The sequence below is a fragment of the Curtobacterium sp. CFBP9011 genome (assembly GCF_034045095.1).
GTDB lineage: Bacteria > Actinomycetota > Actinomycetes > Actinomycetales > Microbacteriaceae > Curtobacterium.
The window spans coordinates 222,537-337,497 of the sequence record NZ_JAXCWN010000003.1 but is presented as its reverse complement, the minus strand read 5'-3'; the positions used below and the strand labels follow the sequence as shown (position 1 = coordinate 337,497).

General features: G+C 71.4%; 100 protein-coding genes, 7 tRNA genes, 1 other RNA gene and 1 pseudogene (2 of these 109 only partly in view). 33 read left to right on the top strand and 76 right to left on the bottom strand.

All coding sequences use genetic code 11. The annotated features are described in order from the left end of the window. From SOM35_RS08920 to SOM35_RS08890, 7 genes and pseudogenes are all read left to right on the top strand, one after another. A protein-coding gene (locus SOM35_RS08920) for an exodeoxyribonuclease III (RefSeq protein WP_320515113.1) crosses the window boundary here: on the top strand, nt 1-545 show its 3' portion. It extends 298 nt beyond the left edge of the window; the window shows 545 of its 843 coding nt (coding positions 299-843); its start codon lies off the left edge, out of view; the stop codon is at nt 543-545. 34 nt (nt 546-579) lie between these two features. Next, nucleotides 580-1,587 carry a tryptophan--tRNA ligase gene (gene trpS / locus SOM35_RS08915; protein ID WP_111074291.1) on the top strand — a complete coding sequence of 336 codons (1,008 nt, stop codon included), beginning with the start codon at nt 580-582 and terminating at the stop codon, nt 1,585-1,587. Nucleotides 1,588-1,593: 6 nt separating this feature from the next. After that, nucleotides 1,594-2,181, top strand: coding sequence for a GNAT family N-acetyltransferase (locus tag SOM35_RS08910; RefSeq protein ID WP_221849692.1), 588 nt, complete (start codon nt 1,594-1,596; stop codon nt 2,179-2,181). 68 nt (nt 2,182-2,249) lie between these two features. Next, nucleotides 2,250-3,290, top strand: coding sequence for a bifunctional diaminohydroxyphosphoribosylaminopyrimidine deaminase/5-amino-6-(5-phosphoribosylamino)uracil reductase RibD (gene ribD, locus SOM35_RS08905; RefSeq protein ID WP_290156835.1), 1,041 nt, complete (start codon nt 2,250-2,252; stop codon nt 3,288-3,290). 29 nt (nt 3,291-3,319) lie between these two features. Continuing rightward, a pseudogene (gene ribA / locus SOM35_RS08900) lies at nt 3,320-3,910 on the top strand (GTP cyclohydrolase II); the annotation flags it as partial. A gap of 281 nt (nt 3,911-4,191) precedes the next feature. Next, nucleotides 4,192-5,595, top strand: coding sequence for an MFS transporter (locus SOM35_RS08895; RefSeq protein WP_320515112.1), 1,404 nt, complete (start codon nt 4,192-4,194; stop codon nt 5,593-5,595). A 107-nt stretch (nt 5,596-5,702) separates the two neighbouring features. After that, entirely contained in the window at nt 5,703-7,559 is a 1,857-nt protein-coding gene (locus SOM35_RS08890) for an ABC transporter ATP-binding protein (RefSeq protein WP_320515111.1), read from the top strand. Nucleotides 7,560-7,573: 14 nt separating this feature from the next. Here SOM35_RS08890 and SOM35_RS08885 read toward each other — a convergent pair whose 3' ends face one another. The 4 genes from SOM35_RS08885 to SOM35_RS08870 all read right to left on the bottom strand — a co-directional run bounded on the left by SOM35_RS08885 (nt 7,574) and on the right by SOM35_RS08870 (nt 12,351). Then, nucleotides 7,574-9,001 (bottom strand): NAD-dependent succinate-semialdehyde dehydrogenase, encoded by a 1,428-nt coding sequence (locus SOM35_RS08885; protein ID WP_320515209.1) that lies wholly within the window; start codon nt 8,999-9,001, stop codon nt 7,574-7,576. Between the two features lie 107 nt (nt 9,002-9,108). After that, entirely contained in the window at nt 9,109-9,747 is a 639-nt protein-coding gene (locus SOM35_RS08880; RefSeq protein ID WP_320515110.1) for an isochorismatase family protein, read from the bottom strand. Nucleotides 9,748-9,770: 23 nt separating this feature from the next. Next, nucleotides 9,771-11,279 (bottom strand): D-alanyl-D-alanine carboxypeptidase/D-alanyl-D-alanine endopeptidase, encoded by a 1,509-nt coding sequence (dacB, locus tag SOM35_RS08875; RefSeq protein ID WP_320515109.1) that lies wholly within the window; start codon nt 11,277-11,279, stop codon nt 9,771-9,773. An 85-nt stretch (nt 11,280-11,364) separates the two neighbouring features. Further along, nucleotides 11,365-12,351 (bottom strand): Gfo/Idh/MocA family protein, encoded by a 987-nt coding sequence (locus SOM35_RS08870; RefSeq protein WP_320515108.1) that lies wholly within the window; start codon nt 12,349-12,351, stop codon nt 11,365-11,367. 263 nt (nt 12,352-12,614) lie between these two features. On the opposite strand from SOM35_RS08870, the gene SOM35_RS08865 reads away from it, so the two are divergent. Further along, nucleotides 12,615-14,282, top strand: coding sequence for a glycoside hydrolase family 13 protein (locus tag SOM35_RS08865; RefSeq protein WP_320515107.1), 1,668 nt, complete (start codon nt 12,615-12,617; stop codon nt 14,280-14,282). Nucleotides 14,283-14,423: 141 nt separating this feature from the next. Here SOM35_RS08865 and SOM35_RS08860 read toward each other — a convergent pair. The 10 genes from SOM35_RS08860 to SOM35_RS08815 form a co-directional block, all read right to left on the bottom strand. Next, nucleotides 14,424-14,496, bottom strand: a tRNA-Thr gene (locus SOM35_RS08860). Nucleotides 14,497-14,542: 46 nt separating this feature from the next. Continuing rightward, nucleotides 14,543-15,199 carry a TetR/AcrR family transcriptional regulator gene (locus tag SOM35_RS08855; RefSeq protein WP_221849700.1) on the bottom strand — a complete coding sequence of 219 codons (657 nt, stop codon included), beginning with the start codon at nt 15,197-15,199 and terminating at the stop codon, nt 14,543-14,545. A 96-nt stretch (nt 15,200-15,295) separates the two neighbouring features. Continuing rightward, nucleotides 15,296-16,438, bottom strand: coding sequence for a DNA polymerase III subunit delta' (locus SOM35_RS08850; RefSeq protein WP_253463675.1), 1,143 nt, complete (start codon nt 16,436-16,438; stop codon nt 15,296-15,298). Nucleotides 16,439-16,514: 76 nt separating this feature from the next. Then, the gene (gene tmk / locus SOM35_RS08845; protein WP_111074302.1) at nt 16,515-17,162 is read right to left on the bottom strand and encodes a dTMP kinase; all 648 of its coding nucleotides are present in this window, start codon (nt 17,160-17,162) and stop codon (nt 16,515-16,517) included. After that, nucleotides 17,159-19,960, bottom strand: a complete 2,802-nt coding sequence (gene topA, locus SOM35_RS08840; protein ID WP_111074303.1) for a type I DNA topoisomerase — start codon at nt 19,958-19,960, stop codon at nt 17,159-17,161. Before topA ends, tmk begins: the two co-directional genes overlap by 4 nt. A gap of 187 nt (nt 19,961-20,147) precedes the next feature. Next, nucleotides 20,148-20,486, bottom strand: a complete 339-nt coding sequence (locus SOM35_RS08835; RefSeq protein WP_320515106.1) for a helicase — start codon at nt 20,484-20,486, stop codon at nt 20,148-20,150. Then, the gene (locus SOM35_RS08830) at nt 20,470-20,838 is read right to left on the bottom strand and encodes a TadE family type IV pilus minor pilin (protein WP_320515105.1); all 369 of its coding nucleotides are present in this window, start codon (nt 20,836-20,838) and stop codon (nt 20,470-20,472) included. The genes SOM35_RS08835 and SOM35_RS08830 overlap by 17 nt, the downstream gene beginning before the upstream one ends. Next, entirely contained in the window at nt 20,835-21,029 is a 195-nt protein-coding gene (locus SOM35_RS08825; RefSeq protein ID WP_290156796.1) for a DUF4244 domain-containing protein, read from the bottom strand. The genes SOM35_RS08830 and SOM35_RS08825 overlap by 4 nt, the downstream gene beginning before the upstream one ends. 146 nt (nt 21,030-21,175) lie before the next feature. After that, the gene (locus tag SOM35_RS08820; RefSeq protein WP_320515104.1) at nt 21,176-22,051 is read right to left on the bottom strand and encodes a type II secretion system F family protein; all 876 of its coding nucleotides are present in this window, start codon (nt 22,049-22,051) and stop codon (nt 21,176-21,178) included. Then, the gene (locus SOM35_RS08815) at nt 22,048-23,388 is read right to left on the bottom strand and encodes a TadA family conjugal transfer-associated ATPase (protein WP_320515103.1); all 1,341 of its coding nucleotides are present in this window, start codon (nt 23,386-23,388) and stop codon (nt 22,048-22,050) included. The genes SOM35_RS08820 and SOM35_RS08815 overlap by 4 nt, the downstream gene beginning before the upstream one ends. Nucleotides 23,389-24,054: 666 nt before the next feature. Here SOM35_RS08815 and acs point away from each other — a divergent pair. Further along, a complete protein-coding gene (acs, locus tag SOM35_RS08810) occupies nt 24,055-26,064 on the top strand; it encodes an acetate--CoA ligase (RefSeq protein WP_320515102.1) in 2,010 nt (669 codons plus the stop codon). Nucleotides 26,065-26,150: 86 nt separating this feature from the next. Here the strand turns inward: acs and SOM35_RS08805 are convergent, their stop codons facing one another. Together SOM35_RS08805 and SOM35_RS08800 are read right to left on the bottom strand one after the other, a co-directional pair. Further along, a complete protein-coding gene (locus SOM35_RS08805) occupies nt 26,151-26,612 on the bottom strand; it encodes a RidA family protein (RefSeq protein ID WP_320515101.1) in 462 nt (153 codons plus the stop codon). Beyond that, the gene (locus SOM35_RS08800; protein WP_181431068.1) at nt 26,609-26,767 is read right to left on the bottom strand and encodes a Sp36 family protein; all 159 of its coding nucleotides are present in this window, start codon (nt 26,765-26,767) and stop codon (nt 26,609-26,611) included. Before SOM35_RS08800 ends, SOM35_RS08805 begins: the two co-directional genes overlap by 4 nt. A 50-nt stretch (nt 26,768-26,817) precedes the next feature. Here SOM35_RS08800 and SOM35_RS08795 point away from each other — a divergent pair, with 50 nt between their 5' ends. From SOM35_RS08795 to SOM35_RS08785, 3 genes are all read left to right on the top strand, one after another. Next, entirely contained in the window at nt 26,818-29,454 is a 2,637-nt protein-coding gene (locus SOM35_RS08795; RefSeq protein WP_320515100.1) for a transglycosylase domain-containing protein, read from the top strand. Then, a complete protein-coding gene (locus tag SOM35_RS08790) occupies nt 29,451-30,404 on the top strand; it encodes a metallophosphoesterase (protein WP_320515099.1) in 954 nt (317 codons plus the stop codon). The genes SOM35_RS08795 and SOM35_RS08790 overlap by 4 nt, the downstream gene beginning before the upstream one ends. A gap of 411 nt (nt 30,405-30,815) precedes the next feature. Further along, nucleotides 30,816-30,889: transfer RNA gene (locus SOM35_RS08785), tRNA-Pro, on the top strand. A 260-nt stretch (nt 30,890-31,149) separates the two neighbouring features. Here SOM35_RS08785 and SOM35_RS08780 read toward each other — a convergent pair. The 7 genes from SOM35_RS08780 to SOM35_RS08750 all read right to left on the bottom strand — a co-directional run bounded on the left by SOM35_RS08780 (nt 31,150) and on the right by SOM35_RS08750 (nt 39,037). Continuing rightward, nucleotides 31,150-32,190, bottom strand: a complete 1,041-nt coding sequence (locus SOM35_RS08780) for an LLM class flavin-dependent oxidoreductase (RefSeq protein WP_253463701.1) — start codon at nt 32,188-32,190, stop codon at nt 31,150-31,152. Between the two features lie 101 nt (nt 32,191-32,291). Further along, entirely contained in the window at nt 32,292-32,927 is a 636-nt protein-coding gene (locus SOM35_RS08775; RefSeq protein WP_320515098.1) for a thymidine kinase, read from the bottom strand. After that, nucleotides 32,927-33,628: a DNA-binding response regulator gene (locus tag SOM35_RS08770; RefSeq protein WP_320515097.1), complete on the bottom strand. Its 702-nt coding sequence runs from the start codon at nt 33,626-33,628 to the stop codon at nt 32,927-32,929. The genes SOM35_RS08775 and SOM35_RS08770 overlap by 1 nt, the downstream gene beginning before the upstream one ends. After that, nucleotides 33,615-34,835 carry a hypothetical protein gene (locus SOM35_RS08765; RefSeq protein ID WP_320515096.1) on the bottom strand — a complete coding sequence of 407 codons (1,221 nt, stop codon included), beginning with the start codon at nt 34,833-34,835 and terminating at the stop codon, nt 33,615-33,617. The genes SOM35_RS08770 and SOM35_RS08765 overlap by 14 nt, the downstream gene beginning before the upstream one ends. Further along, nucleotides 34,832-36,085 (bottom strand): sensor histidine kinase, encoded by a 1,254-nt coding sequence (locus SOM35_RS08760; RefSeq protein ID WP_320515095.1) that lies wholly within the window; start codon nt 36,083-36,085, stop codon nt 34,832-34,834. Before SOM35_RS08760 ends, SOM35_RS08765 begins: the two co-directional genes overlap by 4 nt. Before the next feature lie 236 nt (nt 36,086-36,321). Then, nucleotides 36,322-37,503: an Rv2578c family radical SAM protein gene (locus tag SOM35_RS08755; protein WP_320515094.1), complete on the bottom strand. Its 1,182-nt coding sequence runs from the start codon at nt 37,501-37,503 to the stop codon at nt 36,322-36,324. Nucleotides 37,504-37,549: 46 nt separating this feature from the next. Next, on the bottom strand, nt 37,550-39,037 hold the full coding sequence (locus SOM35_RS08750) for a malate:quinone oxidoreductase (protein ID WP_320515093.1): 1,488 nt from the start codon (nt 39,035-39,037) through the stop codon (nt 37,550-37,552). A gap of 119 nt (nt 39,038-39,156) precedes the next feature. On the opposite strand from SOM35_RS08750, the gene SOM35_RS08745 reads away from it, so the two are divergent. Further along, the gene (locus SOM35_RS08745) at nt 39,157-40,260 is read left to right on the top strand and encodes a hypothetical protein (protein WP_320515092.1); all 1,104 of its coding nucleotides are present in this window, start codon (nt 39,157-39,159) and stop codon (nt 40,258-40,260) included. Nucleotides 40,261-40,332: 72 nt separating this feature from the next. On the opposite strand, the gene SOM35_RS08740 is transcribed toward SOM35_RS08745, so the two are convergent. The 5 genes from SOM35_RS08740 to ffs all read right to left on the bottom strand — a co-directional run bounded on the left by SOM35_RS08740 (nt 40,333) and on the right by ffs (nt 46,764). Further along, nucleotides 40,333-41,409: an aspartate-semialdehyde dehydrogenase gene (locus SOM35_RS08740; protein ID WP_320515091.1), complete on the bottom strand. Its 1,077-nt coding sequence runs from the start codon at nt 41,407-41,409 to the stop codon at nt 40,333-40,335. Nucleotides 41,410-41,426: 17 nt separating this feature from the next. Beyond that, nucleotides 41,427-42,692: an aspartate kinase gene (locus SOM35_RS08735; protein WP_110824600.1), complete on the bottom strand. Its 1,266-nt coding sequence runs from the start codon at nt 42,690-42,692 to the stop codon at nt 41,427-41,429. A gap of 162 nt (nt 42,693-42,854) precedes the next feature. Beyond that, nucleotides 42,855-43,454 carry a recombination mediator RecR gene (gene recR, locus SOM35_RS08730; RefSeq protein WP_111074319.1) on the bottom strand — a complete coding sequence of 200 codons (600 nt, stop codon included), beginning with the start codon at nt 43,452-43,454 and terminating at the stop codon, nt 42,855-42,857. Continuing rightward, a complete protein-coding gene (locus SOM35_RS08725; protein ID WP_320515090.1) occupies nt 43,454-46,378 on the bottom strand; it encodes a DNA polymerase III subunit gamma and tau in 2,925 nt (974 codons plus the stop codon). The genes recR and SOM35_RS08725 overlap by 1 nt, the downstream gene beginning before the upstream one ends. A gap of 289 nt (nt 46,379-46,667) precedes the next feature. Beyond that, an RNA gene (ffs, locus tag SOM35_RS08720) (signal recognition particle sRNA small type) lies at nt 46,668-46,764 on the bottom strand. A gap of 37 nt (nt 46,765-46,801) precedes the next feature. On the opposite strand from ffs, the gene SOM35_RS08715 reads away from it, so the two are divergent. After that, nucleotides 46,802-47,476, top strand: a complete 675-nt coding sequence (locus SOM35_RS08715) for an SDR family oxidoreductase (protein ID WP_111074321.1) — start codon at nt 46,802-46,804, stop codon at nt 47,474-47,476. Nucleotides 47,477-47,602: 126 nt separating this feature from the next. Here the strand turns inward: SOM35_RS08715 and SOM35_RS08710 are convergent, their stop codons facing one another. After that, nucleotides 47,603-48,799, bottom strand: coding sequence for an acetate/propionate family kinase (locus SOM35_RS08710; protein WP_320515089.1), 1,197 nt, complete (start codon nt 48,797-48,799; stop codon nt 47,603-47,605). Continuing rightward, nucleotides 48,796-50,925, bottom strand: coding sequence for a phosphate acetyltransferase (gene pta, locus SOM35_RS08705; RefSeq protein WP_320515088.1), 2,130 nt, complete (start codon nt 50,923-50,925; stop codon nt 48,796-48,798). The genes SOM35_RS08710 and pta overlap by 4 nt, the downstream gene beginning before the upstream one ends. 130 nt (nt 50,926-51,055) lie before the next feature. Between pta and SOM35_RS08700 the strand changes: the two genes are divergently transcribed. Both SOM35_RS08700 and SOM35_RS08695 read left to right on the top strand, forming a co-directional pair. Continuing rightward, nucleotides 51,056-51,140 (top strand) — tRNA-Ser (locus SOM35_RS08700). Between the two features lie 359 nt (nt 51,141-51,499). Further along, nucleotides 51,500-52,141 carry a hypothetical protein gene (locus tag SOM35_RS08695; protein ID WP_320515087.1) on the top strand — a complete coding sequence of 214 codons (642 nt, stop codon included), beginning with the start codon at nt 51,500-51,502 and terminating at the stop codon, nt 52,139-52,141. Between the two features lie 55 nt (nt 52,142-52,196). Here SOM35_RS08695 and SOM35_RS08690 read toward each other — a convergent pair whose 3' ends face one another. Both SOM35_RS08690 and SOM35_RS08685 read right to left on the bottom strand, forming a co-directional pair. Beyond that, nucleotides 52,197-54,269: a helicase HerA-like domain-containing protein gene (locus SOM35_RS08690; RefSeq protein WP_320515086.1), complete on the bottom strand. Its 2,073-nt coding sequence runs from the start codon at nt 54,267-54,269 to the stop codon at nt 52,197-52,199. A gap of 66 nt (nt 54,270-54,335) precedes the next feature. Further along, on the bottom strand, nt 54,336-55,592 hold the full coding sequence (locus tag SOM35_RS08685; RefSeq protein WP_253463725.1) for a multidrug effflux MFS transporter: 1,257 nt from the start codon (nt 55,590-55,592) through the stop codon (nt 54,336-54,338). Nucleotides 55,593-55,886: 294 nt separating this feature from the next. Here SOM35_RS08685 and SOM35_RS08680 point away from each other — a divergent pair, with 294 nt between their 5' ends. After that, nucleotides 55,887-56,468: a TetR/AcrR family transcriptional regulator gene (locus SOM35_RS08680; protein WP_320515085.1), complete on the top strand. Its 582-nt coding sequence runs from the start codon at nt 55,887-55,889 to the stop codon at nt 56,466-56,468. Nucleotides 56,469-56,486: 18 nt separating this feature from the next. Here the strand turns inward: SOM35_RS08680 and SOM35_RS08675 are convergent, their stop codons facing one another. From SOM35_RS08675 to SOM35_RS08655, 5 genes are all read right to left on the bottom strand, one after another. After that, nucleotides 56,487-57,062 carry a substrate-binding domain-containing protein gene (locus SOM35_RS08675; protein WP_320515084.1) on the bottom strand — a complete coding sequence of 192 codons (576 nt, stop codon included), beginning with the start codon at nt 57,060-57,062 and terminating at the stop codon, nt 56,487-56,489. 29 nt (nt 57,063-57,091) lie between these two features. Further along, entirely contained in the window at nt 57,092-58,477 is a 1,386-nt protein-coding gene (locus SOM35_RS08670) for an MFS transporter (RefSeq protein ID WP_320515083.1), read from the bottom strand. Nucleotides 58,478-58,591: 114 nt separating this feature from the next. After that, complete coding sequence (locus tag SOM35_RS08665; RefSeq protein WP_320515082.1) at nt 58,592-59,737, bottom strand: cystathionine gamma-synthase; 1,146 nt, start codon at nt 59,735-59,737, stop codon at nt 58,592-58,594. Between the two features lie 136 nt (nt 59,738-59,873). Continuing rightward, nucleotides 59,874-61,238 carry a cystathionine beta-synthase gene (locus tag SOM35_RS08660; protein ID WP_320515081.1) on the bottom strand — a complete coding sequence of 455 codons (1,365 nt, stop codon included), beginning with the start codon at nt 61,236-61,238 and terminating at the stop codon, nt 59,874-59,876. A gap of 210 nt (nt 61,239-61,448) precedes the next feature. Beyond that, nucleotides 61,449-63,350 carry an ABC transporter ATP-binding protein gene (locus SOM35_RS08655; protein ID WP_221850437.1) on the bottom strand — a complete coding sequence of 634 codons (1,902 nt, stop codon included), beginning with the start codon at nt 63,348-63,350 and terminating at the stop codon, nt 61,449-61,451. A gap of 210 nt (nt 63,351-63,560) precedes the next feature. Here SOM35_RS08655 and SOM35_RS08650 point away from each other — a divergent pair, with 210 nt between their 5' ends. After that, nucleotides 63,561-64,973 (top strand): amino acid permease, encoded by a 1,413-nt coding sequence (locus SOM35_RS08650; RefSeq protein WP_111074332.1) that lies wholly within the window; start codon nt 63,561-63,563, stop codon nt 64,971-64,973. Nucleotides 64,974-65,814: 841 nt separating this feature from the next. After that, nucleotides 65,815-66,078 (top strand): hypothetical protein, encoded by a 264-nt coding sequence (locus SOM35_RS08645; protein ID WP_320515080.1) that lies wholly within the window; start codon nt 65,815-65,817, stop codon nt 66,076-66,078. Between the two features lie 170 nt (nt 66,079-66,248). Here SOM35_RS08645 and rplL read toward each other — a convergent pair whose 3' ends face one another. The 4 genes from rplL to SOM35_RS08625 form a co-directional block, all read right to left on the bottom strand. Next, entirely contained in the window at nt 66,249-66,632 is a 384-nt protein-coding gene (gene rplL, locus SOM35_RS08640; RefSeq protein ID WP_111074334.1) for a 50S ribosomal protein L7/L12, read from the bottom strand. A gap of 51 nt (nt 66,633-66,683) precedes the next feature. Further along, on the bottom strand, nt 66,684-67,199 hold the full coding sequence (gene rplJ / locus SOM35_RS08635; protein ID WP_111051486.1) for a 50S ribosomal protein L10: 516 nt from the start codon (nt 67,197-67,199) through the stop codon (nt 66,684-66,686). 306 nt (nt 67,200-67,505) lie between these two features. After that, a complete protein-coding gene (locus tag SOM35_RS08630) occupies nt 67,506-69,053 on the bottom strand; it encodes a sensor histidine kinase (protein ID WP_320515079.1) in 1,548 nt (515 codons plus the stop codon). A 14-nt stretch (nt 69,054-69,067) separates the two neighbouring features. Then, on the bottom strand, nt 69,068-69,808 hold the full coding sequence (locus SOM35_RS08625) for a response regulator transcription factor (protein ID WP_111074336.1): 741 nt from the start codon (nt 69,806-69,808) through the stop codon (nt 69,068-69,070). Between the two features lie 106 nt (nt 69,809-69,914). On the opposite strand from SOM35_RS08625, the gene SOM35_RS08620 reads away from it, so the two are divergent. The 5 genes from SOM35_RS08620 to SOM35_RS08600 all read left to right on the top strand — a co-directional run bounded on the left by SOM35_RS08620 (nt 69,915) and on the right by SOM35_RS08600 (nt 75,741). Continuing rightward, the gene (locus SOM35_RS08620) at nt 69,915-71,027 is read left to right on the top strand and encodes an acyl-CoA dehydrogenase (protein WP_320515078.1); all 1,113 of its coding nucleotides are present in this window, start codon (nt 69,915-69,917) and stop codon (nt 71,025-71,027) included. After that, nucleotides 71,024-72,466: a bifunctional PIG-L family deacetylase/class I SAM-dependent methyltransferase gene (locus SOM35_RS08615; RefSeq protein ID WP_320515077.1), complete on the top strand. Its 1,443-nt coding sequence runs from the start codon at nt 71,024-71,026 to the stop codon at nt 72,464-72,466. Before SOM35_RS08620 ends, SOM35_RS08615 begins: the two co-directional genes overlap by 4 nt. Beyond that, nucleotides 72,463-73,206: a glycosyltransferase family 2 protein gene (locus SOM35_RS08610; protein ID WP_320515076.1), complete on the top strand. Its 744-nt coding sequence runs from the start codon at nt 72,463-72,465 to the stop codon at nt 73,204-73,206. Before SOM35_RS08615 ends, SOM35_RS08610 begins: the two co-directional genes overlap by 4 nt. 128 nt (nt 73,207-73,334) lie before the next feature. Continuing rightward, nucleotides 73,335-74,876 carry an ABC transporter permease gene (locus SOM35_RS08605; protein ID WP_320515075.1) on the top strand — a complete coding sequence of 514 codons (1,542 nt, stop codon included), beginning with the start codon at nt 73,335-73,337 and terminating at the stop codon, nt 74,874-74,876. Between the two features lie 133 nt (nt 74,877-75,009). Beyond that, the gene (locus SOM35_RS08600; protein ID WP_320515074.1) at nt 75,010-75,741 is read left to right on the top strand and encodes an ABC transporter ATP-binding protein; all 732 of its coding nucleotides are present in this window, start codon (nt 75,010-75,012) and stop codon (nt 75,739-75,741) included. 152 nt (nt 75,742-75,893) lie between these two features. Here the strand turns inward: SOM35_RS08600 and SOM35_RS08595 are convergent, their stop codons facing one another. The 6 genes from SOM35_RS08595 to SOM35_RS08570 form a co-directional block, all read right to left on the bottom strand. Next, a complete protein-coding gene (locus SOM35_RS08595; RefSeq protein ID WP_320515073.1) occupies nt 75,894-76,835 on the bottom strand; it encodes a TolB family protein in 942 nt (313 codons plus the stop codon). Nucleotides 76,836-77,032: 197 nt separating this feature from the next. Continuing rightward, entirely contained in the window at nt 77,033-77,872 is an 840-nt protein-coding gene (locus SOM35_RS08590) for a carbohydrate ABC transporter permease (RefSeq protein ID WP_111074340.1), read from the bottom strand. Beyond that, on the bottom strand, nt 77,865-78,860 hold the full coding sequence (locus SOM35_RS08585) for a carbohydrate ABC transporter permease (protein WP_111074341.1): 996 nt from the start codon (nt 78,858-78,860) through the stop codon (nt 77,865-77,867). The genes SOM35_RS08590 and SOM35_RS08585 overlap by 8 nt, the downstream gene beginning before the upstream one ends. 92 nt (nt 78,861-78,952) lie before the next feature. Beyond that, nucleotides 78,953-80,254, bottom strand: coding sequence for an ABC transporter substrate-binding protein (locus SOM35_RS08580; protein WP_253463755.1), 1,302 nt, complete (start codon nt 80,252-80,254; stop codon nt 78,953-78,955). Nucleotides 80,255-80,376: 122 nt separating this feature from the next. Beyond that, a complete protein-coding gene (locus SOM35_RS08575) occupies nt 80,377-81,486 on the bottom strand; it encodes a Gfo/Idh/MocA family protein (RefSeq protein WP_320515072.1) in 1,110 nt (369 codons plus the stop codon). Further along, on the bottom strand, nt 81,483-82,229 hold the full coding sequence (locus tag SOM35_RS08570) for a sugar phosphate isomerase/epimerase family protein (protein ID WP_320515071.1): 747 nt from the start codon (nt 82,227-82,229) through the stop codon (nt 81,483-81,485). Before SOM35_RS08570 ends, SOM35_RS08575 begins: the two co-directional genes overlap by 4 nt. 141 nt (nt 82,230-82,370) lie before the next feature. On the opposite strand from SOM35_RS08570, the gene SOM35_RS08565 reads away from it, so the two are divergent. Next, entirely contained in the window at nt 82,371-83,582 is a 1,212-nt protein-coding gene (locus SOM35_RS08565) for an ROK family transcriptional regulator (protein WP_111074422.1), read from the top strand. 62 nt (nt 83,583-83,644) lie between these two features. After that, on the top strand, nt 83,645-84,370 hold the full coding sequence (locus SOM35_RS08560; protein ID WP_320515070.1) for a YqaJ viral recombinase family protein: 726 nt from the start codon (nt 83,645-83,647) through the stop codon (nt 84,368-84,370). Here the strand turns inward: SOM35_RS08560 and SOM35_RS08555 are convergent. From SOM35_RS08555 to SOM35_RS08530, 6 genes are all read right to left on the bottom strand, one after another. Continuing rightward, nucleotides 84,321-84,971 (bottom strand): Pr6Pr family membrane protein, encoded by a 651-nt coding sequence (locus SOM35_RS08555; RefSeq protein WP_320515069.1) that lies wholly within the window; start codon nt 84,969-84,971, stop codon nt 84,321-84,323. The genes SOM35_RS08560 and SOM35_RS08555 overlap by 50 nt on opposite strands. A gap of 140 nt (nt 84,972-85,111) precedes the next feature. Continuing rightward, nucleotides 85,112-85,801 (bottom strand): 50S ribosomal protein L1, encoded by a 690-nt coding sequence (gene rplA / locus SOM35_RS08550; protein WP_111074347.1) that lies wholly within the window; start codon nt 85,799-85,801, stop codon nt 85,112-85,114. A gap of 80 nt (nt 85,802-85,881) precedes the next feature. After that, on the bottom strand, nt 85,882-86,313 hold the full coding sequence (gene rplK, locus SOM35_RS08545) for a 50S ribosomal protein L11 (RefSeq protein ID WP_110824626.1): 432 nt from the start codon (nt 86,311-86,313) through the stop codon (nt 85,882-85,884). 143 nt (nt 86,314-86,456) lie between these two features. Further along, complete coding sequence (nusG, locus tag SOM35_RS08540) at nt 86,457-87,572, bottom strand: transcription termination/antitermination protein NusG (RefSeq protein WP_111074348.1); 1,116 nt, start codon at nt 87,570-87,572, stop codon at nt 86,457-86,459. A gap of 170 nt (nt 87,573-87,742) precedes the next feature. Continuing rightward, nucleotides 87,743-88,018: a preprotein translocase subunit SecE gene (gene secE / locus SOM35_RS08535; RefSeq protein ID WP_111074349.1), complete on the bottom strand. Its 276-nt coding sequence runs from the start codon at nt 88,016-88,018 to the stop codon at nt 87,743-87,745. A gap of 19 nt (nt 88,019-88,037) precedes the next feature. Continuing rightward, a tRNA-Trp gene (locus SOM35_RS08530) sits at nt 88,038-88,110 on the bottom strand. A gap of 248 nt (nt 88,111-88,358) precedes the next feature. Here SOM35_RS08530 and SOM35_RS08525 point away from each other — a divergent pair. Beyond that, nucleotides 88,359-89,540, top strand: coding sequence for a pyridoxal phosphate-dependent aminotransferase (locus tag SOM35_RS08525; RefSeq protein WP_320515208.1), 1,182 nt, complete (start codon nt 88,359-88,361; stop codon nt 89,538-89,540). Between the two features lie 159 nt (nt 89,541-89,699). On the opposite strand, the gene SOM35_RS08520 is transcribed toward SOM35_RS08525, so the two are convergent. From SOM35_RS08520 to SOM35_RS08510, 3 genes are read right to left on the bottom strand one after another with little or no spacing between them, the layout of a single operon-like run. Next, entirely contained in the window at nt 89,700-90,731 is a 1,032-nt protein-coding gene (locus tag SOM35_RS08520) for a UDP-N-acetylmuramate dehydrogenase (protein ID WP_320515068.1), read from the bottom strand. A gap of 2 nt (nt 90,732-90,733) precedes the next feature. Next, nucleotides 90,734-91,156 carry a MaoC/PaaZ C-terminal domain-containing protein gene (locus SOM35_RS08515; RefSeq protein ID WP_221850419.1) on the bottom strand — a complete coding sequence of 141 codons (423 nt, stop codon included), beginning with the start codon at nt 91,154-91,156 and terminating at the stop codon, nt 90,734-90,736. Further along, a complete protein-coding gene (locus tag SOM35_RS08510) occupies nt 91,153-91,602 on the bottom strand; it encodes an FAS1-like dehydratase domain-containing protein (protein ID WP_320515067.1) in 450 nt (149 codons plus the stop codon). The genes SOM35_RS08515 and SOM35_RS08510 overlap by 4 nt, the downstream gene beginning before the upstream one ends. Nucleotides 91,603-91,734: 132 nt before the next feature. Here SOM35_RS08510 and SOM35_RS08505 point away from each other — a divergent pair, with 132 nt between their 5' ends. Further along, a complete protein-coding gene (locus tag SOM35_RS08505; protein ID WP_320515066.1) occupies nt 91,735-92,142 on the top strand; it encodes a hypothetical protein in 408 nt (135 codons plus the stop codon). Nucleotides 92,143-92,338: 196 nt separating this feature from the next. Here SOM35_RS08505 and SOM35_RS08500 read toward each other — a convergent pair. The 5 genes from SOM35_RS08500 to SOM35_RS08480 form a co-directional block, all read right to left on the bottom strand. Then, nucleotides 92,339-92,412 (bottom strand) — tRNA-Met (locus tag SOM35_RS08500). A 45-nt stretch (nt 92,413-92,457) separates the two neighbouring features. Further along, nucleotides 92,458-92,529, bottom strand: a tRNA-Thr gene (locus SOM35_RS08495). A 90-nt stretch (nt 92,530-92,619) separates the two neighbouring features. Then, nucleotides 92,620-93,861, bottom strand: coding sequence for a M23 family metallopeptidase (locus tag SOM35_RS08490; RefSeq protein WP_320515065.1), 1,242 nt, complete (start codon nt 93,859-93,861; stop codon nt 92,620-92,622). A gap of 156 nt (nt 93,862-94,017) precedes the next feature. Beyond that, nucleotides 94,018-94,848 (bottom strand): inositol monophosphatase family protein, encoded by an 831-nt coding sequence (locus SOM35_RS08485; protein ID WP_320515064.1) that lies wholly within the window; start codon nt 94,846-94,848, stop codon nt 94,018-94,020. A gap of 172 nt (nt 94,849-95,020) precedes the next feature. Next, nucleotides 95,021-95,103 (bottom strand) — tRNA-Tyr (locus tag SOM35_RS08480). A gap of 160 nt (nt 95,104-95,263) precedes the next feature. Between SOM35_RS08480 and SOM35_RS08475 the strand changes: the two genes are divergently transcribed. Both SOM35_RS08475 and cls read left to right on the top strand, forming a co-directional pair. Continuing rightward, entirely contained in the window at nt 95,264-95,752 is a 489-nt protein-coding gene (locus tag SOM35_RS08475; RefSeq protein WP_110902629.1) for a YajQ family cyclic di-GMP-binding protein, read from the top strand. 34 nt (nt 95,753-95,786) lie between these two features. After that, nucleotides 95,787-97,247 carry a cardiolipin synthase gene (gene cls, locus SOM35_RS08470; RefSeq protein WP_301223066.1) on the top strand — a complete coding sequence of 487 codons (1,461 nt, stop codon included), beginning with the start codon at nt 95,787-95,789 and terminating at the stop codon, nt 97,245-97,247. 97 nt (nt 97,248-97,344) lie between these two features. Here cls and SOM35_RS08465 read toward each other — a convergent pair whose 3' ends face one another. The 4 genes from SOM35_RS08465 to SOM35_RS08450 all read right to left on the bottom strand — a co-directional run bounded on the left by SOM35_RS08465 (nt 97,345) and on the right by SOM35_RS08450 (nt 101,834). Continuing rightward, the gene (locus SOM35_RS08465; protein ID WP_320515063.1) at nt 97,345-98,481 is read right to left on the bottom strand and encodes a heparan-alpha-glucosaminide N-acetyltransferase domain-containing protein; all 1,137 of its coding nucleotides are present in this window, start codon (nt 98,479-98,481) and stop codon (nt 97,345-97,347) included. 19 nt (nt 98,482-98,500) lie between these two features. Next, entirely contained in the window at nt 98,501-99,877 is a 1,377-nt protein-coding gene (locus SOM35_RS08460) for an FAD-dependent oxidoreductase (protein ID WP_111074358.1), read from the bottom strand. Nucleotides 99,878-99,902: 25 nt separating this feature from the next. Then, nucleotides 99,903-100,979: a polyprenyl synthetase family protein gene (locus SOM35_RS08455; RefSeq protein WP_320515062.1), complete on the bottom strand. Its 1,077-nt coding sequence runs from the start codon at nt 100,977-100,979 to the stop codon at nt 99,903-99,905. A 66-nt stretch (nt 100,980-101,045) separates the two neighbouring features. Beyond that, entirely contained in the window at nt 101,046-101,834 is a 789-nt protein-coding gene (locus SOM35_RS08450) for a demethylmenaquinone methyltransferase (RefSeq protein ID WP_111074360.1), read from the bottom strand. A gap of 91 nt (nt 101,835-101,925) precedes the next feature. On the opposite strand from SOM35_RS08450, the gene SOM35_RS08445 reads away from it, so the two are divergent. After that, nucleotides 101,926-103,185, top strand: a complete 1,260-nt coding sequence (locus SOM35_RS08445; RefSeq protein ID WP_320515061.1) for an isochorismate synthase — start codon at nt 101,926-101,928, stop codon at nt 103,183-103,185. Nucleotides 103,186-103,275: 90 nt separating this feature from the next. Here the strand turns inward: SOM35_RS08445 and menD are convergent, their stop codons facing one another. After that, nucleotides 103,276-105,141 (bottom strand): 2-succinyl-5-enolpyruvyl-6-hydroxy-3-cyclohexene-1-carboxylic-acid synthase, encoded by a 1,866-nt coding sequence (gene menD, locus SOM35_RS08440; protein ID WP_320515060.1) that lies wholly within the window; start codon nt 105,139-105,141, stop codon nt 103,276-103,278. Next, nucleotides 105,056-105,424, bottom strand: a complete 369-nt coding sequence (locus SOM35_RS08435; protein ID WP_111074363.1) for a PLDc N-terminal domain-containing protein — start codon at nt 105,422-105,424, stop codon at nt 105,056-105,058. Before SOM35_RS08435 ends, menD begins: the two co-directional genes overlap by 86 nt. Before the next feature lie 82 nt (nt 105,425-105,506). Between SOM35_RS08435 and SOM35_RS08430 the strand changes: the two genes are divergently transcribed. Continuing rightward, complete coding sequence (locus tag SOM35_RS08430; protein WP_320515059.1) at nt 105,507-105,830, top strand: DUF4229 domain-containing protein; 324 nt, start codon at nt 105,507-105,509, stop codon at nt 105,828-105,830. A 3-nt stretch (nt 105,831-105,833) separates the two neighbouring features. Here the strand turns inward: SOM35_RS08430 and SOM35_RS08425 are convergent, their stop codons facing one another. From SOM35_RS08425 to SOM35_RS08410, 4 genes are read right to left on the bottom strand one after another with little or no spacing between them, the layout of a single operon-like run. Beyond that, nucleotides 105,834-106,838 (bottom strand): 1,4-dihydroxy-2-naphthoate polyprenyltransferase, encoded by a 1,005-nt coding sequence (locus tag SOM35_RS08425; RefSeq protein ID WP_290157896.1) that lies wholly within the window; start codon nt 106,836-106,838, stop codon nt 105,834-105,836. A gap of 28 nt (nt 106,839-106,866) precedes the next feature. Continuing rightward, nucleotides 106,867-108,003, bottom strand: a complete 1,137-nt coding sequence (locus SOM35_RS08420; RefSeq protein ID WP_320515058.1) for an AMP-binding protein — start codon at nt 108,001-108,003, stop codon at nt 106,867-106,869. Next, a complete protein-coding gene (locus tag SOM35_RS08415) occupies nt 108,003-108,932 on the bottom strand; it encodes a 1,4-dihydroxy-2-naphthoyl-CoA synthase (protein WP_111074367.1) in 930 nt (309 codons plus the stop codon). The genes SOM35_RS08420 and SOM35_RS08415 overlap by 1 nt, the downstream gene beginning before the upstream one ends. 20 nt (nt 108,933-108,952) lie before the next feature. Beyond that, on the bottom strand, nt 108,953-109,330 hold the full coding sequence (locus SOM35_RS08410; RefSeq protein ID WP_221850188.1) for a hypothetical protein: 378 nt from the start codon (nt 109,328-109,330) through the stop codon (nt 108,953-108,955). 149 nt (nt 109,331-109,479) lie between these two features. Here SOM35_RS08410 and SOM35_RS08405 point away from each other — a divergent pair, with 149 nt between their 5' ends. After that, nucleotides 109,480-110,493, top strand: a complete 1,014-nt coding sequence (locus SOM35_RS08405) for an o-succinylbenzoate synthase (RefSeq protein ID WP_320515057.1) — start codon at nt 109,480-109,482, stop codon at nt 110,491-110,493. Between the two features lie 81 nt (nt 110,494-110,574). Here SOM35_RS08405 and ccsB read toward each other — a convergent pair whose 3' ends face one another. The 5 genes in view from ccsB to SOM35_RS08380 are tightly spaced (at most 3 nt apart) and all read right to left on the bottom strand, a layout consistent with a single transcriptional unit that may run on beyond the window. Continuing rightward, nucleotides 110,575-111,591, bottom strand: a complete 1,017-nt coding sequence (ccsB, locus tag SOM35_RS08400; RefSeq protein WP_414648563.1) for a c-type cytochrome biogenesis protein CcsB — start codon at nt 111,589-111,591, stop codon at nt 110,575-110,577. Continuing rightward, nucleotides 111,588-113,357 (bottom strand): cytochrome c biogenesis protein ResB, encoded by a 1,770-nt coding sequence (gene resB / locus SOM35_RS08395; RefSeq protein WP_414648562.1) that lies wholly within the window; start codon nt 113,355-113,357, stop codon nt 111,588-111,590. Before resB ends, ccsB begins: the two co-directional genes overlap by 4 nt. Beyond that, nucleotides 113,341-114,087 (bottom strand): cytochrome c biogenesis CcdA family protein, encoded by a 747-nt coding sequence (locus SOM35_RS08390; protein ID WP_111074371.1) that lies wholly within the window; start codon nt 114,085-114,087, stop codon nt 113,341-113,343. Before SOM35_RS08390 ends, resB begins: the two co-directional genes overlap by 17 nt. Nucleotides 114,088-114,090: 3 nt before the next feature. Continuing rightward, complete coding sequence (locus SOM35_RS08385) at nt 114,091-114,732, bottom strand: TlpA family protein disulfide reductase (RefSeq protein ID WP_320515055.1); 642 nt, start codon at nt 114,730-114,732, stop codon at nt 114,091-114,093. After that, nucleotides 114,729-114,961 carry the final stretch of a histidine phosphatase family protein gene (locus SOM35_RS08380; protein ID WP_111074373.1) on the bottom strand. 424 nt of this gene lie beyond the right edge of the window, so the window shows 233 of its 657 coding nt (coding positions 425-657); its start codon lies beyond the right edge, outside the window; it ends in the stop codon at nt 114,729-114,731. Before SOM35_RS08380 ends, SOM35_RS08385 begins: the two co-directional genes overlap by 4 nt.

Below are 114,961 nucleotides of genomic sequence, written 5' to 3'. Positions count from 1 at the left end.
ACGAGATCGGCGGACGCACCGTCACGGTCGTCTCCACGTACGTGCACTCGGGCGAGGTCGACACCCCCAAGCAGGACGAGAAGTGGAAGTTCCTCGACGCGATGACCGAGCGGCTGCCCGCCCTCCGCGAGCACAACCCGCTCGCCGTCGTCGTCGGCGACCTCAACGTCGGCCACGACCAGCGGGACATCAAGAACTGGAAGGGCAACGTCAAGCGCGCCGGGTTCCTGCCGCGTGAGCGTGCGTACTTCAGCCGCTTCTTCGGTGCCGACGGCCAACCGGTCGAGGGTGCCGACGGCAGCACCGGCCCCGGTCTCGGCTGGGTCGACGTCGGACGTGCGCAGGCCGGCGACGTCGACGGGCCGTACACCTGGTGGTCCTGGCGCGGGCAGGCCTTCGACAACGACTCCGGCTGGCGCATCGACTACCAGGTCGCGACGCCGGAGCTCGCCGCCACGGTGACTTCGTACACCGTCGACCGGGCCGCCGCGTACGACCAGCGATGGTCCGACCACGCCCCCGTGGTCGTCGACTACGAACTCTGATCCCCCACTCGCTCACGAGCACCAGGACTCCCGCATGACCAGCACGCGCATCTTCTCCGGCATCCAGCCCTCGGCCGGGTCCCTCCACCTCGGCAACTACATCGGCGCGCTGATGCAGTGGCGCGACCTGCAGGACGACCACGACGCGATCTACTGCGTGGTCGACATGCACGCGATCACCTCCCCGCAGGACCCCGCCGAACTCCGAGCCAGCACGCGTGCCACGGCGGCGCAGTACATCGCGTCCGGCATCGACCCGTCGCGGTCGACGCTGTTCGTGCAGTCGCACGTCCCCGCGCACGCCGAGCTCGCCTGGGTGCTGAACACCCTGACCGGCTTCGGCGAGGCCAGCCGGATGACGCAGTTCAAGGACAAGTCCGCGCGTCAGGGCGCCGAGGCCGCCTCGGTCGGGCTGTTCACCTACCCGGTCCTGATGGCCGCCGACATCCTGCTCTACGACACGGCGGTCGTGCCCGTCGGCGACGACCAGCGCCAGCACGTCGAACTGACGCGCGACCTCGCGGGCCGCTTCAACTCGCGGTTCGGCGACACGTTCGTCGTGCCGGAGGCCCGGATCGGTGCCGAGACCGCGCGCATCTACGACCTGCAGGACCCCACGAGCAAGATGAGCAAGTCGGCGGCGTCCGACAGCGGCCTCATCCGGCTGCTCGACGACCCGAAGCGCACGGCGAAGAAGATCCGGTCGGCCGTGACGGACACCGAGCGGGAGATCCGGGCCGACCGGCAGGCGAAGCCGGGCGTGACGAACCTGCTCGCGATCCTGTCAGCGTTCACGCACACCCCCGTCGCCGACCTCGAGGCGTCGTTCGTCGGCAAGGGCTACGGCGACCTGAAGGGCGAGGTGGCGGACGCGGTCGTCGCCGAGCTCGAGCCGGTCCGCGCCCGCACGCTGGAACTCCTCGACGACCCGGCCGAGCTGGACCGGCTGCTCGCCGTCGGCGCCGACCGTGCCGAGACGATCGCGAACGCCACCCTCGCCCGCGTGTACGACGCCATCGGCTTCGTGCCGCGCGCCCGCTGACCGACCGTGCTCCCCGTCACGCTCGAGTCGGCACGGGTCCGGCTCGACCTGCCGACGCGCGCGGACACGGTCGCGATCACCGAGGCCTGCCAGGACCCGGAGATCGCCCGCTGGACGACGATCCCGCAGCCCTACCGGGCGAAGGACGCGCAGGCGTTCGTCGACGCGCTCGTCGGCCCCGGGTGGGCGTCCGACCGTGAGTACACCTGGGCGATCCGGCGGCAGGGGTCGACCTGGCTCGACGGCGTGATCAGCTACCGGACCGCCCGCCGGGACCTCGGGTTCTGGTTGGCCCCGAGCGCTCGTGGTGCGGGCCTGGTGTCCGACGCCGTGGAGCTCGTGGTGGGCTGGGCCTTCGCACAGGGCGCCCCGGACGTGTACTGGGAGTGCTACGTCGGCAACACCGCCTCGGCCGCCGTCGCCCGTCGTGCCGGCTTCGCGTACACCGGCAGCGGGGACGCCCTCGTGCCGAACCGCGACGGCTCGCCCGCGCCCGCGTGGAAGGGCCTGCGGCGCGCGGACGGGACGCCCGCGTCGGACCTGCCCTGGCCTCCCGGATCGACGTCGGGGCCCGCCGGTAGTCTCGCTCCGTGAGCCACACCGCACCCGACACGACCCCGGAACCGTCCGGTCCGCCCGCCAGCGAGGCAGAGGTCCGGGCGATGCGCCGTGCCCTCGAACTCGCGGCCCGCGGCCCCGTCGTCGGTGACCACGCCCGGGTCGGTGCCGTCGTGCTCTCCCCGGACGGCCGGGTGCTCGGCGAGGGCTGGCACCGCGGTGCCGGCACCCCGCACGCCGAGGTCGACGCGATGGCGAAGGTCGACCCGGCGCACCTCCGTGGCGCGACCGCCGTGGTGACCCTCGAACCCTGCGACCACGTCGGCCGCACCGGTCCGTGCTCCGTCGCGCTCATCGACGCCGGCGTCGCCCGGGTCGTGTACGCCGTCGACGACCCGGGTCCGGCCGCCCACGGCGGTGCCGACCGGCTGCGTGCCGCCGGCGTCGACGTCGTGCCGGACGTGCTCGCCGACCAGGCCGAGGCGTTCCTCGAGCGCTGGCTGCTCTCGGTCCGACTCGGCCGCCCCTGGGTGACCGTGAAGTGGGCCGCCAGCCTGGACGGCCGCGCAGCCGCGGCCGACGGCACCAGCCAGTGGATCACCGGCGCCGCGGCCCGGCAGCACGTGCACGAGCAGCGTGCCGCTCACGACGCCGTCCTCGTCGGCACCGGCACCGCCCTGGCCGACGACCCGAGCCTGACCGCCCGCGGCGACGCCGGGGAGTTCCTCGCCGACCAGCCGCTGCCCGTCGTCCTCGGCGACCGGCCGCTGCCGGCCGACGCGGCCCTGCACCGCCATCCCCGCGGGGTCGTCACCATCCCCGGCCACGACCTCGACGCCGCCCTCCGCTCGCTCCGCCAGCGGGGCGTCCACAGTGTCCTCGTCGAGGGCGGACCGACCGTCGCGTCGGCGTTCATCGCCGCCGGACTGGCCGACGAACTGCTCGTCTACCTGGCCCCGGTGCTCCTCGGCGGACCCCGCGTCGCACTCGGCGACATCGGGGTGGGAAGTATCCACGCAGCGCGGATGTTGCGTGTAATGTCAACGTCCAGCCTCGGCCCCGACCTGCTGGTCCGCGCCCGCACGGTCCCGCAGCGGCCCGACGGCGCGGTCGACGGGGCCCCCACCGACCGGAGCACCACATGACCGACGCACTCACCTCCGCCACCCCCGGGAGCCCGGTCTCGTTCGAAGTCTCCACGAACGTCCCCACCACGCACGGTCTCTTCGAGATGCGCGCCTACCGGGACCTCGTGACGAGCGCCGAGCACGTCGCCGTGATCGCGAAGACCCCCGACGGGCAGGCCCCCTCGGACGGCGCACTCGTCCGCGTGCACTCGGAGTGCCTGACCGGCGAGGCCTTCGGGTCGCTGAAGTGCGAGTGCGGACCGCAGCTCGACGCAGCGCTCGACACCATCGCGGCCGAGGGCGGGGTCGTCGTCTACCTGCGGGGACACGAGGGTCGCGGCATCGGCCTCATCAACAAGCTCAAGGCGTACCGCCTGCAAGAGGACGGTCTGGACACGCTCGACGCCAACCTGGCGCTCGGCCTGCCCGCCGACTCCCGCGAGTACGGCGGCGCCGCCGGCATCCTCGCCGACCTCGGCATCACCCGCGTGCGGCTGCTCACGAACAACCCCGAGAAGCGTCGGCAGCTCGTCGAGCACGGCATCACGGTGGACTCCCTCGTGCCGCTGGTCGTCGGCATCTCCGCGCAGAACTCGGGGTACCTCGACACCAAGCGCGACCGGATGGGCCACACGCTGCCGTCGCACCTGGGCACCGGCGCGGCCTGATCCGGCTCGGCCTGACCCGGCACGACCGGCTTGGCCTGATCCGGCACGGCGAACTGACGGCTCACTCGGGGTCGATTCGCAGGTGTCCGACATCCGTCGTACACTGATGACCCCGTCACGAGCGGGACCACCACCTCCGAACGCACCCGACCCGGTGTCCGCGCCACCCCGCGCGAACCGCGTCGTCAGTCCGCCGTCCGGTCACCGCAGCGCTCCCCGAACGCGCGCGCACCTCGAAGGTCCTCACACGCATGTCCGCCGCACCGGCCACCACGACGTCCGCCCCGAAGACGAACCCGCGCTCGCGCGTCGTCGTCGCGAGCCTCGTCGGCACCACGATCGAGTTCTACGACTTCTACGTCTACGCGACGGCCGCCGTCCTCGTCTTCCCCACCCTGTTCTTCCCGAACGAGGACCCGACGGCATCGCAGCTGTCCTCGTTCGTCACCTTCGCGCTGGCGTTCTTCGCCCGCCCGGTCGGGTCGATCCTGTTCGGCCACTTCGGTGACCGGATCGGCCGGAAGACCACCCTCGTCGCGTCCCTGCTCGTGATGGGGATCGCGACGTTCCTCATCGGCTGCCTGCCGACCTTCGGCTCGGTCGGGGTCCTGGCGCCGGTGCTGCTCGGCGTCCTCCGCTTCGCGCAGGGCGTCGGCCTCGGCGGCGAGTGGTCCGGCGCGGCGCTGCTCGCGACCGAGAACGCCCCCGAGGGCAAGCGCGGCGTGTTCGGTTCGATGCCGCAGCTCGGCGCCCCGATCGGCTTCCTGCTCGCCAACGGCCTGTTCATCATCATCAACGCCGCGCTGCCCGCCGGCGCCGACGGCACCCCCAACGCCGACTTCCAGGCGTGGGGCTGGCGGATCCCGTTCCTGGTCTCGTCGGTGTTCGTCCTGATCGGGCTCTACGTGCGATTCCGTCTGGTCGAGTCCACGGTGTTCCGCGGCGTGCAGGACTCCGGTTCGGTCGCGAAGGTGCCGCTCGGCCGGGTGTTCCGCACCTCGTGGCGCGCGGTCGTCGTCGGCACCTTCGGCATGGTCGCCACCTACGTGCTCTTCTACTTCATGACGACCTTCACGCTGAGCTACGGCACCACCGGCACCGTCGCCTCGAAGCTCGTCCCGCAGATCGGCCTCGGCTACTCCCGCGGCGAGTTCCTGTCGCTGCTCATGATCGGCGTCGTGTTCTTCGGCATCTGCACCCCCATCGCCGGCATGCTCGCCGACCGGTTCGGACGTCGGCGCACCCTCATCCCGACCACCATCGGCATCGCGCTGTTCGGCCTGACGTTCCAGTTCTGGTTCGCGGCGGCGCACGGACCGATCACCGTCGTCACGTTCCTCATCGTCGGCCTGTCGCTGATGGGGCTCACGTTCGGTCCGATGGGCGCCCTGCTGCCGGAGCTGTTCCCGACCAACGTCCGGTACACCGGCTCCGCCCTGGCGTACAACGTCGCGTCGATCCTCGGCGCCTCGCTCGCACCGTCGATCGCCCTGAAGCTGTGGCAGCCGGACGGCAACATCTTCCTCGTCGGCCTCTACCTGACCATCGCGGCGGTCGTGACACTGGTCGCGCTGTTCCTCGTCCGCGAGACCCGTGGCAGCGACCTCGAGGACGCCGCCGACGACCAGCCGCTCCCGGAGCGCGTGGCTCGGTAGCGACGACCGCGCCGGCGCGCGCACCCGACGGACGGGAGGCTCCCCCACGGACCGGTGGGGAGCCTCCCGTCCGTCTGTCGGTCCTGCAGTGAGAGAATCCATGCACGATGAGCAACTTGTTCGCACGCCCGAAGAAGACCGACGGTCCCCGCGCCACCTTCGGCCGGCTGCTGTCCTACCTGTTCGAGAACAAGCCGGCGATGGTCGTCATCATCGTGCTGAGCATCCTCGGAGCCGGGGCGTCCCTGGCGCAGCCGCTGCTCGTCAACCAGGTCGTCACCGCCGTCCAGCAGGGCACCGGCATGTCGACGCTCGTGTGGATCCTCGTCGTCCTGGTGCTCGTCGCCGGCGTCCTCAACGGTGTGCAGCACTTCCTGCTGCAGCGAGCGGGCGAGGGCGTCGTGCTCTCCACCCGACGCAAGCTCATCGCGCGGATCCTCAACCTGCCGATCTCGGAGTTCGACGTCCGCCGCACCGGTGACCTGGTGTCCCGCGTCGGCAGTGACACGACGCTCCTCCGGGCCGTCCTGACGCAGGGACTCATCGAGTCGATCGGCGGCGCGCTCACCTTCACCGGTGCCGTGATCGCGATGGCGGTCATCGACCCGCTGCTCCTCGTCGTGGTGATCGTCATCGTGATCGTCGCCGTGGTCGTCGTCGGCGGGCTCAGCCGGCGCATCCGGGTCGCCTCGAAGGCCGCGCAGGAGAAGGTCGGCGACCTCACCGCCGCCGTCGAACGCGGCATCGGCGCCGTCCGCACCATCCGTGCCGCGGGTGCCACCGCGCGCGAGGTCAGCGAGGTCGACCAGCACGCGACCGAGGCGTACCAGCGCGGCCTCGTCATCGCCCGGATGTCGGCGTTCGTCGTGCCGGTCGCGAGCATCGTCATGCAGGTAGCGTTCATCGCCGTGCTCGGCATCGGCGGTGCGCAGGTTGCGGCGGGCACGATCACCATCGCGACCCTCATCACGTTCATCCTGCTGCTCTTCATGATGATCATGCCGCTCGGTCAGGCGCTCGGCGCGGTCGTCGCCGTGGCGCAGGCACTCGGCGCGCTCGGACGCATCGAAGAGGTCCTGCACCTGCCGACCGAAGACCAGGACGACGCCGCCGTCCGGCCGGCCGCGGCGATCGCGACCGGCGACGCCATCACGTTCGAGCACGTCACCTTCCGGTACGCAGCAGCCCCGGACGCCGCGGGCGCGGACGGCGCGCGGGCGTCCGGTGCGGATGCGGGTGCCGGTGCCGGTGCGGGAGCTCTGGCCCTCGGGGCCGGTGACGACCCGGCCGTGCTGCACGACGTGTCGTTCAGCGTCCCCCGCGGCGGTCGGGTCGCCCTGGTCGGACCGTCCGGTGCCGGCAAGTCGACCACGCTGGCGCTCATCGAACGCTTCTACGACCCGACCGAGGGTGTCATCCGACTCGGTGGTCTGGACGTCCGGGGCCTCGACCGCGGCGAGCTGCGGGCGCAGATCGGGTACGTCGAGCAGGACGCCCCGGTGCTCGCCGGCACGATCCGGGCGAACCTGCTGCTCGGCTCACCGGACGCGTCGGAGTCCGAGTGCGTCCGGGTGCTCGAAGCCGTGAACCTGGGCGACGTGCTGCACCGCGACCCCCGGGGCCTCGACGCGCAGGTCGGCGAGGACGGCGTGATGCTCTCGGGCGGTGAACGGCAGCGCCTGGCCATCGCGCGGGCCCTGCTCGCCGCTCCCCCGATCCTCCTGCTCGACGAGTCGACGTCCTCGCTCGACGGCGTGAACGAACAGAAGATGCGCCTGGCGATCGACGCGGTCGCCGAGGACCGCACGCTGCTCGTCATCGCCCACCGGCTGTCCACCGTGGTGGACTCGGACGTCATCGTCGTGCTCGAGCACGGCCGCGTCGTCGGTGTCGGCACCCACTCCGAGCTCGTGCAGAGCACCCCGCTCTACCGGGACCTGGCGAAGCACCAGCTCCTCGTTTGAGGCCCTCCCCGGGGTCAGGCGGCGAAGGGGTCCGGCGTCAGGACGTAGACGGTCTCGAGGTACTCCTCGAGGCCCTCGTGCGACCCCTCACGGCCGAGCCCGGAGGCCTTCACGCCGCCGAACGGGAACGCCGCGTTCGACACGACGCCCGTGTTCCACCCGAGCATCCCCGTCTCCAGGCGCTCGGCCAGGCGCTGCCCCCGGCGCATGTCCTCGGTGAACGCGTAGGCGACCAGGCCGTACTCGGTGTCGTTCGCGAGGCGGATGCCCTCTTCCTCGGTCGCGAAGCGCGTGATCGACACCACCGGGCCGAAGATCTCGGTCGTCAGGATGTCGGAGCCGGGCTGCACGTCGTCCAGCAGCGTCGGCGCGTAGTAGGTGCCCTCGCGTTCGACCCGCTCGCCGCCGGAGACCAGACGGGCGCCCCGCTCGACCGCGTCGTCGACGAGCCCCGCGGCCTTGTCGACCGCGCGGGAGTCGATGAGCGGCCCGATGTCCGTGCCCTCCTCGGTGCCCCGGCCGATCCGCAGCGCGTCGATCCGCTCGGCGAGCGCCGCCGTGAACGCGTCCGCGATGCCCTCCTGCACGAAGAAGCGGTTCGCCGCCGTGCAGGCCTCGCCGACGTTCCGGAACTTCGCCTGCATGGCCGCGTCCACCGCCCGGTCGAGGTCGGCGTCGTCGAACACCAGCAGCGGGGCGTTGCCGCCGAGCTCCATGCTCGTCTTCAGCACGTTGTCCGCCGCCTGCTTGAGCAGCGCCGAACCGACCGGGGTCGAGCCGGTGAACGTGAGCTTCCGGAGCCGTCGGTCCGCGATCACCGGTGTGGAGAGGGCCTTCGCGTCGGAGGCCGGCACCACGTTGAGCACACCGTCCGGCAGCCCGGCACGGCGGAACAGCTCGACCAGGTACAGCGTCGTCAGCGGGGTGAGGTCGGCGGGCTTCAGGACGACCGTGCACCCGGCGGCCAGGGCCGGTGCGATCTTCCGGGTCGCCATCGCGAGCGGGAAGTTCCACGGCGTGATCGCGTACACCGGACCGACCGGGCGCTTGAGGACGATGCCGCGACCGGTGCCCTCGGGGTTCGTGCGGTAGTCGCCGCCGATGCGTACGGCCTCCTCCGAGAACCAGCGGAGGAACTCGGCGCCGTAGACGACCTCGCCGCGGGACTCCGCCAGCGGCTTGCCCATCTCGAGCGTCATGATCGCGGCGATGTCGTCCGCGTGCTCGTGCACGAGGTCGAAGGTCCGCCGGAGCAGGTCGGAGCGACGCCGCGGTGCGGTCGCGGCCCAGTCCTGCTGCGCGGCGACGGCGGCGTCCAGGGCGGCGATGCCGTCCTCCGGGGTGGCGTCCGCGACGCTCGCGAGCACCGCGCCGGTGGACGGGTCACGCACGTCGAAGGTCGCGCCGCCGCTGGCCGGTCGCCAGGAGCCGCCGATGAACAGGCCGGTGGGGACGTCGGCGACGCTGACGTGCGCGTCCCCGACCGTGGTGCTGGTGGCTGCGGTGTCCGTCGTGCTGGTGGCGGTGTTGCTGGTGGTGGTCTGGTCGGTCACAGGACCGCTCCTCCCGGGCGCTGACGCCCCTCGTCCATGTCGCTGTGCCCGGTGTGTCCGCCCTCGTCGCGGACCTCCTCGAGCGCAGCCTCGCTGCTGGCCGGGTCGATGCCCACCACGAGGTCCTCGTACACGAAGACGTCGAGGCCCGCGTGCACCCCGTCGAGCGCGGACGCCCGGACGCAGTGGTCGGTGGCGATGCCCACGATGTCGACGGCGTGCACGTCGCGGTCGAAGAAGACGTCGACGAGGTCCGCCCCCGCTTCCGTCGTGCCCTCGAACGCCGAGTACGCCGGCTCGCCCTGGCCCTTGCGGACGTGGACGTCGACGAACGACAGGTCGAGTGCCGGGTGGTACTCGGCCCCCGGCGTGTCGACGACACAGTGCGCCGGCCACGTCGTCCGGAAGTCCGGGCCGTCGGCGCCGTCCGAACTGTCGGTCACGGCGAAGTGTCCACCGTTGTCGCCGGTGGCGTCGTGCCAGTCGCGGGAGGCGACCACGAGGTCGTACTCGTCGGCGTGCCGGCGGAGGAACGCGGTGATGCGCTCGGCGAGTACCGCTCCCCCGTCGACCGCGAGCGCGCCGCCCTCGGTGAAGTCGTTCTGGACGTCGGTGATGAGCAGTGCCCTGGCCATGCCTCCATCCAACACCCGTCGGGTCAGGAGCCGGTGAGCGAGCCTCCGCACCGGTAGACCGCGGCCGTGACGGTGTCGAGTGCCGGCAGCGCGGCGGCCCGCGGCGACCCGATGGCGTAGAACGCGAAGGTCAGCTTCGTGCCGTCGGCAGCGTCGATGTAGCCGCCGAGGGTGTTCGCGCTGTCGATCCACCCGGTCTTCGCGTGCACCTTGCCACGGGCGACCGCGTTCGCCCCGGTGAACCGGCTCGACAGCGTGCCGGACACCCCGGCGACCGGCAGGACCTGTGCCAGGGTGCCGAGGCCCTTGTCGCCCCGGGTCACGGGCACCATCAGGTGGGCGACGAACGACGGCGACACGGCGTTCGACGCGCTCTCACCGGAGCCGTCGACGATCCGGATGCCGGACGGGTCGACGCCGTACCCGCGGAGGGCGTTGCTGTAGACACTGGTCAGCGAGGCCGCGGTCCCACCGGCGCCAGCCTGCTTCGACGAGACGCGGGCGAGCATCTCGGCGAGGGTGTTGTCCGAGTTCGGGATCATCTGCCCGATCAGCGTCGACACCGGCTGCGACTGCACCTGGGCGATGGTGTTCTGCGAGGTCGTCGCCCGCTGCGTCACCTGGGCGGTGGCGGCCCCGACGACACCGGCGTCCGCGAGTGCCGCGCGGAAGGCAACGCCAGCCCGGCCGATCGGGTCCTGGGACCGCGGCGAGGTCGCGGCCGCCGGGTTCGCGCGGTCGCCGTCGACCATCAGCGCGGTCACGTTCGGCTGGTACCCGATGGTCCGCTCGCTGATCGGCCAGGACGGGTCCCAGGCATCGGCCGCGCTCCACCAGGTGCCGTCGGCGACGATGGTCGTCACCGGCGTGTTGCCGAGTCGCGCCTTCACCTGCTGCGCGAGCTGCCCGAGGCTCGGGGCCCCCGGGTAGACGGAGCCGCGGCCAGCCGTCAGGGTCGCGTCGCCGTGCCCGACGAGGGCGATGCTGCCGTTCCCCTCGTCGGTCACGGTCGTCGGGATGGTGTGCGCGCCGCCGAGGACCGCCAGGGCGGTCGCGCTCGTCAGGGTCTTCATCACGCTGCCGGTCTGCGCGGGCGTCCCGCCATCACGGGAGAACAGCTCTTCCCCGGTGGCCGCGTTCATCACGTAGCCCTCGAAGCGGCCGAGACCGCTGGCCGAGGCCGCAGCGGCGACCGAGCACGTCCGAGCGGCCGCCTGCGCCGACGCGGTCGGTGTCGGCGTCACTGTCGGCTTCGCGGTCGGTGTGGCCGTCGGGGTCCGCGTCGGCGTCGCGGACGACGTCGGCGTCCGGGTGGCGAGCGGCGCCCGGGAGGCGCTGGCCGACCCCGCAGCGCTCGGCTGGTCCGCGGTCGCCGCGTTCACCGCGACCACCCCGCCGGAGGCGACCGCGAGGACCACCACGAGTCCACCGACCGCCCACGGCACGGGCTTCCGGCGGACGGAGGCGCGCAGGGCAGCCACGGAACGGTGGACGGGGCCGCCGACGGGCGGCTGGGGTGACTGCGGAGACATCCAGGCGATCCTACGAGACGCGGGCCCGAGCCTCCAGGCCCAGGGTCGACAGCGGGCCGTCGTCAGACGGGGTCAACCGTGGCACTCAGTCGACGTCGTCGGCCGGGTAACGGACGCCGACCTGCCGCCGGGCTTCGTCCATCACGGCCATGATCGCGATGGTGTGGTCGAGGTGCGTGCTGCTGTCCGCCGGCACCCCGGCGGTGATCGCCGCTTCGAAGCCGCGGGCCTCGTGGTGGTAGCCGGCCAGTTCCTCGCGCCCGTCGAACTCCTCCACCACCGCGCCGTCGGCGTCGCGGATGCGCCAGGTGGTGGGCGTGCACCAGGTCGGGTCGAGGTCGATGCGCCCCTCGGTGCCGATGATCGACGCACTGTTCGGGCTGCGCAGGTCGAGGGCGAAGTGCACTGTCGACTGGGCACCACCGGGATGCGTCAGGACGATGCCCATCTGCGTGTCGACGCCCTGGTCGCTCAGCGTGCCGGAGGCTGCGACACAGGTCGGCACGCCCAGCACGTCGACCGCGAACGACACCGGGTACACGCCGAGGTCGAGCAGCGCGCCGCCACCCAGCGAGGGGTCGTTGAGTCGGTGCCGCGGGTCCGTCGGCAGCGCCTGGTGGTGCGTCGCCTGCACCAGCCGGGGGGTGCCGATCCGGCCCTCGGCGAGGACCCGGCGCATCATCGCGGTCTGCGGCAGGAAGCGGGTCCACATCGCCTCCATCACGAGGACACCGCGCTCGTGCGCGGCGTCACGCACCCGTCGGGCCTCTCCCGCCGTGATCGTGAACGCCTTCTCGACCAGGACGTGCTTGCCGGCGGCGATCGCGAGCAGGGCGTCCTCGGCGTGTCGGGAGTGCGGCGTCGCCACGTAGACCGCGTCGACCTGGTCGTCCGCCACCAGGGCGGCGTAGTCACCGTGGGCACGCGGGATGCCGTGTTCCTCGGCGAAGGCCCGAGCGGACTCGTCGGTCCGGGAACCGACCGCGGTGAACACCACCCCCGCGGCACGGCAGTCGCGGACGAAGGACCGGGCGATGCCGCCGGTCCCGAGTACTCCCCATCGGATGGCCATGCGTCGTGTCTACCAGCAGCCCCCGCCCCCGTCGTGGCGAGATCGGCGAGCTGTGGACAGATGCGTCCTCCACAGGTCGCACTCCCCACAGGTCGTTCCGTGCGCAGGTCGTTCCGTGCACCGGCCGTCAGGACGCGGAGCGTACCGTGCGGGTCACCAGCCGACACGACTGGAGGCCCGACACCGGAACGCGGGACGGGCCTCCAGTCCGACGCACTGGTGGGCACGCGCGCCGGGGGCGCGCACCGACGCGAGGAGGCGCCGTGACCGGACCGGAACCGTGGTGGACAGGAGCCGTCGTCTACCAGGTGTACCCGCGCAGCTTCGCCGACGGGAACGGCGACGGGGTCGGCGACCTCGCCGGCCTGCGACGCCGCCTGGACCACATCGCCGAGCTCGGCGTGGACGTCGTCTGGCTGTCGCCGGTGTACCGGTCGCCCCAGGCCGACAACGGCTACGACATCGCCGACTACGAGGACATCGACCCGCTGTTCGGCACCATCGACGAGTTCGACGCGCTGTTGGTCGAGGTGCACCAGCGCGGCATGAAGCTCGTCATGGACCTCGTCGTCAACCACTCCAGCGACCAGCACCCCTGGTTCCGCGCCGCCCGGCAGTCCCGCACCTGCCCGAAGCACGACTGGTACATCTGGCGCGACCCGGTCGACGGCCACGAGCCGAACAACTGGCGTGCCGCGTTCGGTGGCCCGGCCTGGTCGTGGGACCCCGGCACCGGTCAGTACTACCTGCACATGTTCACGCCCCAGCAGCCGGACCTGAACTGGGAGAACCCGGACCTCCGCGCCGCCGTGTACGACATGATGAACCGCTGGCTGGACCGCGGTGTCGACGGGTTCCGGATGGACGTCATCAACCACATCGCCAAGGACGACGACGCCCTCTCCGGCGACAGCGACGCGTACGTCATGCAACCGCGCATCCACGAGCACCTGCAGGAGATGCACGAACGCGTCTTCGCCGGTCGGGAGGCCCTGCTCACCGTCGGCGAGATGCCCGGTGTCACCGTGGAGGACGCCGCGCTCTTCACCGACCCGGAACGCCACGAGCTCGACATGGTGTTCCAGTTCGAGCACGTCGGACTCGACCACACACCCTCGTCGAAGTTCACCCGGCAGGAGACCGACCTGCCGGCGCTCAAGCGCTCGCTCGCGCGGTGGCAGACCGGGCTCGAGGACCGCGGGTGGAACTCGCTCTACCTGTCGAACCACGACCAGCCGCGGCCGGTGTCCCGGTTCGGCGCCGGGCTGTCCGACCCCTTCGCCTTCCGCTACGAGTCGGCGACGCTGCTCGCCACCGTGCTGCACCTGCACCGCGGCACCCCGTACGTCTACCAGGGCGACGAGATCGGCATGATGAACGCCGGCTTCACCAGCCTCGACGAGTACCGGGACATCGAGTCGCTGAACTGGTTCCGCGGTGCCGTCGGCGGCGGGATGCCCGAGTCCGAAGCGATCGAGGCCCTCGCCTTCCGCAGCCGCGACAACGCCCGCACGCCCATCCCCTGGGACGACAGCGAGCCCGCCGGCGGGTTCTCCGCCGTCGAACCGTGGATCGGCATGGGGCAGGGCTGGCCGCAGGTCACCGTCGCGGGTGACCGGGCCGCCGGGGACCGCTCGGTCTACGAGCACCACCGACGGCTCATCGACCTGCGGCACCGCTCCCGCACCGTGCGGCTCGGGACCTTCGCGCTGCTCGAGCCCGAGCACCCGGCGCTGTGGGCGTTCACGCGGGCGCTCCCCGACGCGGACGAGGCACCGCTCGTCGTGGTCGCGAACCTGTCGGCGTCGGACCTGGAGCTGCCGGAGTCGGTCGGGAGGCGCGTGGGGGCGTTGGTGCTGGGGAACCTCGGCGACGCGCCGGTCGCCGGGCGGCTGCGTCCGTGGGAGGCGCGCGTGCACGAGTGCCGGTGACGGGCCTCCCGGGGTGGGACGCGTGATCGTCGGCGTGCGTGCGTGTCCTGCTCGGCTCGGCTCTGGCCCGGCCCGGCCCGGCCCGGCTCCGGCCCGGTAACGGAGAAGCCCCTCGCTCCGGCAGGAACGAGGGGGTTTCGGAGCCGCCTGTCGGAATCGAACCGACGACCTATTCATTACGAGTGAATCGCTCTACCGACTGAGCTAAGGCGGCGGACGCTCCGGAGATCCGGAGCGGCACGAGAAATCACTGTACAGGATCAGACGAGGGAGCGCGAAACGAGCGCGCCGAGATCGGCGAAGGACCGCGCGAGTTCGTCGACGAGGTGCGCGTCCGCATCCCCCTCGGACCACTCCCACCAGGCGTGCCGCAGTGCGGCCATGCCCACGAGCGACGCCAGCCGGGCACGGCGACGGACCTCGTCGTCTGCCGGCGTCATGGGCACGCTGCTCTCGGCCGGGAGGCCGTCCTCGCGCCGCAGCCGTCGCTCGACGACCGACTGGACAGCGGCCTGGAACTCCTTCATCGACGCCATCCGCTGGCTGAAGAGCTCCGGGTTCGCGCGGAGGACCTGCTGCCGCTCGCCGATCAGCCCACGCTCGTCGATGAGTTCGTGTGCCGAGTGCACGAGCAGGGCGCCGAGGTCGGCGAGCAACTCCCCCGACGGGCCGCCGGCGACGAAGGTCTCGACGTCCTCGCCCTGGGGCAGGGTCGGGTCGTCGCCGAGGATCGCCTGCTCCTTGCTCGGGAAGTAGTTGAAGAACGTGCGCGGCGAGACGTCCGCGCGACGGGAGACCTCGTCCACCGTGACCGCCGAGAGCCCGTGCTCGATCGCGATGCTGAGCGCGGCCTGCTGGATCGCCAGGCGGGTGGCGCGGCGCTTCCGTTCGCGGAGGCCCGGTGCGGCGTCGGTCATGGGGCGATCCTCCCACGTCGACCATCGCGCCCAGCATGAGAACCCTGTCGGGATCCCCAGGCTGCGTCGAGGTCCCGTCCGCTCATGTGCCGGTCCTCAGCGGACCGCGCGGGCGACCGTGACGAGCAGCGCCTCGAGGGCCAGGAGCGCTGCCACGTTCGCGCCGATCCGCTGCCGGGCCGTCGCGATGGCATCGAGTACCTCGAGCGCCGCCGCGGGCGGGACCGACGGCAGAGCCCGCTCGAGCTCGTGTCGGATCGCCAGGTTCACCGGCTCGGTCGGCGCACCGAGTCCGAGCAACAGCAGGTCGCGGTACAGCGAGGACACGTCGACCAGGATGCGGTCCAGGCCGTCGCGGAGGCTGCGGGTCGCGCGACGCTTCTGGTCCTCCTCGAGCACGCGGAGCTGCGAGCGGAGGGCCGGGGGGACGGTGCCGCCCGGCTGCACGCCGAGGGACCGGAGGGCGGCGTCGCGCTCCTCGGCGTCACGTTCGAGGGTGATCGCCTTCGCGTCCTCGTCCGCCACGGCCAGCAACGCGGCCGCGGCGTTCACGGCGTCGCCCACGCTGCGGATCGCGAGGACCGTGGTCAGTGTCCGTCGACGACGGTCGCGGGCGTCCTCGCTCGTGGCCAGGCGCTGCGCCATGCCGATGTGGCTCTGGGCCTGACGGGCGGCATCGGTCGCGAGGACGCGGTCCACACCGGTCCGCGCCACGATCAGGTCGGCGACCGACTCGATGCCCGGCACCCGCAGTCGGACCGAACGCACGCGCGACCGGATCGTCGGCAGCAGGTCGGCCTCACTCGGGGCGCACAGGATCCACACGGTGCGCTCCGGCGGTTCCTCGAGCGCCTTGAGCAGCAGGTTCGAGGTCCGTTCGGTCATCCGGTCGGCGTCCTCGACGATGAGCACGCGGTACCGGCCCACCGAGGGCGAGAAGTGCGACGAGGTCACCAGCTGCCGGATCTCGTCGATCGTGATGATGACGCGCTGGGTCGTCAGCCGGGCGACGTCGGGGTGCGTACCAGCGCTGATCAGCCGGAGCGTGTGGTCGTCGTCCGGGCCGTTGCCGACCAGGGCGGCGGCGAAGGCCGCGGCGACGTTGGAGCGGCCCGAGCCGGGCGGGCCGGTGATCAACCACGAGTGGGTCATGCCCCCCGAGCCGTCGGTCGACTCGGCGGCACTCCGCAGCGCCGCGACGGACTCTTCCTGCCCGGTCAGGCCCTCCCACACACTCACGGGGCGATCCTCGCAGGATCCACCGACGGGGCGGACCGTCGACCGGCGGACGGCCGCGTCGCTGCGTCGTGCGGCATCACGCAGCGCCGATCAGCGCGGCGACGGCCGTTCGGATGCGCTCCTGCACCAGGTCGGCCGACTCGGCGGCGTCGACGACCAGGAACCGGTGCGGCTCGGCACGGGCCATGTCGAGGAACGCCTGCCGGACGGTCTCGTGGAAGGTGGCCGCCTCGGACTCGAGGCGATCGAACACGTCACCGCGAGCGGCGGCGACACGTTCGCGCCCGATGCTGACGTCGAGGTCGAGCAGCACCGTGAGGTCCGGCGTCATGCCGTCGGCTGCCCAGTCCGACACCGAACGGATCTGGTCGGCGCCGAGGTCGCGCGCCACGCCCTGGTACGCCACGGACGAGTCGATGTACCGGTCCTGCAGGACGACGTCACCGCGGGCCACGGCCGGACGGACGACCGTCTCGACGTGGTGTGCGCGGTCGGCGGCGTAGAGCAGGGCCTCGGCACGGGGCGTCACGTGGCCGCGGTCGTGCAGGACGATCTCGCGGATGCGCTGCCCGAGGTCAGTGCCACCGGGTTCCCGGGTCCGGACGACCCGCCGACCGTGCGCCCCGAGCCACTGCTCGAGACGCTCGGCCTGCGTGGTCTTGCCTGCGCCGTCACCGCCCTCGAGGGTGATGAACCAGCCGCGGTCGGCGCCGTCCGTCGTCACTTCTTCTTCGCGGGGGCGCGACGGGCCGGGGCCTTCTTCTTGACCGGGCCCTTGGCGCGCTTGTCGGCGAGCAGTTGGACGGCTCGCTCGAAGTCGACCGTCTCGACCTCTTCACCGCGCGGGATCGTGGCGTTCGTCTCACCGTCGGTGACGTACGGGCCGAAGCGGCCGTCCTTCACCTTGATCGGCTTGCCGGACACCGGGTCCGCGTCGAACTCCTTGAGCGCAGCGCTGGCGGCACGCTTGGCGCCGTACTTCGGCTGCGCGAACAGTTCCAGGGCCCCGGGCAGGTCCACGTCGAAGATGGCGTCCTCGCTCGGGAGGGTCCGGGTGTCCGTGCCCTTCTTGAGGTACGGCCCGTACCGCCCGTTCTGCGCGGTGATCTCGTCGCCGGACTCCGGGTCCTTCCCGACGGTGCGCGGGAGGTCCAGGAGCTTCAGCGCGGTCTCGAGGTCGACCGAACCCGGGTCCATCGACTTGAAGAGGGACGCGGTGCGCTCCTTCGGCGCGGCGGCCTTCTTGGCCGTCGTCTTCTTGGCGGGCGCCTTCTTCGCAGCCGCGGTCTTGCTCGCGGCCGTCTTGGTGGTGGTCTTCGTGTCGGCTGCCGCTGCTGCCGGCTCGGGTTCGGCCGCCAGGACCTCTCCCGTGGCCGGGTCGACGGTCGGCTCGGGCTCGGGGGTGCGCTCGGTCACGTACGGACCGAAGCGGCCGTCCTTCGCCAGGACCTCTTTGCCCGTCTCCGGGTTGATGCCGACCACGCGGTCGCTGACGACCGGGGCCTCGACCAGTTCGCGGGCCTTGTCGAGGGTGAGCTCGTCCGGCGCGATGTCCTCGGGCACGTTGACGCGGCGCGGCTTCTCCGGGTCGTCGCTCGGGGTCTCGATGTAGGGGCCGTACCGACCGATGCGGAGGGTCAGGCCCGGCGCGAGTTCGACCGAGTTGATCTCGCGGGCGTCGATCTCGCCGAGGTTGTCGATGACCGTGCGGAGACCGCGCTGGTCACCGCCACCGAAGTAGAACTCCTTGAGCCAGTCGACGCGGTCTTCCTCGCCGTTGGCGATCCGGTCGAGGTCGTTCTCCATCTCGGCGGTGAAGTCGTACTGCACCAGGTCGCCGAAGTAGTCCTCGAGCAGGCGGACGACGCTGAACGCGATCCAGTTCGGCACCAGGGCGGTACCGCGCTGCGTCACGTACCCACGGTCCATGATCGTGGAGAGGATCGCGGCGTAGGTCGACGGGCGTCCGATGCCGAGCTCTTCGAGCGTCTTCACCAGGCTGGCCTCGGTGTAGCGCGGCGGAGCGGAGGTGTCGTGTCCCTTGGCAGCGACGTCCGAGACGCCCAGGTGGTCACCCTCGGCCATCTGCGGCAGCTTCGCGTCGTCGGCGGAGTCGCTGGAGGCGCGTTCTTCGTCCCGACCCTCTTCGTAGGCGTTGAGGAAGCCGCGGAAGGTGATGACGGTGCCGGAGGCGGTGAACTCGACGTCGGTGCCGTTCGCGGTGCTCGCGAGACCCTCGACCGGTTCGGTCGACGCGATGCCGAGCACGACCGACGCGGTCGAACCCTTCGCGTCGGCCATCTGCGACGCGACGGTGCGCTTCCAGATGAGGTCGTAGAGACGGAGGTCGTTGCCCCGGAGGACACCCTCCATCTGCGACGGCGTCTTGAACGTGTCACCGGCGGGGCGGATGGCCTCGTGGGCCTCCTGCGCGTTCTTGCTCTTTCCGGCGTAGGAACGGGGCTTGGCCGGGATCGAGTCCGCTCCGTAGAGCGTGGTCGCCTGCTTCCGAGCCGCGGAGATCGCCTGCTGCGACAGCGACGCGGAGTCGGTACGCATGTAGGTGATGTGGCCGTTCTCGTACAGCGACTGCGCGACGCTCATCGTCTGGCGAGCCGAGAAGCGGAGCTTGCGCGCCGCTTCCTGCTGCAGCGTCGACGTGGTGAACGGAGCGGCCGGTCGCCGCGTGTACGGCTTCGACTCGACGCTGCGGACGACGGCGTCGCCGGCCCGGTCGAGGACCGCGGAGAGCGAGCTGGCCGAACCCTCGTCGAGACGGACGACGTCGGACGTGGTCTGGCCCTGGTCGTCGAAGTCACGACCGGAGGCGACGCGCTTGCCGTGGATCCGGGCGAGGCGAGCCGTGAAGCCGCCCTGCTCGGGCTTCTCGAAGCGGGCCGTCAGGTCCCAGTAGTTGGCGGAGACGAACGCGAGACGCTCGCGCTCCCGGTCGACGACCAGGCGGGTGGCGGCGGACTGCACACGACCGGCGGAGAGCCCGGGCCCGACCTTGCGCCAGAGCACCGGCGAGACCTCGTACCCGTAGAGACGGTCGAGGATGCGGCGGGTCTCCTGGGCGTCGACCAGCGCGGTGTCGAGTTCACGCGTGGCTTCCTGGGCGCGCTGGATCGCTTCCTTGGTGATCTCGTGGAACACCATGCGCTTCACGGGCACCTTGGGCTTCAGCACCTGGAGCAGGTGCCACGCGATGGCCTCGCCTTCGCGGTCTTCATCTGTTGCGAGGTAGAGCTCGTCGGCGTCCTTCAGGGCGCGCTTGAGGTCGGCGACGGTCTTCTTCTTCGCATCGGAGACGACGTAGTACGGCTCGAAGCCGTTGTCGACGTCGACCGAGAACTTGCCGAGGGAGCCCTTCTTGAGCTCGGCCGGGAGGTTCTTGGGCTCGACGAGGTCACGGATGTGTCCGACGGAGGCCTGGACCTCGTATCCGTCGCCGAGGTATTGCGCGATCGTCTTCGCCTTCGCGGGGCTCTCGACGATCACGAGCTTCTTCGTGCCTGGCACGTGTCTCCTTGATCGATGGTGCTGATCGGCCGACGGACGTCGTGGAAGCGTCCGGGTCGACCGGGAATTCGGTGACCGGCGGGCCGACAGGCACACCATACACACTCCGGTGGGGATGGCCGGTGGAGCCGGAGCCGGTCCGCCACACCTGACCGGACCGCTCGGACTGCCGTCGGCGCGTCGCCGATCACGGCCGCGGGCCGGCGACGGCGACCGCGTGTGCGGACAGCGGACCGGTGCCGACGGACACCTCGACGCGGGCGCGTGCGCCGCCGACACCGCAGCCGACGAGGACGGCTGCGTTGACCCGAGCGAGTCGTGCAGCGGCGACGCAGGGTGGGTCCGTCACGAGGCCGACGGTCGCTGCCGCCGCGGCGAGCGCTGCCGCGTCGGCTGCGCCTCGGGCACGCGCGGCCGCGACCCGGTGGCCGGCGGCACCGAGCAACGAGGCCGTCAGGATGCTGGTCGTGGCCAGGACCGCCACGAGCACGACCGTCGCGGAACCACGCTCACCGACCGGCCGCATCGGCTTCGTCCGCCGCGCAGCTGTCCCCCTGCAGGACGATGCCCGAGAAGGGCCCTGTCCCGGCGGGACGCCCGGCGTGGACGCAGACGAGACCGGCAGCGTGCTCGACCCGGACGGACTCGGCGTCCGCCTGGTCGAGCGCCTGCCGAGCAGCCGGCTCGTCCCCGCGAGCGGTGGCCCGGGCAGCGACGGCAGCGGCGGTCTGCAGCCGCCCCTGCCCGTCGACGGCGAGCACCCCGGCGATCCCGACCGTCAGGAAGACCGCGACGACGGGCAGCGCGAGGGCGAACTCGACCGTGACCGAGCCGCGGTCGCGCCCGGGGCCGCACCTGACGCGCTGTACCGCTCTCATGGAGTCAGTGCCGTTCGGACCAGGTCGGTCAGGATCGCCTGCACCTCTCCGGAGCGCATCACCGCGACGAGCACCCCGGCGAAGGCGACCGCGGCGAGGATGACGACGGCGTACTCCGCCGTGGCGGATCCCCGGTCCTCGGCGATCCTGCTCCGCAGCGCCGTCCAGTGCACCCGATGGTGTTCCCGCATCTCTTCGTTCCTCTCTACTGTGGCGCCGGCCGCTCCGGCGCTCTGGGCGGACCCGGCAACGAGGTGGTCCGTCGTTCCGTGCCCTGGATCCACCTTCGGCGAGGACGACCTCGGGCAGGAGAGCCACGATCCGGTCCGTGCAGAGGTCAGCGCAGTCCGGGAGTTGTGGAGGAGAGGATCCCGAGCACGACGGGCACCACCCCGACGCACACGAACGCCGGCAGCACGCAGACCCCGAGTGGCAGCACCAACCGCACTCCGAGTCGTTCGGCCCGCACCAGGCCCTCGGCAGCGGCGTCAGCGCGTCGGTCGACGGCAGCAGCGCGGAGGAGCCCGGCTGCCGGCACGCCGGCGTGGTCCGCCAGGGCGAGGGTCTCAGCGAGCCGCCGCCTGTCCACCTCGGGCCAGTCGCGATCGCCGTAGACCGCCGCGACCGTCCGGTCCGCGTCGGACCAGGCGCCGCCGCCGGACAGCGCGACGGCCCAGACCTCGAGGAGCAGGCCGGGCGCTCCTCCGGTGTCGGCCGCGGCGGCGAGCAGGTGCCGGCTCCAGCGCACGGCCACGGCCACGAGCAGTGCTGCGACGACGACGCAGGACCACCCGAGCGGCGTCCTGGTGAATACACCGACGGTGTCGACGCCCCATGCCGAGCCGAGCAGCACACCGAAGGCCGGCAGCGCAAGCACCACCCGGGCACTGGCCCGTGGGCCGGCGAGGGCCGTGCGCACCGCTCGTTCCGCCGCCGCCCGGTCACGCAGGGCTCCGGCGAGCGCGCGGAGTGCGGGGACGACGGGCGATCCGGTCCGGGCAGCAACGGCGAGCACGCCGTCGACCTCGGACCCACCGGTGCTGGGCGGCCTCCCGACGGACGACGACCGGCGCGGTCCCGAGCCGGCTCCGGCGCCGGCTCCGAGTTCGGCCACCAGTGCCAGCGCCCGGGGCGGTGGCACCCCGGCTGCCACCAACACCGCGACGCGGTCCACCGCCCGCGCCACGGCGAGCGCATCGTCCGGCGGCGTCACGCTCCGCGGGTCCGTCGATGGGACCCGCCTGCAGAACGAGGCCGCTGGCGCGCCACACCGCCGTGACCGATGTCGGTGTCGGCGTGCGCTCCAGCGGAACCGGCACCACCGCCGGGACCGCCGATGACGCCACGATCGACCCCGCTGCCGTTCCCGCTGGCGGGCAGAGGGCCGACACCGTCGTCGCTGTCACCGTCGAGACGCGCCGGCGCCACCCTGGCGCGGCGTGCCCGCTCCCCGCCGGACACCCCGGCGGGCGAACCAGACCGCCCGCGCCCCTCGAACCCCGTGCTCGCTCCGACCGACACCGCCGCAGGCCCACGCCCGGGCCGGAACCCAGCCCCGGACGCCGACGCCGACACCACCTCGAGCCGCCCCTGCCGGTCCACGCCGAACCGTCCGACCTCGGCGAGCCGCCGGACCCCGTTCCGGCGCTCCACGTGCAGGACGAGGTCGAAGGCACTCGCCGCCTGCCGTGCCAAGGACTCCGGACTGAGCCCGGCGAGCGCCCCGAGCGCCTCGAGCCGCGCCGCGACGTCGCCCACCCCGTTCGCGTGGACCGTCCCCGCTCCCCCGTCGTGCCCGGTGTTCAGCGCCGAGGTGAGCTCGCGGATCTCGGCGCCCCGGCACTCCCCCACGACGATGCGGTCGGGCCGCATCCGCAGCGCTTCGCGGAGCAGCCGTTCCGTCCCGAGCGCACCCGCGCCCTCCGCGTTGGCCTGCCGTGCTTCGAGGGCGACGACGTGCGGGTGGTCGATCCGGAGTTCGGCGACGTCCTCGACCGTGACGATCCGCTCGTCCGTCGGGACCGACCCGAGCATCGCCGCGAGCAGGGTCGTCTTGCCACTGCCAGTCGCCCCGGTGATGAGGACGTTCCGTCGCTCCTGCACGGCCCCGTCGACGACGGCGCGCGGCACGTGCTGGAAGAAGCCGCCGTCGGCGAGCCGGTCGATCGTCGGGAGCGCGTTCTGTGGCAGTCGGATCGAGATGGTGGTGCCGAGGACGCTCACCGGCGCGAGGACCACGTGGACCCGGATGCCGTCGCCGTGACGGACGTCCGCGCACGGTGTGGTCTCGTCGACGTGGCGACCACCGCGGGCCACGAGGGCTCGAGCGAGGTCACGGGTCCGCCGTTCCGAGAGGACCAGGCCGCTGACCGCGGTGAGCGCACCGCCACGGTCGGCCCAGACCCCGCGTCCCCCGAGCACCAGGACGTCGGTGACGCGGTCGTCGGCGACGAGGGGTGCGAGTTCCTCGAAGTCGACGAGCGCGGCGGCCTGACGACGGTGCTCCGGACGTGGGGTGCCGGGGAGGAACGGTGCGCGATGCCGGTGCATGTCGACGACGGTACGGACGGGGCGGGCGCGGCCAGTGCCTCCAGGACGGACCGGTGGAGAACGCAACCACCGGTGGCGAGAGTGCGGGACTTGTACCCCGAACTCGTCGGCCGTACCCCGCCGTCGAGGCCCGGATCCCGAGGATTCCGGGGCTCTCGCCGGTCCGCAATGAGGGGGACACTCGAAGAACGGTCGGTCCAGTCAGTGTGGTTGCAGGAGCACGATGCGTCATCCTGCCGGTGGACCGCTCTGTCCACCGTTCCGCGTACCTGCGCGGATCGAGCAGGTCTGAGCGTGCCTCACGGAGGGCCCGGGAGACGCGGGCACCGCGGGAAAAAGAAGAGGCGGCACCTGTTGGGGGGAACGGGTGCCGCCAGGACACCGGCGGATTGGGGGGAATCTTGGCCGGCGCCACCGGGAACGAGCCCGGCAGGAACAACTGTACCCCAGGAACCGGATCCGACGACACCTCTGACCGGAGAACGCGATCCGGTGCGTGGATCGACCATCCGGCCGTGCGGGACCGGACCCGAGCATCCGCGGTGAGCGAGTTGTCCACAGGCGCCTCGGCGGCGTCGGCGCTCGGAGTAGTCTCCGGAGGCGCCCGGTCATCGACTGCCTCGGTGGTCCGACCGCGCCCCCGGCGGACGAGACGAGAGGACATCGATGACGATTCCGCAGCAGGACCAGACCCGTACCGACCAGACCGGTGCCGGCCAGAACCCGGCCGACCAGAACCAGACCGACCAGACCCCCGGTGACGCCACGACGTTCCCGCCGTCGCCGGAGTTCGTGGCCGACGCGGTGGCAGACCGTGCCCTGCACGACGCCGCCAGCGCGGACCGGGTGGCCTTCTGGGCCGAGCAGTCCCGCGCCCTGCTGGAGTGGCGGACGCCGTTCACGAGCACGCTCGACTGGTCCGCAGCCCCGTTCGCCCGCTGGTTCGCGGACGGTGAGCTGAACGTCGCCGAGAACTGCCTGGACCGGCACGTCCGCGCGGGCAACGGTGACCGCGTCGCGATCCACTTCGAGGGCGCGAACGGCGACACCCGCACCATCACCTACGCGCAGCTGACCGCCGACGTGCAGCGTGCGGCGAACATGCTCGCGGGTCTCGGCGTCACACAGGGCGACCGCGTCGTCGTCTACCTGCCGCTCATCCCGGAGGCCGTGGTCACCATGCTGGCGATCGCTCGCCTCGGTGCGATCCACTCCGTCGTCTTCGGCGGCTTCAGCGCCGAGAGCCTGCGCGCCCGCATCGAGGACGCCGGCGCCAAGGTCGTCGTGACGGCCGACGGCGGCTGGCGCCGCGGCGCCGTCTCGCCGCTCAAGCCCGCGGTCGACGAAGCGCTGCAGGGCGAGGGCACCGAGAGCGTCGAGCACGTGCTGGTGGTCCAGCGCGGCGGCAACGACGTCGAGTGGACCGACCGGGACCGCTGGTGGCACGACGAGTTCGCCGCAGCCGCCCCGGAGCACGAGGCGCAGGCGTTCCCCGCCGAGAACCCCCTCTTCATCCTGTACACGTCCGGCACGACCGGCAAGCCCAAGGGCATCGTGCACACCTCAGGCGGCTACCTGACCCAGGCGGCGTACACGCACAAGAACGTGTTCGACATGCACCCGGAGAAGGACGTCTACTGGTGTACCGCCGACATCGGCTGGATCACCGGGCACACCTACGTCGTCTACGGCCCGCTCGCGAACGGCGTGACACAGGTCCTGTACGAGGGCACCCCCGACGAGCCCAAGCCCGGCCGGTGGTGGGACCTCGTCGACGCGTACGGCGTCACGGTCCTCTACACCGCACCCACCGCCGTGCGCGCGGCGATGAAGGCCGGCCGGCAGATCCCGGAGGCCCGCAGCCTCGAAAGCCTGCGCCTGCTGGGCAGCGTCGGGGAACCGATCAACCCCGAGGCCTGGCAGTGGTACCGGCAGGTCATCGGTCACGACCGGACGCCGATCGTCGACACGTGGTGGCAGACCGAGACCGGCGGCATCATGATCTCGGCCCTGCCCGGCGTGACGAAGCTCAAGCCCGGCGCCGCCCAGACTCCGCTGCCCGGCATCGTCGCTGAGATCGTCGACGACGACGGCAACCGCGTCGGACCGGGTGGCAGCGGCTACCTCACGATCACCGAGCCGTGGCCTGCGATGGCCCGCGGCATCTGGGGTGACCAGGACCGCTTCGTCGAGACGTACTGGTCACGCTTCCCCGGCCGCTACTTCGCCGGCGACGGTGCCCGTCTGGACGGCGAGGGCGACATCTGGGTGCAGGGACGCGTCGACGACGTCATGAACGTCTCCGGGCACCGGTTGTCCACGGCCGAGATCGAGTCGGCACTGGTCGGTCACGAGGGCGTCGCCGAGGCGGCGGTCGTCGGTGCCGCCGACGAGACGACCGGACAAGCGGTGGTCGCGTTCGTGATCCTCACCGCCGACGCCGCGGCGGACGTCGACCGCGTGTCCGCGGCGACCGAACTGCGCAACTGGGTCGGCAAGCGGATCGGCCCGATCGCGAAGCCCCGCCAGGTCGTCATCGTCCCCGAGCTGCCGAAGACGCGCTCGGGCAAGATCATGCGCCGCCTGCTCCGCGACGCCGCCGAGGGCCGACGCATCGGCGACACGACGACGTTGGCCGACCCGACGGTGATGGCGACCATCGCGGAACTGATGTAGACCCGCCGACGGAAGGAGGGCCTCCCGTCCGATCCGGACTGGAGGCCCTCCTCCTCGTTCGCGGACCGGTCACGTCCGCCGGTGGTTCAGTCCGTCAACTCGACGATCAGCTCCACCTCGACGGGGGCGTCGAGCGGGAGCACCGCGACGCCGACGGCGCTGCGGGCGTGGATGCCCGCTTCACCGAAGACGTCGCCGATGAGCTGCGAGGCGCCGTTCGCGACGCCGGGCTGACCTGTGAAGGAGGGGTCCGAGGCGACGAAGACGGTCACCTTGACGACCTTCGCCACCCGGTCGAGCGACCCGGCGACGCTCTGCACGGCGGCGAGGCCGTTCAGTGCGGCCTGCCGCGCCTGCGCGGTCGCGGTCTCGGCGTCGACCGCGGACCCGACCTTGCCGGTGACCGGGAGGGCGCCGTCGACGAAGGGCAGCTGCCCCGCGGTGAAGACGTGCGAGCCCGAGACCACGGCCGGGACGTACGCCGCGACGGGCGCGGCGACGGCCGGGATCGTGAGGCCGAGCTCGTGCAGGCGGTCCTCGATGCTCATGCGTCGGCCTTCGGACGCTTCAGGTAGGCGACCAGGCCGCCCTCGGGGCCGGTGACGACCTGGACCAGTTCCCAGCCCTGGTCACCGAAGTTGTTCAGGATGGCAGTGGTGTTGTGGATGATCAACGGAGTCGTGAGGTATTCCCAGCGGCGCATGCGGTTCCTTGCCAGCCTTTCAGTCCGAGGTGTCGTTTAGGCTGCATCCTATGTCTGCCCAGAAGACGTCTGCCCGTCGGACCAAGCCCGTCTCCGCAGTCGGCGCCTTCATCGGTTTCGTCGGCTTCAGCGCACTCGCCGGTCTGCTCGTCACGATCGGGGTCACCCCGGCCATCGCGGTCGCCGGTGTCACGACGACCTCGACCATCGGGGTGTTCGAGTCCCTGCCCGAGTACATCGAGCTCGGTGACCTGCCCCAGCGCAACGAAGTGCTGGCGTACCAGGGCGGCAAGCCCGTGCACCTGGCGACGGTCTACGACCAGAACCGCCAGGAACTGAAGTACGACCAGATCAGCGACAACCTGAAGAACGCGGCCATCGACGGCGAGGACAAGCGCTTCTGGGACCACGGCGGGGTCGACATGACCTCGCTGGTGCGAGCCGGTGTGGGGACGGTCGCGGGCGGTGGCCTCGGCGACTCCGGCGGTGGCTCGACCCTGACCATGCAGCTGGTCCGCAACATCAAGATGCAGCAGGCCCTCGAGCTCCCGACGCAGGAAGAGCGCCTCAAGGCCTACAACGAGGCGACGAAGGTCTCGGTCTCCCGCAAGCTGGAGGAGATGAAGCTCGCGATCGGGCTCGCGAAGAAGTACTCGAAGAAGGACATCCTCACGGGGTACCTCAACATCGCCTTCTTCGGCGACCAGACCTACGGCGTGCAGGCCGCGGCCCAGCACTACTACGGCAAGAACGCCACGGACCTGACCCCCGCCGAGGGCGCGTCGATCCTGGCCATCGTGCAGTCGCCGAACACCCGCAACCTGTCGGACCCCAAGTTCTACGAGGCCAACGTCGCCCGTCGTGACGTCATCCTCAAGTCGATGTACGCGCAGAAGCACATCGACAAGAAGCAGTTCGACGAGGCCATCGCGTCGAAGCCGGCCGACTACGTGCACCTGACCGACCCGACGCAGGGCTGCAAGGCCGCTGCCGGCAACGGTTCGCAGTTCTTCTGTGACTACGCGGTGCAGATCGTCAAGGAGATGTCACAACTCGGCGCGACGCAGAAGCAGCGTGACGCAGCCTGGCGCAACGGCGGGTACACGATCCAGACCACGCTGAACCTGGACCTCAACAACGCGCAGAAGGACCTGATCAACCAGTACGCCCCGAACACCGAGGCCCGCTTCAAGCTCGGTGGTGTGCTCAACTCGGTCGAGGCCGACACGGGTCGTGTCCTGACGATGGTGCAGAACAAGAACTACAACCAGCTCGCCGCGTGTGGTTCAGAAGGTGCCGACCCCAACGCGTGCGCTCCGGCAACGGACACCGGCCTCAACCTGAGTGTCGACCAGCAGTACGGCGGCGGTGAGGGCTTCCAGACGGGTTCGACCTTCAAGCCGTTCACGCTGCTGAACTGGCTGCAGAACGGCCACGGGCTACAGGAGATCGTGAACGGCACGCCGCGCACCTTCTCGAGCTTCACGCAGTGCAAGACGCCGATCTCCGCTGCGTACCCGGTGCGGAACGACGCTCCTGGTGAGGGCGGGAACATGACGGTCGAGAACGCCACCTACCGCTCGATCAACAACTCCTACGTCCAGATGGCCCAGAAGCTCGACTTCTGCGACATCCGCGACACGGCCGAGAGTCTCGGTGTGCACCTGGCGAAGCCCCGCGCCACCTCGACCGAGTACGCGGACGACATGTCGAAGAAGACGACCACCGACGTCCGCACCAACCCGTCGTTCGTCCTCGGAACGAACTACATCGCGCCGCTGACGATGGCGGCGGCGTACGCCGGCATCGCGAACAAGGGCACGTTCTGCCGACCGATCGCGATCGACAACGTCACGAACGCGGACGGCAAGTCGCTCGGCGGGCAGCCGAAGGAGTGCACGCAGGCCGTCGACCCGGAGGTCACGGCCACCGCGATCTACGCGCTCAAGAAGGTCCTGACCGTCGGGACCGCCGTCGGCGGTCGGACGCCGGACGGGTTCGACGAGTTCGCCAAGACCGGTACCACTGACGAAGCAGACCAGCTCTGGCTCGTCGGCGCCACCACGAAGGTCGCGACGGCAGCGTGGCTCGGCAACATCGAGGGCAAGCAGAGCCTCCGGTTCATGTACGGACCGAACGGCCAGTACGCCAGCTCCCGCACCGGACTGTGGCGTCAAGCACAGACCGTCGTGAACACCCAGTACCCGGGCGGCGAGTTCGAGACCCCGTCCGCGGCGGCCATCCGCGGCAACAGCATCACCGTGCCGAACGTGGCCGGGCAGACCCCCGACGCGGCACGGGCAGCGCTCGCGAACGTCGGGCTGACCTACGTCGACGGCGGAGTGCAGTCCGGCGGCGGAACCGCGGGGACGGTCTCGTCGACGAGCCCGGCAGCCGGACTCCAGCTCTCCAAGGGCTCGAGCGTGACGGTGTACACCACTGACGGATCGCAGGCCTCGGTCCCCGATGTCGGCGGCAAGAAGGTCGACGACGCGAAATCGACCCTGGCGGGCGCCGGGTTCACGAACGTGGCCGTCGCCGGCGACTACGAACGTGGCGACGGCAAGAACGAGTGCACCGTCGCCGCGGTGGCTCCGGGCGCCGGGACGGCCACGGCGAAGACCACCGGGGTGACCCTCAAGCTGTTCGGCAACAAGGACGGCAAGGCGCCGAAGGACTGCCGATGAGCCGCGGCCGCGGTGCCCTCGGCGTCCTGGCCGCGGGTGCCGCGGTCGGAGTCGCCTCAGCAACCTGGGGTGCACTGGTCGAACGCCGCCGCTTCGGCATCCGATGGGAGACGGTCCCCGTCCTGCCCGCGGGTTCGCGTGACGTGACGGTGCTGCATCTCTCCGACATCCACATGGCCCCGTGGCAGGCCGACAAGCAGCAGTGGATCCGCGACCTCAGCCTGGTCGAGCCGGACTTCATCGTGAACACCGGCGACAACCTCGGGCACGAGACCGCCAACGCCGCCGTCGAGTACGCCCTCGAGCCGTTCCGCGGCGTCCCGGGTGCGTTCGTGTACGGCTCGAACGACTTCTTCGCCCCGTCCCCGCGGAACCCGGCGCGCTACCTGTCCGGTCCGAGCACGATGCGGCCCGAGACACCTCCGGCGAAGCTCGACGTCGATCGGCAGACGGCCTTCTTCGAGTCCCTCGGATGGCTCGACCTCAACGACCACGCCCGTGCGATCGAGGTCCGCGGCTCACGCTTCGAGCTCTTCGGTACCTCGGACGCGCACCGCGACTGGGACCGTCTCGACCTGTTGCCGGCCAACGTCGACGAGATGCGCTCCGAGGTCCCCTGGTCCGAGGACGAGACCGGCCCCTCACCCGTCTCCATCGGCGTCACGCATGCGCCCTACCGTCGGGTGCTGGACGCCTTCGTCACGCAGGGCGCCGACGTCGTGTTCGCCGGGCACACCCACGGCGGCCAGGTCGCCGTCCCCGGCATCGGGGCCCTGGTGACGAACTCGGACCTCCCCCGTCGGTACGCCAGCGGACTGCACCAGTGGCAGAACCGGACGCACTGGTCGTGGCTCAACGTCTCCGCCGGCCTCGGCACCTCGATCTACGCCCCGATCCGGTTCGCCGTCCGGCCCGAGGCCGTCGTCGTGACGCTCACCGCCCGAGGCTGAAGCGCACCGGGGTCCGCCCGCTTCGACCCGACGCCGGCCACTCCCCGCCGGCTGCTCCTGCCGCCAGCCTCACCCTGCTGACGGCCAGCTGATCGGCGCGACCCGCCCGGCGCCGCCCGCCGGACGCCTTCTGCTGGCCCCTCGCGCCGTCCTCCCGTCAGCATCACCCTGCTGGCCGCGTTCCGGAAGCGCCTGATGCGGGCCCACCCGGGTGGTCCCGTCGCTCCCGTGTCCCCGGCCCGCCGCCACGGTTCGCCGCGTCGGTCGCCCTGGATGCGGCCGGGAGGCACGACCGTGCCCCGTCTCGTGGCCCCCGCCCGCGACGCGCCCGGCCGACATCGAGTGGTCGTGAGCACCCCCGAACATCGGATAGACTTCTGGGGTTGCTCCGGGAACGGAGTGATCACACCGCGGGGTGTGGCGCAGCTTGGTAGCGCGCGTCGTTCGGGACGACGAGGTCGCAGGTTCAAATCCTGTCACCCCGACAGTTACGGCCCTGGTTCCACTCGGAACCAGGGCCGTTCTGCATTTCCCGGGGCTGTACCGCCGAGGGCTGTCCTGGTGTTCAGATCAGCCGTTTTCGCGCCCAACAGCCGTCTGGGTCTCGGCACAACGAGAACCGGCCCGCGCCAGGGTTTCCCGCGGTGCGAACCGGTTCCGGTAGTGCGTGTCCACGCCGAACCGGCGCAGCGCGAGCCAGGCTGCGTGCCGGGCCGCGCCCAGCAGCAGAGCGCCAGCCGCTCCCCTACGCGACCGCGACGCCCGGGCGGACCAGACGCCCCTCGGCGTGCAGTCCGGCGACGACCTCGAGCGCCTGGTGCCGGTAGCGCGCCTGTGCGGCGCCCGGGGCGACGATGACACCGTCCGCCCCGGTCGACTCGACCAGGTCGTTGATCTTCGCCGCGACTTGCTCGCGCGTGCCGTACGCCTGACGCTCGGTGCGTGCGGCGATGAACCGACGCTCGAGGTCCGAGAACTGGTAGGCCCGCGCCTCGTCCATGGACACCGGCTCGGGCTTGGTGCCCTGACGCATCCGGATGAAGGAGATCATGCCCGGGGCGCTCTGCTCCTCGACCACGGCGGGGTCCTCGTCGGTGACGACCTGCACGCCGATGAGGGCGAGGGGCTCCGACCGGAAGCGGGACGGCCGGAACGACTGGTGGTAGAGCGCCAGTGCCGCTTCGGTGTTGTCCGAGGCGAAGTGGTGGGCGAACGCGAAGGCGATGCCGAGTGCACCGGCGACCTGCGCGCTGTACCCGGAGGAGCCGAGCAGCCAGAACTCGGGCACGTCGCCGTAGCCGGGGACGGCGCGGATCCGGGAGAGCGGGTTCGACTCCTCCATGCCGGTGAAGAACCCGATCAGGTCGGCGAGCTGCTGCGGGAAGTCGTCGACGTCCAGGCGGTCGGTGCGACGCAGCGCCATCGCGGTCGCGCCGTCCGTACCGGGTGCCCGTCCGATGCCGAGGTCGACGCGGTCGCCGTACAGGGCGCGGAGGGTGCCGAACTGCTCGGCGATGACGAGGGGTGCGTGGTTCGGCAGCATCACACCACCGGACCCGATCCGGATGGTGGAGGTCGCGGCTCCGACGGCGCTCAGCAGCACGGCGGGTGCGGACGACGTGATGCCCGGCATGCCGTGGTGCTCGGCGACCCAGATCCGTTCGTAGCCGAGCTGCTCGGCCCGGACGGCCATGTCGATCGAGCCTTGCAGGGCTTCGGTGTTCGACTGGCCGTACTCGCGCGTGGCGAGGTCGAGGACGGAAAGGTGCAGGGGTGCGTCACTCATGTCGGAGCCAACGTGAGCCGCCCCGAGACCATTCCGCGCCTCCAGTCCGGGACGGCGCGTCAGCAGTCCGGGACGGCGCGTCAGCAGTCCGGGACGGCGCGTCAGCGCTCGGCGGCGCCGTCCAGGCGTCCACCGGACTCGGTGAGGTAGCAGTTGGCGCAGAGCGACTCGTACTCGACGTCGGTGCCGTCGATGGCGACCTGTGACCCGTCGAAGACGAACTGGCCGTGGATCTTCCGCGCGTTGAACACCGCTTTGCGTCCGCAGCGGCAGATCGTCTTGAGCTCTTCCAGGGAGTGCGCGACCTCGAGCAACCGCCGGCTGCCGGGGAACGCCTCGGTACGGAAGTCGGTGCGGATGCCGTACGCCAGGACCGGGATCTGGTCGAGGACGGCGATCCGCAGCAGGTCGTCGACCTGCCGGGGGGTGAGGAACTGGGCCTCGTCGACGAGCACGCAGCTGACCGGTCGGACCATCCCGTCCAGGCGGGCGGACTCCGGGTCGGTGGCACCGGCGTCGGCGATGGCGGCACGGACGTCCACGTCGGCGGGCAGCACCACGTCGACGGTCCGGGTCACACCGAGCCGCGAGACGATCTCACGGTCGCCCTTCGTGTCGACGGCGGGCTTCGCGAGCAGGACCCGCTGACCGCGCTCCTCGTAGTTGTAGGCGGCCTGCAGGAGTCCGGTGCTCTTTCCGCTGTTCATCGCGCCGAAGCGGAAGTAGAGCTTCGCCACTACGCGAGGAAACCGTCCTCCGCCGCACGACGGATCAGGTCGGACTTCTTCGACGCCGGGCGACCGACCTTCGCGTACTTCTCGCGGACACGGCGCAGGTAGGTCTTCGCGGTCTCGTACTGCACGTTCATCTGCGCGGCGACCTCGTTGGTGGAGTAGCCGGAGACGTACAGGCGGAGCGCTTCCTCTTCACCGTGGCTGAGCTTGGGCCGCTGGTGGGCGCTCGCGCCGGTGGGCAACGGCCGCCACTCGCGCTGCGCGGGGGTCTCGCGGGCGACGCCCATGACCTCGCGCGCGATGTCCATGACCTCGCGCATCGGCAGGGACTTCGACAGGAACGCGGCCGCGCCGGCGGCGAGCGACCGGTCGCGGGACTCACGCGCGTCGACGCTGGAGAGCACGATGACCTTCGCACCAGCGGCACGGCAGGTGCGCACCCGGGCCTCGATGGAGACGGGCTCCTTGAGCTGGAAGTCGAGGAACACCAGGTCGGTCGGGAAGCTGTCGCTGTGCACCATCTCGAGCCAGGTGTGCGCGGTGAGGGCCAGGTCGAAGTCGAAGGCGTTCACCGCGATCCAGCTCGACAGGCTGTCGAGCAGGACCTCGTGGTCGTCGAGGATGGCCAGGCGCACCCGTCGCGAACCCGGGGTCGGCATCGACGGACCGCCCTCCGCGGGACGGTTCGGGTCAGTGCTGGTCATACGAGAACCTTAATGTCAGTGACGATGGTCGGACGGCGACGTCGGTGTCGGGGAACGTCACGCGGAGCACGGCGAAGTAGGGGTCGAAGGTGCGGTGGATCCCGACGTCGGAGTCCGCGACCACGACGTCGAAGGTCATCCCGACCCGCGGCGTCGTCGAGCCCGCCGCACCGGCCGCTGGCCCGTCCGCACCCAGGCCGGGCGCGAGCGCGCCGACGGGGGCGACCGTGACCCGGACGCCGGCCGGGTCGACCGTCGCGGAGCCGAGCAGCGCCCGGACGAAGGTCCGGACGACGGTCCGCTGGTCCGCGTCCATGGCCGACGCCAGCCCCTCCGGATCGTGGACGGTCGCCGCGGCGTCGCCCGACACCCGGACGGCGTACTCGAGCCAGGTGCGGTCCGCCTCGGCGACCATCGCCTGGCGGATGCCGTCGGCGATCGCGCGTGCTCGAGCACGGTCGGCGTCGGTGATCGAGGCGCGGGTCCGGAGCTCGGCGAAGAACGGTGCGACGTCGCGCGCCAGGATCGTGGACCGGTCCTGCTGGACGCTCGCGGTGATGCCGTCCCGTTCAGCCCGTTCGACGGAGTAGGACCCGGCACGGATCTGTACCCGTTCCGCCAGACCGGCGAAGGTCCGCGCGAACACGGCGGCCGCGGCGGTCAGGACCAGGGTCGGCGCAGCCGCCAGGAACGCGGCCACGGACACCGGAACGCCGGCCGGGTACACCGCGGCGACCGTCCCGGCGGTCACGCCGTTGACAACCGCCAGGACGAGCCCGCCGACGACCAGGTCCACCCACGGACGGTACGGTGCGACCTCGACGATGCCGACAGCGCACAGCAGGACCATGAAGTCGTTGACGAGGGAACGGTCCGGCCCCCACTGCGCCGCCGAACTGGTCACGGTCGCGGCCGCGAGCAACGCGACGTGGGCGACGAACGCCCAGCGCGGGAACGGCGCACGGAACGGACTGGAGGCGCTGATCACCACCACCGCGGAGGCCGCCAGCAGCAGGACGGTCAGGGCACTGACCGTCGGGGCGCCGACGACGTCGCGGTCGAACAGGGACACCAGGCTCGCCCAGAGCACCCCGCCGGCACCGATCGCGACCGCGAGGGGCCGGGAGCCCATCGCACCGAGCGGGTCGTACTGCTGCGCGGTCCGGCGGCCTCCCCCGCGACCGCGGTCCGGCCGGGCGGCGGTCACGAGGCACGCTCCACGTCGTCGTCACCGGCGAGGTGCACGACCGGCGCGGAGCCGATCGTCGCCGCGTACGGGACGCTCATCATCACGCTCGTGCCGGAACCGGGCGACGACCACACCTGGACGTCGCCGCCGACGCGGCCGATGCGTTCGCGGACGGAGTTCCGGAGGCCCATCCGGTCGGCGCCCGTCGCCTGCTCGTCGAATCCGCGCCCGTCGTCGACCACCATCACGGTGCAGGCCGCGCCGTCGTCGAAGACGCTGACCTCGGCGGTGTCGGTGCCGGCGTGCTTGAGGACGTTCGCCAGGCACTGCCCGACGGCTCGGACGACGGCGGTCATGGCCCGCGGGTCCAGGCGCCCGACGGACGACGGGTCGCCCGTCACGGCGACCTGGAGACCCGTGGCCCGCTGCTCGTCGATCATCCGCTCGAACGCGATGACCGCTTCGGACGCGGCGTCAGCCGCATCGGCACCGTCCGACGCGGCGGCGTCCCCTGCGAGCCAGGCCCGGCCGGTGAGCATCGCGACGTCGGACTCCATGGTCCGGGCGAGGTGCTCGTCCATCGGTCCGGCCGGTGCGAGGGCGATGGCGTTGAGGTGGTTCAGGACCGTGTCGTGCAGGATCGCGGCGGCTTCTGCCTCGATGCCGGCGCGGTACGCGGTGACGTGTTCTTCCCGGGCGGACCGCAGCAGTTCGGGTTGGACGCGCTCGGACCGCGCGGTCGACCGGCTGACCGCGACGACGAGCGCGATGACGAAGCCGAGCGTCACCCAGGCGAGCACGAGGGGGTGGTCAGGGCCGCCGGACCGAGCAGCGGCGACGGAGGTCACGACCCTCCCGACGGTGAAGCCGGACACCGACCAGAGGACGACACGGAGGGTGCCACTCCCCGATCCGCCGATGAGGACGAGCGGCACGACGACCAGGGACAGCAGGTAGGAGCTGACCCAGGGGACGTCGGCGAGTTCACGTTGCACGACGGTGGCGAACCACCACGCGCAGATGCCCCCGACGACGAGGAAGGCCGCGCCGGACCGCCAGGTACCGACATGCGTGTGCACGGCGATCATGACGAGCATCGGCACGACGGCCAGGACGGCGCCGAGGACGTGGTCGTTCGGGGCGTCGAGACGGTAGAGGACCAACAGCAGCGCCGCGGCCACGAGGGAGCCGATCGCCGCCGCGTGGAAGGCGCGCACGGTCGACCACGCGTTCACCCGAGGGGCGAGATGCGTGGGGATGCCGAGCACCGGGGCTGTCCTTCCGTGCGGTCGAGGGGTCACGGAGCACCCGGACAACGAGTGCTCTCCACCGCCGACGACCGTTCGGGAGGTCGTTCAGCGGCGGGGGCGCCACCATCGATCCAACCACGATGCACGAGGTGGTGTACCCCGATCAGGTCCTCAGGCGGCAGACCGGACCATGGTACCGGCGACCACCGACCCTCTGCTGTCCCCCGGACACGGGCTCGTGGACCTCCGACGGGTCAGAACAGCCGCGGCCCGCCGGGACCGGATGACGTCCGCCGGACCGGGGTCAACGACGGGGACAGCGACGACGACGGAGCAGCTGCCCGCGCTGGCTGCCGTCCGTTCGTCGGTCGGTACTCGGCCCGGTGCGCGTACGCGGGGTCGGCGCGCTTCAACGGCGACTGGTCGGACGTGCGCGGGACGGCGTCGTCCGAGAAGCCCATCGACCCGGTCGCGGGGTCGACCTGCCCGAGGGACAGCCCGTGCTCGCGGAGGATCGGGCGGACCCGCTCCGCCAGCCACCGCCGGTAGTCCTTCGGCGCGTACGTGTTGTCGAGGTACATCGCCCGGTACCGGCCGACCAGGTCCGGGTGGGTGCGGCCGAGCCACTCGTACCACCACGGCTTGATGCCCGGTTTCAGGTGCAGCGCCGAGTACATCAGGCTCGTGGCGCCCGACGCCGCGGCGCGTCCGACCGCGTCCTGCAGGTGCGCACGGGTGTCGGTGATGTACGGCAGGACCGGCATGAGGAAGACCGAGCAGTCGAGTCCGGCGTCACGGACGGCACGGACGGTCGCCAACCGGGCCGAGGTCGTCGGTGTCCCCGGTTCGACGGACTGCTGCAGGTCGTCGTCGTACACCGCGATCGACATGGCGATGTCCACCGGCACGGACTTCGCCGCTTCGACCAGCAGCGGGATGTCCCGGCGGAGCAGGCTGCCCTTGGTGAGGATGCTGAACGGCGTCCCCGACTCCGCCAGCGCTCGGATGATGCCGGGCATCAGGCGGTAGCGCCCTTCGGCCCGCTGGTACGGATCGGTGTTGGTGCCGAGGGCCACCGGGTGCCGGTCCCAGCTCGGCTTCGCGAGTTCGCGCGTCAAGACGTCCGCCACGTTCGTCTTCACGACGATCTGCTGGTCGAAGTCCGCGCCGCCGTCGAACTCGAGGTAGGTGTGGGTCGGGCGGGCGAAGCAGTACACGCACGCGTGGCTGCACCCCCGGTAGGGGTTGATGGTCATCCCCCAGGTGCCGCCGTCCGCTCCCCCGACCTTGTTCAGCGCCGACTTCGCCAGGACTTCGTGGAACGTCACGCCGGCGAACTCCGGCGTCGTCACACTCCGGACGAACCCGCTGTTCGACTCGAGCCCGGGGAGCATGTCGCTCCGCTCGGCCGTGATCGCCTGTCCGTCCCACCGCATGCACCTATTCGAACACACGTTCGAATGTGGCGCAAGGCGACCGAGGTCAGCGGTGCAGTCCGAGCACTGCCGCGGTGCGGTCGAGCGTGGCGTCCGCCAGCGCGGCGTCGTCGCCCAGGTCCTGCCCGTAGGTCGGCACCATCTCGCGCACCGTCGACTGCCAGCCGTCCCACCGGTCCGGGAAGCACTTGCGGAGCATGCTCAGCATGATCGGCACCGCCGTCGACGCGCCCGGCGAGGCTCCGAGCAGCCCGGCGATCGAGCCGTCCGCTGACGTGATGACCTCGGTCCCGAACTGCAGGACCCCGCCCTTGTCCTTGTCCGGCTTGATGACCTGGACGCGCTGGCCGGCCGTGATCCGGTGCCAGTGCTCCGGCTCGGCAGCGGGCATGAAGTCACGGAGGGCGTCGAACTTGGTCTGCTTGGACGCCAGGAGCTGCCCGACCAGGTACCGGACCAGGTCGAAGTTCGAGAACGCGACGCTGAGCATCGGCCGCAGGTTGTGCGGCCGGATCGAGGCGAACAGGTCGAGGACCGAGCCCTGCTTGAGGAACTTCGGGCTGAACCCGGCGTACGGGCCGAACATCAGCGAGGCGCTGCCGTCGACGATGCGCGTGTCCAGGTGCGGCACGGACATCGGCGGAGCACCGACGCTCGCCTTGCCGTAGACCTTCGCCGAGTGCTTCTGCACGACCTCGGGGTCATCAGTGCGGAGGAACTCGCCGGACACCGGGAACCCGCCGTAGCCGCGGATCTCCGGGATGCCGGACTTCTGCAGCAGCTGCAGGGCGCCACCACCCGCACCGACGAAGACGAAGTCCGCCGCGATGCGCTGCTTGGTGCGACCGACCTCGTTGCGGACGTCGAGCACCCAGCCGTCGGACACCTTCGAGCGGACGATCTTCGTGACGCGGTGCGACGGCTCGAACTCGAGCCCGTCGATCTCGAGCTGGTCGAACAGCTGTCGGGTCAGCGAGCCGAAGTCGACGTCCGAACCGGCCGCCGAGTAGGTCGCCGCGATCGGCTGGTCCTTCTTGCGGCCCGGGATGAGCGCCGGCGCCCACTTGCGGATCTGCTCGGCGTCCTCGCTGTACTCGAGCCCGGCGAAGAGCGGGTGGTCCTTCATTGCGTCGTAGCGGGCGCGCATGTAGGCGACGTTGTCCGCACCCCAGACGAACGAGATGTGCGGCGTCGGGTTGATGAAGCTCTTCGGGTCGGGCAGGGTGCCGTCCTCGACCAGGTGCGACCAGAACTGGCGTGACACCTGGAACTGCTCGTTGACCGTCACGGCCTTCGCGATCTCGACGCGACCGTCCGGCAGCTCCGGCGTGTAGTTCAGCTCGCAGAGTGCGGAGTGGCCCGTCCCGGCGTTGTTCCACGGGTTCGAGGACTCCTGCGCTGCCGAGCCGAGTCGCTCGTACACGCGGATCTTCCAGTCCGGCTCGAGCCGGTGGATGATCGCGGCGAGCGTGGCGCTCATGATCCCTCCCCCGACGAGGACGACATCGATGGGGTCCACCTGCTTCACTGCCACCCGTCGAGCCTACCTCCGTTCCCTGCGCGGCTGCGGATCACCTCGCACCCGATGGTCAATAGCGATCTCACATATCTCATACAGTGTTGGGGTTCCTGGCCCTCCACCGAAAGCACACCATGCGCCGCACCACGACCTTGGCTGGGCTCGTCGCCGTCCCCCTCCTCGCGACCGCCCCGCTCCTCGCCGTCTCCACGTCGGCTTCCGCCCAGACCGTCGTCGACGCGACCACGTCCGACTCGACGGTCACCAGCACGCTCCGCCTCGCCGGCTCGAACGGGTTCGTCGCCGTGGGCACCGTCGACGGCGTCGAGCAGGCTCACACGAACGCCGCCACCGCCGACGCCGTGCTCCACCCGGAGCCGGGCGCCACCGGTCCGCTGGTCATCGGCGATCGGTGCTTCAGCCCGCTCAACGGACCGGGTCTGCCCTACGCGATCGTCATCGACGCCACCGACCCGTCGCGGTGCCTCACCGTGCGCACCGTCGCGGGCGCCGACGGTTCGCTCCGGTTCGTCGCGGACGACGCGCTCTCCCCCGGTAACGGATTGACGCTCGAGCAGACCCCCGGGTCCTCCGCACTCCGTCTCGGCGACGCCGGCTCCGACTTCGACGTCGTCACCCGCGGGGAGTTCACGGCTCCGGAGCTCACCGAGACGACGATCACGGTCGGTTCCGACCTGGCCGGCACCGCGCAGCCCGGTGCCCACGTCGTGGTCGTCCGAGGAACCGACGTGCTCTGCGAAGCGGACGCCGCCGGCGAGGACGCCTCGCAGCCCGGCGCGTGGTCGTGCGCCGCCGACCTGCAGGTCGGCGAGCACGACCTCGAGCTCTACGGCGTCTCGGCGGCGAACCAGCCGGCAGGCCCCCGCGCGGTGCACGTCGTCGTCGCCGACGCCGGCACCGATCCCGGGACGGATCCGGGCACCGACCCAGGCACCGACCCCAGCCCCGAGCCCGGACCCGACCCGGGCACCGACCCGGAGCCCGGCACGGACCCAGCGCCCGGCGTCGATCCCGCCCCCGGCGCCGGATCCCTGCCGGGTACCCCGTCCCCGACCACCGCACCGACGCCGACCAGCAGCCCGACGGCGACGGCGGCACTCCCCGATCGGCTCGCCTACACGGGTGCCGAGGTCGGGACGGCCACTGCCGCCGCGGGCGTGCTCCTCGGCCTGGGTGGTCTCCTGACCGTCCTGCGCCGACGCCTGCGTCGGTCCTGACCCACCGGCACCACGACGGGCGGGAGGCCCGCTACCAGGTGGTGGGCTCCCTCCCGTCCGTCGTGGCGTGCGTCAGGACGCGGCAGCACCGGCCGTGGCGCGGGTCGCGACCACGACCTCGGCTATCTGCACCGCGTTCAGGGCGGCACCCTTCCGCAGGTTGTCGTTGCTCACGAACAGCGCCAGGCCGTGTCCGGCGGGTGCCGACTGGTCGGCGCGGATGCGACCGACGAAGGTCGGGTCCTGCCCGGCCGCCTGCAGCGGGGTCGGCACGTCGGAGAGTTCGACGCCCGGGGCGGACGCGAGCACTTCGGTCGCACGCTCCGGCGAGAGCGGGCGCTCGAACTCGGCGTGCACCGAGATCGAATGGCCGGTGAAGACGGGCACGCGGACGCAGGTGCCGGCGACGAGCAGGTCCGGCAGGTCGAGGATCTTGCGGCTCTCGTTGCGGAGCTTCTGCTCTTCGTCGGTCTCGCCCGAGCCGTCCTCGACGATGCTGCCGGCGAGCGGGACGACGTCGAACGCGATCGGACGGACGTACTTGACCGGCTCGGGGAACGTCACGGCCGAGCCGTCGTGGGTGAGCGCCGCGGTGTCCTGCTCGAGGGCGGCACGCGCCTGCCCGAGCAGTTCCTCGACGCCCGCCAGTCCGCTGCCGGAGACCGCCTGGTAGGTGGTCGCGACGAGGCGACGCAGACCGGACTCGGTGTCGAGTGCCTTGAGGACCGGCATGATCGCCATCGTCGTGCAGTTCGGGTTCGCGATGATGCCCTTCTCAGCGGCGGCGATCGCGTCCGGGTTCACCTCGCTGACCACGAGCGGGACCTGCGGGTCGAGCCGCCAGGCGCTGGAGTTGTCGATGACGAGCGCGCCGGCGGCGGCGAAGCGGGGCGCCAGCGTACGGGACGCCGACGCACCGGCCGAGAAGAGCGCGATGTCGATGCCGGACGGGTCGGCGGCCTCGGAGTCCTCGACCACGATCTGCTGACCGCGGAACAGCAGGGTCGTCCCCGCGGACCGGGCGCTCGCGAAGAACCGGACCGTGTCCGCCGGGAAGTCGCGCTCCTCGAGCAGACGGCGCATCACGGCACCGACCTGACCGGTGGCGCCGACGACCGCGACGGTGAGCTGGGTGTTGTCGGACTGCATGGTGCTCCTGCTCGGGGTCAGCGGCCGGTGCCGGCGTAGACGACGGCCTCGTTGTCGGCGTCGAGACCGAACGCCTCGTGCACGACGCGCATGGCCTCGTTCAGGGTGTCGGCTCGGGTGACGACCGAGATGCGGATCTCCGACGTCGAGATCATCTCGATGTTGATCGAGGCGTCGTGCAGCGCGCGGAACAGCTGCGCTGAGACGCCGGCGTTCGTGCGCATGCCGGCACCGACCAGCGCGAGCTTGCCGATCTGGTCGTCGTACTGGATGCCCTCGTACCCGATGTCGGACTTCGAGACCTCGAGCGCCGTCAGGACGCTCTGGCCCTGGTCCTTCGGCAGCGTGAACGAGATGTCGGTCCGGCCGGTCGATGCCGCCGAGACGTTCTGCACGATCATGTCGATGTTCGCTCCGGCGCGCGCCACGATCGTGAAGATCTCGGCTGCCTTCCCGGGCTGGTCGGGCACGCCGACGACGGTGATCTTGCCCTCGGAGAGGTCGCCGGCGATGCCGGTGATGATCGGTTCTTCCACGGTTTCCCCCTCGGCAGGGTTGTAGACGATGGTGCCCTCGACGTTGCTGAACGAGGAACGGACGTGCAGGGTGACTCCGTGCCGGCGGGCGTACTCGACGGCGCGGATGTAGAGGACCTTCGCACCGGATGCTGCGAGCTCGAGCATCTCCTCCGTCGTGACCCGGTCGATCTTGCGGGCCTTCGGGACGATGCGGGGGTCGGCGGTGAAGATGCCGTCGACATCGGTGTAGATCTCACAGACGTCGGCGTCGAGCGCGGCGGCCAGGGCGACGGCGGTCGTGTCGGAGCCACCGCGGCCGAGGGTGGTGATCTCCCCCGTGGTGCGGTTGAAGCCCTGGAAGCCGGCGACGATCGCGACGTGCCCGGCGTCGAGTGCTTCCCGCACGCGCTTCGGGGTGACGTCGACGATGCGGGCCTTGCCGTGCTGGGCGTCCGTGAGCATGCCGGCCTGGCTGCCCGTGTACGACGAGGCTTCGACCCCGAGGCTCTTGATCGCCATCGCGAGGAGCGCCATCGAGATCCGCTCGCCCGCGGTGAGGAGCATGTCGAGCTCACGTCCGGCCGGGATCGGCGTGACCTCGTGCGCCAGGTCGACGAGCTCGTCGGTGGTGTCGCCCATCGCGGACACCGCGACCACGACGTCGTTGCCGGCCTTCTTCGTCTCGACGATGCGCTTCGCCACGCGCTTGATGCTCTCGGCATCCGCGACGGACGAACCACCGAACTTCTGCACGATCAAAGCCACGGGCACGCACTCCTGGGGACGGTTCTCCGCGACGTCACGCGGCTCGACAATCGTAGACGGTGTTCCACGGATGTTGCGTCCGAGCGGGTCGGCACGCAACGATCCCGCGTGGACACCCGGACAGGTCGCTCGACCGGCGGCCAGTCCGGATGCGGGTCGGGGTCAGCCGCCGACGACCCGACGACCCTCGAACGCACGGCCGAGGGTGACCTCGTCCGCGTACTCCAGGTCGCCGCCCACCGGCAGCCCCGAGGCCAGACGGGTCGTGCGGATGCCCATCGGGACGAGCAACCGGCTGAGGTAGGTCGCGGTCGCCTCACCCTCGAGGTTCGGGTCCGTGGCGATGATGACCTCGTCCACGGTGCCGTCGGCGAGCCGCACCATGAGCTGCTGGATCCGCAGGTCGTCCGGTCCGACGCCGTCGATCGGGCTGATCGCCCCACCGAGCACGTGGTAGAGCCCCCGGAACTCCCGGGTGCGCTCGATCGCAGCGACGTCCTTGGCCTCTTCGACCACGCAGATCGTCGCCGGCGACCGTCGCGGGTCTCGGCAGATGCTGCACTGCACGTTCTCGGTGACGTTGCCGCAGACCTCGCAGAAACGGACCCGCTCCTTGACGTCCGCCAGGAGCTCGGACAGGCGGGTCGGGTCGAACGACTCGGTCTGCAGGATGTGGAACGCGATCCGCTGCGCCGACTTCGGACCGATGCCGGGCAGCCGCCCGAACTCGTCGATGAGGTCCTGCACGATGCCGTCGTACATCAGATCGTCCCCTCGGTCAGCGACGTCTCCTCGATGAACTGCGCACCGAGGATCTCACGCACGACCGCCTCGCCGTAGCGTCCGGGGACGGGGGCACGACGGGCGCCGGACGGCGCCTGCTGGGCTTGGCGGGACGGCTGCGCCGGGGCGTTCGGCTGCGACGGTGCGCTCTGCTGCGCAGCCGCCGACTTGGCTGGCGCGGGCTGCGACGGGGCACGGCCGGACGGTGCGGAACGGCCGTGACCGGGGTCCGGGAAGGGCGCGCCGTCGTCGAACGGCTCGTCGTCCAGCGGGTAGTCGTCCACCGGGATCCCGTCGGCCGGCACGGGAGGCGCGGCGGACCCGGACGGCGACGCTGCGGTCCTCGATCGGGTCGGCTCCGGCGACTGTGCGGGCGCGGCTGCCTCGGCAGGCGCGGTCGTCTCGGCAGGCGCGGCCGTCTCGGTAGGCGCGGCGCGCTCGGCCGGGGCGATGGTGGCGTCCGAGGGCACGACGCCGAAGGGCGCGCCCCACGCGGGGACGACGTCCTCGGGCACGGCACCGGTCGTCGGGTCCGACGCGGGGATCGTCGCGACGGCCCACTCGGTGACCGGGCCGGAGTCCTGAGCTTCGGGCTGCGCGGGGGCTGATCGCTCGGGAGCTGATCGCTCCGGGGCGGGCCGCTCGGGAGCGGGACGCTCGGGAGCGGACGCTCCCTGCGGGGCGGAGCGCTCCGGCGTGAGGCCTTCCGACGTCTGGCGTTCCGACGTCTGGCGCTCCGGCGCAGACGGCTGCGACGCCGACGCCGGATCGGCCTGCGGCTGGCGCTGCCCCTGCGGCGCGCGCTGTTCGGGCTGCTCCGGAGACTCGGCCTGCTTCGGCGCGGCAGTCTGCTGCGGCGCGGTGGTCCGGGCGGACTGCTCGGGCTTCGCCGGGGCCTGCTGCACCGGCGTTGGCTGCGCGGGCGCCTGCTGCGTCGGCGGCTGCTGTGCGGGTGCCTGCTGTGCGGGTGCCTGCGCCGGCCGGGCACCGGCAGCGCCCGGTCCGCGTGCCACGAACTTCACCCGGAAACCGAGCAGGTCCGTGATCGCGCTGCGGAGGTGCTCGCTGACGCTGGTGTCCGGCCCGCTCATCTCCTTGAACGAGGCCACGTCCTGCTGGCTCGGGAACGTCAGGGTCAGGACGTCGTCCTTGAGCGCGGTGACCTGTGCCGTCGCGACGACCGCCCACGCCGAACGCTTGGCGCGCTGGACGTGCTCGACGATCTGCGGCCAGGTGTCCCGCATCTGCTGCAGACCGACCGGAGTGACGGAGCGGACCGCGGGCTCGGACCCGATGACCGTGCCGACTCCGGTGGAGGACGGCGAGGCCTGTCCCTCGGGCTCGGAGTCTGCGGCAGTGCCGGGCTCTGCCGCGGCAGGTTCCGGCTTCCGGGTGGTGGTGTCGGTCGCCGGGACCGCGGCGGCCCAGGACGCTGCGGCGTCGCGTGCAGCTTCGCCCGGGCCCTCGTCCGTGTGCGAGGCCGGGGCCTCGGGAGCAGTGGAGGCAGCGGGAGACGCGGTGCTGGTCGGAGCGGCACCCGCCGGAGCCGGTGGGGCGGCGGACGCAGCGGTCGGCACCGAGGCCGAGGAAGCAGCCACCGGTGCCGCAGCAGGCGCCGTCGGAGCAGATCCCACCGGAGCAGACCCCCTCGGAGCGGACGCCGTCGGAGCGGACGCCGTCGGAGCGGACGTCGTCGCGGCCGGCATCGTCTCCGGCGGAGCCTGGTGTCCGCCGGCATCGCCGACACCGACGCGACGCTCGAGCCGCTCGACACGGGCGAGTGCACCGCGCTGGGTGTCGTCGGCCTCGGGCACGAGCATCCGGGCGACCATGAGTTCGAGGTGCAGGCGGGGCGAGGTCGCACCGGTCATCTCGGTCAGGGCACGGTTGGCGATGTCGGCACCCCGGGAGAGCGCGGTGGCACCGAAGACCCCGGCCTGGCGGGACATCGTGTCGAGCTCTTCGGGCGAGATGCCGCGGAGGACCGCTCCGGCGCTCTCGTTCGTCGCCGCGACGACGATCAGGTCGCGGAGGCGTTCGAGCAGGTCCTCGACGAAGCGGCGCGGGTCCTGACCGGTCTGGACCACGCGGTCGATCGCCGAGAACGCGGACGCCGGGTCGGCCACGGCGAGCGCGTCGACCACGTCGTCGAGCAGGGCGGCGTCGGTGTAGCCGAGCAGGGCGACGGCCCGCTCGTAGGCGATCGCGCCGTCTTCGCTGCCGGCCATCAGCTGGTCGAGCAGCGACAGGGTGTCGCGCACGGAGCCGCCGCCGGCACGGACCACGAGCGGCAGCACACCGGGGGCGACCGAGACGGACTCCTGCGTGCAGAGCTGCTCGATGTACTCGAGCATCGTGGCCGGCGGGACCAGGCGGAACGGGTAGTGGTGGGTCCGCGACCGGATCGTGCCGATGACCTTCTCGGGCTCGGTGGTGGCGAAGATGAACTTGACGTGCTCGGGCGGTTCCTCGACCAGCTTGAGCAGCGCGTTGAAGCCCTGCGGCGTGACCATGTGCGCTTCGTCGAGGATGAAGATCTTGTAGCGGTCGCGCGCGGGGGCGAAGACGGCACGGTCGCGGAGGTCACGGGCGTCGTCGACACCGTTGTGGCTGGCGGCGTCGATCTCGATCACGTCGAGGGAGCCACTGCCGCCACGCGCGAGTTCGACACAGCTGGGGCAGACGCCGCACGGGGTGTCGGTCGGGCCCTCGGCGCAGTTCAGGCAGCGCGCGAGGATGCGTGCCGAGGTCGTCTTGCCGCAGCCGCGCGGGCCGCTGAACAGGTACGCGTGGTTGACGCGGTTGGTCCGGAGTGCGGTGCGGAGCGGGTCCGTCACCTGCGACTGCCCGATCAGCTCGGCGAAGTTCTCGGGCCGGTAACGGCGATACAGGGCGGTGACCACGCGACCAGGGTAGTCGGGACCGCCGACACCTCGACACCGCTCTCCACAGCCCGGCCGACGGCGATCGAAACAGAGCAAGCACGCCCCAGAAACGAAGAAGACTCCTCACGCACGGAACCAACACAGCCCCGGTGTCGGTCGCGAGCACGCCCCCGAAACGAAGAAGACTCCTCACGCACGGAACCAACACAGCCCCGGTCGGTCGCGAGCACGCCCCCGAAACGAAGAAGACTCCTCACGCACGGAACCAACACAGCCCCGGTGTCGGTCGCGAGCACGCCCCCGAAACGAAGAAGACTCCTCACGCACCCGCCAGAGCCCGGTTACCCTTGCTGCGTTTCCGCCCTGGGGGAGTTGGCCTGGATGGCGTCACGTGAGGAGCCGCTGAACACTCTACCGGACGGAAGGAGCAGCATCGAACCCATGAAGATCGCCATCGCAGGGGGACACGGCCAGATCGCCCTGATCCTCGAACGCCTCATCACCGAAGCCGGACACGACGCCATCGGCATCGTCCGGAACCCCGCGCACGTCTCCGACGTCGAACAGACGGGTGCGCGAGCACTGGTCGCCGACCTGGAACAACTGGGTGAGGACGAGCTGGCACTCCGCCTGCGCGGGGTGGACGCGGTGGTGTTCGCCGCGGGCGCCGGGCCGAACAGCGGTGCCGAGCGGAAGCTCTCGGTGGACCGGGACGCCGCTGTGCTCCTCGCCGAGGCCGCGGTGCGCCTGGACATCGAGCGCTTCGTGATGATCTCCGCGATGGGCGCGGACGCGTACGACCCGGAGCGTGCGAAGCTGCCCGCCCAGGACGAGGACGACGTCTTCCAGGTCTACCTCCGCGCGAAGGCCGAGGCGGACGCGAACGTGCGGATGCGTCGGTTCCGGTGGACGATCGTCCGCCCGGGCGGCCTCCTCGACACCCCGCCGCAGGGCACGGTGACGGTCGGCCGCACGGTCCCCCGCGGTTCGATCCCCCGCGCGGACGTCGCGGCCGTCGTCCTGCACGCGCTGCTCGACGACACGGCGGTCGGCAAGCAGTTCGAGGTCACCAGCGGTGACACCCCGATCCCGGCCGCGCTGAACGCGCTCGGCTGACGGAACGGAACCCTTGACGGACCGGACCGTTTGACGGACGGGAGGCCCACCACCGGTCCGGTGGTGGGCCTCCCGTCCGTCAGGGGGTCGCGCCGCGCACGACGCCGGCCGACGGGACGACGCTGGTCAGAGCGCGACCGCTGCCGACTGCCGCGCGATCTCGAGTTCCTCGTCGGTCGGGATGACGAGGACCGCGACACGGGAGGCGTCCGTCGAGATGCGGCGGGCCTCCTTGGAGTGCAGCTCGTTGCGGTCCGGGTCGATCTCGATGCCCAGATGCTCCAGGCCGGCGAGCACCCGGCGGCGGAGCAGGGCGTTGTTCTCCCCCACCCCCGCGGTGAACACGACGGCGTCGAGCCCGCCGAGTTGGGCGGTGTAGGCGCCCACGTAGCGGCGGATCCGGTGGCGGTACACGGCGAGCGCCGCCTCCGCCGTCTCGTCGCCCTTCGTCGCGGCGTCCTGGACGTCGCGCATGTCACCGCTGCCGGTCAGGCCGAGGAGCCCCGACTGCTTGTTGAGCATGGTGTCGAGTTCGTCGAAGGACAGCCCGGCCTCGCGGTGCAGGTGGATGAGCACAGCCGGGTCGAGGTCGCCGGAGCGGGTGCCCATCACGAGGCCCTCGAGAGGGGTGAGCCCCATCGACGTCTCGATCGACTTCCCGCCGTCGATGGCGGCGGCCGACGCCCCGTTGCCGAGGTGCAGGACGATCGTCTTGAGCTCGGCGAGCGGCCGGTCGAGGAAGACCGCGGCCTGCTCGGAGACGTACTTGTGGCTCGTCCCGTGCATGCCGTAGCGGCGGATCTGGTACTGCTCGGCGAGGTCTGCCGGGATCGCGTACGTGTACGCGTGCGGCGGCATCGTCTGGTGGAACGCGGTGTCGAACACGGCGACGTGCGGGACGTCCGAGAAGACCTGCTTCGCGGCCCGGATGCCCTCGAGGTTCGCCGGGTTGTGCAGCGGCGCGAGGCTCGACAGGTCGTCGATCTGCTGCTCGACCTCGTCGGTGACGACGGTGGCCTGGTCGAACCGGGTGCCGCCGTGCACCACGCGGTGTCCGACGACGGCCGGCGGGTGCTCGTCGAAGGACGGCCCGACCTTGCCGAACGCGTCGATCATCGCCTGGAATCCGGCGGCGTGGTCGGGGACCTCGGCGCTGTCGTTCGACGAGGTCTCCCCCGTCAGGGCGTTGGTGTGCTTCCACGACCCACGGGACTCGCCGATGCGCTCGACGAGTCCGGACGCGAGCGTGCGCTCGTCGTCGAGTTCGATGAGCTGGTACTTGAAGGAACTCGAGCCGGAGTTGACGACGAGGGCTGCACTCACGATGGGTCGCTTTCTGTTCGAGCGGTCGGCGCTGCCGTGCCCGCCTGGATCGCGGTGATGGCGACGGTGTTCACGATGTCGCTGACGAGCGCGCCGCGGGACAGGTCGTTGATCGGCTTGCGGAGCCCCTGCAGGACCGGTCCGATCGCGACCGCCCCGGCCGAGCGCTGCACCGCCTTGTACGTGTTGTTGCCGGTGTTGAGGTCCGGGAAGATGAACACGGTCGCCTGCCCGGCCACCGGGGACCCGGGCATCTTCGTGCTCGCGACCGTCGGGTCGGCGGCGGCGTCGTACTGGATCGGGCCCTCGACGGGCAGGTCCGGACGACGCTCGCGGACGAAGGCGGTGCCGGCACGGACCTTGTCGACGTCCGCACCCGACCCACTGTCGCCGGTCGAGTAACTGAGCATCGCGACCCGGGGCTCGATGCCGAACTGCGTCGCGGTCTCGGCGGATGAGATCGCGATGTCGGCGAGCTGCTCACTTGTCGGGTCCGGGATCACGGCGCAGTCGCCGTAGACCAGGACGCGGTCGGCGAGGGCCATCAGGAACACGCTCGACACGATGGAGGTGTCCGGCCGGGTCTTGATTATCTCGAACGACGGCCGGATGGTGTGCGCCGTGGTGTGCTTCGCGCCGGACACCATGCCGTCGGCGAGCCCGAGCTGCACCATGAGCGTGCCGAAGTACGAGACGTCGGTGACCGTGTCACGGGCGAGCTCGACACTCATGCCCTTGTGGGCGCGGAGGGCCGTGTACTCCTGGGCGAACCGCTCGCGTAGCTCCGGGGCGAACGGGGAGAGCAGCTGCGCGGCGTCCAGGTCGAGCCCGAGCTCCGTCGCGCGTGCGCGGATGGCAGCCGGGTCGCCGAGGATCGTCAGGTCACACACCTGCCGCTGCAGCAGCGTCGACGCCGCGCGGAGGATGCGGTCGTCGTCGCCCTCGGGCAGGACGATGTGCTTGCGGTGCTCACGCGCCCGGTCGATGAGCCCGTGCTCGAACATCAGCGGCGTCACCACCCCGGACGGCGTCAGCTGGAGTCGGGCGAGCAGCGCCTCTGCGTCGACGTGCCGCTCGAACAGCGCCAGGGCCAGGTCGGCCTTGCGGGGCGAGTCGGCCGCGAGCCGCCCGCGCGTCTGCGTGATGCGGAGTGCGGTGTCGTAGGTGCCGAGGTCGCTCTGGGCGATCGGCAACGAACTCGACAGCCCCTCGAGCAGCCGGGAGATCTGCGGCGCGGTCTCGAAGCCGCCGTTGAGGATGACACCGGCGATGCTCGGGAACGTCTCCGACTCGTTGGCGAGCAGCGTCGCGATGAGGACGTCGTTGCGGTCGCCGGGGACGACGACGATGCCGCCCTCGATGAGCCGCGGCAGGACGTTCTCCATGCTCATGCCGGCGACCACGGTGCCCAGGGCCTCCCGGTCGAGCAGTGCGTCGTCGCCGCGCACCAGGGTCGCGCCGGTCGCGGCCAGCAGGGCGCGGACGGTCGGGGCGACGAGGACCGCGTCCTCCGGGATCGCCCACACGGGGGCGTCCGGGTGGTGGTCGTGCACCGCGGTGCTGACGCTCGCGACGATCGACTCGAGGGCATCCGGGTCGGAGCGGTTCACGACGACGCCGAGGAGCTGGGCGTGTTCGGCGCGGAGTTCACTCGTGGTGACGTCGGCGACCTGCGCCATGTCGTCCGCGGTCCGGGGCGCGCGCTCGGCCGAGTCCCGTCCGCCGAGCACCAGCAGCACGGGCGCGCCGAGGTTCGCCGCGACCTTGGCGTTGAAGGAGAGCTCCGTCGGGCTGCCGACGTCGGTGTAGTCGGAGCCCAGGACGACCACCGCGTCACAGCGTCGCTCCACCTGGCCGAAGCGGGTGATGATCGTCGCGAGGGCCGCGTCCGGGTCCGCGTGCACGTCGTCGTACGTCACCCCGACCGCGTCGTCGTACGGGAGCTCGACGGCGGTGTGCTGGAGCAGGAGCTCGAGGACGTAGTCGGGCTCGGCGACCGACCGCGCGACCGGTCGGAAGACGCCGACGCGTCCGACGGTGCGGGCGAGCGTCTCGAGCACGCCGAGTGCGACGGTGCTCTTCCCGGTGTGTCCTTCGGCTGACGTGATGTAGATGCGGGTCGACACCTTCCCCAGGGTAGACCTCGCATGTGCTCGGACCTCCGGAGCACCCGTGAACTCCGGGCCCGGCACAGGTGGTCGTGAGCACCCTCGCAGACCTGTACCATGGGGTGTCGTCACCGCGAGGTGATGGCTCGGAGGATTCGCCTAGTGGCCTATGGCGCACGCTTGGAAAGCGTGTTGGGTGCAAGCCCTCGGGGGTTCGAATCCCCCATCCTCCGCAGGAACCAGACAGAACCCCCGCAGCATCAGCTGCGGGGGTTCCGTCGTTCTGGTCTCCCCCAGCCGGGAGGCCCGTCCACCGCTGGTCCCCCAGGCTGCGGACCGGTCCGCACCCCGTCTCCTGCGGACCCTCCGGAAAGCGGTACCCGGCCTGTCCGGCGGCCCGTTCCTCCCCTATGCTGACCGGACCGAGCACGCCGGAGGGACCCGGTCGGGCTCGGCACCATCGGACGGCACAGACGCCGTCCCGGGCCGACCACGAGTCGTGCCCGGCGCCATCGTCGCTCGCACACCGAGCCCCGTCTCCCGGGGCGGTCGTCGGGCGGTCCGGCGCAGTCCGGGGACCAGGAGGCCTGCCGTGGGGGCAACGACGGCGCGAGCGACACCGCTCGACACCAGCACCGCAGACGTGGTCATCCGACCACGCGCTGCCCTCGTGCGTTCCACGGCACTGAGCATCGGCTTCTCGGCCGTCCCGATCGCCGTCGCCGTCGTCTGGGTCGCCGTCCCGAACGGTCCCTGGCTCGTCGTCGGCGCCGTGGTCGGGCTGTTCACCCTCGCCGTCCTGGTGGCGTTCCTGCGCCTGCGTTCGTCCTTCGTGGCGGTCGACCCCGACCGGGTGGCGATCCGGGGGGTCCTCAGCGCGCGACGGTCGTTCTCCAGGGCACAGGTGCACGAGGTCGTGCTCGCCGCCACGCACGGCGCCGCGGTCGACCGCACCAGCCGCGAGCTCGTCGCCTTCGACGCGAACGGCGAGACGCTCTTCCGGATGCGCGGCGAGGTCTGGGGCGACGACGGCATCGACCGCCTGGTCGACACGCTCGACGTCCGCACCACCCGCTTGGCCCGGCCGATGTCGACGCGGGAGTTCACCCGGCGCTGGCCCGGCATCCGCGCCTGGTACGAGCGGCCCCGTGCCTACGTGCTGGTCGGTGGCGTGACCGCGCTCGCCGTCGGGGGGCTGCTCGTGGCCGAGGCCGTGGGGCTCGCCCGCCGCTGACCGTCCCGGCGCCGCCGATGTCGGCGCTCCGGCGTCGGCGCCACCGATGTCCGTGCTACCGACGTCGACGCAGCGTCGAGAAGACGCCGCGCACGACCTCCTTCGCGATCGACCGTCCGAGCGAGCTGCCCAGCGCACCGCCGAGCAGGTCGCTCAGCGGATCGCCGCTCGCCCGCGAGGTCGAGGACCGACCGGACCGTGACGACGACCGCGACCGCCGCTCCGCTGCAGCTCGGTCGGCGCGCTCGATGTCCCGCTGCGCCTTCTCGTACTCCGCCTGCGCCGCCGCCCGCTCCTTCGCCTCGCGCTTCGCGTCGGCAGCCGCCCGGCGGGATGCCTCGACCCGGGCATTCGCGTCCGCACGTTCGGCATCGGCTGCGGCGTCTGCAGCGACCTCGGCGGCGTCGTCGGCCGCCGCCTGGGCTGCGGCCGCCTCGAGTCGGCGGGCGAGCATCTCGTGCGCCGAGTCCGGGTCGACGCGGGTGCCGTAGGTCGCCAGCAGCGGTGAGGCGTCGACGCGCGCCTGCATCACGTCCGCCGGCATCGGGTCCATCGAGCCGCGCGGTGCCCGGAGCCGGGTCCACGCGACCGGGGTCGGTGCGCCGCGTTCGTCCATCACCGTGACGATCGCTTCACCGGTCGCCAGGGAGGTCAACACCTGCGCCAGGTCGTAGTCGCTCGTCGGGTACGTCGACACCGCGGCACGGAGGGCCTTGGCGTCGTCGGGGGTGTGCGCGCGGAGCTGGTGCTGGATGCGCGACCCGAGCTGCGCCAGGACCTCGCTCGGCAGGTGCTCGGGGCTCTGGGTGACGAAGACGATGCCGACGCCCTTCGACCGGATCAGCCGGACCGTGCGGACGATCTGGTCGCGGAAGTCCTTCGAGGCACCGTCGAACAGCAGGTGCGCCTCGTCGAAGAAGAACACGAGTTCCGGTCGGTCGCGGTCCCCCACCTCGGGCAGCTCGTTGAACAGGTCGGCGAGCAGCCACATCAGGAAGGTCGAGAAGACCTGCGGCCGGTCCTGCACGCCCGGCACCTCGAGCAGGCTGACGATCCCCGGGCCGTCGGCGGCCGTCCGGAGGAACAGCCGGGTGTCGATCTCCGGCTCGCCGAAGAACTGGTCGGCACCGGCGTCGGCGAACGTGATGAGTTCGCGGAGGATCACGCCCGCGGTCTGCTTCGACAGCCCGCCGAGCTCCGCCAGGTCCGCCTTGCCCTCGGCGCTGGTCAGGAAGGTCAGGACGCTCCGCAGGTCGGTGAGGTCAACGAGCGGCAGCCCGGCGCGCTCGGCGTGGTGGAACACCAGGCCCAGGGACGACTCCTGCGTGTGGTTCAGCCCGAGGACCTTGGCGAGCAGCAGCGGGCCGAACCCGGACACCGTCGCCCGGATCGGCACGCCGGTCCCCTGCCCGCCCAGGGAGTACAGCTCCACCGGCACCGCGGCGGGCGACCAGTCCTGCCCGATCCCCGTCGTCCGGTCGAGCAGACGGTCGTTCGGCGTGCCGGGCAGCCCGAGGCCGGACAGGTCGCCCTTCACGTCGGCCGCGAAGACCGGCACCCCGGCGGCGGCGATCTGTTCGGCGAGCAGCTGCAGGGTGCGGGTCTTGCCGGTGCCCGTCGCGCCGGCCACCAGGCCGTGCCGGTTGAGCATGCCGAGCGGGATGCGGATCTGCACGTCGGGGAGCGCGTCGCCGTTCACCAGCGCGCCGAGTTCGAGCACGCTGCCCGTGACCTGGTACCCCTGCCGGACCAGGGCGACCGCGTCGGCGTCGAGCGGAGCCGCGGACGCGGGAGCGGGCGGAGCCGCCGTCTCGGGAGCGGGCGGAGCCGCCGTGCCGGTCGGCTCGGGTGCCGGCGCGACCGCCTGCACGTCCGCCGGCTCCGCACCGGACGCGATCGGAGCCTCCGCAACGGACATGACCGGGGCCTCCGCACCCGACGTGACCGGAGCCTCCGCCCCGGCTCGCACCGCCGCCGCGAGCTCGTCCGCCCGCCGCGCCGCGTCCTCGGCCAGCCGCACCGCTTCGTCCGCTGCGGCCCGCGCAGCCGCCGCCGCTGCTGCCGCTGCCTCTGCCGCTGCCGCTGCCGCTGCCGCTGCCCGGGCCTGCTCCACCGCGTCGTCGTCCATGCGGCACAGCCTAGGGACGCGCCGGTCCCGCCGTCCGGCCGGACGGCGGACCTGTGGAGAACCCGGTCAGTGCGTCAGTGCCGGGACGGTCCGGGGCCGCACGACGACCCACAGGACCAGGATCGCGACGGCTGCCGTGCAGCCCATCACGAGCGCCATCGGGGTGGCGGTCGAGATGCCGAGCAGTCCGACGACCGGTGAGATGAGCCCGGCGACGCCGAAGTTCAGGGCTCCGAGGAGTGAGGCGGCGGTGCCGGCCTCCTTGCCGTGCGAAGCGAGTCCGATCACCTGCACGAGCGGGAACGAGAACCCGCAAGCGGCGATGTAGAACCACAGCGGGATGAGCACGCCGACCAACCCGGCACCGAGCTGGTCGAGGACCACGATCGCCAGGGCGGCGAGGAACAGCGTCGCCGTCGAGCCGACCAGGATCCACTGCGGACCGACCCGCTGCGCCAGCCGCGACGAGATCTGCACCCCGAGTACCACACCGACGGAGTTCACCGCGAAGAGCAACCCGTACTGCTGTGGATCGAGCCCGAACACGCCCTGGAACAGGAACGGTGACGCGCTGAGGTACGAGAACAGCCCGCTGAACACCATCGCGCCGATCAGGGCGACGCCGACGAAGATCCGGTCCGAGAACAGCGCCTTGTACCGCTGCCCGATGGTGGAGTGCCCGGACTCCTGGCGTCGCTCCTTCGGGAGGGTCTCGACGATGAGCAGGATCGACGCGATCACGACGGCGGTGCCGTAGCAGGCGAGGAACACGAAGATCCCGCGCCACGAGACGAACCGCAGCATCTGCGACCCGATCAGCGGCGCGAGGATCGGCGCCAGGCCGTTCACCATCGCCAGGCGCGACAGCATCCGGACGAGGGGCTTGCCGCCGAACAGGTCACGGACGGTCGCCATCGCGACCACACCACCGGCCGCGGCGCCCATGCCCTGCAGCACGCGGAACACGGCGAGCACCTCGACGTTCGGCGCGAGGGCGGCGCAGATCGACGCCACGACGTGCACGCTGGTCGCGATGATGAGGGGCAGTCGGCGTCCGACCTTGTCGCTCCACGGGCCGACGAGCAGCTGGCCGATCGCGAAGCCGATGGTGGTCGCCGTCAGGGTGAGCTGGACGGCGCCCTCGGAGATGCCGAGGTCGCGCTCGAGCGACGGGAACGCCGGCAGGTACAGGTCGATGGTGAACGGCCCGAGCGCCGTGAGCGCTCCGAGCACGAAGACGTAGACCAGACGCTGACCACGGGTCAGGGAGTCGCCGGGATGCAGGATGGTCTTGTGGGGACCGGTGGTCGCGGGCGCGGACACGAGGGGATCCTCCGAAGGGGACGAGGGAGTGGGATCGGCCGCTCGAATCGATTCGGTCCGTTCCACCATGGTACGGGTTGCGCCGGACGGGCGACAACCGTCGGACGGGACGGCCCGCGCTCCACGGCTCGATCGCACCCTGCCCGGTCGCCGCCTCGGCCGGGGCACCGACGGGAGGCCCGCCCACCGTCCTCGATGCCGGTGCGGCGGACGTGTGGCCGGGCCGGGCGGTGCGGTACGGTCGGACTCCCGACCCGCGCTCGTCGCGGGACCGATCGAGATGGGAGGAGCGTCATGGTCGACGCTCGGATCCTGCACACGACGGCCGCACTCCGCGAAGCCGTCCTGCGCCTCGCCGCCGATCGTCCGGTCTCCGAGATCACGGTCGCCGACGTCACCCGTGCCGCCGGCATCAACCGCGCGACGTTCTACTCGCACGCGGTCTCCCCCGGCTCGTTGCTGGCCGACGTCCTGACGCCCGAACTCGACCGGATCCGTGCGGACGACGCCGAGGCCCGCCGCGTGGCCGTCGAGCGGGGTGCGGGCCCGGACGACCTCGCCGCCATCACCCGGCGGGGCATCAACGCCGTCGTCGACCACGTCACCGCACACCGCGAGATCTACGCGCTCGCCCTGCCCGACCCGGCGGACGCCTCGCTGCACCGCCTGCTCGTCGACCACTTCACGGTCTCGAGCACGATGCACATCCAGGAGCTCGACCCCGCGATGAAGCCGGAGCTCATCGACGAGGTCGCGGCGGGCTTCGTGGCCCAGGGCTTCGTCGGCGCGATCGAGGCCTGGCTCGGTGGCCCGCGGCGGTCCCGGAAGGCCCTGGTCGAGACGATCACCCGGTCGTTCCCGGCCTGGTGGAGCTGACCAGCCCCTCCGCGCCTGCTACTGCTTCGTCGGCTCCTCGCCGCGCTGCAGCGCCGACACCGTGTCGACCGCCCGACTGACCAGCGCCGCGTCCGAGTCGCCGCCGTCGACACGGTAGTCCGACGACAGTCCGTCGTTCCCGCCCCCGGAGGACGGCAGCGCCCCGTCGAGCGCGACCACCACGACCCCGGCGTCGTGCGCGGTGCGGAGCTCGGTGCGGAGCGCCGACGCATCCGCCGCACGGACGAGCAGGGCCTTCGCACCCGTCCGGACCAGGTCGTGGACCGCCGCTCGCTGCCGAGCGGGCTGGTCGCCGGTGGCGACGCGGATGTCCGGGCGGAACCCGGCCTCGGTCAACTCCTCACGGAACCGGGTGGCCAGGGAGCGGCCGTCGCCCGAGTCGCTCGGGGTCCCCGCGTCCTCGGTCAGCACGACACCGATCACCGCGTTCTCGGCGAAGCCGCCGTCGGAACTCGTCAGGTCGGTGCTCCGGACCGGGGTGGGAGCGGCGGTGGTGGTGCCCGTGCAGCCGGCGAGCACGACCGTCGCCGCCGCGAGGGCGGCGGTCAGGACGGCGACTGCAGTGCGGCGCACGGTTCCTCCTCGTTCCGGGGTCTGCCAGGCTACCCGTCCGACACCGGCGGGGGCGGGACCGCTCCGAGTCGGCGGACGGCGACGAGCCCCACGAGGGCGATCAGCGTCATCGCCACGAACACCAGCGTGAAGGCGACCGGCTCCTCCCGACCGCCCGCGGCCGTGAACAGCAGCCCGGCCACCGCGAGGCCGACGACGCTGCCCGAGGCGTCCGCGATCGTCAGGGCGGAACTCGCGAAGCCGTCGTCGCCCTCGCGCGAGAACCGGAGCGTCAACATCGACGTCCGCGGGTAGGCGACTCCCATCCCCGCGCCGCCGACGAACCACCCGGCGACGAGCACCCAGGCGGGCAGACCGACGAAGGCCACCGCGAGTGCCGACAGCAGGCTCACCAGGACCAACCCGAGCCCCACGGCGAACGCCCGGGCCGCGGGCAACCGGTCCTCGCCGAGCCGGCCGTGCGCCCAGCTCGCCGACGCCCAGCTCACCGCCGCCACGGTCAGGGCGAGCCCGGCGGCCGAGGCGCTCAGCCCGTGCTGGGCCTGCAGCAGGAACGGCACGTACGCCTCGCTGCCGAAGAACCCCGCCGCCAGGACGCCGCGGAACAGCACCACCGACGGCAGGCCCGGCCCGCCGGTGAAGGTCCGTCGCGGCAGCAGCGGGCGGAGTGCCGCCCAGGCCCCGACGAGCCCGACGACGACCGAGGCGACCCGGACCGGCACGGGCAGGTCCGGGGCGAGGTTGAGCAGCAGCACCGCTGCGGCGGCGCCGACCGACCACCCGATGCGGCTGCCCTGCCAGGGCGGGCGTGCCTCCAGGGCGGGTGCGTGCAGACGGCGGAGCGTCGGGACCAGGCACGCGAACGCGACCACCGCGATGCCGAGCGCACCCGCGAACACCCAGTGCCAGCCGAACGCATCGGTGACGATGCCCGCGAGCGCCGGACCGATCAGTGCCGGGACGACCCACGCCGCGGCGAACCCGGCGAACACCGCACCGTGCAGCTCGGCGGGGAAGACCCTGGCGACCAGCACGTAGAGGACGACGTCGATCGCGCCGGCGCCGAACCCCTCGACCAGTCGTCCGGCCAGGAACACCGGCATGGTCGGGGCGAGCATCACGATCGCGGTGCCGACCGCGAACAGAGCCGCGGACACCCACGCGACGACACGACCACCCGCACGGTCCGTCCAGTTGCCCGCCAGCACCATGCCCGGCACGCCTGCAGCCAGGGGTGCGGCGAAGCTCAGCGAGTACAGCGCCTCACCGTGCAGGTCGGCGGCGATCACCGGCATGATCGTCGTCATCGCCAGGTTCTGGAACGCCGAGACCGCCACGATCGCGACCATGCCCACGGTGGCGACGAGGTGGCGAGGCTCGAAGAGGCTCGGCCGCGTCGCCGTCGTGGAGGTCACCCGTTCATCGTAGGACGGTCGAGCCGGACCCGGCACGGGCGCCCGGCCCGCCCGGGCCCGGCCAGGCCCGCCTCGGCCCGGCCTGGCCCGGGTCCGTCCGCGGTCGGCGACCGCTCAGCGCTCGAGCGCCTGCTGCACGTCCGCGACCAGGTCGCCGGCGTCCTCGATGCCGACCGACAGGCGGACGACGTTCTCCGGGACGGCGAGCTCGGTGCCCTTGACCGACGCGTGCGTCATCTCGCTCGGGTACCCGATGAGCGACTCCACCCCACCGAGCGACTCGGCCAGGGCGAACAGCTCGGTCGACTCGGCGAACCGCTTCGCCGCCTCGGGACCCCCGGCGAGCGCCACCGACAGCATGCCGCCGAAGCCGCGCATCTGCTTCGCCGCGACGTCGTGCCCCGGGTGCTCCGGCAGACCCGGGTAGTAGACGTGCTCGACGGCAGGGTGGGCGAGGAGCGCCTCGGCGACGGTCTGCGCGTTCGCGGAGTGCCGCTCCATCCGGACGCTGAGGGTCTTGATCCCGCGGATCGTCAGCCACGCGTCGAACGGCGACGAGATCGCGCCGCCGCCGAACTGCACGAACGCGACCTGCTCGGCGAGCTCCTGGTCACGGAGGACCACGGCGCCGCCGACGACGTCCGAGTGGCCGCCGAGGTACTTGGTCGTCGAGTACACGACGACGTCAGCGCCGAGGGCGATCGGCTGCTGCAGGGCCGGCGAGGCGAAGGTGTTGTCGACGACGACCAGCGCGCCTGCCTCGTGCCCGATCGCGGCGAGGGTCTCGATGTCGGCGATCTTCATCAGCGGGTTCGTCGGGGTCTCGACCCACAGCACGGTCTTCGCCGGGCAGTCGGCGAGTGCGGCACGGACCCGGTCGGGGTCGCTCATCTCCACCGTGACGAGGTCGATCCCCCACGGCACGTGCAGGCGGTTCGCCAGGCGGTGGGTGCCGCCGTACACGTCGTTGCCCATGACGATGCGGGCGCCGGGCTCCAGGTAGGCGCGGAGCAGGGCGTCCTCCCCGGCCAGGCCGGACGAGAACGAGTACGCCGCGACGCCGCCGTCCAGGTCGGCGAGGAGCGTCTGCAGCGAATCGCGGGTCGGGTTGCCGGACCGCGAGTACTCGTAGCCGCCGCGCAGGCCGCCGATGCCGTCCTGCACGTAGGTGGAGGTCAGGTAGAGCGGCGGGATGACGGCGCCGGTGGGGCCGTCCGGCTCCTGGCCGGCGTGGATGGCGCGGGTGCTGAACTCGGTCATGTCGCGGGTGCCCCTTCCGGGAGGCTCGGTGCGGTCTGGGTGGGTCGGGTCGCGGTGGGCGTCGGCTGCGTCGCGTGCCGCTGCGCGGACGTCGGCTGGGCCGGCGTCGGCTGCGTCGGGTGCTGCCGGGCCCGCGTCACTCGGAGAGGTAGGTGAGGAGGTCGTGCCGGGTGAGGACCGTGACGGGCTTGCCGTCGTTCACGACGAGCAGCGCGTCGGCCCCCTCGAGCGCCTTGCGGGCCGCGGCCAGGGACTCACCGATGCCGATCAGCGGCAGCGGGTCCCCGACGAACGGCGCGAGGGCGTCGGCCATCCCCGCGGCACCGGTGAAGACGTGGCCGAGCAGGGCCTTCTCCTCCACCGCGCCGGCGACCTCGCCCATCACGACCGGCGGTTCGGCGCTGAGGACCGGCATCTGCGAGACGCCGTACTTCGTCATGATGTCGATGACGTCGCGGATGGTGTCCGACGGGTGGGCGTGCACGAGGTCGGGCAGACGACCGTCCTTGCCCGCGATGAGGTCCCCGACGGAGCGTTCGTCGTCGGTCTCGGCGAAGCCGTACGAGCGCATCCACCGGTCGTTGAAGATCTTGCCGAGGTAGCCACGGCCGCCGTCGGGCAGCAGGACCACGACGACGTCGTCCTCGGACAGGGAGTCGGCGGCGCGGAGCGCGGCGACCACGGCCATCCCGCTCGACCCGCCGACGAGCAGCCCCTCCTCACGAGCAAGGCGGCGGGTCATCGCGAACGACTCGGCGTCGGAGACGGCGATGATCTCGTCCGGGATCCCGGCGTCGTAGGCGGCCGGCCAGAAGTCCTCGCCGACACCCTCCACCAGGTAGGGGCGACCGGTGCCGCCGGAGTAGACGGAGCCCTCGGGGTCAGCGCCGACGATCCGGACCCGCCCCTCGGACGCCTCCTTCAGGAAGCGCCCGGTACCGGAGATCGTGCCGCCCGTGCCGACGCCCGCGATGAAGTGGGTCAGCTGTCCCTCGGTGTCCCGCCAGATCTCGGGACCGGTCGTCTCGTAGTGGCTGCGGGGGCCGTTCGGGTTGGCGTACTGGTTCGGCTTGTACGCGCCCGGGATCTCGCGCACCAGCCGGTCGGACACCGAGTAGTAGGACTCCGGGTCATCCGGCGCGACGGCGGTCGGGGTGACGACGATCTCGGCACCGTACGCGGTGAGGACGTTCCGCTTGTCCTCGCCGACCTTGTCCGGCAGGACGAACACGCAGCGGTAGCCCCGCTGCTGGGCGACGAGCGCGAGTCCGACGCCGGTGTTGCCCGAGGTCGGTTCGACGATGGTGCCGCCGGGGCGGAGGTCGCCGGAGGCCTCGGCCGCGTCGAGGATCCGCGTCGCGATGCGGTCCTTCGACGAGCCGCCCGGGTTCAGGTACTCGACCTTGACCAGGACGGTCGCCCGGATGCCCTCGGTGACACGGTTCAGCTTGACCAGCGGGGTGTCGCCGACCAGGTCGACGACGGAGTTCGCGTAACGCACTCATCGAGTCTAGGCGGCGCATCCCCGCTGTCCACGGAGTGCGTCGCCCGGTTTCGGGGCTCCCCGGGAGCACCCGTTGCCCGGTGCCCGAGCGCCCGTCGTCGACCCGGCCGAGACCCCGCGTCGGCCGCTGTCCGCCCCGGCCCGGCCCAGGGCGGCCGGGTCGGTCCGGGGTCAGCCCCGACCCGAGACCACCGGGTCGTTCCGGGGTCAGCCCCGGCTCGAGACCACCGGGTCGCTCTGCTGCTCGTGCAGCGTCGCGTACGTCCCGCCGCGGGCCAGGAGCTCGTCGTGCGTCCCCTGCTCGGTGATCTGCCCGTGGTCGAGGACGAAGATGACGTCGGCGTCGCGGATCGTCGACAGCCGGTGCGCGATCGAGATCGTCGTCCGCCCGCGCGCAGCGGTGTCGAGCGCCGCCTGCACGACGCGCTCGGAGATCGAGTCGAGTGCACTCGTCGCCTCGTCGAGCACCAGGACGGGCGGGTCCTTGAGCAGCACCCGGGCGATCGCGATCCGCTGCTTCTCGCCGCCGGAGAGCCGGTAGCCCCGCTCCCCCACGATGGTGTCGTACCCGTCCGGGAACGACGCGATGGTCTCGTGGATGTTCGCCGCCCGCGCCGCCCGTTCGAGCTCGGCGTCCGTCGCGTCGGGCTTGGCGTACCGCAGGTTGTCGCCGATCGACGAGTGGAACAGGTACGTCTCCTGGCTCACGATGCCGATGTGCGCCATCAGGTCCTCGTGCACCAGGTCACGCACGTCCTGTCCGGCGAACCGCACGGAGCCCGCCGTCGCCTCGTAGAGACGTGGCACCAGGTACGAGATCGTGGTCTTGCCCGCACCCGAGGGGCCGACGAATGCCGCGAACTGCCCCGGCTGCAACTCGAACGAGACACCCCGGAGGGTCGGCTTGTCCGGCTCGCCGTCCGGGTAGGCGAAGGAGACGTCGTCGAAGGCCACGTGCCCGACGCGGTGTTCGTCGACCGGCTTCGCGGTGGCGGAATCCGTGATGGCCGGCTTCAGGTCGAAGTACTCGAAGATGCGGGCGAACAGCGCCCCGGAGGTCTGCAGGTCGAGCACGACCCGGAGCAGGCCGACCGTCGGGAACAGCAGCCGGGACTGCACGGTCGTGAACGCGACGATCGTGCCAGCGGTGATCGGGACGCCGCCTTCGATCAGGTACGCCGCCACCAGGTAGATCACCGCGGGGATGATCGACAGGAAGATCTGCACGATGGCGAAGAACCACTGGCCGGACATCTGTTGGCGGACCTGCAGGCCGATCTGGTTGCGGTTCTCGTCGCCGTAGCGGTGGATCTCGCTGCGCTGCTGGTTGAAGCTCTTCGCGAGCAGGATCCCCGACACGCTCAGTGTCTCCTGCGTGATCGCCGTCATGTCCGACAGCGACTCCTGCGTCTGGGCCGCGATCCGGGCGCGGACCTTGCCCACCTTGCGCTGCGCGATGACGAGCAACGGCAGGAGCACGACGGCCACCAGGGTCATCTGCCAGCTGAGCAGCAGCATCGCGACGACCGCCGCGATGACGGTCACGGTGTTGCCGAGCACGGACGAGATCGTGTTGTTCAGCACGCTGGCGACACCGCCGACGTCGTTCTGCAACCGGCTCTGGATCACGCCGGTCTTGGTCCGCGTGAAGAACGCGAGCTCCATCCGCTGCAGATGCCCGAACAGCCGCATCCGCATGGCGCCCATGACCTTGTTGCCGACCGTCGCGGTCAGGTAGGTCTGCCAGACACCGATGCCGGCGCTGAGGATCCAGAGCCCGATCATGGCGCCGACGAGCACGGCGAGCACCGGCACGTCGGGGCGTCCGCCGGGCGGGAACAGCCCCCGGTCGAACGCCTGCTGGGTCAGGAGCGGCGGGACCACCGACACCGCTGCCCCGATGAGGACGAGGACGACCGTCAGGCCGATCGAGCGGCGGTGCGGGACGAAGAGCCCGGCGATGCGGCGGAGCAGGTGCGGGATCTGGGGCGCTTCGGCGTTCGCGGCACGCTGCGCGTCCGGGTCTCCGCTGGAGATCCGGCTGCGGCCGTGGCCGCCGCCGGGCCCGCCACCACCACGCATCCCGCCGCCACCGGCGACGGAGCCCATCTGACTCATCGACACCCTCTCCACGCCTCGCGGCGTCGTCCTCGCATGAATGTACGCCCGCGCACCGACCCGGCCCGACGCGTTCGCCGAGGGCTGTGGACGGAGGTGATCCGTGCCTCCCGTGTGCAGGAGTGGACGCGACCGGTTTGGACCCCGTCCGAGGGCCGTGGGACGATGGCCCGTCCCCCGCCCGTGCCCCCGTGAGGTCCCATGTCGTCCGCGCCGTCACTCGCCCACCAGCTCCTCCGGCGGAAGCCCGTGGACCAGCTCCGAGCCGAGGCAGCGGCCGGGGTCGACGGACAGCCGCTCCGCCGGACCCTGGGGGTGTGGCACCTGACGATGATCAGCGTCGGCGCGACCCTCGGCACCGGCATCCTGGTCGTCCTCGGTACCGCGGTCCCGCTCGCCGGCCCGGCCGTCTGGATCTCGTTCGTCCTCGCGGGCGTCGCCGCGCTGCTCTCCGCGCTCTCCTACGCCGAGATGGCCGGCGCAGTCCCGACGTCGGGATCGAGCTACTCGTACACCTACGCGACGATGGGCGAGGGCATCGCCTGGGTCTGCGGGTGGTGTCTCGTCCTCGAGTACGCGGTGTCGGTCGCTGCCGTGGCCGTCGGTGCCAGCCAGTACGTCGACGAGACGCTGCGGGTCTTCGGGCTGCACCTGCCGACGGCGCTGTCCGCGCCTCCCGGTGACGGTGGTCTCGTGAACCTGCCGGCGGCCGCACTCGTCCTCGTCGCGATGCTGGTCCTGCTGCCGGGGGCGAAGGAGAGCGCCTGGGTGAACACGCTCATGGTGCTCGTGAAGATCGCACTGCTCGTGTTCTTCGTCATCGTGGCGTTCTCGGCGTTCCGGATCGGGAACTTCGAGCCGCTCGCGCCGATGGGTGCCGCCGGTGTGAGTGCTGCGGCCTCCCGACTGTTCTTCTCGTACATCGGTTTCGACGCTGCGTCCACCGCCGGCGAAGAGGCCAAGAACCCGCGCCGTGACCTGCCTCGCGCCATCATCGGGTCGATCGCGCTCATCACCGCGCTGTACATCCTGGTCGCCGTCGCGGCCATCGGTGCGCGGTCGTGGACGTCCTTCTCCGCCGACGAGGCCTCGCTCGTCCGCATCGTCGTCGACGTCACCGGGCAGCCGGTCGTCGCGCTCGTGTTCTCGATCGGTGCGGTGATCGCGATCGCCAGTGTCGTCCTCACCGTGCTCTACGGCCAGACCCGGATCCTCCTCACGATGGCGCGCGACGGTCTCGTGCCGAAGGTGTTCGGCCGGGTGTCGCCGCGCACCGGGACCCCGATCGCGAACACCCTCATCGTGGGCATCGTGGTCACGATCGTCTCGGCGCTCGTCCCCCTCGGCGAGCTGGCTGACGCGACGAGCATCGGCACGCTCATCGCGTTCGCGCTGGTGAACATCTCGGTGATCGTGCTCCGGCGCACGCAGCCGGACCTGGAACGGTCGTACCGGGTGCCGTTCTTCCCCGTCGTGCCGGTCCTCGGCGTGCTGTTCTGCCTGTTCCTGGCGGTGACGCTCGGCGCGGGCACGTGGATCGCGTTCGGTATCTGGATGGTCGCCGGCGCGGTGCTCTACGTGGCCTACGGCCGCCGCCACAGCACGCTCGCGTAGCGCGCCCGCCGCCCGCCACCGCCGAGCCTCGGCTGGGCGGACACTTTTCGGCGGCCGGAGCACGCAAAATGTCCGCTGGGTCGAGCCTCGCATGCGCACTGGCTGCTGTGGAGAACGGCGTCAGTGCACCGGAACCGACCAGGAGGCCCACTCCGCGTCCGGCAGAGCGAGCCTCGGTTCCATGGAGATCACCGAGCCGACCCTGCTCCGCGCCGTTCCGACCGATCCGTCGGGCGCCAGGACCCTTCGCCGACAGTGCGCAGCGGGGAAGCTGACGCGCATCCGCCCGGGAACGTACGTTGCAAGTGCCGAATGGGTCGGCCTCTCCCCGTCGTCACAGCATCGGACCATCGCGCGCGCATTGGCCCCGGAACTCGGTGCCGGATACGCGTTCTCGCACATCACCGCCGCGATCCTGCACGGCTGGCCGTTGATCGGTCCGGCGCCCGATCGGGTCCACGTGGTCGACCTCGATGCGACATCGGTGACCCATCGACTCGGGGTCGTCCGCCATGCGCCACAGGATGCCGTACCGATCGACCTGACGCACCAGTTCCGTGGCGTGCGCGTGACCAGTCCGCTCGTGACAGCGGTGTTGGTCGCGACGACGTGTGAGCCGAGTACCGCCGCAGTGGCGATCGACGGTGGCGTCCGCAGCGCGTCCGTCGATCCGGCGTCCCTCCAGCTCGCACTCCCCGACCCGCCAGCCCGCGGATCGCGTCGGGCCCAACTCGTCGTGGCGGCTCTCGATGCACGTCACGAGTCAGTCGGCGAGTCCTACACCGCAGTCAGCCTGGTCGAGCTCGGCATCGGTCCGGTTGAACCTCAGTACGAGTTCCGGTTGCCGGACGGGACCATCCGACGGGTTGACTTCTGGATCTCGTCGCTCGGTGTCGTCCTCGAGTTCGACGGGCAGCAGAAGTACGTCGACCCAACGATGCTCGCGGGCCGGGATGCAGCGCAGGTCCTCTGGCAGGAGAAGATCCGCGAGGACCAACTCCGCGCCCTGCCGGAAGTCCGCACGGTGATCCGCGTCACCTGGTGGCACCTCGCCGAACCCGAGCGACTCCGCGCGCTCCTCCGACAGCACGGCGTCCGCGTCTGAGCCGGAGCAGCAGCGCCGAACCTCGGCTCCGCGGACATCTTGCGGCAAGCGGTAGGCGCAAAGTGTCCGCCCAGCCGAGGCTCGGCGCCCGCACGCCGGCAGCGCCCGCCCGTACACGACGAAGGCCGCCGCCCCGAGGGGCAGCGGCCTTCGTGACCAGAAGGTCAGACTCAGACGAGCTCGACGGTGGCGCCGGCGGCCTCGAGCGAAGCCTTGGCCTTGTCGGCGGTCTCCTTGTTGGCGCCCTCGAGCACCTTGGCGTCGGCGGTCTCGACGAGCGCCTTGGCCTCGCCCAGGCCGAGCGACGTGAGGCTGCGGACCTCCTTGATGACCTGGATCTTCTTGTCACCGGCCGACTTGAGCACGACGTCGAACTCGGTCTTCTCCTCGACCTCCTCGGCGGGTGCAGCAGCGCCACCGACCGCAGCAGCGGCGACGGGGGCGGCAGCGGTGACCTCGAAGACCTCTTCGAACTTCTTCACGAAGTCAGAGAGCTCGATGAGCGTGAGCTCCTTGAAGGCCTCGATGAGCTCGTCCTGCGAAAGCTTCGCCATGATTTTCTCCTACTACTCAGTACGTGATGTGGTTGTGGAACGCGTGCCTGGTCAGGCCGCGGACTCCTGCTTCTCGCGGAGGGCGTCCACCGTGCGGACGGCCTGCGAGAGGGGTGCCTGGAACAGGTACGCAGCACCGAACAGCGAGGCCTTGAAGGCGCCGGCGAGCTTGCCGAGCAGCACTTCGCGGGACTCGAGGTCGGCGAGCTTGTCCACCTCGGTCGCGGAGAGCGGGTTACCGTCAAAGTAACCACCCTTCACCACGAGCTCGGGGTTCGCCTTGGCGAATGCACGCAGCGACTTCGCGACGGCGACGGTGTCACCGTGGACGAAGGCGAGAGCGGACGGACCAGCGAGCTCGTCGTCGAACGACGTGATGCCTGCTTCGTTGGCCGCGATCTTGGTCAGCGTGTTCTTCACCACGGCGTACGTGGCGTGCTCACGGATCGAGTTGCGGAGCTCCTTGAGCTGCGCGACCGTGAGACCGCGGTACTCGGTGAGCAGAACGGCGTTCGAGCTACGGAAGGACTCCGTGAGCTCGGCGACCGCAGCTTCCTTGTTCGCCATGGTTCTCCTTGGGGTTCTTGCTGGCAGCCCCGGGTCCCATGGCTGTGGTGAACACAACCCGCACACGAAAAAAGCTCCGGCGCAGAGGCTCGGAGCTGCTCCGACACGTTGTGTAGGAGTGGTTCTGAACACCTGCGCGGGCTGCCTCGTGACGAGGACCTTCGGTCACTGTCCATGCGTGAACACGGCAGCGACGACCAGCGGTCTTTGGCTGAACAGAACCGTACCACACCACGCCCTCGGTCCGGAAGCGCCGGTTCCGAGGGCGGGTCCGGACGGGAGGCACGCCCCCACCCGCCCCGCCGGTCACCCTCCGGAGCGGTCGGGCACCCCGGCCCAGGCCGGAGGGGCGGCATCGGCAGCACTGGCGGCGCCGCCACCCGCATCCGCGGCCCCGGCATCCGCGCCGTCCACCCGCCGCGCCGGCAGGTGCACCGTGAAGACCGTGTCCCCCGGTTCGCTCGTCACGCTCACCCGCCCGCCGTGCGCTTGCACCACGGCGTCCACGATGGCGAGCCCGAGTCCGGTCGACCCGGCGGTCCGGGAGCGTGAGCTGTCGGCGCGGGCGAACCGTTCGAAGAGCTTCGGCAGGAACTCCGGATCGATCCCCTGCCCGTCGTCGCGGACGGTCAGGTCGACGCCACCGTCCGGCGCCGACGCGATGCCGACCGTGATGCGCGTGCCGTCCGGCGTGTGGGTCCGGGCGTTGGTGACGAGGTTGACGATCACCTGGTGCAGGCGTGCCGCGTCGCCGACGACCTCGACGGGTTCGGCGGGCAGGTCGACCTCGATCGGGTGGTCCGGCGAGGCGGCGTGGGCGTCGTTGACGGCGTCGAGCACCAGGCCGGTCAGGTCGACGTCGTCGAACTGGATCTCGCGGCCCTCGTCGAGGCGGGCGAGCAGCAGCAGGTCCTCGACCATCGAGGTCATCCGGACGGACTCGGACTCCACCCGGCTCATGGCGTAGACGACGTCCGGCGGCAGGTCGGCGCCCATCCGTCGGGTGAGTTCGGCGTACCCGCGGATCGAGGCCAGCGGCGTCCGGAGTTCGTGCGAGGCGTCGGCGACGAACTGCCGGACCTTCTGTTCGGACCGTTCGCGGGCCTGCATCGCGTTGCCGATGTGTCCGAGCATCCGGTTGAACGCGGTGCCGACGCGGCCCACCTCGGTGCCCGGATCGGCATCGGGCACACGGACGCCGTCGAGGGCATCACTGCGGTCGAGCGGCATCCGGGCGACGGTCGAGGCGGTCTCCGCGACGCGGTCGAGCGGCCGGAGCGCCCGTCGGACGGCGGCGGTGGCGACGCCCGAGGCGACGAGGAGCGCGAGCACGGTGACGACGAGCACCACGCCGAGCAGCTTCCACACACTCTCGTACACCGGGGCGAGTGGCAGGCCGACGACCAGGACGGCGTCGCCCAGCACCGGGTTGTCGACCTGCACCGCGGCGACCCGGTACTTGCCGAGCTCCCCACCGAGGTCCATCGTCGCGGGGTCGACTCCGACCTTGACGTCGCCGAGCCGGTCCAGCTGCGCGGCGGTCAACTGCCCGCGAGAGCTGTCCTCCTGCAGGACGATGCCCCCGGCGCGGCCACCGGAGAAGTAGTAGGCGGTGAGGGTGCCCGCTGCCTGGCCGAGCGGTTGCAGCAGGTCGTCGTTGGGACGCTGCCCGTTCGGCGACTGCTCACCCTGCCCGAACTTCGTGCTGGCGCGGGCCGTCGCCTTCTGCAACTGCCCGTCGATGGCACCCGTCTGGATGCTCGCGAGCGCGATGATGCTCCCCGCCCCGATCACCGCGCTGACGGCGACGACCAGGGCGACGATGCTCAGGACGAGCCGACGACGGAGGGTCATGCGGAACGCCCGGTTCAGACGGTGGGCTTGATGACGTACCCGACGCCACGCACGGTGTGGATCATCGGCTCCTCGCCGACGTCGATCTTCTTGCGCAGGTAGGAGATGTAGATCTCGACGACGGAGGACTTGCCGCCGAAGTCGTACGACCACACCCGGTCCAGGATCTGCGCCTTCGACAGCACACGGCGCGGGTTGCGCATGAGGAAGCGGAGCAGCTCGAACTCGGTCGCGGTGAGTTCGATCGTGCGGCCGGCCCGGGTGACCTCGTACGACTCCTCGTCGAGCACTAGGTCGCCGACGACGATGCGGGAGTCGCCGGCCTCGCTGACGGAGATCTGCGAGCGGCGGATGAGACCACGGAGGCGGGCGACGACCTCTTCCAGCGAGAACGGCTTGGTGACGTAGTCGTCGCCGCCGGCGGTGAGTCCGGTGACGCGGTCCTCGACGGAGTCCTTCGCGGTGAGGAACAGCACCGGGGTGTCGTCGTTGTTCTGCCGCAGTCGGCTGAGGACCTGCAGCCCGTCGAGGTCGGGCATCATCACGTCGAGCACCATCGCGTCGGGGTGGAACTCCCGTGCCTTGGTGAGGGCGTCCTGGCCGCCGTTCGCGCTGCGGACGTCCCAGCCCTCGTAGCGGAGGGCCATCGAGAGCAGGTCGGTGAGGCTGGCTTCGTCGTCGACGACCAGGATGCGCAACGGCGAACCGTCGGCACGGGTGAGGCGCGGGGGTGCGGAGGGCTGCGAGATGGTCACGTCTTCGAGTATCGAGAGATTCCTATGAGCCGTCTGTGGCCCGTCCCAGTGCGCCCTGTGGATCGTCCGCGTCGACGTGGATGCAGTCCTCAATAGCCTGACGTCGATGCTGGACTCCCCTGCTTGGCCCGACGGTGCGCGACACGTCGACACCGCTGCGATCACCGCCCTCGTGCTCGGTTCCGCCGATCCCACGGCCGCGGACGCGCCCACCGCCGGGAGGCCCGTCCCGACCCCGCAGCACCGGCTCGCCGTCGCGCAGACCCTCGCGTCCACCACCCCGCCGCTCGTCGCCGGGACCGCCGGACAGGTCTTCGCGACCCTCGCGGCGGTCGCCGCCGGGGACGTCGCGACCGCCCGGGTGGTCGAGCCGCACCTCGACGCGCTGACGATCCTGGCGCAGGCCGGGGTGGAGGTGCCCGCGGGGTCGACGTGGGGTGTCTACGCGGCCGAGGCCCCGGGCCTCCGCCTCGAGGCACGCGACGCCGCTGCCGACACGGACGCCGGAACCGACACCGACGCCGCGGACAGCGTCGTCCTGGACGGCACGAAGCCCTGGTGCTCGCTGGCGTCGACGCTCTCGCACGCCCTGGTCACCGCGCACGTCGGCCAGGAACGTCGACTCGTCGCGGTGTCGCTCCGCCAGACCGGCGTCGTCCCGCACGACGACGTCTGGGTCGCCCGCGGCCTGCCCGACGTGCCGAGCGGGCCGGTCGACTTCACCGCCGTCCGGGCGAGCACGGTGGGCGACCCCGGCTGGTACCTCCGCCGTCCGGGCTTCGCCTGGGGTGGCATCGGCGTCGCCGCGTGCTGGTGGGGCGGTGCGGTCGGGCTGGCGCGAGTGCTCCGTGCACACGCCGCCGCGCGACCGGAGTCCGAACTGCTGCGGGCCGCACTGGGCTCGGTGGTCGCCGACCTCGCCGACGCCGAGGACGCACTCGCCGGCGCCGCCCGCCGGATCGACGACAGCGCCGGCACGGCCGACGACGCCACCGACTGGCCGCTCCTCGCCCAGGTGGTCCGCTCCCGGGTGCGCCGGGCCGTGGACGCCGTCCGGACCCAGGTCGTCCGGTCGATCGGCCCCGGCCCGCTGACGAGCGACCCCGCCGTCGCCGCACGGGTCGCCGACCTCGAGCTCTACGTGCTGCAGGACCACGGCGACCGGGACCTCGCCCGCATCGGCCGGATGGTGCTCGAGCGCGGCGGTGTGGCGTGGTGAGCTTCGACCACCGGGCTCCAGGGACCGACCCGGACGCCTGGACGCCCGTGCTCGCCCGGGTCGAGGCGACGCCGATCGCGCTCGACGGGTACGACCGGGTGCTCGTCGTCGCACCGCACCCCGACGACGAGACCCTCGGTGCCGGCGGCCTCATCGCGACCGCGGCGGGCGCCGGACTGCCGGTGCACGTCGTCCTGGTCAGCCGGGGCGAGGGCTCGCACCCGGACTCACCCACGACCACGCCCGATCAGCTCCGCGGCCGCCGGACCGAGGAGTTCCGGGGGGCACTGGACGCACTGCACCCCGCGGTGACGTCCACCGTCCTGGACGTGCCGGACGGCGGACTGCGCGAGCACGCCGAGGTGCTCGCGCACGCCCTCACGAAGCACCTGTCGAGCGGCCCCGCAGCGCCCGGCCCCGCAACGAGCGGCTCCGCAGCACCCGGCCGTACCCTGCTCGTCGCCCCCTGGCAGGGCGACGGCCATCGTGACCACCGGATCGCCGGCGAGGTCGCCGAGCGCCTCGCCGCCGAGACCCCCGGCGTCGACCTGCTGTCCTACCCCGTCTGGGCGTGGCACTGGGACGACCCGGCAGCACCGGCCCTGCCCGTCGCCGGGCTCCGCGCCCTGCCGCTGTCGACGGCCGCGCTCGACCGGAAGCGCCGGGCACTCGACGCCCATGCCTCGCAGGTCCGCCCCCTCTCGCCGGCGCCCGGGGACGAGGCGATCGTCGACGACCGGCACGCCCGGCACCACCTCCGCGACCAGGAGTGGTTCGTGGCACCGCGCGGCGCGGACACCGCCACCGCCACCGCCAACGCCGACGCCACCGAGCACACGACGGCCTCCCGCTCCCGCGAGTCCTTCGACGCCCACTACGACCGGAAGCCCGAGGGCTGGGACTTCGACGGCTCCTGGTACGAGCAGCGGAAGCGTGCCGTGACCCTGGCCGCACTCCCCCGGCAGCGCTTCCGGTCCGCGCTCGAACTCGGCTGCGCCACCGGGGTCCTCACCGCCGCACTGACGGAGCGGGCGGACTCAGTCCTCGGCACCGACATCTCGCGTGCCCCGCTGGAGCGCGCCCGGCGGCGAGCGCCGTCGGCCCAGTTCGTCCAGGCCGCTCTGCCCGCCGAGTGGCCGGCCGGCCGCTGGGACCTCGTGGTGATGTCCGAGGTCGGCTACTACCTCTCCCCCGCCGACCTCGACGCCACGATCGACCGTGTGCTCGCCTCACTCGACGACGACGGTGTCCTCGTCGCCTGCCACTGGCGGCACCCGGACAGCGACGCCGTCACCGACGGGGACACGGTCGACGCGCACCTGGCGGCACGCTGGCCCCACCCGGCGCTGGTCCGCCACGTCGAGCCGGACTTCGTCCTGAGCGTCCTGCCCGGCCCGGCGGTCACGAGCGTCGCGCGGGCCGAAGGACTCGTCCGGTGACGCTCCGGCTCGACGTCGTCGTCCCGGCACACGACGAGCAGGACCGGATCCTCGCCTGCCTGGAGGCCCTGGCCACCGCCGTCACGACCCTCCGGCACCAGCACCCCGAGGCCTCGGTCCACGTCACGGTCGTCATGGACGGCTGCACCGACGACACCGCCGGGCTGGTCGCCTCGTTCGCCGCCGGGTCCTCGTGGCTCGAGACGCTGGTCACCGACCACGTCGGGGTCGGTCGGGCACGCTCGCTCGGTGCCGCCCATGCCCTGGCTCGACCCCTCCCGCCGGCCGGAGCCCTCCCTTCGGACGGGGACGACGACCTCGACCGTCGCTGGCTCGCCCACACCGATGCCGACTCGCGGGTCGCGGCGGGGTGGCTCGCGCAGCAGCTCGATGCCCTCGTCGCCGGCACGCACGTCCTCGTCGGTGCCGTGCTGCCGGACCCGGACGACCTCGACGCGGTGGTCCTCGCCCGCTGGCAGGCGACGCACCCGCCCGGAGCGACACTCGGCCACGTGCACGGCGCGAACCTCGGCATCCGCGCGGACGCCTACCGTGCCCTGGGTGGCTTCGACCCGGTGCCGGAACACGAGGACGTCCGGCTGGTGGCGCGCGCCCGCGCGCTGGGGCTGCGGGTGGACGCGACCACGAGCCTCCCGGTCGTCACCAGCGGTCGGTTCGACGGCCGGACGCCGGGCGGCTACGCGGAGCACCTCCGCCGCACCTACGGCGACGCCTCTTGACCTCCTTACTGTTCTGATAACGGACCGAAGGGCCGTCCTTGGTGGCCGTTCCTAGGTTCTCCTCGTCGGCCCCCGCCGCGTGATCCGCGCGACCGATGCTCCCGGGTCGGCCCCCACCGAGGAGAACCATGTTCCTGACCTACCTCAGGCGCGAACTCACGAACCGCAAGAAGCAGACGGTCATCATCGCGGTCGGGATGGCGCTGGCCATCGCGCTCGTCGTCATCGTCTCGTCGATCGCGAGCGGCGTGCAGTCCGCCCAGTCGAGCGTCCTGGCGTCCGTGTACGGCGTCGGCACCGACATCACCGTGACGAAGACCGAGACCCCGACGTCCAGCAGCACCGGCCGGCCGTCGTTCGACTTCGGCGACCAGAGCTCGTCGGGCAGCAGCAGCAGCGGTTCCACCGACCTGGCCCAGTCCCGCCTGGCGGTGTCCCGCGGCACGAGCACCCTGACCGCCGCGAACGTGGCGACGGTCGCCGGAACCGACGGGGTGGCGGCCGCGACCGGCGTCCTGACGCTCGAGAACAGCACGTTCTCCGGCCAGGTCAAGCAGAGCGACGGCAGCAGCAGCAGTGACGGTGCGGCGCAGGGCGGCCCGCCGAGCGGGACGGGCCAGAGCAGCACCGGCCAGGGCGGTGGTGGCTTCGGCGGTGGCTCGTTCAGCGTCGACTCGTTCACGGTCACCGGCATCCCGGTCTCCGGCGACACGGTCGGCCCGCTCACCAGCACCGAGACGACGAAGGGTCGTCCCTTCACCACGGCCGACGCCGGCAAGGACGTCGTCGTGCTCGACGCGGCGTACGCCGAGAGCGAGTCGAAGGCCGTCGGCGACACGGTCTCGATCGGCGGGAAGACCTTCGACGTCATCGGGATCGTCGCCTCGACCGGGTCGGCGTCCACCACCGGCTCGAACACGTACATCCCGCTCGACACCGCGCAGACGCTCGCCGACCTGTCCGGCAAGGTGACGTCCGTCTACGTCTCCGCCGAGTCGTCCTCCGACGTCGCGACGATCAAGACCGCGCTGCAGAAGGAGCTGCCGAGCGCGACCGTCTCCACCGAGTCCGACCTCGCCTCGAGCGTGTCCGGCTCCCTGGCGACGGCGTCGACCCTCGTGTCGAACCTCGGCCGGTGGCTGTCGATCGTCGTCCTGGCGGCGGCGTTCCTCATCGCCATCCTGTTCACCATCTCCGGCGTCACCCGCCGCACCCGTGAGTTCGGCACCCTCAAGGCCATCGGCTGGTCGAACGGCCGCATCACGCGGCAGGTCGCGGGCGAGTCGCTCGTGCAGGGACTGATCGGCGGTGTCATCGGCGCCGCGACCGGCCTCGTCGGCATCCTCGTCGTGAACGTCATCGCCCCCACGGTCTCGGCGAGTGCCGCCACCAGCACCCGGACCGGTCCCGGCGCGGGTGGTGGGATGCCCGGCGCAGCCGCGACAGCGGCGGCCGGCAGCGGCACGACCGGTGGCGCTCCCGCGGGCGGCTTCGGCGGCGGCGGGCAGACGGCGGCGACCACGGACGTCGTCCTGCACGCCCCGGTGACCGTCGAGGTGATCCTGCTCGCCATCGGGCTCGCGGTCCTCGGCGGGCTGCTCGCGGGCGCGCTCGGCGGGTGGCGGGCCTCCCGGCTCCGCCCGGCGGAAGCCCTGCGGAGCGTGGCGTGATGCCGGCCGACCGGCGCACCCCGACCGACCCGGCCGGCACCAGCGCGACCCACCGAGCCACACGATCCGCACGACCGACCGACCGCGCCATCCCGACGACCGACCCCACCATCCCGACGACCGAGGAGCCATCGTGACCACCACCGAGACCGCAGCCGCCACGGACGGCGTGCCCACCGCCTCCCGGCCCGTCTACCGGCTGTCGGGCGTGACCAAGACGTACCGGCAGAAGAACCGGACCGTCACCGCGCTGGCCGGGGTCGACCTCGAGATCCCGCAGGGGCAGCTCGTCGCGGTGCAGGGGCCGACCGGCGGCGGCAAGTCGACGCTGCTGCAGATGCTCGGCGCGCTCGACCGGCCGAGCAGCGGTTCGGTGTTCCTGGGCGACCGGGACGTCGCCGTGCTCGGGGACCGGGCGCTCACCGACGTCCGGGCGACCGAGATCGGCTTCGTGTTCCAGAGCTTCAACCTCATCCCGACACTGACCGCCCTCGAGAACGTCGAGACCGCGTTCGCGGGCAGCCTCGCGAACCGCTCCCGGGCCGAGGTCCGCGAGCGGGCCACGACCGCCCTGCGCGAGGTCGGCCTCGAGGAACGGCTCGACCACCTGCCGGCCGAGCTCTCCGGCGGGCAGCAGCAGCGCGTCGCGATCGCCCGCGCACTGGTGAAGGACCCGACGGTCCTGCTGGCGGACGAGCCGACCGGGGCGCTCGACGAGGGCACCCGCGACGAGATCATGGGCCTCATCGAGCGGCAGTGGAAGGACCGCGGGCTGACGGTCGTCATCGTGACGCACGACTCGTGGGTGGCGCGGCGCGCAGAGCGTCGGCTGCGCATCGAGCAGGGGCAGGTCCGCGAGGTCTAGTCGCGGCGCCGGCTGGCGGTCGGGGCGGCAAAACACCGGTGTTCGTGTGTCACACCGCGGATCTCCGCGGCGCGACGGACGAACACCGGTGTTCCACGAAGCCGCGGCGCGGCGGCGCGGCGACCGCGGCGACCGCGGCGACCGCGGCGGCGTCAGCCCGCCGCGACCGGGTAGTCGCAGTACGCGAACCACGACGAGTCCGGCGCCCACGGCGGCACGTTCACGGTCCCCTGCCCGCCGTCGAGGACGACCAGCGTCTCCGGCACCACCGCGATCCGGGCACCCCGCGCCAGGACCCCGGGCAGCAGCCGCAGTTCCACCCGGTGGTCCGCCGGGTGCCCCTGCACGCCGGGCTCGTACGACAGGTACAGCAGGTGCGCGCCGTCCGGGGAGACGTGCGGGAACCAGTTCACCCGCTCGTCACCGGTGATCTGCACGGCATCCGTCGACCCGTCGCGCAGGGCGGCGAGCTGCGCCGTGCCCGGGGTGAACCGCTCGGTGTTGAACAGCAGGGTCCCGCCGTCCGGGGTCCACGCGCACCCGTCGTCCGGGTGCGCGTCGCGGGTCCGGAAGGTCGTCGCGCCGGTCGCCGGGTCGACGAGGGCGACGTCGGTCGTCCAGACGCCCTGTGGTGAGCGTTCGCCCACGATCGCCGCCAGCGTGGAACCGTCGGGAGCGATGCCGTGCAGGTAGTACTTCCGCACGGTCGGCAGGGCGGCGGCGGTGTCGGTGATCCGGGTCCCGGTGCCGCCGCCCGGCAGGGGCACGCGGTAGAGCTCTCCGTCCCGCCCGCTCACCACGACGGACTGCCCCGAGGGGTCGAGCACGTGGTCGTTGTTGATCTCGGGTACGCCCGGCATCGGCACCGGCACGAGCGCGGTCTCGTCGAGGACCGTCCCGGCCGCGGGCACCGGCAGCAGCCAAAGGTCGCCGTCGGCGTTGAGCACCAGGGTGTCGGCGCCCAGGACGTTCGGCGCCTCGACCAGCACCGTGTCCGAGGCGAACACCAGACGAGCGGTCCGCGTCTCGACGTCGTACACGTGCACGCGGCTGGTCTGTCCGGGCAGCAGTTGCCGCCCCCGGGTCTCGGTCATGCGTCCATCCTGTCGTGCGAGATCGGTGGGTGAGCGGGCGGGAGCGGGCGGCGAGACACCGGTGTTCGTCGGAGACGCCGCGCCGAAGCGCGATGCCACGCACGAACACCGGTGTTTCGCAGACAACGGGCCGGACCACGGACGGGAGGCGCGGTGCGGGACGGACCCGCACCGCGCCTCCCGTCAGGTGGTCGCGGCTACTTCACCGCACCGGCGGTCAGGCCGGCGACGAACTGGCGCTGCACCACGAGGAACGCGATGACGACCGGGATCGAGACGACCAGCGAGGCCGCCATGATCTGGTTCCAGTACACGTTCGTCTGCGTCGAGTACTGCTGCAGACCGACCGCCAGCGTCGAGCCGAGGCCGTTCGTCATGACGGAGGCGAAGAGGACCTCGCCCCAGGCCGTCATGAACGAGTAGATGCCGACCGCCACGAGACCGGGACGGGCCGAGGGCAGGATGATCCGGAACAGCGCGCCCATCGGGCCGGAGCCGTCGACCATCGCGGCCTCGTCGAGTTCGCGCGGGATCGTCTCGAAGTAGCCCGCGAGCATCCAGATCGAGAACGGCAACGTGAACGTCAGGTACGTGATGATCAGGCCGAGCCAGCTGCCGACGAGCTGGATGCCGAGCGTGTTGCCGAGGTTCGTGAAGATCAGGAACAGCGGCAGCAGGAACAGCACGCCGGGGAACATCTGGGTGGAGAGCACCGTCGTGGTGAAGGCGCTCTTGCCCTTGAAGTTCCACCGCGACACCGCGTAGGCGGCGAACGTGGCGATGATCAGCGAGAACACCGTCGCGACCGTGCAGACCACGAGCGAGTTGATGAAGTACCGGCCGAGCGGGACCGTCGACCACATGTCGATGAACGGCTGGAACGTGATCCGCGACGGGATCCACGTGAAGTCGTTCTGCACGTCGCCGAGCGGCTTGATGGCGGTGGTGATCATGACGTAGAGCGGCACCACCGTGAAGACGGTGAGCAGTGCCAGGACGATGACCTTGAAGGACTTCGCCCCCGTTGTTTCACGCACGGACGGACCTCCGGTTGGTGACGGCCAGGTAGATGCCGGTGACGACGAGCAGGAAGAGGAGGAGCAGGACGCTCATCGCGGCACCGGAGCCGAAGTTCCAGGTGATGAACGACGCGTTGTAGATGTGGAAGCTCAACAGGTCGGCGGCTGGGGGCTGCGCGGTCGAGCCGAACAGCACGAACGGGGTGTTGAAGTCGTTGAACGTCCAGAGGAACATCACCAGCACCAGCGTGACGTTGACCGGGCGGACCATCGGCAGCGTGATCGAGCGCCACTGCCGGAAGGGCTTGGCACCGTCGACCGAGGCGGCCTCGTAGACGTCGGCCGGCACGGACTGGAGGCCCGCCATCAGCATGAGGAACGCGAACGGCCAGGTCTTCCAGATCGCCACGACCACGACGGCCACGAAGGCGTTGTTGCCGATGAGCCAGAACGGCGCGCTCGAACCGAAGAGGTGCAGCTGGTCGACCAGGACGTGGTTCAGGGCACCCGAGTCACGCTGGAACATGAACTTCCACGTGATGACGCCGGCGTACATCGGCAGCGCGTAGGGCACCAGGAACAGCGTGCGGAAGAGCCCGCGACCGCGGAACGGCTTCTGCAAGGCGACCGCGGCGGCCATGCCGAAGCCCCAGGACAGCCCGACCACGAGGATCGTGAAGGCGCAGGTGATGAGGAACGAGCTGAGCAGCCCACGGCCGATCGCCTGGTCGAAGTCGACCGCGACGGAGTAGTTCCGCAGCCCGGCGAAGGGCGCGGCGCCCCAGTTCGCGATGAAGTACTTGGTGAGCTGCACGAAGCTGATCCAGATGCCGACGAGCATCGGCACGATGTGGATGAGCAGCTCGAAGAGGATCGCGGGACCGACGAGTGCGTACGGGAGCCACGGAGCGCGGCGCTTCCCACGAGGCGACGGCCCCGAGAGGGTCGGCGCCTTGGTGTGCGTCAGGTCGATGGCCTCGGAGTCTGGCAGGACCGTCGTGGACATGGGCAGGCCTTCCGGCTGGTGGAGGGGGTTCGGGAGGTGGGGCGGGAGGCCCGGACCCGACCTGACGGTCGTGGTCCGGGCCTCCCGTCGGATCAGCCTGCGGCCTGGGAGACCTGGTCCTGGGCCGTCTGCAGCGCGCTCTTGATGTCCTTGTCGGACACCGTCGAACCCGTCGCGATCTTGGCGAACATGTCGTTCATCGCCTTGCCGACCGTGGACTCGAACTGGTCCTCGGCGGGCACCAGCGGGAGCGGCTTCGCCTTGTTGTTGTAGATGTCGAGGAACGTCTTCGTCTGCTCGTCCGTGACGGAGTCAGCAGCGGCGGCGAGCACCGGCAGTGCCGCGTACGGCTTGTCGAGCGTGGTCTGCGTGTCCGCGCTCGTCATGTACTTGACGAACTTCAGCGCGCCCTCCTTGTTCTTCGTGTTCTTGAAGACGGAGAGGTTGATGCCGGCCGGGAAGCTGGCGATCTGCTCGCCACCGGTCGGAGCGGGCAGCGGGACGACGCCGTACTCGTCCGACTTCATGCCGAGCGAGTTGATGGTGTTGTTCGCGTTGTTCTGGTTGAGGATCATCGCGGCCTTCTTGTTCGCGAAGTCCGTGACCGACTGGGTGGCGTTGTCGTACTGCGCGTTCGAGGGGTTCGCGGCCTTCGCGACCTGCATCAGGTCGATGTAGCGCTTGATGCCGTCGACGTTGGCCTTCGAGGTGAAGGTCGGCTTGCCGCTCTTGTCGAACCACTCGCCGCCGTTCTGCGCCGAGTTGATGAACGCGAAGTGCGCGTTCTCGGTGTACGAACCACCGGCGAGGCTGAACCCGTAGGTGTCACCCTTCGTCAGCGTCTTGGCCGCGGTGACGAGGTCGTCCCAGTTCGTGGGCGGCTCGATGTTCGCGTCCTTGAGCATCTGCTTGTTGTAGAAGAGGCCGTAGGCGAGGCCGTAGAGCGGGACGCTCGTGACGGTCTTGTCCGGGGCACCACCGGTCGAGAGCGCGACCTTGCCGAACTTGTCGGCACCGCCGATCGCCTTCATCTCCGAGTCACCGAACTCCTGGAAGGCGCCGGTGGCCTGGAGCGAGGTCGCCCAGGTGTTGCCGATGTTCACCACGTCCGGACCCTGGCCCGAGGTGACGGCGGTCTGGATCTTCGTCTGGAGGTCGTTCCAGCCGATGACCTGGAGGTTGACCTTGATCCCGGTCTCCTTGGTGAACTTCTCGAGGACGGGGGTCAGCACCTCCTTGTCGTTCTGCAGGGACGTGCCCTGGTTCGACGCCCAGTAGGTGAGCGTCTTCGAGTCGCCGGCGGAACCGGACGACCCGGAGGAGCAGGCTGCGAGGCCGGTCACGGTGAGTGCCGCGGCCGCGGTGATGGCCAGTGCGCGGATGGCAGTGCGCATGAGGCTCTACTTTCTCGTCGTTGAGATCTTGCAGGAGGTGGTGCTCGGTGGTGGTGCTGGGTGCTGCTGTGTGGGACGGGGCAGGGCCGGGTCGGACCAGGGTCCGGTCGGGCTGGACCTGGTCAGGCCAGGGTCTGCTCCGCGGGGTCCCAACCCTCGGGGAGGGTCGGGGAGGGTGTGACCGTGCTCTCGACGAGCACGGTCTCACCACGTTCGGCTGCCTCGGCGATGGAGACCATCACGTCGAGGACGTGGAAGGCGAGGGCACCGGGGACCCGGTTCTCCTCACCCGCACGGAGGGAGCGGGCCAGGTCGACCACGCCGGTCCCCCGCGAGTAGGTGGACCCGACGGCGGGGATCGTCTCGGGCTCGTCGGCGCCGAGCGCGTACAGCTCGGTGTCGCCGTCGAAGTCGTTCGGGTCGGGGAAGACGACCGTGCCGGTCTCGCCCGCGATCTCGACGAAGCCGGTGCGGCCGCGGTCGGACTCGAACGAGAAGACGCTCTGCGCGCTGCCGCCGTCCTCGAACTGGATCAGTGCCGAGTGGTTCGTCGGGACGTCGACCGGGAACTCGGTGCCGGCCTTCGGGCCCGAACCGATCGTGCGGGTGGCGCGGGACTTCGACGCGGTGGCCGTGACCTTCGCGACCGGTCCGAACGCCTGCACGAGGGTCGTGATGTAGTACGGGCCGATGTCGAACAGCGGGCCGGCACCGTAGGCGAAGAGGAACTCGGGGCTCGGGTGCCAGGACTCCGGACCGGGGCTCTGGAAGAGGGTGAGCCCGTTCAGCGGGGTGCCGATGCGGCCGTCGCGGATGGTGCGGAGTGCGGTCTGCAGTCCGGCGCCGAGGAACGTGTCCGGGGCGACGCTGACGGTCTTGCCGGCGGCGACCGCGGCGTCGCGGAGCTGCGCGGCGCTCTGCCGGTCCAGCGCGTAGGGCTTCTCGCCCCAGACGTGCTTGCCGGCGGCCAGCGCCTGCAGGGCGACCTCGACGTGTGCGGCCGGGATGGTGAGGTTCACGACGATCTCGATGTCGTCGACGGCGAGCAGCTCGTCGACCGTGCCGGAGCCCGGCACGCCCCACTTCTCGGCCTGCGACGCTGCCCGGGGCAGGTCGATGTCGGCGATGAAGAGGACCTCGACGTCGGGGAAGACCGTCAGGTTGGACAGGTACTGGTCCGAGATGACGCCGGCGCCGATGACACCGACCCCGACGCGTCCTGCGGCGCTCATGCGTGTGCTCCGGCGAGGAAGGCGTACGAGTCGCGGACGGCCTGGACGACGTCGCCGTCGTGGTCGTCGAGCTCGATGACCTGCTGGGCGTCGGGCGCTGCGGCCACGATGTCGCGCACCGGCATGATGCCGTTGCCGACCGCGACCTGCTGCTTGTCGTCGTGCGAGCCGTCGCCGTCCTTGACGTGCAGGAACCGGACCTGGTCGCCGAGTCGGCCGAGGACGGCCACCGGGTCGTCGCCGCCGACCTTCGCCCAGTACGTGTCGAGCTCGAGGACGACGGCGTCCGAGAGGGCCCCGGCGAAGACCTCGAAGGCGCTCGTGCCGTCGATGCGGTTCGAGAACTCGAACGCGTGGTTGTGGTAGCCGAGGGTCAGGCCGTGGTCGGCGGCGCGGGGCGCGAGCTCGTTGAACTGGCGGGCGATGGCCTCGACGTCCTCGCGGGTGGTCCAGCGTGCTTCGTCGACGTGCGGGTCGATCAGGGTGCCGAGCCCGACGGCGACGCTCGCGGTGAGGATGCGCTCGAGCCCCTGCTCGTCCACGTCGAGGAGACGTGCGTGCCCGCTCGGCGCGGTCAGACCGGCCTGCTGCAGGGCGGCTGCGTACTCGTCGGCACGGTCGACGAAGCCGAAGAGCTCGACGTTCGTGAAACCGATGTCGGCGATCGTCGCCAGGGTTCCGGGGAGGTCCGTCGTCAGTGCGTCACGCACCGTGTAGAGCTGGACCGAGAGCGGTTGGGGCACCAGGTGTTCTCCTCATCGAGATGTGGTCTTCTCTGACCGATCGTCACACTATGGGCGCTTTTGTCGGCGGTCAAGCAAAAGTTCGAAGAGGTTCGACGACCTTCGTTGCGTGGCCCGGACGATGTGTGGTTCACTCCGACCATGGTCGACTTGACGCGGACGGCGACGACGCCGCCGGTCGGGGCCAGCGAGCTCTTCCAGATCCTGCGCGACGGCGTCCCGCGGACCCGAGGTGAACTCGCTGCCCTCACCGGGATGGCGCGCTCGACCATCGGCGTGCGCATCGACGCCCTGGTCGACGTCGGGCTCGTCGGGTCCGTCGACACCGCAGCCTCCACCGGCGGACGACCCCCGGCACAGATCGCGCTACGCCCCGCCGCGCGACTCGTCGTCGCCGCCGACCTCGGTGCCTCGCACGGCCGGGTCGCCGTGACCGACCTGGTCGGCACCCAGCTCGCCACCCGCGACGCCCGGATCGACATCGCCGCCGGACCCGTCCCCACGCTCGAGTGGCTCGTCGGCGTCGTCGACGAACTGCTCGACTCGGTCGGCCGCGCCCGCGACGACGTCATCGCGTTCGGCATCGGCCTGCCGGGCCCCGTCGAGTTCTCGACCGGACGTCCCGCCAACCCGCCGATCATGCCCGGCTGGGACGGCTTCGACGTCCCCGGCTGGCTCCGCCAGCACGTCCGCGCCCACGTCCTCGTCGACAACGACGTGAACATCGCGGCCCTCGGCGAACGGGCGCACGGCTGGCCGGACCTCGACCACCTGCTCTTCGTGAAGGTCGCCACCGGCATCGGCTCCGGCATCGTGTCGGAGGGCCGGCTGCAGCGCGGCGCGCAGGGCACCGCGGGCGACATCGGGCACGTCCGGGTCTCCCGTGCCGGCGACGTCCCCTGCCACTGCGGCAACACCGGCTGCCTGGAGGCCGTCGCCTCCGGTCCGGCGATCGCCCGGGCACTGCGGGCGAAGGGCCACGACGTGCACACCAGCGCCGACGTCATCGAGCTCGTCGCCCGGTCCGACCTCGATGCCATCGGTGCCGTGCGCCAGGCCGGCCGGGACATCGGCGAGGTCCTGGCGACCTGCGTCTCCCTCATCAACCCGTCGGTCATCGCGCTGGGCGGCTCGATCACCCAGGCCGGGGAGCACCTGCTCGCCGGCGTCCGGGAGGTCGTCTACTCCCGCTCGATGCCCCTCGCCACCGAGCACCTCGTCATCGCGCAGTCCCGCGCCGGCTCGATCGCCGCACTGCAGGGTGCCGCAGCGCTCGCCATCGCGTACGCACTGTCCCCCGCGGGCGTCGACGAGCTGGTCACGATGGCCGAGGGGCGGCAGCTGGTCTCCTGACCGCCGCACCCCGACCGCGTGCCGGTTTCGCCGGTGCCGGTGGTCGGGTGGACAATCGTGGGGTGACGATCGTGCAGCCCACTCTCTGGGGCGACCTGGATGACGGGTGGGAGGCCCAGCCCGGCCCCGTCACGTCGGCCGGCGGTCGGTCTGCGGGTGTTCGGGCCACCGGCTCCGCGCGTCCGACCCGCGCACACGACACCTTCACGGCGCTCCGCGGGCACACCGAGCGGATCGTCGCGCACTCATCCGACCGCGTCGCCTGGCTGCGCGCCCGTGCGATGGGCATCACGGCCACCGACGTCGCACGTCTCGCGTCCCTCCACGCCGTCGACGCGGTCGTCGCCGACAAGCGGTACGGCTCCCGGTTCGCCGGCAACGTCTACACCGAGCACGGCAAGGAACGCGAACCCGTGATCGCCTCCTGGGTCGCCGCGACCCACGGCATCCAGCCCTCGGCACACCTGTTCCACGCCGCCACGAACCGGGCACACCTGGCGACCCCGGACGGTGTCGGGCTCGACCGCGACGGCCGTCTGCTGCTGGCCGAGATCAAGACCACCGCGAACGGGTTCACCCGCGTCCCCCGGCACTACATGCGGCAGGTGTGGTGGCAGCAGTACGTACTCGGTGCCGACCGGACGCTGTTCGTCTGGGAGAAGCACGACGACTTCGTGCCGGTCGCCGACGAGCCCGAGTGCCGGTGGATCGACCGCGACGACGACGCCATCCGCGGGCTCATCGCCCTCGCGGACCTGGTGCTCGATCGCCTGCGGGACGCTCGCTGACCGGGATCAACCGCAGTCGGGACAGCGCGACGACGATCAGGCCCATCAGGCCGATGAACACCGCGACGCCCAGGCAGTACAGCGCGACCACGCCGTAGCCCGACTTCGGGTCGAGGAACGGGTAGGGCACCCAGCCGTCGGTCGCACCGCGGATCACGACCACGACCAGCCAGACCGCCGGGTAGACCAGGAACCACCACACGTCGCGGAAGAACAGTCGGCTGCGGTCCGAGAACAGCAGCCAGTCGATCACGACGTACAGCGGGATCCAGCGGTGCAGGACGTCGTTCGACCAGGACTCCCCCACCGGCTGCCCGACCTGGGCGAGCAGCGTGTTGTAGACCAGGCCCGTCGTCGCGATGTAGACCGTGGCGGCACCGCGGAACAGGTCCAAGCGGCGGCCGGCATCGCGCCGTCGCCCTGCCGCCACGACGGTGAGGACGAACACGACCGCGACCAGGATGTTCGACTGGTTCGTGAAGTACCCGAAGAAGTTCCAGAACACGAACCCGTTCTGCAGTGCACGCTGCAGGTCGTCGACGACGGCCGCGACGATGGCGATCGCGGCGACGAGCCGCAGGACGTTCACGAAGATCCGCACGGGATCACGGTACTGGTCGATCGCCCTGTCCGGAGAACGCGGAGCGGGGCTCGCCGAACCGGGAGCGCAGAACGGCCCACACCGGAGTGCGGGCCGTTCTGGTCGTGCTGTGGATCAGTGCGATCCGCTGCTGATCGGGATCAGAAGACGTTGACGTCCAGCGGGATGCCCGGGCCGAAGGTCGTCGAGACGGCGCCCTTCATGATGTACCGGCCCTTCGCGGCGCTCGGCTTGAGACGGACGATCTCGTCGAGCGCGGTGGTGATGTTCTCGTCGAGCTGCTCCGGCGTGAACGAGGCCTTGCCGACGACGAAGTGCACGTTGGAGTGCTTGTCGACGCGGAACTCGATCTTGCCGCCCTTGATCTCGTTCACGGCCTGGGCCACGTTCGGGGTCACGGTGCCGGTCTTCGGGTTGGGCATGAGGCCACGCGGGCCGAGCACCTTGCCGAGACGACCGACCTTGCCCATGAGCTCCGGGGTCGAGACCGCGGAGTCGAACGAGGTGTAGCCCTCGGCGACCTTCGCGATGAGCTCGTCGCCACCGACCTCGTCGGCGCCGGCGGCGATGGCGGCCTCAGCGGCTGCACCCGTCGCGAAGACGATGACGCGGGCGGTCTTGCCGGTGCCGTGCGGGAGGATGACGGTGCCGCGCACCATCTGGTCCGCCTTGCGGGGGTCCACGCCGAGCTTCAGCGCGACCTCGACGGTGGAGTCGGTCTTCGCAGAGCCGGTCTCCTTCGCCAGGGCGACTGCCTCGGTAGGGGTGTAGAACTTGTCGGCCACGATCTTCGCGGCCGCGGCGCGGTACGCCTTGGACTTCTTCGCCATGGTGGTCTCCTTGCGAGATACGTGGTTGGCGAGCCGGCGCGGCTCTCCCACGGTGAGTACTGGGGTGTGGAGGGTGAGGCTCAGGCCTCGACCGTGATGCCCATCGAACGAGCGGTACCGGCGATGATCTTCGTCGCCTGCTCGATGTCGTTGGCGTTCAGGTCGGCCTGCTTGGTCTCGGCGATCTGACGGATCTGGTCCGCCGTGATGCGTCCGGCCTTCACCGTGTGCGGCGTCGCGGAACCCTTGTTCACACCCGCGGCCTTCTTGATGAGCTCGGCTGCCGGCGGGGTCTTGAGGATGAACGTGAACGAACGGTCCTCGTAGACGGTGATCTCCACCGGGATGACGTTGCCGCGCTGCGACTCGGTCTGGGCGTTGTACGCCTTGCAGAACTCCATGATGTTCACGCCGTGCTGACCGAGCGCCGGACCGATCGGCGGTGCCGGGTTGGCGGCGCCCGCGTTGATCTGCAGCTTGATCAGGCCCGTGACCTTCTTCTTCGGTGCCATGTTTCGCTTTCCTCCTGGGATCGAACGCACGGGGACCCGTGCACTCTCCCGCGTCTCCGGCGGTTCCGGATCGCGGTGACGGACCCGCAGCGCACGAGGCGCGCGGACCCAAACTCGAACAGTCTAGTGGATGGTGTCCAGCTCTAGAGCTTGGTCACCTGGTCGAAGCTGAGCTCGACCGGCGTCTCGCGCTCGAAGAGCGAGACGAGCACGGTGAGCTTGCCGCTCTCCGGCTTGATCTCGGAGATCGACCCCGGCAGACCCGCGAACGAGCCTTCCTTGATGGTGATCGTCTCGCCGACCTCGAAGTCGACCTCGGCCTGGGGCTGCGCCTGGGCAAGTCCGCTGCCCTTGGCGCCGCCCTTGGTCGGGGCCGCCTCGGCGACCTGGACGAGGGACTTCAGCATGCCGAAGGCCTCGTCGAAGCGGAGCGGGGTCGGGTTGTGCGCGTTGCCGACGAAGCCGGTGACACCCGGGGTGTGGCGGACGACGGACCACGAGTCCTCGTCGAGGTCCATGCGGACGAGCACGTAGCCGGGGATCCGGACGCGGGTGACCAGCTTGCGCTGCCCGTTCTTGATCTCGACGACGTCCTCCATCGGGACCTCGGCCTGGTAGATGTAGTCCTCCATCGACATCGACACCATGCGGTTCTCGATGTTCGCCTTCACGCGGCGCTCGAAGCCCGCGTAGGAGTGGATGACGTACCACTTGCCCGGCTTCATCCGCAGTTCGGTCTTGAACGCCTCGTACGGGTCGACCTCGGACTCGTCGTCGTCGTCCTCGGCCGTGATCGTGACCTCGGTGTCGGGGGCCAGGTCGACCTCGGACTCCGGGGCGATCGCACCGAGTGTGTCGGCGGACTCCTCCGCGGCGACGGTCGCGTTCGCTTCGTCCGCGGTCTCGTCCTCGAGCTCGGTCTCTTCTTCGTCCTCGACAGCTTCGACGGCGGCTTCGGCCTCGTCGGCGGTGTCGATCTCGAGCGCGTCGTCGACGACGGCGTCGGCTTCCGGGTCACGCGACTCGGCGAGGGCGTCGAGCGTCTCGTCGAGCTCGGTGCTGACCGTGCCGTCGTCCGGCTCGTCGCTCAGCCCGAGGGACTCGTCGTCGTCGTCCTCGACGGAGATCGCGCGCTCCTCGGCGGAGTCGGTCGAACGGAGTTCGCTCGTCTCGACGTCGCCTTCCTGGTTCTCCTCGACCTCGGAAGACTGCTCGGCAGCGGTCGCGAGGTCGATGTCGTCGCGGGAGTAGTCAGACACAGTCGGTTCTTTCCGTTCGATGGTGCGGATCGGGTTGGCGCTCACGTCCCGGGCAGGGAACGGGTCACCGTCTCCGGGAGACCGTACCCCGAGGAGGACCGGAGCGGTCGGACCTGCGGTCAGGCCGGGCGCGCCAGGAGTGCAGCGCGCCGGGGTTCATGCCAGCTGGGTCAGGCCGTGGGGCCGTTGCCGAACACGTAGCCGACGCCGAGACCGAACACGAAGTCGAGGACCGACACGAGGATCATCATCACGACGACGAACACGAGCACGACACCCGTGTAGCTGAAGAGTTCCTTGCGGGTCGGGGTGACGACCTTGCGCAGCTCGCCGAAGACCTGGCGGATGAACAGTGCGATCGCGGCGAAGGGGCCACGGCGCTGTGCCCGGTCGACCTTCGCCTGGGTGACGACGTCGTCGGTCGTCTCCACGTCTTTGCTCGCCACTTCAACCCTTCCCGATGTGCAGGGCGGACAGGACTTGAACCTGCAACCTGCGGTTTTGGAGACCGCTGCTCTACCAATTGAGCCACCGCCCTTCGGAACGTCCACCCGTACGGGATCCGGTCGCTCCAGGGAGAAGAAGTCCGTTTCCGAGAGACTTCAACCGCCGCAGAACAGTGTACGGGAGTCCCGACGGCGGTGTCCACTTGACGGATGCTCCGGCGCGGCGCGTCGGTAGGCTGGCCCCGTGAGCACCGAAGCCGCCAGCCCTCAGCCCACCGACAGCCCCGACAGCAGCCCGCGCCCGGGCACGGACCCAGGTGCGCCCGGGGAAGGTCCGCGCATCGCCTCCCGCATCGCCGCCATCGCCGAGTCCGCGACCCTCAAGGTCGACGCCAAGGCGAAGGCCCTCAAGGCCTCCGGGCGCCCGGTGATCTCCTTCGCCGCGGGCGAGCCCGACTTCGCCACCCCGGCGCACGTCGTCGACGCGGCCGTCACGGCAGCGCAGGACCCGGCGAACCACCGGTACACCCCGGCCACGGGCCTCCCGGACCTGAAGCGCGCGGTCGCTGACAAGACCGCGCGCGAGTCCGGCATCGCCGTCGACCCGTCGCAGGTCATCATCACGAACGGCGGCAAGCAGGCCGTCTACCAGGCCTTCCAGACCGTGGTCGACGCCGGGGACGAGGTCCTGCTGCCCGCGCCGTACTGGACCACCTACCCCGAAGCCATCCGACTGGCGGGCGGCGTCCCCGTCGACGTCTTCGCCGGGAGCGACCAGGACTACCTCGTCACCGTCGAGCAGCTCGAGGCAGCGCGGACCCCGCGCACGAAGGCACTGCTCTTCTGCTCCCCCTCGAACCCGACCGGTGCCGTGTACTCGGCCGAGCAGACGCGCGCCATCGGCGAGTGGGCGCTGGAGCACGGCATCTGGGTGATCAGCGACGAGATCTACCAGGACCTGCTCTACGACGGCCTCACCTTCTCCAGTGTCCTCGAGCAGGTCCCGGCCCTCGCGGACACGACGATCCTGGTGAACGGGGTCGCCAAGACCTACGCCATGACCGGCTGGCGGGTCGGCTGGATGATCGGCCCGGCGGACGTGGTCAAGGCCGCGTCGAACCTGCAGTCCCACCTGTCCTCGAACGTCTCGAACGTCTCGCAGCGTGCCGCGATCGCCGCCCTGGACGGCCCGCAGGAGCCCGTCCTGGCGATGCGCGAGGCCTTCGACCGTCGTCGGCAGGCGATCGTCGCCGGCCTCAACGCCATCCCTGGGTTCAACACGCCCGTGCCGCATGGGGCGTTCTACGTGTACCCCGACGTCACCGCGTTGCTCGGTCGCGAGTGGGCCGGCAGCACGCCGACCACGACCCTCGAGCTGGCGGACCTGATCCTCGAGCACGCCGAGGTCGCGGTCGTCCCGGGCGAGGCGTTCGGGCCCTCCGGGTACCTGCGCCTGTCCTACGCGCTCGGCGACGACGACATCGCCGAGGGTGTCGCCCGTCTGGCCCGCCTGTTCGGCTGACCCCGGTCACCCCGAACGGCACGACGCGCCCCGTCTCGACGGGGCGCGTCGTCGTTGCGGGGAGCGATGTCGTCGCGGTCGGCGACGGCCGGGAGGCACGCCTCGCGTCCGACACGCCGGAACCGTCGCCGTCGCCGTCGCCGTCGCCGTCGCCGTCGATCAGGCGAGCAGGTCCCCGACCACGACGGGCTCCGGCACGAGCGTGACGCCGAAGCGGTTCGCGACCGTCACCTGCACGTAGCGCGCGAGTTCGGCCACCTGGGCCGCCGTCGCTCCCCCGCGGTTCGTCAGCGCGAGGGTGTGCTTCGTGGAGATCCCGGCGCGGGACCCTGGGACGCCGTAACCGCGGTGCACCCCGGCGTGCTCGATCAGCCAGGCGGCGCTGAGCTTCACGTCGTCACCGGCCGGCCAGCGCGGTGCGTCGTCGGGCATCGTCTGCGCGAACCCGGCCGACACGATCGGGTTGGTGAAGAACGAGCCGGCGCTCCAGGTGTCGGGGTCGGCGTCGTCGAGCACCATGCCCTTGGACCCGCGCAGCCGCAGGACCTCGGCGCGGACGTCGGCCGGGGCGACACGGGTGCCGAGCTCGACGCCGAGGGACCCCGCGAGCTGGGCGTACCGCACCGGGACCCCGTCGTCGGAGGCCGTCCCGAGCCGGAACTCGACGGTCAGCACGACGCCGCGACGACCGTGCTTGAGGGTGCTCGTGCGGTAGCCGAGCGCCAGCTCGGACGCGGGGACCCAGGAACGCTCGCCGGTCTCGGCGTCCAGGAAGTCGACGGCGGTGAGCACGTCGGACAGTTCGACCCCGTAGGCGCCGATGTTCTGCACGGGGGCGGCACCGACCGTGCCCGGGATGCCGCTGAGGGCCTCCAGTCCGGTCCATCCGCGCTCGACGGTGGTCGCGGTGAACTCGTCCCACGGCTCCCCCGCGGCGACGCGGACGGTGACGCCGTCGGCGTCGTCCCGCGCGTCGACCCCTCGGGTGCGGACCACCACGACGGTGCCGGGGAAGCCCTGGTCGGCGACGAGCAGGTTGCTGCCGCCGCCGAGGACCAGCCAGTCGTCCTCGTCCGCCCAGGCGTCGACGACGTGGGCGACGAGTTCGTCGGTCGTGTCCGCGACCAGCAGCCGGCCGGCCGGCCCGCCGACGCGGAGGGTCGTGAGCTCGGCGAGCGTCGTCTCCGCCACGGTCAGTGGAACGCCACGGTGACCTGCGCCTTGCCGAGCACGGTCTGCCCGGCGGCGGTCACGGTGAGGTCGATGCGCTGTGGGCGACCCTGGTCGTCGAGGGTGCCGACCTTGGCGACGACGCCGACGTCGGCACCGTCGGTCGGGTCGACGACAACGGGGCGGGTGAAGCGGACGCCGTACGAGGCGACCCAGCCGCGGTCGCCCAGCCACTCGGCGACGGGCTGGACGGCGAGGCCCATCGTGAGCATGCCGTGCGCCAGGACACCGGGCAGCCCGACCGAGGCTGCGACGTCGTCGCGGTAGTGGATCGGGTTGAAGTCCCCGGAGGCACCGGCGTAGCGGACGAGCGAGTCGCGGGTCAGGTGCACCTGGCGCTCGGCGACGACGGTGCCGACCGGCAGGTCGGCGGTGGTGTCGGTCATGCGTCATCTCCTCGGACGACGAGGGTGGACGTGGCGGTGACGACGCGCTGCCCGTCGGCGTCGACGACGCTCGACTCGGCGGTGACCATCGCGTTGCCGCCCAGGGTCTTCACGCTCGTCACGGCGAGGGTCGCGGTGAGTTCGTCCCCGGCGACGATCGAGCGGGCGTAGGCGAACTTCTGTTCGCCGTGCACGACACGGGAGAAGTCGATGCCGGCGTCCGGTTCGGCCAGGAGCTGCGCGAGCGTGGCTTCCTGCACGACGACCGCGAAGGTGGCCGGGGCGACGACGTCGGCGTGCCCGGCGGCCTGGGCGGCGGCGGGGTCGGAGTGGATCGGGTTGGTCGCGAACACGGCGCGGGAGAACTCGCGCACCTTCTCACGACCGACCAGGTACGGCGGGGCCGGCGGGAACGTCCTGCCGACGAGCTCGGGGTTCACTGACACCCGGGCAGTCTACCGAGGCCCTCGGACGCCGCACTCGACGTTGTTCATGAGCTCGACCTTGTTCATGAGTTTGCATCGGTTAGGCTGGCGGCACTCGGTCGGGGGACGACCGGGCGGGGGCGGGGAGTGGCGATGGAGACGACGACCGAGTACACGGTGCTCGAACACCACGGCTGCACGGCGGTCGAGCTGGTCGACACTGCCCTGCGCGCCGTCGGACACCGGGTCGCGTCCGGCGAGGGCCGCCTGCTCGTGACCGCGGGGAACCCCGTGATGACGGTGCTCCTCGGCGCGCTGGTCCACCCGTCCCGGCAGTACCGGCGGTACGAGCTCGCTCTGACGACCACGCCGGGCCATGCCGTCCTGACACTGCGGCACGCGGGTCACGGAGCGGCTGTCGTGGGCGGCATGATCGGGGCGAACCGCCGACGCGAGGCCTGGCGCCGCATCGCCGGCCTGGTCGAGACGACCCTGCACGGCGGCGGCGTCCTGCTGCACCGCACGGACCGCATCGACACGTCGGGCATCAAGCTGCACTGACCCCTCGGGCGGGAGGCGCGGGGCCCGTCGGGCGGGAGGCGCGGGACGCGTGATCGAGGCGCGGGACGCGTGATCGAGGACCAACCGACCGCCACGGAACGGATGACGCCCGGAACGACGAAGGCCCGGCGCTGCTGCGCCGGGCCTTGCCGTCTTGACGTCGTTCCCGCTGATCACACTCGTTCGACCAGCACGGTAGCGAGGGCGGGACTTGAACCCGCGACACCACGATTATGAGCCGTGTGCTCTAACCAACTGAGCTACCCCGCCATGGATCCGCAGTGATCACTGCGAAGTGACAACACTGCGAGTCGGAGCCCCGAGTCAGGATTGAACTGACGACCCCTTCCTTACCATGGAAGTGCTCTACCACTGAGCTATCGGGGCGAGTACCGCGAGCGGCACCACACGAGGATAGCAGACCCGCGACGGTGGTCTGGAACCGACCGTGACGCCCGGGCGTGCCGTCCGCGAGGGCTAGTTCGCGTTGGCCTGGAGCCACGCCAGCGGGTCCACCGGGACGCCGTCGATGCGGATCTCCAGGTGCAGGTGCGGGCCTGTCGAGTTGCCCGTGCTGCCGACCAGACCGACGGTCTGACCGACCTTCACGTGCTCGCCCTGCACGACCTGGAACGAGTTGTCGAGCATGTGCCCGTAGACGCTGACGAACTGCTTGCCGTCCACGTCGTGCTCGATCCAGACGTCGTTGCCGAAGCCACCGTCGTTCGCCTGCACCTTGATGACGGTTCCGTCGGCCACCGCACCGATGGCGGTTCCGGCACCCGGAGCGAAGTCGACGCCCTGGTGGAACGTGGAGCAGAACGAGCACCCGGCGACCTGTCGGCCACCGAAGCCCGACGAGATCGGCACACCGACCGGGAACGGCCACTGGATCGTGCCGTTCGCGTCGTTCGTGAACGTCGAGGGGTCGGTCGCCATGCCGGCGGCCGGGGTGACGCTCCGCTGCGCTTCGGACACGGTGTAGGCATCGCGGTCCACGGCGCCCTCGACGGCGTCACCGACGGAGAGCGACTGCGCGTCCTGCACGGAGGCACGGACGGTCGCGGCACCGGGCTGCGGGACGTAGAGGGCCTGCGCGGGCAGCGAGGTCGAGACGACGAGACCGGCGGTGAAGAGCAGTGCCCCGACGACCGTCACGCGGGACGCGGTCCGGCGGAACGAGGTACCGGAGGCCCGCGTCGCACGACCGGCGGCCGGTGCGGTGCGGGCGATGTGCCGCGTGGCACGGTCCACGCGGGGGCCGTCGGCGATGACCGGCACAGCCGGGGAGGCGGCGCGGGTGGCCTTCGGTGCGGCGGCGCGGGTGGCCTTCGACGCAGCGGTCCGGGTCGCGCGCTTCGTCGCCGAGGTGCGGCGTGCGGCGGCGGGACGAGCGGCGGCCGACACCGGGGCACCTTCGGCGAGCGGTGCGACGACCGGGGAGGACGGTGCCGGCGGGGTCAGCGGTGCAGCGCTCGAGGCCGGGAGGACGGGCGACGAGGGGGCCGGCGGAGTCGCGGGGCCGGAGCCGACGGGCGCCGGACGAGCAGCGTCACGAGCGGGTGTGGCGAACGAGCGGTCGACGTCCGACCGGCGGCGGGACGTCTTCGCGGCGGCGCGTTCGGCTTCGATCCGAGCTCGTCTCGTCAGGTGCACGGACGGCGTCGCCCCAGGGGCGTTGCGGTCGATGGTCGTGGGCGTCTGCGAGGAGTCGAGCATGCGTACGGTGATGATCCTGAGTTCGAGGCACGGGCGCTCGTCGGTAACGAGCAGGTAACGGGACTCCTGAACGGTAGCAAAGGAGCTCGGTGCTCGCCAGTCGTGTGCACGCCTGTGCAGACCCCCCAGAGCGGGTGGCTCGGCACGGGTCGGGGCTCAGTCGCCCAGGACGTCGTCCTCCAGCGTGCGGACGAGGGTGGCGAGGTCCTCGACGATGCTCGGCGCGGCGAAGAGGAAGGACCGCGTGTCGCCGACCTCCCACGTGCGGACGTCCGCGCCGGCCGCGGCGGCCACGATCGAGCCGGCGGCCATGTCCCACGGGTTGATGCCGCGTTCGTAGTAGGCGTCGACGGTTCCCGTGGCCACGGCGCAGCAGTCGAGTGCGGCAGCTCCGGCACGGCGGACGTCACGCACCTCGGTGATCAGCCCGGCGAGGACGGCCGCCTGCTCCCACCGGCGTTCGGCGGTGTACCCGAAGCCGGTGGCGACGAGGGTCTCGGCGAGGGACTCCGGTGCGGCGACGGTGAGCGGACGTCCGTCGAGGGCAGCCACTCCCCCGGCGACGGCGCGGTACACCTGTCCGGTCGCCGGCGCGATCACGACACCGGCGACGGGCTCCCACATCGCGGGGTCGGGGACACCGCGGACGACCCCGATGCTCACGGCGTAGGCGGGGCTGCCGTAGAGGTAGTTGACCGTGCCGTCGATCGGGTCGACGACCCAGGTCAGGCCGGAGGTGCCCGTCGCTGTGCCGGACTCCTCGCCGAGGAAGGCGTCGTCCGGGCGTGCTTCGCTGATGCGCCGGCGGATGAGCGCTTCGACCTCGCGGTCGGCGGCGGTCACGACGTCGGCGATGCTCGACTTCCGGTCGGCGACCTCGACCCCTTCGGCTCGGCGCTGCACCGCGAGTGCGGCGGCTTCACGGGCGATCGCCTCGGCGAGGTCGGCAAGGGCTTCGGGAGCAGCAGACACGGGAGCATTCGACATACCCCGATCCTGCCCGACCAGCCGATCCCCCGCCGAACCGCCCGGCTCCGCCGAACGACGCTCCACCCGGCTCCGCCGAACCCCCGGGAACGCAGAAATGGCCCCGTCCGAAGACGGGGCCATCCCGACAAGCCAACACGAATGTGTAGCTAGCACGTGTGTAGCTGGCACGTGGCGAGTGAGGGATTCGAACCCCCGGAGGCATACGCCGGCTGATTTACAGTCAGATCCCTTTGGCCGCTTGGGTAACTCGCCATGTGCGCACCCGGCCCGTGTCATCACCGACCGAAGGCGCGGTGAAGAGCATAGCCGATGTCCGGAGGTGCTCGCGACCACGGTCGGACGCTGGCCGGTTGCCGAGGGTGGGACGGGCCTCCCGGAACGGGCCTGCGTGCCGCCGGATAGGCTGTCCGGCATGGCAGACAGCTCCTTCGACGTGGTCAGCAAGGTCGACAAGATGGAGGCGGAGAACGCCCTCAACCAGGCGGCGAAGGAGATCGAGCAGCGCTACGACTTCAAGGGCGTCGGCGCGTCCGTCGCGTTCAGCGGTGAGGACGTCCTCATCAAGGCGTCGACCGAGGAGCGCGCCCTGGCCGTCCTCGACGTGCTGCAGACGAAGGCGATCAAGCGCGGCATCAGCCTGAAGAGCCTCGACGCCGGCGAGCCGTTCCCCTCGGGCAAGGAGTTCCGCATCGAGGTCAAGTTCAAGAACGGCATCGAGCAGGACATCGCGAAGAAGATCGGCGCGGTCATCCGGGCCGAGGCACCGAAGACGGTGAAGAGCCAGGTGCAGGGCGACGAGCTCCGGGTCTCCTCGAAGAGCCGCGACGACCTGCAGCAGACCATCCAGCTGCTCAAGGGCCAGGAGTTCGACGTGCCCCTGCAGTTCATCAACTTCCGCTGACCCGCGCTCCCCCGCGTAGACACCGACCCGCACCGTGGAGCACTGGCTCGTCGTCGCGTTGATCATCATCCTGGTCCTGTTGGACCTGGCGATCCGCGCCTTCTCCCTCGTCTACGTCCCGATCGACCGGAAGCCGCAGACGGCGACGGGCTGGTTGCTGGCGATCTTCCTCATCCCCTACATCGGATTCATCCTCTTCCTGGTGCTCGGGTCGACGAAGCTGCCGCGGTCGCGCCGCGAGAAACAGACCGAGATCAACCGCTACATCCTCGAGCAGACCGAGGGCATCGAGCGGGTGCGCCGTGACCACCCGTGGCCCGCGTGGCTGGAGAGCATCACGCGGTTGAACCGCGAGCTCGGCGCGATGCCGCTGGTCGGTGGCAACCAGGCCGAGCTGTACCCGCACTACGACGACGCCTTCGCCGAGATGACGCACGCTGTCGACGCCGCTCGGCGGTTCGTGCACGTCGAGTTCTACATCGCGTCCCTCGACGACACCACGCGGCCGTTCTTCGAGTCCTTGGCGCGGGCGCAGGCCCGTGGGGTGACGGTCCGCTTCCTCATGGACCACTGGGCGAGCCGGGGGTACCCGTACTTCAAGGACACCCTGGCGTTCCTCGACGCCGCCGGCATCGAGTGGCACCTGATGCTGCCGCTGTTGCCGATGGAGGGCAAGTTCCAGCGCCCGGACCTCCGCAACCACCGGAAGATCCTGGTCGTCGACGGCTCGGTCGCGTTCACGGGGTCGCAGAACCTCATCGACCGCTCCTACGACACGAAGGCGAACATCGAGCGCGGCCTCAGGTGGCGCGACCTGTTCGCCCGGTTCGAGGGGCCGGTCGTCGCGGGCATCAACGCGCTGTTCGTCACCGACTGGTACAGCGAGACCGACGAGTTGCTGCTCCGTGAGAGCGACCCGGTGCACCGCGCAGACCGGGCGGACGCGTTGGACTGCCAGGTGGTGCCGTCCGGCCCGGGCTTCGACGGCGAGAACAACCTGCGCCTGTTCAACGCGCTGCTGTACTCGGCGCAGGAGCGGGTGTCGATCACGTCGCCGTACTTCGTGCCCGACGACTCGATGCTCTACGCGATCACGACGACCGCGCAGCGTGGGGTCGAGGTCGAGCTGTTCGTCGGTGAGATCGGCGACCACGCGATGACCTGGCACGCGCAGCGTTCCTACTACGAGGGACTGCTCCGGGCCGGGGTGAAGATCTGGCTGTACCGCGCGCCGACGGTGCTGCACGCGAAGCACTTCACGATCGACGACGACGTCGCGGTGATCGGGTCGTCGAACATGGACATGCGCTCGTTCACCCTGAACCTGGAGATCTCGGTGATGGTGCGCGGGAAGTCCTTCGTGGACGCCCTCCGGGACGTCCAGGACGACTACCGTGCCGCCAGCCGCCAGCTGACGCTGGACGAGTGGCTGACCCGCCCGCGTCGGTCGCGGGTGTTCGACAACGTCGCGCGGCTCACCGCGGCGCTGCAGTAGCGGCCGGCCACCGAACCGGTCTGTCGGCCGGGAGGCCCGTCCCCCGTCCGTCCCGCGGGTCACGCCCGGCGCGCGGTCGCCGGAGCGGACCGGACGGTCAGGCGCGTGGTGCCGGCCCCGGCGCGGGTGCGGGCACCGCCGAGGCGATCCGCGCCGTCAGCCGTTCGAGCGGGCCACGGCCGAGGAACCGGCGCCAGAGCATCGCGAACAGCACCGAGCCGACGACGAAGGCCCACCAGGTCGTCGGTCCCTGCGGCATCTCGGGCCACGCGGCGATCACGACGAGGTGCAGTGCGTAGACGGTGAGCGGCATCGACCCGACGGCGGCCAACGGGACCGCGATCCGGGTGACGAGCGGCCCGTGTCCGTCGACGAGCAGGCGGCACAGCGCGATCACGGCCACGGCGACGGCAGCGGTGCCCACGACGTCGACGATCGAGGACGAGTGGTCCCGCGGCGACAGGAACACCTGGGCGAACGTCTGACCGGCGTCGGAGCGGGACGGTACGAAGGGCACGCCGGGGAACGCGTACGTGGTGTCGAACGGGATCGGCGCGGCGGCGTTCCCGACGACGTAGGCGGCGGTCGCGACCACGGTGCCGGACGCGAGGAGCAGGACCTGCCGCACCGCGCCTCCCGGCCGTGACCGGGCGACCGCGAGTCCGACCAGGACGTACGCCCAGAAGGTGACGACGGGGTAGACGAGCCCGAGCTGGACGCCGAACATGTCGGCGTCGGCGTAGAGCGGCACGATCGCCAGCGCGACCGGAGCCGACGCGACCGCGCAGCCGACGGCGAGCAGGAGCAGTGCCCACGGACGCCAGCGGAGGACGGGCAGGGCCAGCAGGAACAGGGCGCCGTAGGTGGGCAGGACGACGTACACGGGCGTCTGCAGTGCCATCAGGAGCAGCCCGACGACGACGACCACGACGGCCCGGAGCGCCAGACGTGCGCGGACCCGGCCGATCGCGGGTGGCCCGGGCGGTCGGTCGCGGCCGCTCACCAGTCCGATGGAGACCCCCGCGAGCACCGCGAAGAGCGCCGCGGACCGGCCGTTCACGACCGCCCCGAGGCTCGTCGGGTCGGCCCAGTCGACGTTCTCGGCGACGTCGCCGACGTGGGCGGCCATCATGCCGAACAGGGCGAGCGACCGGGCCACGTCGACCCCGACGAGCCGATCGGACGACGCAGCGCCCGGCACCCCGAGCCGGGGTACCGGGCGCTGCGTCGTCATGCGCTGACCCGCGACCGGGTCAGGACTGCGAGTCGGCGTGCGAACGGCGCAGCGAGACGTCGATCATCTCGTCGCGCGGCACGACCTTGACCCGGGCCCGACCCTGCGGCTCGCCGAGGGCCATCTCGTGCTGGTCGAGGGCGTGCCAGCCGTCGAGGTCGGTGAAGTCGACGCCGCGCTCGCGGAGCAGTGCCGGGATCGCTGCTTCGGACGGGTCCTCCGGGCTCCACCAGGTGCCCTGGTCGGTGACCACGTGCTGCACGGTCTCCATCGCGTCGGACTTGGTGTGTCCGATCAGGCCGACCGGGCCGCGCTTGATCCACCCGGTGGCGTACACGCCGGGGATCCGGTTGCCGTCGGTGTCGAGCACCTGGCCCTCGTGGTTCGGGATGACGCCGTAGCGCTCGTCGAACGGCACCCCGGGCAGGGGTGAGCCGACGTAGCCGACCGCACGGTAGAGGGCCTGGATCGGGACCTCGCGGATCTCACCGGTGCCCTCGACACCACCCTGACCGTCCGGACGGGTGCGCTCGTAGCGGATGGCGCGGAGCGCGCCGTCGTCGTCGCCGAGCAGTTCGAGCGGCTTGGCGTAGAAGTGCAGGTGCAGACGACGGCTGGCCGCGCCGACCTCGCGCGTGCGCCACTGCTGCAGCACACGGTCGATGACGGTGACCTGCTTGTTGGTGGCGATCGCGAGCTTGGAGGCCTCGTCGTGGTCGAAGTCCTCGTCGTACACGACCATGTCGACGTCGCGCAGTTCGCCGAGTTCGCGGAGTTCCAGCGGGGTGAACTTCACCTGCGCCGGACCGCGGCGACCGAAGACGTGCACGTCGGTGACGGGCGAGGCCTTGAGTCCCTCGTAGACGTTCGCCGGGATCTCGGTCGGCAGCAGGTCGTCGGCGTGCTTCGCGAGGATCCGGGACACGTCGAGCGCGACGTTGCCGTTGCCGATCACGGCGACGCTCTCGGCGGTCAGCGGCCACGTGCGCGGCACGTCCGGGTGCCCGTCGAACCAGCTGACGAAGTCGGCAGCACCGTACGAGCCGTCGAGGTCGATGCCGGGGATGTCGAGGTCCGCGTCCTTGATCGCACCGGTCGAGAAGACGACGGCGTTGTAGTGCCGCTTCAGGTCCTCGAGGGTGATGTCCTCGCCGAAGCGGACGTTGCCGAAGATCCGGATGTCGCCGCGGTCCAGGACGTCGCGGAGGGCGTTGATGATGCCCTTGATGCGGGGGTGGTCGGGCGCGACGCCGTAGCGCACCAGGCCGTAGGGGGCCGGGAGCTGCTCGAACAGGTCGATCGAGACGTCGAAGCCGCGCGCCTCCCGCAGGAGGATGTCCGCGGCGTAGATGCCGGCCGGACCGGCGCCGACGATGGCGAGTCGGAGGGTGGGCACTGTTCGGTCTCCAGTTTCGTTCAGGTCAGCGGCTGCGGTCGACGACCGTCTCCGCGAACCGGGTGAGGGCTCGTTTCACGGTGCCGTCCGGCAGGGGGGCCAGGGCGGTGACCGCTTCGTCGGCCCAGCTCGCGGCGAGGGCACGGGTGGCCCGGGTCGCCTCGTGGTCGCGGAGCTCGGCGACGGCGCTCTGGTACGCGTCCGAGTGGACGGCGTCGTCCGGGGCGTCACGGACGTCCCGCTCGATGCGGGTGACCAGGGCCGCGGCGTCCGGGTCCGTGGTGGCACGCCGACGGAGCTGCAGCAGGGGCAGCGTGTCGACGCCGGCGCGGAGGTCGTTGCCGGCGATCTTGCCGGTCTTGTCCTTCGCCGGAGCGAGGTCGATCACGTCGTCGACGAGCTGGAAGGCGACGCCGACCTTCTCGCCGAACGTGCCGACGGCCTCGAGCAGGGAGCGGTCGGCGCCGGAGAACATCACGCCGGCGCGGGCAGCGGTCGCGATGAGGGAACCGGTCTTGTCGCTGAGCACCTGGAGGTAGTGCTCGACCGGGTCGTCCTCGGGCTGCGGGCCGGTGGTCTCGTGGAGCTGCCCCATGCACAGGCGCTGGAAGGTCTCGGCCTGCATCCGGATGCCCTCGGGGCCCAGGTCCGCGGTGATCAGCGACGCGCGGGCGAAGAGCAGGTCCCCGGTGAGGATCGCGATGTTGTTGCCGTAGGTGACGTGCGCGGCCGGGACACCGCGGCGCACCGGGGCCTCGTCCATCACGTCGTCGTGGTACAGCGACGCCAGGTGCGTCATCTCGACGCTGACGGCTGCCTTGACCACGTGGTCGGTCACGCCGTCGCCGAGCTGTGCGATGAGCAGGGTCAGGGTCGGACGGATCCGCTTGCCACCCGCCGACAACAGGTAGCGGCTGGTGGTGTCGGCCAGGGTGTCGGCGGAACGCATGGCGTCCTCGAGCCCCTGCTCGACGTGCTCGAGCCCGTCGTCGACCGCGGCGATGAAACGACGGTCCGCCGGGGTGGCGAACAGCCGCTCGCCGATGCCGAGGGACGCTCGGAGACTCGGTGCACGTCGGGCGACCGGGACACTCGGGTTCAACTGCTGCTCCGTACTCGCGGGTGGCGGTGGACTCGCGGGGTGGCGGTGGGGACCTGGGCCGCTGGCCTAGGCCTCGGGCTCCACGCGGGGCTGCTCGCCCGTGGGCTGGTGCTCGCGACGCGCCTTGGCACGGCGGGCGGCGGACTCGCGCACGCTGCCCTCGACCGGCTTGCGGCCACGATGCAGGGCGACGATGCCGGCGGTCAGGTTGCGGTGCGCGACCATCGTGAAGCCGACGCCGCGGAGCCACTGGCTGAGGACCTGCTGGTCCGGCCATGCCTCGATCGACTCGGCCAGGTAGCGGTAGGCGGCCGGGTTGCTGCTGGACAGCTTCGCGATGCCGGGCAGGACCCGCTTGAGGTACGTGGTGTAGCCGAAGCGCAGCGCGGCGAACGGCGGGGTGGAGAACTCGCAGATCACGAGACGGCCGCCGGGCTTGAGCACCCGGAGCATCTCGGTCAGGGCCTGCATCGGGTCGTTGACGTTGCGCAGCCCGAACGAGATCGTGACCGCGTCGAACGACTCGTCCGCGAAGGGCAGGTGTTCGGCGTCCCCCTCGACGAAGGTGATCTCTGGGTGGCGCTCGCGACCGACCGCGATCATGCCCGACGACAGGTCGAGGGCGGTGACCTCGGCACCCTTCTTCGCCAGGGCAGCGGAACTGGTCCCGGTGCCGGCAGCCAGGTCGAGCACGCGCTCGCCCGGCTGGGGGTCGACGGCCTTCACCGTCGCGACGCGCCACAGCGGTGCGTTGCCCGCCGACAGGATGTCGTTGGTCAGGTCGTACTTCGCTGCGACGTCGTCGAACATGGCCGCCACTTCGTCCGGCCGCTTCTGCATGTCCGCTCTGCTCACCCAGTCATCCTAGAGGCCGCGACCGGACGCTTCCCGGCAGCCGTGCAGGAGCCGCGCACCCCGGGCGCGCCCTGACGCGTAGCATCGGTCCGTGACCCGTCCCACCACAGCGGTCCAGCCGCTCACGGTCTCGACCCGGATCCTCGACGACCCGGGCGCCGTCCTCCGCCACACGCTCGCCGCGCACCCGATGGCCTTCGTGCGGGGCGGGGACGGGATCGTCGGGATCGGCGAGGCCCTGCGCTTCGAGTTCTCCGGTCCGAGCCGGATGCGCGATGCCTCCGCACTCTGGCGACAGGTCGTCGCCGCCGCCGTCGTCGACGACCCGGTGCGGCTCCGCGGCAGTGGTCTGGTGGCATTCGGCACCTTCGCGTTCGCCGACGACTCCGCCGCCACGAGTGTCCTCATCGTGCCGCGTGTCGTGGTCGGGCGTCGGCGGGGTCGGGCGTGGATCACCGCGATCGACACCACCGACGCCCCCGAGCCCCTGCCCTTCACGAGCACCTCGGTGCCGGTCCCCCGCGTCGGCCCCCACGTCTCCGTCGCGCTGCGCCCCGGCGCGGTCGACGAGGACGCCTACGCCGCCTCGGTCGCCGCCGCGGTCACCGCCATCCGCGCGGGGCGGGCGCAGAAGGTCGTCCTGGCCCGTGACCTGGTCGGCACCCTGCCGCCCGGCGCCGACCGCCGCGCCGTGTTGCTCGACCTGGCCGCCGCCTACCCGACGTGCGTGACCTTCGCCGTCGACGGACTCGTCGGGGCGACCCCGGAGACACTCGCCCGCACGGAGGGCCGCACCCTCACCGCACGGGTCCTCGCCGGCAGCGCCGCACGGGGGACGGACGCCGAGAGCGACCGCGTCGCCGCCGAGACCCTCGCCGCGAGCACGAAGGACCTCGAGGAGCACGCCTTCGCGATCTCGAGCCTGGTCGCGTCGCTGCAGCCGATCGCCGCGGACCTGCGGGTCGACCCCGAACCGTTCCGGCTGCAGCTGCCGAACGTCTGGCACCTGGCCAGTGACGTCGAGGCCGTCCTGCCCGCCGGCGTCACCGCGCTCGACGTCGCCGACGCCCTGCACCCGACCGCCGCCGTCGCCGGCACCCCGACCGACGTCGCCGTGCGACTCGTCGCCGAGTTGGAGGGGGTGGACCGCGGCCGGTACGCCGGTCCCGTCGGCTGGTTGGGGGCCTCCGGTGACGGCGAGTGGATGCTCGCGCTGCGGAGCGCGCAGATCGACGAGGACGGCACGGTCCGCGCGTGGGCCGGTGCCGGGATCGTGGCCGGGTCCGAGCCGGAACGGGAGGTCGCGGAGACGCGCCTGAAGTTCCGACCGGTCGTCGACGCGCTGGCCTGAGGGCTCGCCGCTCTGACCAGACTGCGCTGACCGGGCGGGCCTGACCGCGCTGACCGGGCCGTGCTGCCCTGGCCCGGCTGCGCTGGCCGGTCAGTCGGCCAGCGGCACCTCGATGACGACACGCTCGGCCGGGTCGGTGAGGACTCGTTCCAGGTCGCCCCACGTCTCGGCCCGGCGGTACTCCCACCCGAGGCCGGTGACTACTCGTTCGACGTCGACGTGCTGCGGGGTCGTCATCATCCGCCGCATGTCCTCGGGGGCGGTGGTCGCCGCCACCTCGAGCCCGCGGAAGATCGCGCCGCCGCCGTCGTTGCCGACGACGACCTGCAGACGCGGTCGTGCCTCTTCCGTCCCGGTGACGAGCCCGCCGAGGTCGTGCAGGAACGTGAGGTCCCCGACCACGACGCGCGTGGTGCCGACGGGTCCGGACCCGGCATCGAGCGCGGTCGCGATGCCGAGCGCCGTCGAGATCGTCCCGTCGATGCCCGCCAGGCCCCGGTTGGCGTGCACGCGGATCTTCTTGCCCGCGACGGTCATGTCCGCGACGCGGATGATCTGCGATGCCCCGAACACCAGGCGGTCGTGCGGCCAGGTGACGCCCCACACCGCCTCGGCGAGCATGGCGCGGTCGACCGGTCGGCGGCGCAGCGCGACCTCGTCCTTGAGGAACCGGTTCCGCTCGGCGCGGTCGGCGGACCGCTTGGCGTCGAGGTCCGGCCCGGCGTCGCCCTCGCCGAGCAGCGAGCGGCTCGCGGCGACCCAGCGGCCCACCCATGCACGGTGCGACGGCCCGGTCCGCCCGGTGACGCGGACGTCCGACACGACCTGCGTCGCGGAGTCCGGCCGGGAGGCACGGGCCGGGTCGAAGACGTCGGCTCCGGCCCCACGGACCACGACCGTCTCGACGTCCGCGCGCTGCAGGAGCGCCGGGACCTCGCGGCTGAGCGTCGGGTGGCCGAGGACGACCGCGCGCCGGACCCGACCGCCGAAGTCGTCGTCGCGGAGGAGTTCGCGGTAGGCGGCGGCGAGGTTGCGGCCGAAGCGGGCCCCGCTCGACACCTCGGCCAGGAGCGGGGCGCCGAGTTCCCAGGCGATCCGTTCGGCGTCGGCGCCGGCGTCGTGCCCCGCGATGACCACGGTGGCGGGTTCGTCGTCCGGAGCGAGCTCGGCGACCGGCAGCGCCGCGGTCGGCCGACGGGTCGCGTACGCCAGGTCCACCTGGTCGTCGGGGACGCCGTCGACCCGGTCGAGCCCGGCGGAGAGCGGCTCGCGGAACGCCAGGTCGAGCTGCACCGGACCCGGCTGCCCGGCGTGCCCGGCAGCGGCGGCGACGGCTTCACGCACGAGGGACCGGACGGTGGCGCGGGCGTCGTCGTCGACACCGTGCGCGCTCGGCGCCTGGACGTCACGGACGAAGGAGACGGCCGCACCGAAGACGCCGGGCTGGACGGTGGTCTGGTTGCTGCCGATGCCCCGCAGTTCGGCCGGACGGTCGGCGGACACGACGATCATCGGCACGCCGGAGTGGTGCGCCTCGAGCACGGCGGGGTGCAGGTTGACGACCGCGGTCCCCGAGGTCGTGACCACCGCGGCGGGACGACCGGACTCGATCGCCAGGCCCAGGGCGAAGAACCCGGCGGTGCGCTCGTCGAGCCGCACGTGCACAGTGATGCCGCCCGCGCGCTCGAGAGCGACCGCGGCGAGGGCCAGGGCCTGCGACCGGGAGCCCGGGCTGACCACGACGTCGGTCACGCCGGCGCGGGCGAGTTCCTGCAGGAAGGCGAGGGCGAAGTCGGTCGCGGGGCTGCCGGAACCGGCAGTGCCGTCAGCGGCAGCGCGGTCACCGGCAGTGCCGTCACCGGCAGTGCCGTCACCGATCGGGGCGGCCGTCGTCGTCGCCGTCGTGGAACTGGTCTTCGAGGGATCGGAGGGTCGCGTCGTCCTGGTCCTTGTCATCGCTCTTGCGCCCGGGAGGCGTCGTGCCACCGAGGAAGTCGGGATCGTCTTCGGGACCACGGTACCCGGCACCACCGCCACCGTTCCCGCGCGGGACGGCAGGGGTCCGGCCGAGCAGGAACCACAGCACACCGCCGAGGACGGGCAGGACGACGACCAGCAGGACCCAGATGCCCTTGCGCAGCGACCGGACCCGGGTGCGCGGCATGGTGGCGCAGTCGATCAGGGCGAACACCGTGAACGCCACGGCGGCGACGACGATGACGAGCCACAACCTGACCATCCTCGAAGCCTAGGCCGGCCGGCTGTGACCGCCCTGGCCTCCGTCCGGTCACCGTGGAGACCGGCGTCCGTACACTTGCAGGGTGAAAGCGTGGCTCGTCTACACCCTGGCTCGGCTCGGCATCTTCGTCGTGGCACTCGTCGTGCTGCTGGTGATCGGGCTGCCCTGGTACTGGGCGGCGATCGGTGGCGCGTTGATCGGGCTGCTCGTGTCCTACATCGCGCTGCCGGGTCTCCGCAGCGCCGTGACCACCAGCATCGCCGAGCGCCGTGCCCGCCCCGAGCGCGATGCGGACAGCGACTTCGAGGACGACTTCGTCGACACCGCCGACGAGCACACCGCCACCGACGCGGGCGCCTCCGCCGACCCCGACGTCACGCTCCGGAAGCGCCCCGACGAGGCCTGACCGCTACGGCTGGACGGCGAGCGTGATGCCGAGCACCACGCCGTACGCCAACGCCGAGAACGACGACAGCTGCAGCGCCGTGATGAGTTCGCGCGGCTTCCGTGAGGTCACGCCGATCAGCAGCGCCGGCAGCGCGAGCAGCAGCGAGAAGTACGTGAACCCGGACCGGAAGTACAGCAGCACGAACCAGATCAGCACCACGTAGGGCAGCAGCAGGAAGAGCGCGAACAGCACCCGTGCCACCGTGTCGCCGACCACGACGGCGAGCGTGCGCTTGCCGGCGGCGGTGTCCTCGCCGATGTCGCGGATGTTGTTCACCATGAGCACCGCGCAGGCGAACAGGCCCGCGGCGACGGCGGCGGCCCACCCGCTGAGCGTCGCCTGCCCGATGAGCACGTACTGGGTGCCGAGCACCGCGACCAGGCCGAAGAACACGAAGACGAAGACCTCGCCCAGGGCGTTGTAGCCGTAGGGCTTCTTGCCGCCGGTGTAGAACCAGGCGGCGACGATCGCCGCGGCACCGACGAGCAGCAGCCACCACAGCTGGGTGAGCACCACGATGACGATGCCGGCGACGGCGGCGAGGCCGAAGAACGTCAGCGCGACGGTGAGCACCGTGCGGGGCTTCGCCAGGCCGGCCCCGGTCAGTCGGGCCGGGCCGACGCGGAACTCGTCCGTGCCGCGGACCCCGTCGGAGTAGTCGTTGCTGTAGTTCACACCGATCTGCAGGAACAGCGCGACGGCCAGGGCGAGCAGCGCGATCGCCAGGTGCGCGTCGGCACCCAGGAACGCCCCGAAGTCACCGGTCGCCTTGCTGTCGACGTAGGCCACGGCGGTGCCGAGCACGACGGGCACGACGCCGAGGGTCAGGGTGCGCAGACGCGCCCCGCCGATCCAGTCGCGTGCGGTCGCCCGCCGGGCGGTGCGCTGCGGGGCAGCGGCCTTCGCCGGGTTGCCGGACCGGCCCTTCGGACGTGTCGTGTTCTTCGCTCGTGCCACGACCGCCAAGCGTACCGGCGCGGCCGGGAGGCTGGGCTCACCCCTCGCGATCAGCCAGCGCCCGCACCGCACGCCGGTCGGGCTTGCCGGTCGCCAGCATCGGCATCCGGTCCACGACGAGCACCTCGGCCGGACGGGCGGCACGTCCGAGGGCGTCCCCGACCCGGGCACGGACGACCTGGAGGTCGACGGGCTGCTCGGTGACGACGACCGGTACCTCGCCCCACTCCCCCGACGCCCGGCGGGTGACGACGGCGCCGTCCTGTCCGGGCAGTTCGCGGACGATGCGTTCGACCGCGCCGAGCGGGACCTTCTCACCGCCGGAGATGACGACGTCGTCGAGCCGTCCGGTCACCCGGATCCGGCCGTCCACGATCGTCGCGGCGTCCCCGGTCCGGTACCAGCGGTGCCCGTCCCGCTCCGTGAAGGTCGACGCCGTCCGGGCCGGGACGTCGAGGTAGCCCTCGGCGAGCATCGGCCCGGCCAGCTGCAGTTCGCCGTCGACGAGTTCGGCGCGGACGGTGCCGAGCGGCTCGCCGTCGTACACGCAGCCGCCGCTCGTCTCGCTGGCGCCGTAGGTGGTCACGATGCGGACGCCCGCGGCTCGGGCTCGCTCACGGAGGGCCACCGGGGTCGCCTGACCGCCCACCAGGACGGCGTCGAACCGACCGAGGGCCGCCGTCGCACGCGGGTCGTCGAGGACCCGGGCGAGCTGCACCGGCACGAGCGACGTGTAGCGGCGGGGGGCAGCGGGTCCGACGACGAGCCGGTCGGCTGCGTCCGCGAACGCCGCCGCGTCGAAGTGTCCGGTCGGCAGCACGACGGGTGTCGTCCCCGCCGTGATCGACCGCGTCAGGACGTTGAGCCCGGCGATGTAGTGCGTCGGCAGGGCGAGGACCCAGCCACCCGGTCCGCCGAGGGCCGCGTCCGCTGCGGCCGCCCCGGCGAGCAGCGCCTCCGAGGACAGCGCCACCCGCTTGCCGGTCCCGGTGGAGCCGCTCGTCTCGACGACCAGCGCGACCCGCTGCGGGACGTCGGCCGGAGGCGGTGTCGGCAGCGCCGGAGCCCCTGTCGCGACGGGGAGCAGTGCGGGGCCGCCGGCGAGTGCCGCCTCCAGTCCGCGCAGCACGGCGGACGGGTCGGCGGCGCTCACCGCGACGAGCGGACGGGTCATCAGTAGTGCCAGGGGAACGCGGTCCAGTCGGGCGAGCGCTTCTCGAGGAACGAGTCGCGACCCTCGACGGCCTCGTCCGTGCCGTAGGCGAGGCGCGTGGCCTCACCCGCGAAGACCTGCTGGCCGACCATGCCGTCGTCGACGGCGTTGAAGGCGTACTTGAGCATCCGGATCGCCGTCGGTGACTTGCCGAGGATCGTCTCACCCCAGCGGATCGCCTCGCGTTCCAGGTCTTCGTGCGGCACGACCCTGTTGACGGCACCCATCTCGTACGCGCGCTGCGCGGAGTACTCCTCGGCCAGGAAGAAGACCTCGCGCGCGAGCTTCTGGCCGATCTGCTTGGCGTAGTAGGCACTGCCGTAGCCGCCGTCGAACGAGCCGACGTCGGCGTCCGTCTGCTTGAACTTCCCGTGCTCGGCGCTGGCGATCGTGAGGTCGCAGATCGCGTGCAGCGAGTGCCCACCACCGGCCGCCCAGCCCGGCACGACCGCGATGACGACCTTCGGCATCATCCGGATGAGTCGCTGGACCTCGAGGATGTGCAGCCGGCCCATCGAGGCCTGCGCGGCGGCGGGGTCGACACCCTCGGGCGGAGCGCCCTCGTCGCCGACGTACTGGTAGCCGCTCCGGCCCCGGATCCGCTGGTCGCCGCCGGAGCAGAACGCCCAGCCGCCGTCCTTCGGGCTCGGGCCGTTGCCGGTCAGCAGCACGACCCCGACGCGCGGGTCCTGGCGGGCGTCGTCGAGGGCGCGGTACAGCTCGTCGACGGTCCGCGGGCGGAACGCGTTGCGGACCTCCGGGCGGTCGAAGGCGACGCGCACCATGCCGCCGGAGACGTGCTTGTGGTACGTGATGTCGGTGAACCGGTCCGCGATCGGGGCGGTGGTCCAGACGTCGGGGTCGAACAGGTCGGAGACGGCAGAGGGCATGCTCCGAACCTACCGCCGGGCTAGCTGGCACCCATGCCGGAGAGCATCTCCGGAGCGACGATGACGAGCAGGACGATGAGGATCACCGGGTTGGCGAAGAACGCCACGACCACGCCGACGACCCCGTACCAGCGGCCGAACGAACCGACCGCGGCGATGAACCCCAGGACCGCGGCGACCAGGGTCAGGAACACCACGACGAAGCAGATGCCGAACGCGAAGGTCGTGTCGCCGCCCACGAACACCGCGAACGCGCTGGCGTCCACCGCGGCGGCGACCACCGCGAGGCCGAGGGCGATCTTGCCGGTGATCGGGTTCTTCCGACGCCGAGCTGCGGGCTGCCGGGTGACGTCGACGGTGCCCTGACGCATCAGCCGCGCGAAGTCGTCCGTCGCCACCGAGCCTCCTCGTCCGTCCCCGACCGGCTGCCCTGATCGGCACCGGCACGGCCGACCGGTGGTCGACCGCAGCGATGCTAGTGCGCTGCCCTGGCGGTCCCCTCGGAGAGTCCGGGAGGCCGGCTGGGCGCTCCTGCGAAGATGACGGGGTGCCCGCCGTGAACCCGTCCGCTCCCGCCGTCGTCCCCGATCTGCCCGACCTGCTCGCGACCGCCCGGGTCGTCGCCCTGCCGATGCGGGTCCGGTTCCGCGGCATCACCGTGCGCGAGGCGCTCGTGCTCCGCGGACCCGAGGGGTGGACCGAGTTCTCCCCCTTCGTGGAGTACGACGACGGCGAGGCCACCGCCTGGCTCCGTGGCGCGATCGACTTCGGCTGGACCCGACACGAGCCCGGCGCGGACAGCGTCCCGGTCAACGCCACGGTCCCCGCGATCGCCGCCGAGGACGTCGCCGACCTGCTGCGCCGCTACCCCGGCTGCACCACCGCGAAGGTGAAGGTCGCCGAACCCGGCACCGACATCGAGGACGACGTCGCCCGGGTCGCCGCGGTCCGTCGCGCGATGGGTGACGACGCCGAGGTCCGCATCGACGCGAACGGGTTGTGGGACCTCGAGCACGCCACCGCCGCCCTCGAACGCCTGGCACCCTTCCGGCTGCAGTACGCCGAGCAGCCGGTCGCGTCGGTGGCGGACCTCGCCGCGCTGCGCACCCGGATCGCCGGGCTCGGCGTCCGGATCGCTGCCGACGAGAGCGTCCGGAAGGCCTCCGACCCGCTCGCCGTCGCGCGCGCGGGGGCCGCAGACGTGCTCGTCGTCAAGGCACAGCCCCTCGGCGGGGTCACCGCCGCGCAGGCCGTCATCGCCGAGGCCGGGCTGCCCTGCGTGGTCTCCAGCGCGATCGACACCTCGATCGGGCTCGGCATGGGGGCGTTCCTGGCGTCGCGGGCGATGGCTCCCGGGTACGCGGCCGGCCTCGGGACCGCGGCGATGTTCACCGGCGACGTCACCGCCGACCCGCTGCTGCCCGTCGGCGGCCGGATCGCGGTGCGGCGGGTCGAGCCGGACCCGGACCTCCTCGACCGGTGGGCGGCGTCCCCCGAGCGCACCGCGTGGTGGCTGGCGCGGCTCGGTCGGGTGCACGCGCTGCTCGAAGCGCGGCCGTAGGGCCGCACCACACGACGGACGGGAGGCCCGACACCAGCTGGTGTCGGGCCTCCCGTCCGTTCCGTGGTCGCGTCCGGGGGGTCACAGACCGGAGTAGCTGTGCAGCCCCTTGAAGAAGACGTTGACGACCGAGAAGTTGAACATCACGGCCGCGAAGCCGATGAGGGCCAGCCACGAGGACCGCGCGCCACGCCACCCGCGGGTCGCCCGCGCGTGGATGTAGCCGGCGTAGAGGGTCCAGATGATGAACGTCCAGACCTCTTTCGTGTCCCAGCCCCAGTAACGCCCCCAGGCCCGCTCGGCCCAGATCGCACCGGCGATGAGCGTGAAGGTCCAGAGGACGAAGCCGACCAGGATCACCCGGTAGCTGAGCACCTCGAGCCGGTCGGCGTCGGGCAGCGTCTCCATGAAGCGCAGTCGGCGCGAGACCGGACGGCCCTGGCGGTAGGTCTGGACCAACTGCGAGACCGCGAGCCCGGCGCCGAGGGCGAAGAACCCGGTGCCGGCGATGGCGACGAAGACGTGGATGACGAGCCAGTAGGACTCGAGCGCGGGCACCAGCGGGCGCACCGGCACGTAGTAGTTCACCGTGGCGATGCCCAGCAGGATGATCACCAGGCCGGTGATGAACACCCCGAGGAACTTGAGGTCCTGCCAGAACTGCACGAGCAGGAAGACCGCGATGATCAGGCCGGTGCCGGTCAGCGAGAACTCGAACATGTTGCCCCACGGCACACGGTCGGCCGCGATGCCGCGGAGCACGATCGCGCCGATGTGGACGACGAGTGCCAGGATCGTCATGGCCATGCCGACGCGTTCGAACTTCGAGCCGCGCTGGCCCCGGCCACCGCTGACGTCGTCGCCCGCACGCTTCTGCTGCACGCGCTCGAGGACGACGGTGCCGCCCTGGACGGTCGCGACCGTGGCGACGTTGGCGTCGTCACGGTCCGAGGCCGAACCACCGCGGGTGGTCTCGAGCCCGACGTCGCCGGCGCGCTTCGCCATGTCGAGCGCGAAGGAGATGAACGCGATGACGTAGACCGCCATCGCGGAGTACGTCAGCACGACCGAGTAGGTCGCAAGGGTCGTCGTGTTCACTTGCTGATCCTAACTCCGAGGTCCGACATGTGCTTCTGGGCGATGTCCGCCACCGCGCGTTCGAGGTTGGGGTCCTCACCACGTGCGAGCCCGGCGTACTCGAGGTCGAACTCACCGTCCTCGGCACCGGGCTTCCGCACCGCCTTCACCCACACGCGGCGGCGCGGGACGAACAGCGAGGTGAGCAGGCCCAGGACCGACAGGATCGCGAAGAAGGCGACCCAGAGCTGCGACGGGTCGTGGTGCACGTCGAGGGACACGTACCGCTTGACCCCGTCGAACGTGATCGATCCGGCGCCGTCCGGCAGCTGCTTCGTCTGACCGGGCTTCATCGCGATGCTCGGGGTGTCCGACTGCCGGCCCGCGATCTGCTGCAGGCCCTTCGTCGACAGCTGGTAGACGCTCTGCGGCACGCCGTCGTCGAGGCCGAGGTTGCCCGTGTACACCTGCAGCGACAGCATCGGGTTCTTGACGTCCGGGTAGTTCGAGGTGAACGCACCGGCGTTCGTGCCGCTGGTCTGCTGCACCGCGGTCGGGTAGAAGAACCCGATCAGGCCGAGCTGGTCGGGTGACGCGTCCGGCACCTTGATGACGCCGGTGGAGGTGTAGTTCGCGTCGTCCGGCAGGAACGGCACGACGTCCTGGAACGCCACGTTGCCCTTGCCGTCACGCACGGTGACCTGCATCGCGTAGCCGTTGCCGAGCAGGTAGACGTTCGTCCCCCCGATCGACAGCGGCTCGTTCACGCCGAGCCGACTGGTCTTCGCGGTGCCGTCCTTCAGGCGCGCGGAGACGGTGGCCGAGTAGTCGGTCGCCTGCCCCAGCGCGTCGAGGTTGCGCTCCTCGTACTTGGTCGTGAACTTGTCGAGCGTCAGGTTGTAGGGCGTGAGGTCCTTCGGCGAGAACCAGCGTCCGGGGTTGAACGAGTCGTACGCGCCGATGACGTTGGTGAACGACTGCCCCTCGACCAGCAGCCGCTGTCCGGTGTAGCTGAACCCACCGCCCAGACCGACCGCCAGCAGCACGCCGACGAGCGCGGAGTGGAAGACCAGGTTGCCGGTCTCCCGCAGGTAGCCGCGTTCGGCGCTGACCGAGTCACCGAAGCGTTCGACGCGGTAGCCCGACTTCTTCAGCTGGGTCATGGCCGTCGTCACCGCGTGGTCTACGGACGGGAGGCCCGTGGCCGCGCCCGTCGTGCTGCCGACCGTCTGGCCGCCAACGGTCGCGCCGCCCATCGTTGCCGCGCTGATCGTCACCGACTGGAAGCCGGCCAGGCGGCCGAGCCGCGCCGGGGTCTTCGGCGGCCGGGTGCGGAGCGCCTGCCAGTGGTGCCGGGTGCGCGGCACGATGCAGCCGATGAGTGAGATGAAGAGGAGCAGGTAGATCGCCGAGAACCACACCGAGGTGTAGGTGTCGAAGACCTGCAGCTTCTCGAGTACTGGGGTCAGCTGCGGGTGGCTGTTCTTGTACTGCACGACGCCGTTCGGGTCCGCCTGCGTCTGCGGGACGAGCGAGCCCGGGATCGCCGCGAGGGCCAGGAGGAGCAGCAGGAAGAGCGCCGTGCGCATGCTCGTCAGCTGCCGCCAGGCGAACCGGAGGTAGCCGACCAGCCCGAGCTTCGGCTGGGCGATGCCGTCGGCGGTGGTCGCGACGACGGGCGTGCCGTCGACGTGGTCGGACGGGCGCTGCGGGTCGGACGCGCTGTCGGTGCCGGTGGTGCCAGCGTCCGTCACGTCGTCCTGGTCGGTGTCAGACCGCGGGGACATAGCTCTGGATCACCGCCCCGACGCTCGACATGACGGCCGACCAGATGCCGGTGACCATGAGCAGACCGATGACGATCAGGATCGCTCCTCCGATGATGTTGACGGTGCGCATGTGCCGCTTGACGACACCGATCGCGCCCGACGCCCAGCCGGCGCCGAGGGCGACCAGCAGGAACGGCACGCCGAGCCCGATGCAGTACGCGATGCCGAGCACGACGCCCTGCCAGGCGCTGCCGGACTGGAAGCTGATGAGGTTGATGGCCGCCAGGGTCGGGCCGATGCAGGGGGTCCACCCGAGAGCGAACACGATGCCGAGCAGCGGGGCGCCGAGCAGGCCGGTGCGCGGGGTGAAGTTCGTCTTGACGGTCCGCTGCAGGAACGTGAACCGCCCGATGAACACCAGGCCCATCGCGATCACCACGATGCCCATGAGCTGGACGATGAGGTCACGCCAGCGCACCAGCCAGAAGCCCACGGCGCCGGCGGCCGCGGACCCGAGGACGAAGACGACCGTGAAGCCGAGCACGAACAACAGCACGCCGAGCAGCACCCGGCCGCGGGAGTGCCGGCTGCCGTCCGCGATGCCGCTGACGTAGCCGAGGTAGCCCGGCACGAGCGGCAGGACGCACGGCGACAAGAAGGACACCAGTCCGGCGAGCGCCGCCACCGGCAGGCCGATGAGGAGCTGCCCGCTGAAGATCGCGTCGGCGAAGGGGTTCCCGCTGGACACGGGTCAGGACGCCTTGCCGGTGAGCTCGTCGTCCACCAGGGTCTTCAGGATGCTCGGACCGTCGACGGCGCCGAGCACGCGGGCGGCGACCCGGCCCTTCTTGTCGAGGACGATCGTCGTCGGCACGGCGTTCGGGGCGATGTCGCCGGAGAGCGCGAGCTGCATGGTGCCGCTGCGGGCGTCGAGCACGGTCGGGTAGTCGACGCCGAACTTCCGCTCGAACGCCTTCGCGGTGCCGGCCTCGTCGCGGACGTTGACGCCGATGAAGTGCACGTCGTCGTCGGCGAACTCGTCCTGGACCGTGTTGAGGTACCCGGCTTCGGCGCGGCAGGGCGGGCAGCCGGCGTACCAGAAGTTGATGACCACGACGTCGCCACGCATGGCCTTCGCGGACAGCTCGTCGCCGTCCATGGACTTCGCGGTGAAGTCGATCGGGTCGGTCCGCTTGTCGACCGCGACCTCGGTCACCGCACCGGTGCCGGAGATGTAGTTCTGGGTGTTGCCCTTGCCGTACTGCGCGGCGAGGCCGTCGTTGGCGGAGCTGCACCCGACCAGCGCGATCGCGGCGGCCAAGGCTATCGCGGCGGCCATGGCGGTCCGGCGGCGCGTGGCGCGAGTGCGGTTCGTTCGGGTCGTGCTGGTCACACTGCTCCTTCGTCGACGGCTGACCCGCGGAGGTCTGCCGCCGGGTCCGCGTACCCGACCTCGGTGAAACGACCGGCGGCGGTGTCGGGTACCCGCTGGAGGCTCGTGATGCTGGACAGGTCGCACCGGCGCTTGCGCGGGTCGTGCCAGAGCGGCTCCCCCGCCAGGCGACGGTGCACCATCCAGATGGGGAGTTGGTGGCTGACGAGGACGACGTCCCCGCCGTCGA

What these genes read in the sequence shown, in the direction of transcription:
- SOM35_RS08475 (WP_110902629.1), top strand. Translation starts at nt 95,264, where the DNA reads ATGGCAGACAGCTCCTTCGACGTGGTCAGCAAGGTCGACAAGATGGAG.
- rplA (WP_111074347.1), bottom strand. Translation starts at nt 85,801, where the DNA reads ATGGCGAAGAAGTCCAAGGCGTACCGCGCCGCGGCCGCGAAGATCGTG.
- SOM35_RS08690 (WP_320515086.1), bottom strand. Translation starts at nt 54,269, where the DNA reads ATGGACGACGACGCGGTGGAGCAGGCCCGGGCAGCGGCAGCGGCAGCG.
- SOM35_RS08505 (WP_320515066.1), top strand. Translation starts at nt 91,735, where the DNA reads ATGGAGACGACGACCGAGTACACGGTGCTCGAACACCACGGCTGCACG.
- rplL (WP_111074334.1), bottom strand. Translation starts at nt 66,632, where the DNA reads ATGGCGAAGCTTTCGCAGGACGAGCTCATCGAGGCCTTCAAGGAGCTC.
- SOM35_RS08415 (WP_111074367.1), bottom strand. Translation starts at nt 108,932, where the DNA reads ATGCCCTCTGCCGTCTCCGACCTGTTCGACCCCGACGTCTGGACCACC.
- dacB (WP_320515109.1), bottom strand. Translation starts at nt 11,279, where the DNA reads ATGTCTCCGCAGTCACCCCAGCCGCCCGTCGGCGGCCCCGTCCACCGT.
- SOM35_RS08855 (WP_221849700.1), bottom strand. Translation starts at nt 15,199, where the DNA reads ATGACCGACGCCGCACCGGGCCTCCGCGAACGGAAGCGCCGCGCCACC.
- ribD (WP_290156835.1), top strand. Translation starts at nt 2,250, where the DNA reads ATGCGCCGTGCCCTCGAACTCGCGGCCCGCGGCCCCGTCGTCGGTGAC.
- SOM35_RS08830 (WP_320515105.1), bottom strand. Translation starts at nt 20,838, where the DNA reads ATGAGAGCGGTACAGCGCGTCAGGTGCGGCCCCGGGCGCGACCGCGGC.
- rplK (WP_110824626.1), bottom strand. Translation starts at nt 86,313, where the DNA reads ATGGCACCGAAGAAGAAGGTCACGGGCCTGATCAAGCTGCAGATCAAC.
- SOM35_RS08605 (WP_320515075.1), top strand. Translation starts at nt 73,335, where the DNA reads ATGTTCCTGACCTACCTCAGGCGCGAACTCACGAACCGCAAGAAGCAG.
- rplJ (WP_111051486.1), bottom strand. Translation starts at nt 67,199, where the DNA reads ATGGCGAACAAGGAAGCTGCGGTCGCCGAGCTCACGGAGTCCTTCCGT.
- SOM35_RS08870 (WP_320515108.1), bottom strand. Translation starts at nt 12,351, where the DNA reads ATGGCCATCCGATGGGGAGTACTCGGGACCGGCGGCATCGCCCGGTCC.
- SOM35_RS08880 (WP_320515110.1), bottom strand. Translation starts at nt 9,747, where the DNA reads ATGGCCAGGGCACTGCTCATCACCGACGTCCAGAACGACTTCACCGAG.
- resB (WP_414648562.1), bottom strand. Translation starts at nt 113,357, where the DNA reads ATGTCCCCGCGGTCTGACACCGACCAGGACGACGTGACGGACGCTGGC.
- SOM35_RS08595 (WP_320515073.1), bottom strand. Translation starts at nt 76,835, where the DNA reads ATGACCGAGACCCGGGGGCGGCAACTGCTGCCCGGACAGACCAGCCGC.
- SOM35_RS08890 (WP_320515111.1), top strand. Translation starts at nt 5,703, where the DNA reads ATGAGCAACTTGTTCGCACGCCCGAAGAAGACCGACGGTCCCCGCGCC.
- SOM35_RS08755 (WP_320515094.1), bottom strand. Translation starts at nt 37,503, where the DNA reads ATGCGGTGGGACGGACAGGCGATCACGGCCGAGCGGAGCGACATGCTC.
- SOM35_RS08575 (WP_320515072.1), bottom strand. Translation starts at nt 81,486, where the DNA reads ATGAGCGCCGCAGGACGCGTCGGGGTCGGTGTCATCGGCGCCGGCGTC.
- recR (WP_111074319.1), bottom strand. Translation starts at nt 43,454, where the DNA reads ATGTACGACGGCATCGTGCAGGACCTCATCGACGAGTTCGGGCGGCTG.
- SOM35_RS08655 (WP_221850437.1), bottom strand. Translation starts at nt 63,350, where the DNA reads ATGGGCTCCGTCGCCGGTGGCGGCGGGATGCGTGGTGGTGGCGGGCCC.
- SOM35_RS08740 (WP_320515091.1), bottom strand. Translation starts at nt 41,409, where the DNA reads ATGCAGTCCGACAACACCCAGCTCACCGTCGCGGTCGTCGGCGCCACC.
- SOM35_RS08435 (WP_111074363.1), bottom strand. Translation starts at nt 105,424, where the DNA reads ATGGTCAGGTTGTGGCTCGTCATCGTCGTCGCCGCCGTGGCGTTCACG.
- SOM35_RS08825 (WP_290156796.1), bottom strand. Translation starts at nt 21,029, where the DNA reads ATGCGGGAACACCATCGGGTGCACTGGACGGCGCTGCGGAGCAGGATC.
- SOM35_RS08515 (WP_221850419.1), bottom strand. Translation starts at nt 91,156, where the DNA reads ATGACCGACACCACCGCCGACCTGCCGGTCGGCACCGTCGTCGCCGAG.
- SOM35_RS08420 (WP_320515058.1), bottom strand. Translation starts at nt 108,003, where the DNA reads ATGACCCGTCCGCTCGTCGCGGTGAGCGCCGCCGACCCGTCCGCCGTG.
- SOM35_RS08665 (WP_320515082.1), bottom strand. Translation starts at nt 59,737, where the DNA reads ATGACCGAGTTCAGCACCCGCGCCATCCACGCCGGCCAGGAGCCGGAC.
- SOM35_RS08715 (WP_111074321.1), top strand. Translation starts at nt 46,802, where the DNA reads ATGAAGATCGCCATCGCAGGGGGACACGGCCAGATCGCCCTGATCCTC.
- SOM35_RS08650 (WP_111074332.1), top strand. Translation starts at nt 63,561, where the DNA reads ATGTCGTCCGCGCCGTCACTCGCCCACCAGCTCCTCCGGCGGAAGCCC.
- acs (WP_320515102.1), top strand. Translation starts at nt 24,055, where the DNA reads ATGACGATTCCGCAGCAGGACCAGACCCGTACCGACCAGACCGGTGCC.
- SOM35_RS08815 (WP_320515103.1), bottom strand. Translation starts at nt 23,388, where the DNA reads ATGCACCGGCATCGCGCACCGTTCCTCCCCGGCACCCCACGTCCGGAG.
- SOM35_RS08680 (WP_320515085.1), top strand. Translation starts at nt 55,887, where the DNA reads ATGGTCGACGCTCGGATCCTGCACACGACGGCCGCACTCCGCGAAGCC.
- SOM35_RS08770 (WP_320515097.1), bottom strand. Translation starts at nt 33,628, where the DNA reads ATGACCAGCACTGACCCGAACCGTCCCGCGGAGGGCGGTCCGTCGATG.
- SOM35_RS08585 (WP_111074341.1), bottom strand. Translation starts at nt 78,860, where the DNA reads ATGTCCACGACGGTCCTGCCAGACTCCGAGGCCATCGACCTGACGCAC.
- SOM35_RS08465 (WP_320515063.1), bottom strand. Translation starts at nt 98,481, where the DNA reads ATGACGACGCAGCGCCCGGTACCCCGGCTCGGGGTGCCGGGCGCTGCG.
- SOM35_RS08565 (WP_111074422.1), top strand. Translation starts at nt 82,371, where the DNA reads ATGGTCGACTTGACGCGGACGGCGACGACGCCGCCGGTCGGGGCCAGC.
- SOM35_RS08805 (WP_320515101.1), bottom strand. Translation starts at nt 26,612, where the DNA reads ATGAGCATCGAGGACCGCCTGCACGAGCTCGGCCTCACGATCCCGGCC.
- SOM35_RS08835 (WP_320515106.1), bottom strand. Translation starts at nt 20,486, where the DNA reads ATGCGGCCGGTCGGTGAGCGTGGTTCCGCGACGGTCGTGCTCGTGGCG.
- SOM35_RS08620 (WP_320515078.1), top strand. Translation starts at nt 69,915, where the DNA reads ATGCTGGACTCCCCTGCTTGGCCCGACGGTGCGCGACACGTCGACACC.
- SOM35_RS08795 (WP_320515100.1), top strand. Translation starts at nt 26,818, where the DNA reads ATGTCTGCCCAGAAGACGTCTGCCCGTCGGACCAAGCCCGTCTCCGCA.
- trpS (WP_111074291.1), top strand. Translation starts at nt 580, where the DNA reads ATGACCAGCACGCGCATCTTCTCCGGCATCCAGCCCTCGGCCGGGTCC.
- SOM35_RS08490 (WP_320515065.1), bottom strand. Translation starts at nt 93,861, where the DNA reads ATGCTCGACTCCTCGCAGACGCCCACGACCATCGACCGCAACGCCCCT.
- SOM35_RS08580 (WP_253463755.1), bottom strand. Translation starts at nt 80,254, where the DNA reads ATGCGCACTGCCATCCGCGCACTGGCCATCACCGCGGCCGCGGCACTC.
- SOM35_RS08800 (WP_181431068.1), bottom strand. Translation starts at nt 26,767, where the DNA reads ATGCGCCGCTGGGAATACCTCACGACTCCGTTGATCATCCACAACACC.
- menD (WP_320515060.1), bottom strand. Translation starts at nt 105,141, where the DNA reads ATGACAAGGACCAGGACGACGCGACCCTCCGATCCCTCGAAGACCAGT.
- SOM35_RS08630 (WP_320515079.1), bottom strand. Translation starts at nt 69,053, where the DNA reads ATGACCCTCCGTCGTCGGCTCGTCCTGAGCATCGTCGCCCTGGTCGTC.
- SOM35_RS08485 (WP_320515064.1), bottom strand. Translation starts at nt 94,848, where the DNA reads ATGTCGAATGCTCCCGTGTCTGCTGCTCCCGAAGCCCTTGCCGACCTC.
- SOM35_RS08895 (WP_320515112.1), top strand. Translation starts at nt 4,192, where the DNA reads ATGTCCGCCGCACCGGCCACCACGACGTCCGCCCCGAAGACGAACCCG.
- SOM35_RS08780 (WP_253463701.1), bottom strand. Translation starts at nt 32,190, where the DNA reads ATGAGTGACGCACCCCTGCACCTTTCCGTCCTCGACCTCGCCACGCGC.
- SOM35_RS08790 (WP_320515099.1), top strand. Translation starts at nt 29,451, where the DNA reads ATGAGCCGCGGCCGCGGTGCCCTCGGCGTCCTGGCCGCGGGTGCCGCG.
- SOM35_RS08745 (WP_320515092.1), top strand. Translation starts at nt 39,157, where the DNA reads ATGCGCCGCACCACGACCTTGGCTGGGCTCGTCGCCGTCCCCCTCCTC.